We start from the raw sequence: 115,343 nt of genomic DNA on the forward strand, positions 1-115,343 counted from the left end.
TCCGGCCGATGCCGCGCCAGCAGGCCACTTCGACCCGTTCCGTCGCGGCCCGGCGCCAGGCTTCCCGGAACGCATCGAGCGCGTCCGGCCGGTCCGCGGGCAGCCGCAGGTCCGGCCAGAGGAGCCATCTGGAATCCCATTCCACCGGGGGCGGCTGTTGCCCCAGCAAGTACAGGCCGAATTCCGGAAGCGGGCCGGCGGGCAGCGGATAGTGCAGACCGCGGCCGCGGATGCTCCGGCCGGAAGGAAGAACCAGGACGCCGTCCTGGCCCGGCTCCCACGTCTGCTTCATGCTCCAGATCGTAGTACTTCGGCGGGATAGGCGGGCAGGGTTGCGCGGCGCGACCGGCGGGCGGGTGCGTCGAACGCGGGATTGTCCGGTATTCCAGACAGGGCGTACTGCTGACGGTATGGCGGACCTGCCCCGCCGGGCGCATGCTTAAGTACGGGATACCGGACACCAGCCGTTTTTCGAAGAGGATCCATGTCAGCTACTAGCCCTACCCTGAACCATCTGCCCGCTTCCGCGACGCCCGGAAATGCCCCGGCGGCCACGGCCGGCCCCGCAAGCAGCGCCACGGGCGGCACCGCGAGCACCCTCGGGGCCGCTCCCGAGGCCGCGCCCGTGATCACCCCCCAGGCTCCTGGCGCGCCTGCACCCAAACCCGTCCGCCGGGCCGCCACCGGAAAGGTGGCCTCGAAGGTGCCTGCGGCGGAAAACACGTTGCGTATCCTCAAACTGCTGGCCTCCAGGCGGGGGCCGATGGCGGCGTCGAACATTGCCACCGCGTTGGGCTTGCCGCGCTCCAGCGTCTACCACCTGCTCGGCGTGATGGAGGCGAACGGGTTTGTGCTGCACCTCCACGAGGAGCAGCGCTACGGCCTGGGCATCAGCGCGTTCGAGCTCAGTTCGGCCTATTCCCGCCAGGAGCCGCTGTCCCGGCTGGGCCGGCCCATGCTTGCCTCGCTCGTGGATGTGATCGGCGAAAGCGCGCACCTGGCCGTGCTGCACGGCCGCGACGTGCTCTACATCGTGGAAGAGCGGGCCAAAAACCGCCCGTCCCTCGTGACCGACGTCGGGGTCCGGCTGCCCAGCCACCTCACCGCGAGCGGCCGCGCGATTCTTGCCGCGCTGCCGAAGTCCCAGGTGCGGGCGCTGTACCCGAATGCCGCCGCATTCACGGCCCGACACGAAACCGAGTCGCCCATCATGAAGTACTCCGCGCTGTCCTCGCATCTGGACCAGGTCCGGCAGCGCGGCTACGCCACCGAACACGGTGAGGTGACGCCGGGCTTCGGCTCGATCGCCGCCGCCGTGACGGACCACGTCGGGTGGCCCACCGCCGCCGTCGCCGTGACCTTCCTTGAGGACAAGCTGCCCGCAGACCAGTGGCCGGCCCTGGCCGCCCGGATCCAGAAGGTCGCCGATGAACTCTCGATCCGGATCCACGGCCGCCCCGCCTGACCAGCTGCCCCAGCAACCCCCGTTGCTCTCTCAGTTATGGCTCCTATCCGGGCGTTTTAGGCGCCATAAGTGATAGCGCGACGGGGGAGGGGGATGCGGCAGCGGGGAACATCGGGGGCGTCTGGAATCCCGGACAGCACCCGTCCTTAGGCCCTGTTTACGCGGCCGCGAACAGGCTTTAGTTGATACAGAACCTCATTCCCCCGATTCATTCGACACGCACTCTTCACCCCACACCCTCCAGCACAGACACCACCACGAAACAAAGGAGCCCCTCATGGCACCCGCCGATTTCACCACCGGTGCCCGCCCGGTCAAAGCAGCCCGCGGCACCGAGCTCACCGCCAAGAGCTGGCAGACGGAAGCCCCGCTGCGCATGCTCATGAACAACCTCGACCCCGAGGTCGCCGAGCGCCCCGATGACCTCGTGGTCTACGGCGGCACCGGCCGCGCCGTCCGCAGCTGGGCCGCGTTCGACGCCATCACCCGCACCCTGGAAACCATGGAAAAGGATGAGACCCTGCTGGTCCAGTCCGGCAAGCCGGTTGGCGTCTTCCGCACCAACGAGTGGGCGCCGCGCGTCCTGCTGGCCAACTCCAACCTCGTCGGCGACTGGGCCACCTGGCCCGAATTCCGCCGGCTCGAGGCCGAGGGCCTGATGATGTACGGCCAGATGACCGCCGGGTCCTGGATCTACATCGGCACCCAGGGCATCCTGCAAGGCACCTTCGAGACTTTCGCGGCGATCGCCCGCAAGCTCACCGGGGACGAGAACGGCACCCTCGCCGGCACCCTGACGCTCACCGGCGGCTGCGGCGGCATGGGCGGCGCCCAGCCGCTCGCCGTCACCCTGAACGACGGCGCGTGCCTGATTGTCGACGTCGACGAGACCCGGCTGCGCCGCCGCGCCGGCAAGCGCTACCTCGACGAGGTGGAGACCGACCTCGACGCCGCCATCGCCAAGGTCCTCAAGGCCAAGGAAGAGCGCCGCGGCTGGTCCGTGGGCTACGTCGGCAACGCCGCCACGGTCTTCCCGGAGATCCTGCGCCGCCACAACGCCGGCGAGCTCACCGTGGACATCGTCACGGACCAGACCTCCGCACACGATCCCCTGAGCTACCTGCCCGAGGGCATCACGGTCGAGGAATGGCACCGCGAGGCCGCGGCGGACCCGGAAGGCTTCACGAAGAAGGCCCAGGCTTCCATGGCCAAGCACGTCCAGGCCATGGTCGAGTTCCAGGATGCCGACGCCGAGGTCTTCGACTACGGCAACTCCATCCGCGACGAGGCCCGCAAGGGCGGCTACAACCGCGCGTTTGAGTTCCCCGGCTTCGTCCCGGCCTACATCCGCCCGCTGTTCTGCGAGGGCCTCGGCCCGTTCCGCTGGGTTGCCCTTTCCGGCGACCCCGAGGACATCGCGGTCACGGACAAGGCCATCAAGGAGCTGTTCCCCGAGAACAAGCACCTGCACCGCTGGATCGACGCAGCCGGTGAGCGCGTCGAATTCGAGGGCCTGCCGGCCCGCATCTGCTGGCTCGGCTACGGCGAACGCGCCAAGGCCGGCCTGCTGTTCAACCAGCTCGTCAAGGAAGGCAAGGTCAAGGCGCCCATCGTGATCGGCCGCGACCACCTCGACTCCGGCTCCGTCGCGTCCCCTTACCGCGAAACCGAGGCCATGGCCGACGGCTCCGACGCGATCGCCGACTGGCCGCTGCTCAACGCCCTGCTCAACACCGCCTCCGGCGCCACCTGGGTCTCCATCCACCACGGCGGCGGCGTCGGAATCGGCCGCTCCATCCACGCCGGTCAGGTCTCCGTCGCCGACGGCACCGACCTCGCCGCGGAAAAGCTCGCGCGCCTCCTCACCAACGACCCCGGCATGGGCGTCATCCGCCACGCCGACGCCGGCTACGACCGCGCCCTCGAGGTCGCCAAGGAACGCGGCGTCCGCATCCCCATGTCAGAGTCCCGCTAACCAAACTCGCGAAAACCTCGTCGATTGCTCCGTAAACGCCGTTTTGAGCCTTGAAAAGGGCCACAACGGAGCAATCGACGAGGACGCCGAACCAACACTTAGACCTAGGTAGATTTCAATGACTCTCACAACGCACGAACCGCTCACCGTCACCCTCGGCTCCAGCGGCGTCACGCCCGAGGACGTCGTCGCCGTCGCCCGCCACGACGCCAAGGTGACCATCGCCCAGGAAGCCCTGGACACCGTCGCCAAGGTCCGCGCCCACATCGACGACCTCGCCCACAGCGAGGTCCCGGCGTACGGCATCTCCACCGGCTTCGGTGCGCTGGCCAACCGGCACATCCCCAACGAGCTGCGCACCCAGCTGCAGAAGTCGCTGATCCGCAGCCACGCCGCCGGCATGGGCCCGGCCGTGGAACGCGAAGTGGTCCGCGGCATCATGTTCCTGCGCGCCAAGACCCTCGCCTCCGGCCGCACCGGCGTCCGCCCCGTGGTCCTGCAGACCATGGTGGATGTGCTGAACGCCGGCATCACCCCGGTGGTCCGCGAATTCGGCTCACTCGGCTGCTCCGGCGACCTCGCGCCGCTGTCGCACTGCGCCCTTGTCCTGATGGGCGAAGGCGAAGCGATGGGCCCCGATGGCGAGCTGTACGGCGCCAAGGGCGCGCGCCCCGTCGCCGAGCTCCTTGCCGCCCACGGCATTGAACCCGTCACCCTGGCCGAGAAGGAGGGCCTGGCGCTCGTCAACGGCACCGAGGGCATGCTGGGCATGCTGCTGATGGCCATTGCGGACATCCGCCAGCTGCTCACGACGGCGGACATCACCGCAGCGCTCAGCGTCGAGGCGCTGCTCGGCACGGACCAGGTGTTCCTGCCCGAGCTGCACGCCGCGCTCCGGCCGCACCCGGGCCAGGCTGCCTCCGCGGACAACATGCTCCGGGTCCTGTCCGACTCGCCGATCGTGGCCTCGCACCGGATCAACGACACCAAGGTCCAGGACGCCTACTCGCTGCGCTGCGCACCCCAGGTGGCCGGCGCCGTCCGCGACACGGTTGACCACGCAGCCCTGGTCGCCTCCCGCGAACTGGCCGCCGCGATCGACAACCCGGTGGTCCTGCCCGACGGCCGCGTCAGCTCCAACGGCAATTTCCACGGCGCCCCGGTGGCCTACGTGCTGGACTTCCTGGCCATCGCCGTCGCGGACCTGAGCTCCATTGCCGAGCGCCGGACCGACCGGATGCTGGACCCGGCACGCTCGCACGGACTGCCGGCCTTCTTGGCCTCGGACCCCGGTGTCGACTCGGGCCTCATGATCGCCCAGTACACCCAGGCGGGCCTGGTGTCGGACAACAAGCGGCTGGCCGTCCCGGCGTCGGTGGACTCGATCCCGAGCTCGGCGATGCAGGAGGACCACGTCTCCATGGGGTGGCACGCGGCCCGCAAGCTCCGCCGCGCCGTCGAGAACCTGCGCCGCGTCCTGGCGATCGAACTCGTGACCTCGGCCCGGGCGCTGGATATCCGCACCCAGGTCTCCGGCGGCGAACTGACGCCGGGGCCTGCGGGCACGGCCGTGATCGCCGCGCTGCGCGACGTCGTCGACGGTCCGGGCACCGACAGGTTCCTGTCGCCGGAGCTCGAAGCGGCGGACGCCCTGGTGGCGTCGGGCGCGGTCAGGGCTGCGGCCGAATCGGCTGTCGGAAATCTCGCCTGAGAAGAAACAAAGTGCACTGCAGTTGAATATTTCCCGGCGCCCTCGAAATCTTTGGCGACACGGACAGCGGGGGCCCGGGAACTGTAGTACAAATGGAAAGTCCACACCAACGAAGTTGTGGCAAAGAACACATACAAAGGGGTAGAAGTTCAATGAAAGCACGCGGCACGGTACTGTCCAGACGCCTTGCATCCGCAGCCACGGTTTCCGACTGGAGCGGCCTCCGGGTCGGCGAACGGGTCGAAATCGTCAAGCACGCACAGGTCATTGCGGCCGGTGAGGTTGAAGAAGTCTCACTGAGCGGCAACGTCCTCTGGCTGGTCCCCGCCGGGCCGTCCGAGACGCAGCTCTTCCTGCAGTCCGACGGCGTCCAGGTGCGCCGCGTCTAACACGCACAAGAAAGTCCCCGCCCTTCCCCGGCTCCGCATTGCGCGGCCCGGGAAGGGACGGGGACTTTCTGCGTTCCGGGTGGCGTTCCGGGAGGGCGATTCGACAGCCCCCGCACGGCGGGGACTGGATACGGCGGGGGCCGGGCGCTGTCCGACCCGGATGCGGCGGGCTCTGCCCCCGGCCGCGGCTAGTGCGCCGCAAATGGCGGCGGTCCCAACAGCACGATGCCGCCGTTCCTGCGGGCCGACTCCTGTACCTTGCTGAAGTCCACGGGGCCCGCCGGGGCTGAACCGTCGGCCGAGCCGCCGGACGAACCATCGGCAGAGTCGTCGGGGGAGAGCGGCGTGCTCGCATCCCAGTAGAAGGCCTCGCAGCAGCCGGGCGTGTGCAGGCAGAGCATCCGCGCGGAGTCGGACACCACCATGAACGCGTGGGGAACTCCCCGCGGCGCCACGGCGAGGCCGCCGGCGCCGATCCGGTGCTCCTCGCCGTCGACATGCATGAGGATCTCGCCCTCGAGGATGAACATCGTCTCATCCGAATCGGGGTGGCTGTGCAGCGGTGTCATCTTGCCGCCGGCCATCTGGTCCTCGAAGAGCAGGAACGCCCCGCCGGTCTCCCCGGCCCTGGCTTTCCAGGTGTGAACTCCTCCGCCGAAGAACCAGCGGCGCTCGCCCTGTCCTTTTGTCCGGATGATGGTTGCCTGGCTACTGACCGCTTCCATGGGATCGCCTCTTCGGGATCGCTTCTGAGCAATTTATGGGACTGATGTCCCATAACAAGACTGAGGTACCATGAATTCCATGTCAACCCCCTACAAGGACGCAGGCCGGACGGGCCAAAAGCGCCGCACGTTCGAGGCTCTGGTAGCGGCCGCCCGCGAGGCGGTGGCGGCGGGGGAAGCCCCGACAGTTGATGGCACCGCCGCAGCGGCCGGCGTCGCCCGGAGCACGGCCTACCGGTACTTCCCAAGCCAGCGCGAGCTCCTCGCTGCGGCCCACCCGGAAACGGTCCGGCAGTCCCTGCTGCCGGCGGACGCCCCCGAGGACCCCGCGGAGCGGCTGGACGCCGTGGTGCTGGAGTTCACCAGGCTGATCGTCAACACGGAGGCGCAGCAGCGCACCATGCTCAGGCTGTCCCTGGAACGCGACCCGGCGGAGCCGGCGCAGGCTCTGCCGCTGCGGCAAGGCCGGGCGATCGCCTGGATCGAGGAAGCGCTCGCTCCACTCCAAGAGACGTTGTCAGGTCCCGGGATCCGGGCGCTGGCCCTGGCCGTGCGCAGCGCGATCGGCATTGAGGCCCTCGTCTGGCTGACGGACATCGGCGGGCTCTCACGGGAGCAGGCCATGGCGTCGATGCGCTGGTCCGCGCAGGCACTCCTCCGGCAGGCCCTCGCGTCCGGGCCCCCGCCGGCGGCTGCCGGCTGACGCCTACCCCAGCAGCGTGTTGACCAGCCGGGCGGCCACCTTCGCGGTGCGGGCGTCGATATCAAACTCCGGGTTCAGCTCGGCGACATCCAGGTGCAGGAGCTTCCCGCTCGCCGCCACCTGCCGGCACACGGCACTGATCACCGGAAGCGGCACCCCGTACGCGGCCGGGGCGCTCACCCCGGGGGCCACCGAGGCCGGCAACACGTCCAGATCGATCGTGAGGTACAGCGCGTCCACCTGCGCCAGGAACGCCGCCACAAACGCCTGGGCGCCCTCCGCCGAGCAGTCCTCGTCTAGCAGGTAGTCCACGCCGAGTTCCGCTGCGGTCCGGAACAGCGCCCGTGTGTTGTTCGGCTCGGAAATGCCGACGACGGCGTAGCGCAGTTCGCGGCCGGCGGCGGCTTCCGCGCGGGCCATCTGCAGGAACGGCGTCCCGGAACTGGGCACGGCCTCGTCACGGAGGTCGAAGTGGGCATCGAGGTTCAGCACGCCCACTCTCAGGCCCCCGCGCACGGCAGACGATCCGGCGACGCCGAGGTAACTGGCGAACGCGGTTTCGTGGCCGCCGCCCAGCACGACCGGAAGCTGTCCGGCATCGATGAGCCGGGAGATCGCCACCCCGGCGCGTGCCTGCCCGGCCTCCAGGGACTCATCGCGCACGGTGACGTCGCCGGCGTCCAGCACGTCCCGGTCGAGGTGGAAGGCGAGCGGACCCAGAGCGGCCCTGATGGCGGCGGGGGCGGCCGCGGCGCCGGTGCGGCCCTTGTTGCGGCGCACGCCCTCATCGCTGCCGAAGCCGAGGATGACGGCGGGCCGGGTCCGGGAGGAGGCCGTGGCCGGGCATGCGGGCGGGGCGTAGGGGGCCACGGCCTGCCACCACCGCCGGTGCTCGGCGCCGTCGCCATCGAACCGCCCGGTCCAGGGCTGCGGCGGGACATCAACGGTGAGCGCAGAAGAATCCATGGTTCTAGCTCACCGCAGCCGGGACCCGAACACCAGCCGCTGCGCCCCGGGACTGTCCGGAATCCCGGAAACTCCACCCGCCGGGGGCCAAACGGTGGCGGCCAACCAAGAGCGCCGAGTTGGGATTTCGCCGCAATGTTTTCGAAAAACACTGCCGCGAAATCCCAACTCGGCGCAAGGGAAAGGCGGGAGGACCCTAGTGGATGCCGAGGGCCGCCTCGATCGGGCCGATCGCGAAGAACAGCGTGAACGCGGCAGCCACAACCCACATGAGCGGGTGCACCTCGCGGGCCCGGCCCTGGAACAGGCGGATCAGCACGAAGGTGATGAAGCCCGCGCCCAGGCCGTTGGCGATCGAGTACGTGAACGGCATGAGGGTGAAGGTCAGGAACGCCGGGATCGCGATGCCCAAGTCCTGCCAGTCGATCTTGCCGACCTGCGAGACCATCATGAAGCCGACGATCACGAGGGCCGGGGCCACGGCCTCGAATGGCACGAGGTTGATCAGCGGGGTGAAGAACATGGCCACGAGGAACAGCAGCCCCGTGACGATGGATGCCATGCCGGTGCGGGCCCCTTCGCCGATGCCGGCGCCGGATTCGACGTAGATCTGGTTCGAGGAGACGGAAGCGCCGCCGCCGATGATCGCGCCGAGGGCGTCCACCTGCAGCACACGGTCCACGTTGGGGATGTTGCCGTCCTTGTCGATCGTGCCGGCCTCGGTGGCCAGGCCCACCATGGTGCCCATGGCATCGAAGAAGATGCTGAGCAGGATCACGAAGGCCAACAGGGTGGCAGCGACGAAGCCGAGGTGCTCAAAGGCGCCGAACGGGTTGGCTTTGCCGATCAGGGACAGGTCCGGGGCGGCCCACTCGGAGAACTTGGGCGCCACAAGGGACCAGCCCTGCGGGTTGTGGGTCTTGCCGTCGAAGCTGGGACCAATGTGCAGCGTGGATTCCAGGATCACGGACAGGATGGTCGAGGCGACGATGCCGATCAGGATGGCGCCCTTGACCTTGCGGACCACCAGGGCGATGGTCAGGATCAGGCCGAAGACGAACACGAAGGTGGGCCAGCCCAGCAGCTTGCCGTCAAAGCCCAGGCCGACCGGAACGGTGGTGCCTGCGACATCCGGGATGCGGCGCACGAAGCCCGCGTTGACGAGGCCGATCAGGGCGATGAAGAGGCCGATGCCGACCACGATCGCGGTCTTGAGCCCGTCGGGCACAGCCTTGAACACGGCCGTCCGGAAGCCGGTGAGGACCAGAATCAGCATGGTGATGCCCGAGAGCATGACCAGGCCCATCATGTCCGGCCAGGACAGCCCGGGGTTGGTGGCCACCGTGACGGCGACGAATGCGTTGACACCGAGCCCGGTTGCCAGGGCAAAGGGATGCTTGGCCCACGCGCCCATGAGGATCGTGAGGATGCCGGCCACGAAGGCGGTGGTTGCGGCGACCGCGGGGAAGCCGAGCGTCGTTCCTGTCGAGTCCGGTCCGGAGAGGATCAGCGGGTTAAGCACCACAATGTAGCTCATGGCGAAGAACGTGGCGAACCCTCCGCGGATCTCGCGCGAGAAGTTCGACCCCCGCTCGGAAATCTTGAAATACCGGTCGAGTGCAGAGCCCTGCTTGAGCATTAGTCCTCCGGGAGTGATGGGTGTTGGCTAAATCCTATTGGGAGCCCCGCGGCCAACCCCTTGTTTTCGCCTAGTCTGTAAGGAAGACAACACTAGGAGTAGCCTGCCCATGCGCCCTGTCCGACACCTATTGAGTGCCCTGCTGGGCGCCGTCGTCTTTGCGGCCGTCCTGCTGGGAGCCGTCGGCCCGGCGTCGGCGCACGATACCGCGGAGTCCACGAGCCCGCCCTCCGGAGCCACCGTGGCCACCCCGCCGGACAAGGTCTCCGTCACGTTCAACCACAATCCTCTGGCCCTGGGCTCGGAGATCCTGGTCAATGACGCCACGGGCGCCAACTGGGCGGACGGTTCCGTGGAGATCGTGGACAACGTCGCTTCACAGAAACTGAAGTCCGGCGCCCCTGCAGGGCTCTACACCGTGCGGTGGCGGGTGGCCAGCTCCGACGGCCACCCGATCGAGGGCAGCTTCACGTTCACCGCCACTGCGGCAGCATCTGGCACGACGGCGGCTTCCGCAGTCCCAACGATGGGCACCGCCCAGCCGGGCGTAACGCAGGCGCCGGCCCCGGTGCCTGATGCATCGCAGCCGTTTCCCTGGAGTGTCATGGGCTTCGTCGCGGTGGGGGTCGGCATCCTGGTGGCCCTGGGCCTGATGGCCAAACGCCGCCTCACCCCGGACGCGGACAGCGACATCGTCAGCGATTCAGGCAGCGACGCCGACAGCTGAACCAAAAGCAACGCGGGGTCAGTTAAGGCCCATCCGGCGCCCGGCCACCGCTGACCCCGCGTTGCTAAGCGGGAGCCGCCAGGGCGAAGCCGCCGGGCAGGAGCGTGGGGTGGCCGTCCGGGTAGACCTTGGCGGAGATCGCCTGCCCCACCACCTTGGCCTGGCGCAGGACCTCCTTCGGTGTGGGGGTGATGAGCTCGCCGACCCCCACGAGGTACATCCCGAGGGCATGCATCGCCGTCATGAGGTTCTGTCCGGCCGCCATGCCGAGCTGCGAGAGCATGCGGCGCAGCTGGCTGTGGGCGCAGCGGGTCAGGACGAGGTGGTCGGCCAGGAGGACACCGCCGGGGGTCTGGACGGCCCACTGCTCGGTGGGGGCCCCGTCCGCCCCGGCCTCGAGGTGGTCCAGTTGCAGGGCCCGGATGTTGTTCCGCACATCGAGCTTGTGGCTTGCCGCGTAATTGCGCAGGTGCCGCAGGATTTCGTTGCGCTCCTTCAGGCTCGCGGCATCTGCCGCGTCGCAGCGCTGGAGCGATGAGGTGTTGGCCGGATGGCCGGACCCCAGAAGGTCCAGGCCGTCCACAATGATGGATGCGACGCCGCGGCGCTGGAGCTCGCTGGCCACAGCCAGCCCGGAGAGACCCGTCCCGATGACTACGGCCGTAGTCCGCTCAATCCCGCCGTACAAAGGCATGCTCGACACTGCAGGGTTCCTCCTCGAAATGGTGCCAGTCGCGGGGTGAAACCCCGGACGCTGACCGAAACCTGGTTCCGGCCGCAGCAACCCCAGTAGCTGCGTTCTGTAATGCCGGTCTCGGTTCAGCAACGCCTCGAAGGATACCCAAGATTCGCGCCGATGGATAGGGAAGGTAGGACATTGGCCGAAGTCCCGGATTTTCGCGGATTCCGTGCCGGCCGTCGTGGGGCTCCGGCCCCGAATGCCCGGGAAACCGGGCCGGGAAACAGCGTGTTAACTCTGCGTAAATCCTTCGGCCGAGGGCCGCCGGACCCGCCCGAACCGCCGTCTTGTGTGTTCGAAGTTAAGGGGGAATAGTGAGGAAAATCAGGGGTTCCTGGGCGCAGATTCGGGGCCGCCTCGCCGGTGAACGCCGGGCGCCGGTACTTCTGGCAGAATAGCCGCAACATCAGGCAAGAATCGCGAGGAGGCGGACCCATGGGCCGTGAACAGGTGCATCCGGACCCGGCAGGGGAGACCGGCGGCGAGCAGGCGCCTCCGCGTGGCATCGTGGTGGGCGTGGATGGCTCCGACCACAGCCACTGTGCCCTCGTGTGGGCAGCCCGCGAGGCCGAGCGCCGTCGCCGCCCGCTGCACATCGTGACCGCCTATTCGGTTCCGATTTTTGCCGCATCCGGGCTCGACGGCGGCTACGCCACCGTGGACGACTCCGTGATCCGCGAAGGCGCCGAAGCCATCCTCAAGCACGCCCTGGACAAGGTGGCCGGCTACAACATCGACGTCGACGCGTCCGTGGAGAACGGCGACGCCTCCGGCGTGCTGCTGGATATCAGCGAAACGGCAGAACTTCTGGTGTTCGGAACCCGTGGCCGCGGCGGCTTTGTTGGCCGGCTGCTCGGCTCCGTCAGCAGCGCGCTGCCCGCCCACGCGAAGTGCCCTACCGTCACCGTTCCGCTGATCTGCGCGGACCGCCTGGGGGAAATCACTGACGACAAGCACGTCCTGGCCGAACGGGCGAAGTCGGGCCACCAGCCTGTCGAGAACGTCGTGGTGGCCGGCGTCGACGGCTCCGACCAGGCCCGCATCGCGGTGCTGGAGGCCGCAGCAGAGGCCGAACGGCTCTCCGCCCGGCTCCGGCTGGTGTGCGCCGTGCCGCAGTACACCGGCTCACTGGCCTGGGTGCCCACCCCGATGGACCGCGATGCCTTGTTCGCGGACATCAAGGTCCAGCTCGACGCCGGCGTGGCCTGGGTGCGGAGCCACTTCCCCGGACTGGAGGTCGAGACCCAGCTCGTGGACGGTTCTCCCGTCGACATTCTCGTGGGCGCCAGCCGGCACGTGGAACTTGTGGTGCTCGGCACCCGCGGCCGCGGCGGCTTCGCCGGAATGCTGCTGGGCTCCACAACCGACGGCGTCCTCCACCACGCCAAGGGACCGGTCATGGTGGTGCCGGACCGCGACGACCCCCGGCTGGCGGACAGGGCCAGCTTCGGCCCGATGCTCGGCGACTCCTAACCGCCTGAGGCTACGGGCTCGACGCCGGAAGGACGGTCCGCACATGGAGCACCCCCGGAGGCCGGACCCGTCCGGAGACGCGGTCCTGGCCCAGGACGCACCGGTCCTGGCCTTGGAAAGTCTTGGCCAGGACATGCTGGCCGAGGCCGGCGGCAAGGCGGCCAACCTGGGCGAGCTGGCCCGGGCGAGCCTGCCCGTTCCCCCTGGCTTCTGCCTGACGACCCGGGCCTATCTGGACGCCACGGCCTCCACTGCGCTGGCGGACGTGCACCATGCCATCGCCGCAACCGCCCCCGGTGACCTGGCCGGACTGGCCTCGCTCGCCGCAAAGGCCCGGGCAATGGTGCTCGACGCCGCCGTCCCGGCCGGCATCGATGCTGCCGTGCGGGCCGCCTATGCGGCGCTGGGCGACGATACGGCGGTCGCGGTGCGGTCCTCCGCGACCGCCGAGGACCTGCCCTTTGCCAGTTTCGCCGGCCAGCAGGACACGTTCCTGAATGTGGTCGGCGCGGATGCCGTGCTGTCCGCCGTCCGGCAGTGCTGGGCCTCGCTGTGGACCGACCGCGCGGTGACGTACCGGGCGGTGCAGGGAATCGGCCCGTCCGCGGTGTCCCTCGCGGTGGTGGTCCAGCGCATGGTGGACGCGGCCGTGGCGGGGGTGCTCTTCACAGCCAACCCGGTCACCGGGCGACGGCACGAGGCCGTCATCGACGCCAGCCCGGGACTGGGGGAGGCCGTGGTGTCCGGGGCCGTCAACCCGGACCACTTCGTGATCGACGGTGCCACGGGAACGATCCTGGAGCGGCGGATCGGGGACAAAGGACTGCTCATCCGTCCCCTCCCCGGCGGCGGAACCGAGCGGGTGGCACAGCCGGGAGCCGGGTCCGGGCCAAGCCTGAACGATGCCCAGCTGGCCGTGCTGGAACTCCTGGGCCGCCGTGCCGAGGTGCATTTCGGCTCGCCGCAGGACCTCGAATGGGCCATCGGCCGGGACGGTGCCGTGTGGCTGACCCAGTCCAGGCCCATCACCACGCTCTATCCGATGCCGGACAAGCCGCCGACCGGGCCGGGGCCGCGCGTCTATCTGTGCTTCAGCCTGGCCCAGGGCCTGACCCGGCCGCTGACGCCGATGGGCCTCGCCGGCATCCGGCTGATTGCATCCTCCGTGGCGGAGGCGGCGCACTTCCCGGTGCCGGTGCCCCGGGACGGCCCCCCGCCGTACGCGGAGGCCGGACAGCGCATCTTCTTCGACCTCACTCCCGTGGTCCGGAGCAAGGCCGGGCGCGCGTTCGTCCCCCGGGTCTTCGACATCATGGAGGCGCGGTCGGCGGTTGTGCTGCGCCAGCTCTTCGCCGATCCCAGGTTCTCCGTCGTCACCAGCTCGCCGTGGCGGCTCCTGCGCCGCGTCGCCCCGGTGGCGGCGCGGGCGAGAGTCCCGGAGACCCTGGTCCGCGGCCTGCTCCGGCCCGAGGACGCGCTGCGCCGGGCCGACCGTGTGGGCGAACAGCTCAGGGCCTCCCTCACAGTGCCCGCCGCCGCCACGGCCGCGCAGCGACTGGACCACGTTGAGCGGATCCTCAGCCGGAACGTCTTTCCGGTGGTTCCCGCCCTCATGCCGCTGCCCGCGCTGGGGTTCGCGCTGCTGGCCGCGGCCGGGAAACTCGCGGGAAGCCCGGGGAACGGGGCACTGCAGGACGTCCTGCGGGGCCTGCCCAACAACGTGACCACCGAAATGGACCTCGACCTCTGGGCGCTGGCTGCCGCCATCCGGAAGGACTCCGCAGCGGCGGCGGTGTTCGGCCGGACCGCACTGCCCGAGCTGGCGCGGCGCTACCGGACAGGGGAGCTTCCCGGCGTCGTGCAGTCCGGGCTCTCCGGCTTCCTGAGCCGGTACGGCCACCGGGCCGTGGCGGAAATCGACCTCGGCATGCCCCGCTGGTCTGACGACCCGACCCACATCCTCGGCGTCCTGGCCAACTATCTGCGCGTGGATGACCCGGCGTTCGCCCCGGACCGGCAATTTGAGAAGGCGGCGCGGGAGGCGGACGCGCAGGTGGAGCGGCTTGTGGCTGCGGCGAAGCAGCGCAGCCGCCTGCGCGGAACGCTTGTCCGGGCCGCGCTGAGACGGACCCGGATGTTCGCCGGGTTGCGTGAACTGCCCAAGTACCACCTCGTGGAGGCGCTCGGCGCTGTCCGGCAGCAGCTCGCGGCGGTGGGGGCCGAACTCGCCGCAGCAGGGGTCATCGAGGCGGCGGACGATATCTTCTTCCTCGACCTGGACGAGGCGCACGCGGGCCTGGGCGGCGCCGCGCTGCGCGGGATCGTGCAGCAGCGCCGGGAGGCGTACTTGGCCGAATTGGGCCGGCGGCACATTCCGCGCGTGCTGCTTTCGGATGGCACCGAGCCCGAAGCCGTGCAGTCCGACGCCGGCAGCCGGGGTGCCGGGGACGCGGACCGATCGGCGGGGGTGCTCTCCGGGACGCCGGCCTCGGCCGGCATCGTCACTGCCCCGGCCCGCGTGATCCTGGACCCGCAGGGCGCGCACCTGGAACCGGGCGAGATCCTCGTGGCGCCATCTACGGATCCCGGCTGGACGCCACTGTTCCTGACGGCCGGCGGCCTCGTGATGGAAATGGGCGGCCCCAACTCCCACGGCGCCGTCGTCGCGCGGGAATACGGCATCCCCGCGGTGGTGGGCGTACCCGACGCGACATCGCGGATCGCCACGGGCCACGACATCACGGTCGACGGCGCCGCCGGCACCGTGACACCGGCGCCGTGATGCCGTCACGGTAGCGCTGCTCGCTACAGTGGGCCCATGAGCGAAGCACGCGGTTCGGAGGGCCAGCATCCCGGGGCAAGCGGCATGCCCTGCACGGGCGCCCCGGTAGCCGAGACCGCACCGCCCGAAACTCCTGCGCCCGAAGCCACCGCGCCGGAAACCCCCGCGCCCCAAGCCACCGCGCCGGAGGCGCACGCCCCGGAAGCTTCCGGCCGGCTCCGGTCCCCGGACCGGGATGCATGGCTGCCGGCGTGGCTCGTGGAGCATCCGCTGACGGCCGGCTGGGGGTGGGCCGGGTTCTGGGCGGCGCTGATCGTGGCCGACGAGTTCCTGGACCTGGCAGGCTGGTCCTGGTATGTGCTGGTGGCCATGGCCGCGCTGCCGACCCTGCTGGCCAGCATCGCCTTGCTGCACGCGACCCCGCGCCGGTACCTGAAACCGCGCCGGGACTCCGTGCTGGGCCACTTCTTTGTCCGCTTCCTCGCCCTGATTGCCGCGTTCCTCGTGTGGGGCGTGTCCGTGGTCATGAGCGCCTCGATCTCAACGACCCTTCAGTCGCTCGTCGGCGCGTCCGAACGCGAGGTCACCGCAGTGGGCTTCAACCTCCTGCTAGCCGCGATCCCGCTGGTGGTCTCGGTACTGTGGCTGGCGTTCATCATCCGCTGTGCCTGGTTCCTGCGGCGGCTCCGGGGCTGGAAACAAGCCCCGGAATCCGGCACCGTGCCCAAGAAGTTCCTGCGCGACAGGCCACGGCTGAAGCGGGTGGTGGTGGGCCTCGCGCATCCCGGGCTGTTGCTCGTGGCCGGCCTTGGCACCTCGGTGCTCGCGCTCCTGCTCGGCGCCGTCGAGCTGACCATCAACGTGCTGAAGTAGGACACCGCGCGGCCGGGGCCAGGCGTACTGTTGATGTATGAGCTGCACTGCTGGAGCACGCGTTCTTGAGACGCGGAATTGTGAATCACTTCTTTTTGGGGCGCGGTCACGATGACCCGCACGTGGCTGCGGTGGCTGCCCGCCGTGGCCGTTCCCGCCGTCATCGCCGCCGGTGCGCTGGCCGGATCCCTGCCCGCCAGCGCCGGGGATCCGCTGCCGCCCAAGACGCCCGAACAGGTGCTGCAGCTGATCGCCCAGCACAGCGAGCCCGCCCTCTCCGGAACCCTGGAACAGTCCTCGGAGCTCGGCCTTCCCGAACTTCCCAAGACCGGTCCAGGCGCGGATTCTTCAAGCACCGCCTGGCTCGAACTGCTGACCGGGCCGCACACCGCGCGCGTCTATCGCGACGGCCCGGACCACGCCCGCATTCAGGTGATGGACCAGCTGGCCGAACGGAACGCCGTCCGCAACGGCAACGACGTGTGGTTCTACAACTCCAAGGACAATACGGCTTCCCACGTCCAACTCCCGGCCGACGCCGGCAACGCCCACAACAGCGGCAAGGACGCCACGGCCACCCCGGACCAGCTCGCCGCAATGTTCTTGGCCAAGATCGACCCCAGCACTGACGTCACGGTGGGCGCCGACGTCCAGGTGGCAGGCCGGCCCGCGTACAACCTGGTGCTCACGCCGAAGTCCGACGCCACCCTGGTCTCGTCCATCGCAGTTGCCGTGGACGGCCAGACCGGCCTGCCGCTGGGCGTTGAGGTCAAAGCCCGCGGACAGTCGGATCCCGCCTTCCGCGTCGCCTACACGAGCCTGACCCTTGCGGCCCCCGACGCGTCCGTCTTCGCGTTCAGCCCGCCGCCGGGCGCCACGGTCAAGGAGATCCCGGTCCCGGAGCACAAGCACGGCACTGACTCCGAAAAGGCGACGCCCCCGGCCAAGGACAGCGCACGCAAGCCGGCCGTCACCGGGTCCGGCTGGGACGCGGTGGTTGAGTTCCCGGCGGGAACGCAGAAGCCGACGTCGGACGCGGCGGCACCGCTCCAACAGCTCACCGTCCCGGTCCAGGGCGGCCGGCTCCTGTCCACCGCGCTGGTGAACGTCCTGATGCTCGACGACGGGCGGATCTTTGCCGGCTCGGTGCCTGTGGAGCGGCTCCAGGCCGCTGCCGCGCAGAAGTGAATACGGGCCCGGTTTCCGGGGACCTGCCGGTGACGGCCGCGTGAGTGCCGCCGGACCGGCGGCCGAGCTGAGCACCGAGCTGAGCATCGAGACCAGGGGCCTGACCAAGCGGTTCGGCCATCAACTGGCTGTCGACGATGTCGATCTCGCCGTGCCGAAAGGGGCCGTCTTCGGCTTCCTGGGCCCCAACGGCTCGGGGAAGACCACCACCATCAGGCTCCTGCTGGGCCTGGCCTCGGCCACCGGCGGCTCCATGCGCGTCCTGGGCGAGGAGATGCCCGGGAAACTCAATGACGTCCTGCCCCGGGTCGGCGCCCTGGTCGAGGGGCCGGCCTTCTACCCCTTCCTCTCCGGCGCAGCCAACCTGCACCGCATGGACGCCGCGGATCCCTACGGTCAGGCCGCCACGCGGCGGGCCCGGGTCCAGTCGGCCCTGGACCGGGTGGGCCTGACGCACGCGGCGGACAAGAAGGTCCACGCCTATTCACTGGGCATGAAGCAGCGGCTGGGGATCGCCAACGCCCTGCTGGCGCCGCGGGACCTTCTGGTGCTGGACGAACCCACCAACGGACTGGATCCCCAGGGCACCCGGGAAGTGCGCAGCCTGGTGCGTTCGCTCGCGGCCGACGGCGCCACGGTGTTCGTCTCCAGCCACCTGCTGGCCGAAGTGGAACAGATCTGCACGCATGCGGCCATCATGAGCGCGGGACGCCTAGTGGCGCAGGGAACCCTGGCGGAGCTGCGCCGGGCGGGCCAGGCGCGGATCCGCGTGCTGACGCCGGACCCCGGCACCGCGGCGCAGGTGCTGGCCGGGCTGGGACTGACTGCCACGGTGAGTCCCGACGGCGCCGCTTCCGCGGGGCCCGACGCGGTCCTCTTCGCGCCGCTGCCTGCACCGGCGGTAGCGCCGGCCCCGGCGGCCCGGGAAACGGCAGGGGCCGTGGACGCGGGGCTGCAAGCCGTGGAACCCGAAGCCGTGGTGGCCGCCCTCGTGGCAGCGGGGGTCCGGGTCCGCGGCTTCGCGACCGAACAGGTCAGTCTGGAGGACCGCTTCGTGGCGTTGACGGGGGAGGGGTTCGACGTTGTCCAGTAAGGGCTCATCCGCGGGCGGCCCGTCGGGGGCCTCAACAGGCAGCCCGGCCGGCAGCCCAAGCGGAGCGGCGGGTGACGCCGCCACCGGCGTTACGGCGGCGAGCCTGCCAGGCCGACGCCGGTCCCTGGCCGGCGGCCTGCTGGCCTCTGAGCTCGGCCTGTTGTTCCGCCGCCGCAGGACGTGGGCCATGCTGTGCGCGCTGGCGGCCATCCCCGTCCTGATCGCCGTGGCCGTGCGGGTCTCCTCAGCCGTGCCGTCCGGCAGAGGGCCCGCCTTCCTGGACAGGATCACCCAGAACGGCCTGTTCGTAGGCGTCACGGCGATGGTGGTCTCCGTACCGCTGTTCCTGCCGCTGACTGTCGGTGTGGTGGCCGGAGACACGATCGCCGGCGAGGCCGGGCAGGGAACGCTCAGGTATCTGCTGGTGGCTCCGGCCGGGCGGGTCCGCCTGTTGCTCGTCAAATATGCCGGCGCGGCCCTGTTCGTGGTCGTTGCCCCGCTCGTCGTGGCACTGGTCGGAGCAGGCATCGGCGCGGCGCTCTTCCCCGTGGGACCCGTGACCCTGCTATCCGGCGACACGATCGGTACCGGCGAGGCCATGCTCCGGCTGCTGCTGATCGCCGCTTATCTGGCGGTTTCGCTGCTGGGGTTGTCCGCGATCGGATTGTTCATCTCCACCCTGACGGACGTTCCGGTCGGGGCCATGGCGGCTACCGTGGTGCTCTCGGTCGTTGCGCAGGTGTTGGACGCGCTGCCGCAACTTGAATGGTTGCATCCCTGGTTGTTCAGCCACTACTGGCTGGACTTTGGCGATCTCCTCCGCCAGCCGCTCTCCTGGGACTCTTTCGCCGCCAACGCCGTCCTGCAGGCCGGCTACGTCGCCGTCTTTGGTGCGCTGGCCTACGGCCGGTTCATCACCAAGGACGTGCTCTCCTAGTTCCGGGACCCGGACCTCGTGTCTCAAAACCCGGGGCCCAAGGGCGTGGCCCCACGAGCGGGACCAACCGAAGGGCCCCGCCAGCGGGCCGAGTAGCGGCACTCAGTAGCGGGCCGCGTAACCGTAGAGCTGCATCCCGGACATGGCGGCCACATCGGTGACGGTGATGCCGGCGTCGGGATTGAGGGCCTGGACCACGCGGCCGCCGCCGAGGTAGATGGCCACATGGTAGAACCCCGGAGGTGAACCCCAGACGAGCAAGTCGCCGGGACGGGCCTGGGAGAGCGGGACGTGGACCGGGGCCTGCGCGAACTGCTGGGAGGCCGTGCGCGGCAGGTACTTGCCGGCCGCGGCGAATGCATTTTGTACCAGGCCCGAGCAGTCAAACCCGTAGGCTCCGGTGCCGCCGTACTGGTAGAAGTACGGCGATCCGGTCTTGCCAAGCGCCACCGAAATGGCCGTCTGGTTTGACCCGCCGGCAATCGGTGCGGGGACCGGCGCCGGGACGGGCACAGGAACCGGAACGGGTACCGGTGCCGGGGCCTGAACGGGCTCAGGAGCAGGAGCAGGAGCGGGCTCCGGCGCGGCAGCGGGCGGCGCCTCGACCGGGGCGGGGGCCGGCGCGGCCGGCTGCGGGGCGGCCGAACCGCCTCCTCCCGGTGATGCCGGGTCCGGCTGGGAACCTGCAGCAGGCTGGGAGCCCGTGCCCGGCTGCGGGGCGGAGCCGGCAGCGGCGGTCAGAGCCGCCAGCCGTTCCTGCTGGCGCTGCCGGTCGAGGGCGTCCACCCGGGCCGACTCCAGCGCCGCGGTGGTGTTCCTGAGGCTTGCCAGCTGGTCCACCAGGGCGGACCGCTGGGCTTTGGCATCCGCCACGGCCTGGCGCTGGGCAGCTGTCGCGCGGTCGGCGTCGGTCTTGCGGGCTTCCGCCGTCGTGGCCGCCTCGTCGGCGGCGCGGTTGGCATCTGCCGCGGCCTCCGTCAACGACTGCGCGGCGGCGGCCGCGGTTTCCGCGGACTGGAAGGCCCGTGCGCGTCCGGCCGTCACGGCCTCCAGGGTGGCGGCATCTTCGAGCGCCTGCCCGGTGCCACTGACAAAGCTGCTAAGGGCCGGATTCAGGCCGCCGTTGCGGTACAAATCGCCGGCCAGCTGGCCGACCTGCTTGCGGGTCTTGGCCTGCTCGGCCCCGGCGGCGGCAGCCCTGGCTGCTGCGACGGTTGCCGCGTCACGCCGCGTGGCGAGCTCCACGAGGGCCTCGCCGTAGGCGTTGTTCGCCTGCAAGGATGCGCCGAGGCTGGTTTCCTGGGCGGCCGAGGCATCGGCCAGGAGCCCGTCGATCCTGGTGACCTCCGCCGCCGTCGCGCTTTCGCTGGACTTGGCGGCGGCAATCTCTTCCGGCGAGGGGATCTCCTGCGACGCCGGAACCCGTCCGGCGGCCGGAAGGGCTCCATGCCCCTGCGCAAGAGTCGGGGCAGAGGCCTGCGCCGGGAGCGCGAGCGTTCCAAGGAGGACGACGGCGGTGCACAGCACAGCCGTCTTGCGACCGGATCCGGTCCAGCTCATGGGCAAACCTCGCTGAAGTCTCAGGCTGGAATGAGCGAGGTTGGATTTGGCACGTGAAGAAGCCCCTCTGCGGATCACCCAGCAGGCATGAGGCTACGTGCCAAAGACCACTTTGGCAACACGAGTCACACCAACAACATAAACAACATTGGTGTCATTTAGCCACGTTTGCGCGGGGTGTGTCTGGCCGGAGGGCAGGTCATCGGCGGGGCACCAGCCGGGCCGGGCCGGGCCGGGCCGGGGCAGCGCAGGGAGGAACACATGCAGCAAACGGCGTCCGGCGCAGCAGCCGGAACGCCGCCGGCGACGGCGCCCTGCCCCGGGTTAACCGCGCTCCCGTCGCTCAGGCGTGCTGGTGCGCTTCGTGCTCCGAATGGGTGGCGGGTTCCAGCTGGAAGGTGCAGTGTTCCGTGTCGAAGTGGGAGCCCAGGCAGGCGGCGAGCTTGTCCAGGACCCGGTCGGCGCCGCGGGCCCCGAGCGCGGCGTCCTCCACCACCACGTGCGCGGAGAACACGGGGACGCCCGAGGTGATGGTCCAGATGTGGATGTCGTGGACGGAGACCACGCCGTCCACCGCGAGGATGTGCTCGCGGATCATCTGGACGTCCACGCCCTTGGGGGTGGCCTCAAGGAGCACGTCCACGACGTCGCGCAGCAGGTGCCAGGCCCGGGGCAGGATCATGAGGGCAATGAGGATCGAGGCAATGGTGTCTGCCGCCTGGAATCCGGTGATCATGATGACCAGCGCCGCCGCGATGACGGCAAAGGATCCCAGCAGATCGCCCAGGACCTCCAGGTAGGCGCCGCGGACGTTGAGGCTTTCCTTCTGGGCGCCGCGCAGGATCAGCAGGGAGGCCAGGTTGGCGACGGCGCCGAGGATCGCAGCGGACAGCATGACGTCCGTGTGGACCTCCGGGGCCGAGCCGAGCCGGCGGATCGCCTCGGTGAAGATCACCACCGAGATGACGATCAAGACCAGGGCGTTTGCCAGCGCGGCCAAGACCTCGGCGCGCTGGTATCCGTAAGTGCGCAGGTCGCTGGCGGGCCGGGTGGCGATCCATGCGGCCAGCAGGGCGATGAAGACGCCGGCGGCGTCGGAGAGCATGTGCCCGGCGTCGGCGAGCAGCGCCAGGGAACCCGAAATGACGGCACCAATGGTTTGCACGAGCACCACAGCGAGCGTGATGGCCAGCACGACGATCAGGCGCTTCCGATGTTTCCCGGTCGCGGTGACGCCGTGCGAGTGGCTGTGGTCGTGTCCCATGACTCTAAGGCTAGTCCCAGCCGAGCTCGTGCAGGCGTTCGTCGCTGATGCCGAAGTGGTGCGCGATCTCATGCACCACGGTCACGGTGACTTCCTCGATCACGTCCTCCCGGGATGCGCAGATCTCCAGGATGGGCTGGCGGTAGATCGTGATCCGGTCCGGCAGCGAGCCGGCGTCCCACCAGGAGTCCCGCTCGGTCAGGGGAACCCCCTCGTAGAGCCCCAGCAGCACGGTGTCGGGGTCCTCGCCGGGCTGCGGGGTGTAGTCGTCCTCGATGAAGATCGCGACATTGCTCATGGTGTTTGCCAGTTCGGGCGGGATCCGGTCCAGGGCGTCGCTCACGGCGGCCTCGAAGTCGTTCTCGGACATCGGGAACGGCCCGCCTGCCGGGCCGTCACCGTCGTCCCCGCCGCTTGGAATGATCGGCAGGCCGGGGGGCAGGGACGGGGTCATGGGGAAACTCTAGCGGGACCGGCGCCGCGTCAGCCCCACGCCCACAAGGCAGATCACGCCGCCCACCATGCCCCAGATGGTCGGAATCTCGCCCAGTACCAGCCACGAGATCAGGATCGTGGTGCCCGGGACCAGATAGGTGGTGGCGGCGAGGCGTCCGGCGTCAATCAGGGACAGCGCGTAGGCCCATGTGGTGAAGGCGATCGCGGTGGGGAAGATGCCCAGGTACACCAGGCCCAGCGTGGCCGGCAGGGAAGCGGCCTGCAGTTCAGTGATCAGCTGGCCGCTGAAGGGCAGGCAGCAGATGGCGCCGACCATAATGCCGAACCACGTGGCCTGGGCGGCCGGGAACTTCCGGAGCACCGGTTTTTGCACGATCACGCTTACTGCGGCCAGCGCGGCCGCGAGCAGGCAGAGCAACACGCCGGCCACGTCCGCCGTCGACCGCTGGCCGGAACCGAGCGCGATCACGGCCACGCCGCCGAAGGCGATCAGGCTGCCGATGATCAGCCAGCGCGGGAAGCCCTCTTTCAGGATCACGCCGGCCATCACGGCGACCAGGATGGGGTTGACATTGATCAGCAGGGCGGCCGTGCCGGCGTCGAGCATGTGCTCGGCGGCATTCAGGGCCACGTTGTAGCCTCCGAACCACATGACGCCGTAGGCCAGGATGGGCCACCATTCGCGTCCCCGGGGCAGCCCCCTGAGCTTCGGCACCACCAGCAGGCCCAGTACGACGGCGGCGACGGCCAGCCGCCCGAGCGTCAGGGGGCCGGGGGAGAAGCTCGGGCCCACGGCCCGGATGCCCACGAAAGCGGAAGCCCACAGCACCACGGTGACGACGACGGCGGCGATGCCGAGCCTGCTGATCGGGGCCGGCTGGCCGGGGCGGCGGGGGTCGGTCGCGCCCTTCGCCTGGACGGTGGCGGGGGTGACCGCCTGGACGGTGGCGGGGGTGACCGCCTGGGAGGGCACGTCGTGCGTGCCGGCCGGCTGGGTGTGGTCCGGACTGGGAGAGCCTGTTTCGGCGGTTGTTGCCATGCTGCAAATCTAGCCTCTCGTCCCCGGCCTCAGCTGGCGGAAATCGGTCACGTCTAGACGGTTTTCCGCCAAACTTCTGTCAAAGTGCCGCCAGGGTATGGCCTGGGACGCCAGACGGCTTCAGCGGAGGATGCGGGCCGCCGCCTGGACCGCGCCCGCAACCTCCGTCAGCGCTGCCGAGCCGCGCCGCCATTGCTGCCAGTAGAGGGCGACGTCCACATGCGCGCCGGGAGTGAGCGTCTCGAGCGTGCCGTTCCGGAGGTCTTCGCTGATTTCGATCTCCGGCATCATCCCCCAGCCCATGCCCCAACGGATGGCATCGCCAAACTCCTGGGCGGCCGGTACGTAGTGCCGTGGTGCTTGGGGTGGTGTGCGGCTGAACCGGCGCAGCCAGCGGTCCTGCAGATCATCTTTGCGGTCGTAAACCAGTACGGGGGCCTTGGCCAGGGCCGCCGCGCTCGCGCCGGAATCGAACCAGCGGCGGCTGAAGTCCGGCGCGCATACGGGCAGGTAGCGCATGACGCCTAGCTTGCGGGACGAGCACCCGGGCACGGGCGTCGCCGTAGCCGTGATCGCGGCAGCCGCGGCGCCGGCGCGCAGGAGGTCCAGCGAGTGCTCCTGGTCCTCGCGCACGATCTCCAGCTGGATGTTGTCGCTGGCCGCCGCGAGACCGGCCAGCGCCCAGGTGTGCAGGGAATCGCTGTTGATCACCAGTGTCAGGCGCGTTCGCCCCGGGGGTTCCTCCGGCTGCAGCTCCTCGGCGAGGTCGGCCGACAGCAGCTCAAGCTGCCTCGCGAACCGCACCACGGCCTGGCCGGACTCCGTGAGACCGGCCGGCCGGGCCCGGGTCAGGACGGGCCTGCCGACGGCCGTCTCGAGGGCGCGGATCCGCTGGCTGATGGCCGAGGGCGTCACGGACAAGTGGGTGGCTGCGGCGTCGAAGCTTCCGTGCGTGACAATGGCGGCCAGCGTCCGGGCCTGTTCGGGGGAAATGTCGATCATTAGATCATCTTATGTTCGGGCAGAAACTTTAACTGGTTTCATCCGACCCGGACACCTACCGTGGAACGGTGATCCTTCCTCTGTTCTCCGGTCTCTCCGCCGGACTGTCCCTCATTGTTGCCATCGGCGCGCAGAACGCCTTTGTCCTCCGCCAGGGCATCCAGCGCTCGCACGTCGCTATGGTCGTGGCAGTCTGCGCAGCGTCGGACCTGGCGCTGATCCTGCTGGGCGTGGCGGGCATCGGCGTCCTCCTGGACCGGGCACCCGCCGCCCTCGTGGTGATCCGCTGGGCCGGCGCAGCCTTTCTTTTCGTCTACGGGGCGCTCGCGGCCCGGCGGGCGGTCCGGGGCGAACAGATGGATCACCCCGGAGACAGGCCGGCCGGCGGCCGGGGGGCCGTACTGGGCACCTGCCTGGCCTTCACGTGGCTGAACCCTCACGTCTATCTGGACACGGTGTTGCTGCTCGGTTCCCTCGCCGCGGCCCACGGCGAGTCCGGGCGCTGGTGGTTTGCTGCCGGGGCCGGACTCGGGAGCATCGCCTGGTTCACCGCGCTGGGCGCGGGGGCCCGGTTCCTGGCGCCCGTGTTCGGGCGGCGGGCGGCGTGGCGGGTGCTCGACGCGGGGATCGCCGTCGTGATGATCACCCTCGCGGTGCTCCTGCTGAGCTGAGCCGGCCCGCGCGCGTGAGCGGGCGGGTGCGCTTTCCCGAACGGGCGGTGCGGCCCCGGCGATGGCCGTTCCTGGCCGATTTTGGATAAACCGGGGGTCTGCCCTTATAGTTTTATAGTCCAGTTCGGAGGAACCCGAAAGGACAAAAATGAAAGGCTTCGGCCCTTAATTTTTGCCCAGAAATGTTCAACCGGATGGCGTCCTGGCCCCCATCGTCTAGCGGCCTAGGACACCGCCCTTTCACGGCGGCGGCACGGGTTCGAATCCCGTTGGGGGTACGCAAGGAAGTGGTCAAACCGGATGAAAAAGTCTGGTAGGCTAAAGGCCTTGAAAAATTGCGGTAGCGATACCGCAGTGAGCAAGAAATACGCAGTACAAGCAGTAAACAAGCAAGGCCCTGTAGCGCAGTTGGTTAGCGCGCCGCCCTGTCACGGCGGAGGTCGCGGGTTCAAGTCCCGTCAGGGTCGCTCTGATTGCCAGAAGAAATTCCGGCCGTCAAGGTGACATGTCACCTAGGCTCTGTAGCTCAGTTGGTAGAGCGTTCGACTGAAAATCGAAAGGTCACCGGATCGACGCCGGTCGGAGCCACCACTGGGAAGCATCAGTTCTTTTAGAACTGGTGCTTTTCTTCTTTAACCCCACCTAACCCCCGTCGATTGCTCCGTAACGGCCCTTCTGGCGGGTCAAAAGGGCCGTTACGGAGCAACCGACGCCTGGGTCGGCGGGAGGCCGACGGCGGGAGCCCATTTGGGGGCCGTCCAGCCGGGAGGGCTAGACTCGCACGCTGGGGAAAGAACACCAAGGCCGCCGGCAGCCCTGTCCGGGCGGGCGGCGCAATCTCAACCGAAAAGTGATTCTGCAACGTGACTTCGAAGAATATTGCCCGTCCTCTCGCCGCAACCGTCCTCCTCGCCGCTATGGCCCTCACCGGCTGCTCGGCACCGCAAGCCGCAAGTGCTCCGTCGTCCGCCGCAGACACGGCGCCCGCGTCCGCCACGCCAAGCCCGACCGCGACGTCGGGACCTTTCGGCGGTTTCGCCAGCGCCGCCGAGGCGTGCAGCAAGATCTCGGAGCAGGCCACCGGCGCCACCCTCCTTCCGCTGTCGGCCGCCCAGGGCAAGACGGCGGAGCTGCAACAGTCCAAGGCGGAGCTGGCCGAGACCGCCGCGCGCGTTCCGGACAGCCTCAAGGCCGATTTCGCCAACCTCAAAGACGTGGCAATCGCCGGCGTGACCGACCAGGCGGTGTTCTCCAGCGGAAAGCTCCAGGCCGCCATGGCGCCCGTGACCCAGTGGATCGCCACCAACTGTAAGTAGGCCCACCGGATCCGCCCTTGCCGCCGCGGTTGCCACGCACCCACAGTTCCGGCACCCGCGGCGGCCGGGGTAACCGGGTGCGGCAAGATTCCCCCGCACGGCCCAAGGCAGGGACTAGGGTTGTGTCAAAGAGAAGGGGGGAGTGCTCCATGGAATACCAAGATTCTCAGCCCGTGGCGGGTCCCGCGGCCAGTCCTGTGCCCAGTCCCGTAGCCAGTCCTGTGGACGGGCTGCCCGCGCTGGCGGGCACCGGACGCACGGTCATTTCCGAAGCCGCCGTCGCCAAGGTCGCGGGCATCGCCGCCCGGGCGGTACCCGGTGTCTACTCACTGGGATCCGGACCGTCGCGGGCCCTCGGTGCCATTCGCGACGCCGTCGGCAGCGCCGATCACGGGGCGGGGGTCCGCGTCGAAGTCGGGGAAACGCAGGTCGCTGTGGACATCGACCTCGTCGCGGTCTACGGCACCCCCCTGCAGACCCTCGCCGACCAGATCCGGGCCGCCGTCTACTCCGCCGTGGAGGAACTGGTGGGGCTTGAGGTGATCGAGGTAAACATCGAGATCAATGACGTTTATGTGCCCGGCCCGGCCAAACCGGCCGTGGCCGGCGAGGTCCGGCCGGTAAGGGAGGCAATCCAGTGAATCTGACGGTTGTGGGAATCGCCATGGGCGCCTTCGTGGCCTTCATGTCCTTCCAGTTCGGGGCCTGGGGCTTCCTTGGCGCCCTGTTCTTCATGGCTATCGGCGCCCTCCTGGGCCGGGCCGCAGAGGGGAAACTGGACCTGCGCAGCGTGTTTGACGCCCTCACGGGCCGGCGTTCCTCCTCATGAGCATCACGGCTGGGGCGCCGATCCGCGGCGCCGCGGTGGCCGGGCACAACCGCATCAGCACCCAGGCCCTGACGAGCGTGGCGCGGGCGGCCGCGGGTGAGGCGCTCGGCGTGCCGGCCCAGGACGTGCGTGCCGAGTGGTCGGATGATGACGGGCTGCTGGCGCTCTCGCTGGTCACCTCGATCGGGATCCCGCCCCTCACCACGGTTCTCCGGGACCCCGCGCGCGTGGCCGGGTTCGGGGGCGCCATCTGGGACCGTGCCGTCGCCGCCAAGGCCGAAATCCTGCACCGGGTCACTGCATTGACCGGGGCACAGTTGAGTCGGGTGGACATCCGCATCAGCGGGGCCACCGTGCACGGGGGAGGGCGGGTGCGTTGAGCCAGGATACCCGGGATGCCACTGTCGGCTCCGGCCCGTCCGGCGCCGGCGCGGGGCCGGAGTTCGGAATGCCAGGTTCCGGTGCCGCCGGCATGGCACGGATCCTCAAACGGGAGACCCACTCATCGCGTGCCGTTGTCTCCGTGATGGCGGCCGCCCTGGTCATTGTGGTGTGCGGTTACGCGCTGCTTGAAACGGCGGTCCGTGCCTTCGGGCAACCGCCGTGGCTCATAGATCCGCAGACCGCGGCCGAGCGTGCCGTCGCCCTCCCGGCCGGGATTCCGCCGCTCCTGCTCGGCGTCTCCGGCGCCGTGGTGGCCATGTCGGGGCTGTTCTTCTTCCTCAATGCCGTCCTGCCGGGGCGCCGCGCGCGGCACCTTCTCGCGGACCGCCGGGCCGGCGTCGTAGTCGACGATGAAGTGATCGCTGCGGCCCTGGCACGCCGGGCGCGGCTGGCCGCCAACGTGACACAGGGCCAGGTGATGGTGATCGTCTCGCGGAACCGGGTGGAGGTTAACGTCCGGCCCACCTCAGGTGTGCCGCTGCGCCCCGAAGCCGTCCTTGAGGCCGTGCGGCGGGAGCTGCAGGACATGGGCCCCTCGCCCATGCCGGAAGTTCGGATCCGTGTAGCCACGTCAGGGGTGGTGGGGGCATGAACAACACTCCGAGAGTCCTGAACCGCGTCCTGATCGGCATCCTCGGCATCACGCTGCTCGCCATCGGTGTCCTTCTGATGCTGCTCGCGAGCGTCCCCGCCGTCGGCGTCTGGTGGCATGGTTGGGCGGGCGGCGTTTTGAACTTCTGGCTCGACTTGTTCGAACGGACTCAGTTCCCCCGCCGCCAGGGGAGCTGGCTGTGGTTTGCCATCTGCGGTGCGCTCGTCGTGGTGCTGGGTGTGATGGTCGCCTGGGTCGCCCAGCAGGGCAAGGGCCGGACCAGCCTGATCGCGTCCGAGGCGGACCCGGGTGGCGTCCCGGGCAATGTCGGGATCAGCGGCGGCGTGGCGGAGCAGGCGCTACGCGCGGCCCTCGCGGACCGGCCCGACCTGGCGGGAGTCACCGTTGCCGCCTACGAGATCCGGGGGGAACCTGCCTTGAAGATCCGGGTGGAGCCGCGTCAGGGCGTCGCGCCGCACGCGCTCGCTGCCGAAGTCTCCGCACTCGTGGAGGCGCTCGACGCCGTGATCGGCAAGCGCACACCCGTCCTGATTCATATCGGTTCCGGGACGCGGTCGCGGTTCGGCCGGGCCGAGCGCGTCCGATAAAGCCGCCGTGAGGTGGGCGCAACATACCCGGTAGGCGCTTGAACGGCGCGTGCGGGGCGGCCGAACCGGCGGGTTGGCCGCCCCTGAAGGCCGGTGGCCCCGGCGGAACTACTAAGTCTCCTTTGTATTAAGGTTTCATGTAAACGCTTGCATTCCTCGCCGACTGTTGATTACTGTGATGGTCGACACACCAACTGCACGGCCGTTTTTACCGGTACTCAGCGAGGAGCACTCCAGTATGAAAACCCGCAATTTCCTACTTCCCGTCGCCACGGCAGGCGTTTTGGCACTGACCCTTTCGGCCTGTGGCGGCGGAGGCGGCGGCAGTTCCAGTGGCGGCAGCGACGCTGCCTCGCAGGGCCTGGACGGGCGCGGTCCCATCACGTACGTCCAGGGCAAGGACAACAGCAACGTGGTCCGGCCGCTGATCGACAAGTGGAACGCCGCCCACCCGAATGAGAAGGTCACGTTCAAGGAGCAGACCGACCAGGCGGACCAGCAGCACGATGACCTCGTCCAGCATTTCCAGGCCAAGGACGCCGGCTATGACGTTGCCAGTGTTGACGTCGTCTGGACCGCCGAGTTCGCGGCCAAGGGCTGGCTGCAGCCGCTCAAGGACAAGATGGCGCTGGATACCTCGGCCATGCTGAAGCCGACCGTCACCGCCGCGTCCTACAAGGGCACGCTGTACGCGGCACCGGAATCATCCGACGGCGGTATCCTGTACTACCGCAAAGACCTGGTCCCCACGCCCCCGAAGACCTGGGACGAGATGATGAGCATGTGCTCCATCGCCAAGGCGAACAACATGGGCTGCTACTCGGGCCAGTTCAAGAAGTACGAGGGGCTGACGGTCAACGCCTCCGAGGCGATCAACTCCGCCGGCGGGGCCGTGCTGGACGCGGACGGCAAGCCCAGCCTGCTCACCCCTGAGGCGAAGGCCGGTCTGGCCAACCTGACCAAGGCCTACGCCGACGGCAGCATCCCGAAGGAAGCCATCACCTTCCAGGAGGAGGAGAGCCGCCAGGCGTTCCAGGACGGCAAGCTGCTGTTCCTGCGCAACTGGCCCTACGTTTACAACCTGGCCACCACGGAAGGTTCCTCGAAGGTCAAGGACGTCCTGGGCATGACCGCACTCCCGGGCAAGGACGGTCCGGGCGCCTCGTCCCTGGGCGGCCACAGCGCCGCGATCAGCGTCTACTCGAAGTACAAGGCCACGGCACTGGACTTCCTGAAGTTCCTCACCACGGAAGAGACCCAGAAGTTCTTCGCTACGCAGGGTTCGCTCGCCCCGGTTCTCGGCGCGCTCTATGACGACAAGGATCTTGTCGCCAAGCTGCCGTACCTGCCCGTTCTGAAGACCTCGATCCAGAACGCCGTGCCCCGCCCGGTCACCCCGTTCTACCCGGCCGTCACCAAGGCCATCCAGGAAAACGCGTACTCGGCCATCAAGGGCGAGAAGACCGTAGACGCTGCCCTGTCCGACATGCAGAAGTCCATCGAGTCCGCTAGCGCGGGACAGTAGGTTCATCATGGCAACTGAAGTAGGCCCGACGTCGGTCAAGGCACCGACGTCGGGCGGTGCTCCGATCCACCACGCACCCAAGGGTGTAGGAGAGGACAACCGCATCGCGACGCAGGGGCGCTGGGCAGCCTGGCTCCTGGCGCCGACTATCATCGCCTTGTCGGTCGTGATCGTGTACCCGATCATCACCGCCATCGTGATGTCATTCCAGAAAGATGCCGGCTTGGACCCCGCCACGGGTCTGTTCGTCGAAGGCGGCCCGGCCGGCTTCTCGAACTACTACAACTGGATTTTCCAGCAGTGCCCGGCTCCGGAAGGCGGAACCGTCGACTGCCCGGCGGGAACCCTTGGGGCGCAGTTCTGGTCCGCCACCGGCACCACGTTCTTCTTCACCATCGTCACGGTGGCACTGGAGACCGTGCTCGGCTTCTGGATGGCCGTCATCATGGCACGGGCCTTCCGCGGCCGTAGCCTGGTCCGCGCAGCTGTCCTGGTGCCGTGGGCCATCCCCACCGCCGTTACGGCCAAGCTGTGGCTGTTCATCTTCGCCTTCGAAGGCATCGGCAACAAACTCTTCAACACGTCCATCTTGTGGACCGGCAGCGAATGGCCGGCGAGGTGGGCCGTGATCATCGCCGACGTCTGGAAGACCACTCCCTTCATGGCGCTGCTGATTCTGGCCGGCCTGCAGATGATTCCCGCGGAAGTGTACGAGGCCGCCAAGGTCGACGGCGCCAGCGCGTGGCAGCGCTTCCGGATGATCACCCTGCCGCTGGTGAAGCCGGCGCTCATGGTGGCTATCCTGTTCCGCACCCTGGATGCACTGCGGATGTTCGACCTTCCGTACATCCTGACGGGCGGTGCCAACAACACCACCACGCTGTCCATCCTGGTGATCAACCAGATCAGGCAGGGCTTCAACGCGGCGGCGGCTTTGTCCACCATCACGTTCATCATCATCTTTCTGGTGGCTTTCATCTTTGTGCGCTTCCTCGGAGCGAACGTGGTGGAGCAGCAGACCGGCGCAGGTAAGGGGAAGAAATGACCGCCGCGACGAGCGCCGCAACCGAACTGCGCGCAGAGCAGGACCGCGGCCGGAAGGTCGCGCAAAACCGCGAGAAGTGGTCCCAGGGACGCACCTATATCAGTGCGGTCATAATCCTCATCTGGTGCCTGGCCCCGGCTTACTGGATGGTAGTGACGGCGTTCCGCGACGTCGGCTACACCTACGACACCTCGATCCTGCCCACCCACGTGACGCTGGACAACTTCAAGACCGCGTTCGACACCTCGTTCGGCAACCACTTCGGCCAGGCCCTGCTCAACAGCTTGTTCATCGGCACCGTTGTCACCGTGGTGTCGCTGCTGATCGGCGTGTTCGCCGCGTATGCCCTTGCCCGCTTGAACTTCAAGTTCAAGTACCTCGTGCTGGGCTTCATCCTGGGCGCTTCCATGTTCCCCGGCGTCGCCCTCATCACGCCGCTGTTCCAGCTCTTCACCAACATCGGCTGGATGGGCACCTACCAGGCCCTGATCATTCCGAACATCTCGTTCGTGCTGCCGCTGACCGTCTACACCATGACGTCCTTCTTCCGGGAGATGCCGTGGGAACTGGAGGAATCGGCCCGGGTGGACGGCTGCACGCAGGGGCAGGCCTTCCGGAAGGTCATCATGCCGCTGGCGGCGCCGGCGATCTTCACGACCGCCATCCTGGCGTTCATCTCCTCGTGGAATGAATTCCTGATCGCCAGCCAGCTCTCCAGCGACGCAACGCAGCCCGTTACTGTGGCCATCGCCAGCTTCGCCGGCGCCCAACCCAACCAGATCCCGTACACCGCGATCATGGCCGCGGGCACCATCGTGACCATCCCGCTGGTCATCCTGGTGCTGGTGTTCCAGCGCAAGATCGTGGCCGGCCTGACCGCCGGCGCCGTCAAGTGAGGATGGCGCCACGTGAAGGCGGCGTCGTGACAGACGAGCAGAACCAGGGCCACGTGCCGGCATCGCGCCGAAAGGTGCGTTCTGGCGAGGACTTCGACATCATCATCGGGTTCCTCGGCTTCTGGGCCCTGGTTCTGCTGGTAGTCACCGTCTGGATGGAAGTGACCGCCCAGGACGCCCTCGGCTGGGCCCTGGGCCTGCTCGCCGCACTGCTGGCCCTCTACGGGATGATCCGGCTGCGCCGGCGCCTGCCGCGCCGGACAGCCAGCAGACGCGGCTAGGCCGCGAGGCCAGCACCATTATTCAACTGCCGCGGGGGAGGCGGGGCACAGCACGTCCGCGGACAGCCGTCAGGGATCCACGGACCGTCAGCAAGGGGATACAAGTGGCACGGATAGAACGGGCGCAGCGCGGCGGCCACTCCGGCGTCAGCATCGAGGACGTCGCTGCCGCCGCCGGCGTCTCCACGGCAACGGTCTCCCGGGCCGTCCGCGGGCTGCCCCGCGTTTCCCCGGCGACGCGGGAGAAGATCCTCGGCATCGCCGAATCACTGGGTTACGTCGCCTCGTCCTCGGCGTCCGGCCTGGCGACAGGCCGGACCAGGACCATCGGTGTGCTGGCCCCGTTTGTCAGCCGCTGGTTCTTCTCCAAGGCCATCGAGGGCGCAGACCGCGAGCTGCACGCCCGCCAGTACAACCTCTCGCTCTTCAACCTCGGCGGCCACGGCAGCCACCGTGAGCGGCTCTTCAGCAAGACCATGGTCTACAAACAGATCGACGCCCTGTTGGTCCTCTGTATGGCGCTCACCCATGAGGAAATCGAGCACCTGCAGAAGATCGACATCCCGCTCGTGGTCGTGGGCGGGCACGTCGAGGAATGCCCCTACATCGGCATCGACGACTACGCCGCGGCCGCCACCGCGGTCCGGCACCTGATCGGGCTCGGCCACACCGATATCGCGCTCCTGCATGGCGACGACGAAACCGACCTCAACTTCGACGTCCCCCGGGTCCGGATCCAGGCCTTCCAGGACGTCATGCGCGAAGCAGGGCTGCCTGTCCGGCCGGAATGGGACGAGTGGGGGGACTTTACCGTTCGCAGCGGCCAGGAGGCGTTCCGGCGCTTGTGGGCCCGGAACGGACCCAAGCCCACCGCCATCTTCTGCGCCTCGGACGAGATGGCCATGGGCGTCATCTTCGAGGCCAACAAGGCCGGGGTGAAGGTGCCGGAGGAGTTGTCCGTCATCGGCATCGACGACCACGACTTCGCCGAGGCCATGGGGCTCACGACGGTGGGGCAGCAACCGGACCAACAGGCCGAACTCGCCACCAAGATGCTGCTGGACGAACTCGACGGAATCGCCGGGGCCGTGCAGTCCACGGTCGCCCCGCACCGCCTGATCGTGCGGAGGACGACGGCGCCGCCGCACCGCCGGCCGGAGCCCTCCGCCTAGCGCCGGCCGGAGCCCTCCGCCTAGCGCCGGCCGGCACGGCGGCAGTCCCCCGGATCTAGGACGCGCGGGCCAGTTGCCGGATCGGCACCCAGCGCGAGGCCAGCCGTCGGTAGGCCGCGGCGGCTCCGGTCATGTCGCCTTCCGCCAGGCACTCGATGCCCAGGCGCACGTCCAACGGCGAATCGTCCGGGTAGACCTTGTCGGCCACAGCGCCGTAATCGAGTTCCACGACGGAATCCGGGTGGAAGAGCTCAAGCCACTCCGTGAGCTGGGTCAGGTCCTCGAGCATGTCGAGATCGGGCGCGGCCATCGCCAAGTGCGCCACCGCATAGCTAACGCGCTCCAGCGCCTTGCCGATGCCGGCGCGGATGCGGACCGTGACAATGTGACCCTCGGACTCCACGACGTCGGTGGGGTCCGATTCCTGGAAAAGGCAGAACCAGCTGAACGGGATACCCCACGTGGACGCCCGGGTGTGGACCCGGCTCACACCATCGTGGGCCCGCACCTCATCAATGCGCTCCTGATGCTTGTCCCGCTGCTCCTCCGGAATCAGGAGCTGGGCCAGGGGTCCGTGGATGCCTTCCATCAGCGCATTGGCGGCCAGCCCCGCGCGCAGGACCAGCTGGCTGGGGCAATACAACAGCCGGTCGGCCTGGCCTGCCGCGGCGGTGCCGCTGCCGGACTCCGCGGCGTCGTGCGCTGCGCCGGCCGAGGCCTGCTTGGCCGGGGCCGGGACAACGCGCACGAGGTCGGTCCGGCCGGTGGGAAACGGATCCCCGTCGGGACGGGTGATCCGGCCCAGGGAGGCCATCAGCTCGGCGTTCTCCACGGCGGCGCGCGATCCCTGCCCGGCGCCGGCCGCCCGCAGGGTTTCCTGCTGCTGCGCGGGGAATGCCTCGAGGGGCTCGTAGATCCGGAGCGCGGACGAGAACGGCAGTCCGGCCTGTCCGCGGTAGATGTTCCCCGTCATCGGATCACGACGCTTCCCTCGGCGGCAGCCATCAGTCCGCCAGTTCCGCAATCACCGGGGCGTGGTCCGAGGCGCCCTTGCCCTTGCGTTCCTCGCGGTCGATCATCGCACCGGTCACCCGGGCAGCCAGCGCCCGGGAGGCCAGGATGAAATCGATCCGCATCCCTTCCTTTTTCGGGAAGCGGAGCTGCGTGTAATCCCAGTAGGTGTAAACGCCGGGCCCCGGGGTGTGCGGGCGGACCACATCCTGGAAGCCCGCCTCCTCAAAGGCGTGGAAGGCGGCGCGCTCGGGCTCGCTGACATGGGTGAGGCCCTCGGAGCGGAAGTAGTCGATGTCCCAGACGTCCTCATCCAAGGGCGCAATATTGAAGTCGCCCATCAGCGCAATCTGTGCCTGGGGGTCGTCCTTGACCCAGGTTCCGGCATGGTTTTTCAGTGTGTCCAGCCAGTTGAGCTTGTAGGGCATGTGTTCGTCGTCGAGGGCGCGGCCGTTGGGGACGTAGAGGCTCCAGACCCGGACGCCGCCGCAGGTGGCGCCGATGGCCCGGGCTTCCTGCACGGCGTCTTTGCCGTTCTTGCCGAACACCGGCTGGTCCAGGAAAGTGCGTTCGACGTCGTCGAGCCCCACCCGGGAGGCGATGGCGACGCCGTTCCACTGGCTCAGGCCAAAGTGCGCCACCTCGTAGCCCAGGTTCTCGAAGAGCTCCCATGGGAAGTTCTCGTCCTTGCACTTCGTTTCCTGAATGGCCAGGACGTCACAGTCCGTGCGCTGAAGCCAAGCCTCCACGCGGTCGGCGCGGGCACGGAGCGAGTTCACATTCCAGGTAGCAATCTTCACAGTCCCTAACTTACCGAACTTGGCCCGCGGACGAAGCGGCTGCCTGCCACCGGCCCTCTGGAAATTAGTAGGAAGTCCGAGTATATTCGGCTGGAGAGATGATCTAGGTCACATGCAAAGGAGCATTCGGTCATGGTTCGAGAGCTATCCCATTACATTGACGGGCAGCGGGTGGACGGCACCTCCGGCCGGTTCAGCGATGTGTACGATCCCTGCACCGGTGAGGTCCAGGCCCGGTTGCCGCTGGCCAGCGCAGAGGAGGTGGGCAACGTCATTGCCAGCGCGGAGAAGGGCCAGCTGGCATGGGCCGCCATGAACCCGCAGCGGCGCGGCCGGATCCTGCTCAAGTTCGTGGACCTGGTCAACCAGAACATGGACGAGCTCGCCACCCTGCTGTCCTCCGAACACGGCAAGACCTTCCTCGACGCCAAGGGTGACATCCAGCGCGGCATCGAAGTCGTCGAATTCGCCGCCGGCGCCCCGCACCTGCTCAAAGGCGAGTTCTCGGACAGCGCCGGGACCGGCGTTGACGTGCACTCGATGCGGCAGCCCCTCGGCGTCGTCGCCGGCATCACGCCGTTCAACTTCCCGGCCATGATCCCGCTCTGGAAGTCAGGGCCGGCACTCGCCGCCGGCAACGCCTTCATCCTTAAGCCCTCCGAACGGGACCCCTCCGTGCCGCTCCGGCTGGCCGAGCTCTTCACCGAGGCGGGTCTGCCCGACGGCGTCTTCAACGTGGTCAACGGGGACAAGGAAGCGGTGGATGCGCTGCTCGCGGATCCCCGGGTCCAGGCCATCGGGTTCGTCGGCTCCACGCCCATTGCCCAGTACATCTACGCGACCGCCGCGGCGAACGGCAAGCGCGCCCAGTGCTTCGGCGGGGCTAAGAACCACATGGTGATCATGCCGGACGCCGACCTGGACATGGCCGCGGACGCCCTCATCGGGGCAGGCTTCGGTTCCGCGGGCGAGCGCTGCATGGCGATTTCGGTGGCTGTCCCGGTGGGCCGGAAAACCGCCGACACCCTCGTGGCGAAGCTGCAGGAGCGCATCGCCGTGCTCAAGGTCGGCCACAGCCTGGCCAAGGATTCCGACTTCGGCCCCGTCGTGGCGGCCTCCGCCAAGGAGCGGATCGAAGGCTACATCGCCTCGGGCGTCGAGGAAGGTGCCAGCCTCGTCACCGACGGCCGCGGCCTGAAGGTGGAGGGCTACGACAACGGCTTCTGGGTAGGTCCCACACTGTTCGACAACGTCACGAAGGACATGAAGATCTACAAGGAAGAGATCTTCGGCCCGGTGCTCAGCGTGCTTCGCGCGGAGGACTACGATGAGGCGCTGCGCCTGTGCAGCGAGCACGAGTTCGGCAACGGCGTGGCCATCTTCACCCGCGACGGCGATGCCGCCCGCGACTTCGCCAGCCGGGTCCAGGTGGGCATGGTGGGCATCAACGTCCCCATCCCGGTGCCGATCGCCTACTACACCTTCGGCGGCTGGAAAGCCTCCGGTTTCGGCGACCTCAACCAGCACGGCGCCGACGCCTTCCGCTTCTACACGAAGACCAAGACGGTCACCACCCGCTGGCCCTCTGGCATCCGCACGGGCGCCAGCTTCGTCATGCCGGAAGGCAGCTGATGGTGGACCAGGAGGCCGGCGAGACCGCCGACGTCCTGTTCGAGCGCCGCGGCCGACTCGGCGTCGTGACGCTGAACCGGCCCAAGGCCGTCAACGCGCTCACCGCCGGAATGGCTGCCGCGATGCTGGACCAGCTCACGGTCTGGGCCGACGACGACGCAGTCGCGGCGGTGCTGGTTCGGGGCGCCGGCGACCGGGGCCTGTGCGCGGGCGGCGACATCGTGGCCATCTACCGTGACATGCTCGACGGCGGCGACGCCACCGCGGACTTCTGGGCCGTCGAATACCGACTGAACCTGCTCATCTCCGAGTACCCCAAGCCCTACGTCGCCTTCATGGACGGGCTGGTCCTCGGCGGCGGGGTGGGCATCTCCGCGCACGGTTCAGTGCGGATCGTCACCGAACGCACCCGCTCGGGCATGCCGGAAACGACCATCGGGTTCGTGCCCGACGTCGGCGGCACCCTGCTGCTGTCCCGCGCACCGGGGGAGGCCGGCACGCACGCGGCCCTGACCGGCGCCCACCTGAGCGGGGCGGACGCGCTGTTCCTGGGCCTTGCAGACCACTTCGTGCCTTCGGCCCGGCTGCCGGAGCTGGCGGCGGCGCTCGAAACCGAACCGGCCGACGCCGTCGTCGCGCGGTTCGCCGAATCGGCGCCGCAGTCAGTTCTCGCCGGACAGCGCGAGTGGATCGACGCCTGCTACTCCAGTGACGACGCCGGGGAGATCGTTCGCCGGCTGCGCACTATTGGGGGAGAAGCAGCCGCCGAGGCCGCGGACACGATTACCGCCAAATCACCGACGGCCGTGAAAGTGGCACTGGCATCCCTGCGCCGGGTCCGCGGACTGACCCTGGCGGAGGCCCTGGAACAGGAGTACCGGGTGGGCCTGCGATTCCTTGCCGGCCCCGACTTCCGCGAGGGCATCCGTGCGCAGGTGGTGGACAAGGACCGCACGCCACACTGGCAGCCCGCCACCCTCGCAGACGTGACGAACGACAACGTCGAGTCCTATTTTGCGCCGCTGGGCGACCGTGAACTGAAGCTCTCTTCAAAGGAGAAGAACAATGCCTGAGACCACACCACGGGAAGGCCGCATCGCTTTCCTCGGGCTCGGCCACATGGGCGGCCCGATGGCCGTTAACCTGGTCAAGGCCGGTTACAGCGTGATCGGGTTCGACGTTGTGCCGGCGGCCCTGGACGCCGCCCGGGAACACGGCATTCCGACCGCCGGGACCGCCGTCGAGGCCGCGGCGGGGGCCGCCGTCGTGCTGACCATGCTGCCCAGCGGGCAGCACCTGCTCGACGCCTACCGGGGCACCGGCGGCCAGCCCGGCCTGCTGGAGGCCGCGGCGCCGGGCACCATGTTCCTTGACTGCTCCACCATCAACGTCGACGAGGCCCGTGAGGCCGCGGAGCTCGCGGTCGCGGCGGGCCACAACGCCGTCGACGCCCCCGTGTCCGGAGGTGTGGTGGGCGCCGAAGCCGGCACGCTCACATTCATGGTCGGTGCCCTCCCTGAAGACTTCGAGGCCGTCAAGCCGCTGCTGGACGTCATGGGCAAGCGTGTGGTCCACTGCGGCGGGCACGGTGCCGGCCAGGCGGCCAAGATCTGCAACAACATGATCCTGGGCGTCTCGATGATCGCCGTCAGCGAGGCCTTTGTCCTGGGCGAGAAGCTCGGCCTGACCCACCAGGCGCTGTTCGACGTCGCCTCCGCGGCCTCGGGACAGTGCTGGGCGCTGACCACCAATTGCCCCGTGCCGGGGCCGGTCCCGACGAGCCCCGCCAACCGGGACTACCAGCCCGGATTTGCGGGGGCACTAATGGCCAAGGACCTCAAACTGGCGCTCAACGCGCTCCAGAGCACCGGCGTCGCGGCCCGCCTGGGCCCGCTCGCCTCCGAAATTTACGATACCTTTGCCGCGGAGGGCGGTGCCGGGCGGGACTTCTCAGGCATCATCACCGACATCCGCGACAAATCAGAATCCGGCACGTCCGGGCACTAGTCCCAGACGGAAGCAGCATCCGGAGCCAGACAGGCTCAGGGCCACGCAGGCTCAGAACCAGCTAAGGGGAACACGCATGACGGAACAGTACGCGAACATCCTGGTGGAGCGCCGCGGCCGCGTGGGCCTCGTGACGCTCAACCGGCCGGAGGCCCTGAACGCCCTCAACAAGGCCACGATGGACGAGCTCGTGAAGGCCGTCACCGCGATGGACACGGACCCGGACGTGGGAGCGGTAGTGGTGACCGGCTCCGCCAAGGCCTTCGCCGCCGGCGCGGACATCAAGGAAATGCAGTCCAAGGGCTACATGGACATGTACGCGGCGGACTGGTTCCGCGGCTGGGAGGACTTCACCAGGCTCCGCATCCCCGTGGTCGCTGCCGTGTCCGGGTTCGCCCTCGGCGGCGGCTGTGAACTGGCCATGATGTGCGATTTCATCATCGCCGGGGACAACGCCAAGTTCGGCCAGCCGGAAATCAACCTCGGGGTGCTCCCGGGCATGGGCGGCTCGCAGCGCCTCACCCGCGCGGTGGGCAAATCCAAAGCGATGGACATGATCCTGACCGGACGGTTCATGGGCGCCGAGGAAGCCGAACGTGCCGGACTGGTGTCCCGGGTGGTCCCGGCTGCCGACGTCGTCGAGGAGGCCCTGAAGGCCGCCACCGTGATCGCCTCCAAGTCCAAGCCCGTGGCTATGGTGGCCAAGGAAGCCGTGAACGCCGCCTTCGAGACCGGCCTGGCCCAAGGCGTGCTGTTCGAGCGGCGCGTCTTCCACTCGCTGTTCGCCACCGAGGACCAGAAAGAGGGCATGGCGGCCTTCACCGAGAAGCGGCAGCCGGAGTTCAACCACCGCTAGGCGCTGGCAGGAAGTATGGATTTGATCGCTCTTTGGCGGACTTCTGTGATCGCTTGGTGTCGCCTTTAGGGAGGATGCGACGCGGCCAGTCCTTGAGTGGTCGCGACCCTCTATGAAACGTTGCGCGGGACATTCCGAGATTGCGGGCAACCTGCGCAGCGGGTTCACCGCCTTCGACCAGGCGGACAGCTGTTCGAATGTGGCTGTCGGTGACCCGGCGGGGTCGGCCGCCAAAGTTTGCTGATGGAGTTGGTGACGCACTCGCGTTTGATCTCTTGTTCCACTTGCGCAAGAGCGGCCATGACCGTGAACAGCATCGACCCCATGGGTGTTGAACTGGGATTGTGAGGCTCGCGCCCCGGATACACCGTGATCCACCTTAGAGGTCATCGCGTCTGACGCCCGAGGCCAGAAGGTCTACCTATTGCTCGTGGGTGAACTCTTGCCGCGTGGCTTCGCCTGATCGGTGAGACGACGCACTTCTCTAGGGTTATTCGGCGACCTGCAGTGCAGCGTTTAGGGCAGCGAGATTCTGTCGATCGAAGCAACACCTATTTCAGGGTGATTCGATTATGTATTTGAGTTCTTCTTCGGCAACAGGCATCCGGTTCCTGGCCTCCATCAAGCAAGGAAATGGTCTCAAGCCTTCCACCCGCGCGGCCGGAATCGATAAGGAAGTCGGATACCGCTGGTTGCGTGAAAGTTATCTGGGATTCCGTGGTGAGGGATTGAGTCCGGCCGAGGCGACGGAAGCGCTGGGGTTCACGACGTCACGGCTCCCGGCTTGGGAAGCTGCGGTTGGAGTGGCCACGGGCCGCCACCATCTTCAGACGAACATCGAAGACGAGACCAAATTCTGGACGACTTTTGGTCGCGGAGCCAGGGTGGATCAGGCGGCCGCGGCCGCCGGGGTGAATCGTTCGACGGCGTATCGGTGGATCCGGGTCCGGTTCGACCAGCTCCGGGGCTCGAAGACCACGCTGAAACGATGCCAGGTGCTTTTGCGGTTGACCGACCGGCGTTGCCGCGGTCTCGAACGCGAACGGCTCGCCCGGCTGGCGAAGGAAAGGAATGCTGCCGCCGCGACCCAACACGCCGCCGTTCTGTCCTCGAACCGTTACGCGGACCAGGTGCTGGCCTCAACGGTTTCCCAGGCGCAACAGCGCCGCACCGAACGGGACACGAAATACTGGCATCTGATGCGTGAGGGCAAAAGCAACGCCGAGGCATGCAGAGTTCTGGGTATGCATAGGCGAACAGGCGCGTTGCTCCGGCGTGCGAACAACTACCAGATCCCGTCCCTGAAGGCCCTGCCGGCAGCGGCGGGCCGCTATCTCGATGCCCGGGAACGGCTGCGGATCGCCGACCTCCTGGAGCTGGGGCATTCCATGCGCCGGGTGGCCCGTGAACTGGGCCGCCAGCCCTCCACCATCAAGCGGGAGCTGGACCGCCACCGAGACGCCGAAGGCCGCTACCTGCCCCGGACCGCCGATCACGATGCCCGCCTGCAGCGGGCCCGTCCGAAGGTCCACAAGCTCGTTGCCGATCCCCGCCTGCGCGGGCTCGTGCAACGCAAGCTCAACCGATGCTGGTCCCCGGATGAAATCAGTGGATGGATGAAGAGGACCTACCCCGAGGACCGGGAACTGCGGATCTGCCCCGAAACGATCTACCGGTCGCTGCTACTGCGTGAAGGCCGGGGCCTGCACAAGCGCTACGCCGCCAAGCTGCGCACCGGCAGGAGGATCCGCAAGACCCGTTGGCGCACCGCACGGGGCGCGGCTCACGGATCCGCAACATGAGAATGATCGACCAACGGCCGGCCGAAGTTGAAACCCGCTTGGAAGCAGGCCACTGGGAAGGGGATCTGATCGTCGGGGTCGGGTCCGTCTCGGCAATGGTGACCCTGAGGGAACGAAAAACCCAGTACGGAATCATCGTCAACCTGCCCCAGGACCATACCGCCGCAAGCGTCAACGCCGCCATCACCAGCGCGTTCGCCGTGCTGCCAACGTCCCTGAAACGCACCTTGACATGGGACCAGGGGGTGGAAATGGCCAGCCACGAGGCACTGACCGAGGCCACCGGCGTTCCGGTGTTCTTCGCCGAACGATCCAGCCCGTGGCAACGCGGCGCGAACGAGAACTTCAACGGACTCGTCCGCCAGTATTTTCCCAAGGGCACCAACCTGGCCGTTCACAGCACGAGGCAAGTCGCCCACGTGATGCGGGAGCTCAACACCAGGCCCAGAAGGAACCTCGCTTACGATACCCCGGCCGCATGCTTCAGGGCCGAACACAAGGCGCCGGCAGCGCCTTTAGGGTAGCCTCCAAACAAGGGGTTAAATGGCCCCTATTTAGTCCTTTTGTTGCGTCGACCGATAAAATCCGCCGGCACCCTCACCGGGCAGTTTGCGGGCGGGTCTTACGGGAATCCGCGAGTGCCTGCATAACGGCTTTCTCGAAGGAAGTCATGAAAATGGCGAGCCGGCCGATGGGGGCTTACGGTACAACTCGAGAGGCCTGCCCGGGATACTTTTTACGGGACGGTGAATTGCAGACTCGCCGTGCGCCTTCGGCACCGCAGCTTTTCCTTGGTACCGTGGCGTAAACGTAGCCAAGGGGAAGATGTGGGAAATTTCGAGACGTCCGTCTATGAATCAGGGTCGTGGACGGATGATGAGGCTGCCGACGAGTGGAAGCTTCGGATTTCCGTTCATGACAGCGCCATTGCGACCGTGGACTACCGGCCGTCGGAGTGCGCTAGCGGCCGTTTCTATTTGGGCTTCCAGCCCCGCGATTACTTTGAGGACCCCGCTGCCAGCGACCCGGTCGATCTGCCGGCCGAAGCTGCATGTTTTTCGGTCTGGGCTTCGACTGTTGCCGGCGCCGACGTCCCTGCCGAGGAACTGATGGCGATGATGGCCGCCGAGGACGTTGTCGAACCCGAAGATGTCTTCGTGGAAGAGACCGTGATCCGGCTCCTCGCTCGTCTGGGTCTGCCATTGCCTGCTTGGCTGGAGGGCTAAGAAGCCCTTTTACCCTGGGAACTGGGCGGCCACCATGCCGGAGCGCTTCGGCTGACCTGCCCGCTAACGGATCGGCTTACGTGCGGCGAGGTGACAGTCAGTGCTGCAACAAAATGCCGCTATTTAACGCTGAGATTCATACCCGTGAGGTTGTGAACGCGGTAGCTTGGAAACGTGTTCCGCGCGCGGAGGCTGCAGCAGCCGCGATCGATAGGGTCGGTGTACTGTCAGGAATCAGTCCCCACGGCGTCGGACATCACGTACTCGAGTTTTCGTCGAACCCCGGGGAGACTCAGCGACTTGTTTGAGGAGAGATGACGACAGTGGGAATCACCCCCGGCGCCCTGGTCGCAGTCTTTGTCACCCTGTTCGTGGTCTTTGTCGCTCTGTACGTCGTCCGCCGAAGGAAGTGACCACTCGGCGGCCAAGCCCCCTCAGCCCGGGTTCACAACCTCACGGGGAAGAACAGCTAGGGAAGCTGATTATCCGGAAATTCACTACCGACAGTTTGACGACGATAGCGGGGTCGTCGCTGTCGTGGTCGTAATCGCTGCGAACTCGTTCTCTTCTGGGCTCGATGGAGCGTCGAGTGCCCGTTGAAGGATCCTTGGGTTCTTGCGGTGATTGTAACACTTAGCGGATGGGTGTTGTCATGATGAGGTATTCAATTTACGTAAGACCGGATCTTCTGCAGCTGTACAGGTCGGTGATCTGGGCATCGACGTCGGCGATCTCTGCGTCGCGAGCGTTGATCTGCTCGGCCAGCCGGATGACCAGGGCAGAGCCTGTGGTCTGAGTTGGCAGGACGGTGTGCTGGGAGTTCGCGGCCTTGAGTGCCTTCTCGGCCATCTTGGCACTGTTCCGGCAGCCGCGTTTCCTCAGCCAGCCGGCGAGGCGGGTCAGGCCTATCCGCCGGATGCCCTCGGGGGTCTGGTAACCGCCCAGAAGGATCAGGGGCGCCTTCTTGGAGTAGTCGAACGCACGCTCGAGCGCCGGGAAGCATTCCAGCAAGGTGGCCCGGAGCCGGTTGATCGCCCGGACACGGTCACAGATCAGATCCGTGCGGCGGGCGGTCAGCAGCCGCAGGTCCACGCTGATCTGGTCCGCACCGCGAACGGGCTGGAGGTCGGTGCGCATGCGTGCCTGGTCGGCGATGATCCGGGCATCTTTCGCGTCGGTCTTGCCGTCTCCGCGATAGGTCGCTGCGGCGTGATGCACGATCCGTCCGGGGATATAGAGCAGTTGCTGTGAGTGCGCGGCCAACAACTCGATCAACAGGGCCGCGCCGCCGGCGTTCAGATCCGTAGCCCAGCAGACCTCGCCGCCGGCTGCGATGTCCGCGATCGTGGCTATCAGGTCGAGCAGCACGATTTCGTCGTTCTCGACCTGTTTCGAGAGCAGCACCGTTCCTGTCTGATCGATCACGACGCAATGATGGGCTGTTCGTCGCCGCCAGCCGGCACGCCCCAGAAGTAACTTGCCGTTCGGGTGACGTTGCCTTGCGACGTCTTCGGTGAGCGCCGCGTGCTTTGGCCAGGACGCGGCCTTCGCGCAGGGGCGTTTCCCGTCATGACAGCACGTAGTAAGGGGAGGGCAGCCTCTTGTGCGACGAGCATGTTGTCGCTGGTGCGGAGAAAGGTCCTCGGTGCGGACTTCGGCAAGTCGCAGCACATTCTGCAGCGCGGGGGTTTCGGTGCCGACTTTCCAGATGGTGCTGTTTTTTACTACGTAGACCGCGGCCAATGGCCGGAGCGTCAAGTTGTTGGCCGTGGGTCCGTGGGATACGGTGCTGGCGAACCCAATCCCTACTTTGGCGTTGATGAGCGCGAAGACAGTAAGGGCGTCGGTGACTTCGATGATTTTGTCCGGGGCGAACCCGCACGGTGACCTGCCTCTTCGGCCTTGCTCCTGACCGTCCAGCCAGGGGCCGGGTCTATGACGATCATTCACCGCCCCATGACCCCCTCAGCGTGAATTTTCGTACAGATCATCCGCAGGCGGTATCTGGTGGCAGGTACAGCTTGGCGGTCCCGTCAGGACAAGGCCGCGCGGGAACGCTCAGGGAGATGCGGATCAAAGGACAGCGGCTGGCTGCGTATCATCGACAGTCCGCACTCCAGCGCTCCCAACACGACGCCGTCAGCCCCCAATGCGGACGCGGCCAAGACTGGTGCAGGGGCCTCGAATTTCTCCTCCAGGACGGCGGCGGCCTTCTTCAGGACCGGCTCTACGGCTGCCGCAACGGCACCGGCAACGATCACCTTTTCCACGTCCAGCAGACTCGCAAGCACATGGGCAACCCGGGCCAGCCGCTCGCCCAGCCGATCAACGATGCCGAGTGCTGCGGGGTCCCCGGCGGCTGCCGCGTCGAACACCGCTTCGGCGGACAACCGCCCGCGGGGTATCCCGGCCAGTATCGATCCCGGAGGCAGTGCCCCGGCCCGGCTGGCGGCCACGGCCCACTTCCTGCCCAGCAGGCCGAGGCCTTCGGTGGAGCCCACGCCGTCGACAACGTTTAGCAGGCGCATCTCACCTGCCCCGCCGCGCGGTCCCCGTAAGAGCATCCCGTCGATGACCAAGCCCGCGCCGAAGCGCTCCCCGGAGAGCAGCGCCGCGAAGGAGTTGGCGCCGGCGCCGTGTGCCCGCTCGGCAAGCGCGGCCAGGTTCGCGTCATTGTCCACCACCGTGCGCCCGCAATCCGCAAAGACCGCAGGGAAATCCGGATTCATGTTGCCCCAGAACTCGGTGCTTTCGGGGGAACGGCCCTTTTCATCAACGGGTGCGGGGACTCCGACCACCACCAGGAAGACTTCCTCGGGCCGGACGGCCGCCTCGGCCAATGCCTCGTCAACGGTGTTCCGTACGGTCAATCGGCGAACATCGCCGTATTCGCTGTCAAGGGTCTGTGCAGCACGCGCCAGGATGGTGCCGCGCAAGTCGGCGACGACGGCGGTGATCGTGTGTTGGCCGGCGTCAACGCCGACGATGAGACCCGCCTGACCGCGCAAGCGGTATCGGCGCGCCGGCCTGCCCTTGCTGTACTCGCCGGCTTCGCGGGAATCGCCCATCTCTTCGATCCAGGCCTGCGCGACCAGTTCGTCGCACAAACCCAGGACGGTGGACCGGGTCAAACCCGTTGCGGCCATGGCATCGACGGCACGGAAGGCCCCGGCCTCGAGTGCATAACGGAGCACCGCCCCCATGTTCATTCTCCGGAGCAGCTGTGGCGAAGTCGCCACGTCATCTCGTTCCATTCCTTGACCTTATCGTCCCCTTGATACAAACTTACTTCACGTATTAGATTTACAGTCTAGATTTATGCTGTCGCGTAATGCATCCCGGTGAGGTGATGCGTGTCCAGTCAAAGGAGACAATGAGGTGCTTGCAGTTCAAACGACCGGCCAGCCCGGCCTAAGCAGGCGATCGTTCCTGCTCGGTGCGGGTGCCCTTGGGGCTGGGTTCGCCCTGGCAGGATGCGCCCCGGCGCCGGGGTCCTCGTCGGCAGCCACGGAAATCACGTTCTATGTATCGAAGCCCGAAGTTATCAGCTACTTCGACGGTGTGATTGAGCAGTTCCATCGGAGCCAGGACACGGTCCGGGTAATCCGCGATTCGACCTCGAACATGTCTGCCAACTTCGTGCGCAACCAGCCCCCGGACCTGGGCTGCTGGAACTACAACTTCGCCGTAGCGGAATTCGTCAAACACGGCGCCCTCAGCGACCTGTCCGACATGGCCGAGGCAAAGTCGATCAAACCCCAGCTGTGGCCGCTGTTGAAGCAGACGGCGGATTATCCCGGCCGCACCAGCGCCATCCCGTATTCGATGATGGCCGAATCCGTCATCTACAACAAGGACATCTTCGCCCAGCACGGGCTGTCCGTTCCCACCACCTGGCCGGAGCTCGTGGCCGTCTGCAAGACCTTGCAGGACGCCGGAATCGCCCCGTTCTACAACACCATCAAGGACAGCTGGACAGTGGCGCAGGGATTGTTCGACTACAGCGTTGGCGGCATGGTGGACGTCCCGCAGTTCTTTTCCACGCTCAATGGCGAGGGCACGGCGGTGAAAGCCGGTCCCGCCGCCTCCTTCGAAAAGAACTTCAAGGCCCCCATGGAACGGATGGCCGAGCTGGCCACGTTCGCGAACAAGGATGCTGCCAGCCGCGGCTATGCCGACGGCAACCTCGCCTTCGCCCAGGGCAAAGGGGCTATGTATATGCAGGGCCCGTGGGCGTTGAACGAAATCGCCAAGACTGCCCCGGCCATGAACCTGGGCACCTTCCCGCTCCCTGTTGCCGACAACCCGGCCGACCTGAAGGTGCGCGTAAACGTGGACCTGGCCCTGTGGATCCCCGAGGCCTCCAAAAAGAAGGACGCGGCACGCCAGTTCCTCTCCTTCCTCATGCGCCCGGAGATCAATGACAAGTACAACGCAGACAACAACGGCTTCGGTGTCCGGAACGATGCACCGCCGGCAAGCAACCCGGTCCTGGCCGGCATGCAGAAGTACTACGACGACGCTGCGTTCTACCTGGGTGCCTCCCAGCTCATTCCCGCCTCGATTCCGGTAGCCAACTACGCCCAGTCCATCGCACTCGGCACGGCTCCCGATGCCCCCCTCCAGACCCTGGACGCCGACTGGGCACGCCTTGCCCTGCGCAACGTCTGACCAACCCGCAAGAATTGAGTGCCTCCATGTCATTGATACGCAGTGGACGCCCGTCCCCGCGGCGGCGCGTTGAACCCGTGTTCTATGCTTTCCTCCTCCCCACGGTCCTCGCCTTCACCCTCGCGATCACCGTCCCGGCCCTTATGGGGATCACCTTGAGTTTCACCAACTCGGTGGGATTCGGTGAGTTCAAGTTCACCGGCCTCACCAACTACATCGCGGCCTTCTCCGACCCGGCCATTCTTAAGGCCTACGGCTTCACTATCGGCTTCGCGGTGGTGACCGTGGCGGTGGTCAACGTGGTGGCCTTCTTCCTGGCACTGGGCCTGACCGAGAAGATCCGGGCCAAGATCGCCCTGCGCGCCGTTTTTGTCCTGCCCATGGTGATCTCGGGCATCGTCATCGCCTATGTCTTCAACTTCCTGTTTTCCAATTCCGTGCCGGAAATTGCCACGGCGCTGGGGATCAAGTCCCTGGAAACGAGCATGCTGGCCAATCCGGACCTCGCCTGGCTCGCCTTGGTTCTGGTCACTGCCTGGCAGGCGGTCCCTGCCACGCTGCTGATCTACATTGCCGGCATCCTGTCCATCCCCTCCGACGTCTATGAGGCAGCAGCCCTTGACGGTGCCACGTCCTGGCGCAAGCTGGCATCCATCACGATCCCGCTGGCAGCGGGCTACATCGTGATCAACCTGATCATGGGGTTCAAGGGCTTCATGAATGCCTATGACATCATCGTTGGCCTGACCAACGGCGGCCCCGGCACCTCCACCACCAGCGTCGCCATGTCCATCTTCAATGGCTTCACCAACGGCGACTACTCCTACCAGATGGCCAATGCGACAATCTTCTTCCTGATCGCCATCGTCATCGCACTGCTGCAGTTGCGTGCCACCCACGGAAAGGCGACCTTCTGATGACCACCCAAACGCTTGACGAGTCCGCCACTGATATAAGGCACGCCGGCATGCCGGCCGCTTCCCGCCGTCGTATGTCCCGGGCGCAACGCGGCCGCTGGACCCTCACCATCGTCTTGGCCCTCTGTTCGCTCACGGTCGTGGTTCCCCTGTACGTGACTCTCTCCATGGCCTTCAAGACCACCACCCAGGCCGTGGACGGGAACGCCTTCTCGCTGCCGGGCCCCTGGAGCCTGGATGGTTTTGCCCAGGCCTGGACTCTGACGAACTTCCCCCGCAGTTTCGCCGTCTCCGTGGGGATCGCTGCGCTCAGCGTGGCAGGCACCATCATTCTGAGCGCCCTCGCAGCCTTTGCGATCTCCCGCAACTGGGACCGCAGGCTGTTCCGCTGGTCATTTTTCTACCTGCTGGCGGCCATGTTCCTGCCCTTCCCGGTGGTGGCACTGTCCCAGGTGAGCCTGAGCGGCGTCGTCCACCTGGACAACCCGGTGGGCGTCGCCATCCTGCACATCATGTTCCAGTTGTCCTTCAGCGTCATGCTGTTCACGGCCTTTCTGCGTTCCATCCCGACCGAACTCGAGGAAAGTGCCCGTATTGATGGGGCCAGCACAGGGCAGGTGTTCTGGCGGCTGATCTTCCCGCTTCTGGCGCCCATGAGTGCCACCGTGGGGATCTTCGCCTTCCTGGCCTCCTGGAACGACTACATGATGCCTGCCCTCATCATTTCGAACCCGGCAATGCAGACCCTGCCCGTGCTGCAGCAGATGTTCCAAACCCAGTTCAGCAACAACTACAACGTGTCCTTTGCGTCCTACCTCATGGCCATGGCGCCCTCGATCGTTGTGTACCTGTTTGCGCAGCGCTGGGTGATGTCGGGCCTGACCCAGGGCGCCATCAAGTAAATCCCTGCTTATCCACTCCCACCCATCGAGTACCGGAGAAAACCTTCCATGACCGAAACCCTGCAGTCCGCAGCCACCCTGTCCACCGTGGACGCCAATTGGTGGCGGCAGGCCTCCGTCTACCAGATCTACCCGCGCAGCTTCGCCGATTCCAACGGTGACGGGCTGGGCGACCTGCCCGGGGTAACCTCCCGCGTCCCGTACCTGAAGGCCCTGGGCATCGACGCCGTCTGGCTGAGCCCCTTCTACCCATCCGCCCTGGCGGATGGCGGCTACGACGTGGACGACTACCGCAATGTTGACCCGCGGCTGGGTACCCTGGATGACTTTGACGAGATGGCCGCGGCCCTCCATGCCGCGGACATCCGCCTCATCGTCGACATCGTGCCCAACCACTCCTCCGACCGGCACGAGTGGTTCAAGGAAGCACTCGCCTCGCCGAAGGGATCGGCCGCCCGTGAACGTTACATCTTCCGTGACGGGCTGGGGATTGACGGCGGGCTCGCGCCCTCGGACTGGGAATCGGTGTTTGGCGGCCCGGCCTGGGACCGCATCACCGAACCTGACGGTACGCCCGGCCAGTGGTACCTGCACCTCTTCGCCAAGGAACAGCCGGACTTCAACTGGGACAACCCTGAAGTACGCGAGGACTTCCTGAAGACACTGCGCTTCTGGTCCGACCGCGGCGTGGACGGCTTCCGCATCGACGTCGCTCATGCCCTGACCAAGGACCTGCCGGAGGTGCTTCCCTCCAAGGCCGAACTGCCCCAAGACGGCGAAAACGCCTTGGGCGCCCACCCCATCTGGGACCGCGACGAGGTACACGAGATCTACGCCGAGTGGCGCAAGCTCTTCAATGAATACAACCCGCCCCGCACCGCCGTCGCCGAAGCCTGGGTACACGCGGACCGCCGTGCCCGCTACGCTAGCCCCGAAGGACTGGGCCAGGCCTTCAACTTCGACCTCCTTCAGGCAGACTTCGACGCCGCCCAGTTCCGCACCATCATCACCAAGAACCTGACCGAGGCACAGGCCACCGGGGCCTCCTCCACCTGGGTGTTCTCCAACCATGACGTCATCCGCCATACCACGCGCTACGGCCTGCCGGCCGCTGAGCCGGCCGCTGAAGGGGCGATCATGGCCGGCAATGCCGGCAAGGCCTGGCTGCTTGAGGGCGGCGACCCTTCCGCAGTGGACGCCGTGCTGGGCCTGCGTCGGGCTACGGCGGCCTCGCTGCTGATGTTTGCCCTGCCCGGCTCTGCCTACCTTTACCAGGGTGAAGAGCTCGGCCTGCACGAGGTGGGTGACATTGCCGACGCCGAGCGGCAGGATCCGGCGTTCTTCCGCAACCCGGGCGTGGACATCGGCCGCGACGGCTGCCGGGTTCCGCTGCCTTGGACGGCCGAGGGCAATTCGTTCGGTTTCGGGACCGGCGGCTCCCACCTGCCGCAGCCGGAATGGTTTGCCGACACCTCAGTGGAAGCCGAGGAAACACGGGAAGACTCGACCCTGTCCATCTACCGCAAGGCCCTGGCACTGCGGGCCCGGCTGCAAACAGGCGAAGAGCTGGAATGGCTGGAGACCGGCCGGCTCGACGTCCTGGCCTTCCGACGGCCCAACGGCTGGACCTCGGTGACGAACTTCGGCACGGAACCCTTCAAGCTCCACGGCGGCGAGGTGCTGGTCTCCAGTTCACCGCTGGGGTCTGGTGTGCTGCCCGGTTCGACCACCGTTTGGCTCCAGGCCTAGCTGTATCTGGCCCTGGCATTGGCTGCAGCTGGGGGCGTGAAAGCCAGGAGGCCTCTGTGCTCAGCGGGAACTACCCAGTTCCCGCTGAGCACGGAGGCCTCGTCCTGAGGTAATGCCCGATTGCTGCTCATCGAATGGATGCTTTCCGGCAGACCGGGCAACCGCACTGACGCTACGACCTCACTCAAGCTGCCCCGTCGACATGCAGTTCTCTCGACGCAAGGAAGATCGCTACGTCACGGGATGGTGCGCCCGTTGTCCTCGCTTTCACTACCCACGACGATCAAGGCAACCCGGTAGGCGGTATCTGCGATCCGCTCCCGGTGGAATGGCAGGGTAGCCACCTGTCCCTCAGGAAGTAATGCAATGAGGACGCCGCCGCCGGACACTTCACAAGGTGACGGCCGGCGACATCTGGGCTACGACGGTCCCCTCGCCGGAGTGGAGTCATCTACAACAAGGACCCTTGGCCAAAATTCGGGGTCGCCGTACCCCCAACCCGGGACCAATTTCTGACGGCTTGAACCCCTTCAGGCGGTAGGCCGGCGTCCATCTACCGTGCACACTCGGAAAACTCCGCGGACCCTGCAGGCTGGCTTCAGGCCATGGCCTCAACAACAAAAGCAAAGGACCATGATGTACGCTCCTGCGACCCCTGTCGCCGGCTCATCGTCCGAAGCGCATCTTCGGATAGGGATCGATGTCGGCGGGACCTGGATCAAGGGTGCCAGTATCGACATGAGCACCGGCACCCCGACCGGGGAGGTCCGGCACCTCCCGACGCCTTCGGACGGAACCCCGGAGGGGGTGGCGCACGTACTGAATCAAATCATCGATGACCTGCGCTGCGGAAGCTCCGGGGAAGCGGATCTGACCGTAGGAGTCGCCATCCCCTCGATTGTCCAACACGGAGTAGCCCGGTCGGCAGCAAACCTGGATGACAGCTGGATCGGATTAGATGTTCAGGCTTATCTGGGAGGGCAACTTCGACTCCCTGTTTGGGCTGCGGGAGCGGCTGCGCATCATCAGGTGAAGATGTCGGCCACGTACCTGCCGTGGGTGCGCTCCACCTCATCCATCCACGTCTCGGCGTCCGCCAGGGAGGCGCCGGTGGCCTCCCTGTAGATCTGCACGCACGTGTCGCGGACCTGGGGCGCCATGTATTCGCCGTCGCCGCAGACGTAGACCGTGGCGCCCTGCTTGACCAGCTCCACGACGTCGGCGCGGTCCGACCACAGGCGGTCCTGGACGTACTTCCGGCCATCCTCGGGGACGGTGGAGAAGGCCGGCCGGAGGTCGAGGTTGGCCTCCTGCGCCCAGGAGGCAAGTTCGTCGTGGTAGAGGAAGTCGGTGTCCGGGGCGCGGCAGCCGAAGAACAGCAGAGCCGGTGCCGGCGTCACGCCTTCGGCCTGGGCCCGGAGCGCGCGGTCCTGGACGAAGCCGCGGAAGGGCGCCAGCCCGGTCCCGGCACAGACCATGATGAGCGGGACCGCCAGGGGCGCCGGTGGGTGGAAAGCGGCGTTCGAAGGACGAACCGTCACCGCGATCCTTGACCCCGGCCTGGCCTGGGCGAGATACGTGGAAGAGGCCCCTTCAAAGGTGCCGCGACCGGACCACGCGGGAGCCTGGATGACAGCGAAGGTCAAGGTGGCGTGGTCGGGGCTCCAGAGCGGGGACGAGGAGATCGAGTACCGCCGGGGCGTCAGTTGCGTCAGCAGTTGCAGGAACGAGGTGAACGACAGCTGGCATGACGGGTACGTCTCCAGCAGGTCCAGGAGAGAGACGCGCTTCTCCAGGATCTCGGCCGCATAGCGCCCGCGGTCCCGCGCCAGGGCCTCAAGCCCGCTCCGCTCTGCGGGATCCGCGGCGACGTCGGCCAGGTCCTCGAGCTGTGTGCGGGTGGCGGGGACCGCAAGTTCGACGTAACTGCTGAGGAGTTCGCCCACGGCCACGGGCGAGCCGGTGGGCAGGAACGTGTCTCCCCGCTCCATGCTCAGCAGGACGTGCAAGTCATAGTCGAGGTTGAAGCGGGCCAGCGCCCGCTGCACGAGTGTGGCGGGATTCAGCGGCAGCACGGCCAGGTAGTCGCCGGTCCGGTAGCTCATTCCCTCGGGCAGGGCGATCTCGACATGCCGTTTGGACCGGGCGCCGGGTTTGGCCAGGTCCACCAGTTCCCGGTTTGCCACGACGGTGCCCAGGGCCAGCCCGTTCTGGCGCAGCAGCGGGTCCCGGACGTTGCCCACGAACTGCAGTTCAAGCTGGAGCTGCGCGGCCGGGGAGCTGGTCCGCTGCCCGAGGGCGGCGTCCACCGCGGGCCAGAATCCCGCATACCACTCGTCGAAATCGCCGAAGAAGTCGCCGCGGGCATTGGCCTCGCCCCGGGCATAGACCGGCACGGCGCCCGCGGTCGCGAGCCGGGCGTCGATGGCCTTGGGCACCTCCTGGTACGTTCGCGCCCAGTCCTTGTTGCCGTTGCCGAAGACCGTGTACCGCACTCCGGCGAGGCTGCCCGGCTGCAGGCCTTGGGTCCAGGCCAAGAATTTCCGGGCGTTGTCGGGCGGCTGCCCCTCGTAGGAGGAGGACACGATCGCGACGAGCCCCTCCGTCGGCAGTCCGCCGGCGGCCTCGTCGAGCGGCCCGATCGTGGGGCTGTAGCCGCGCCGTCCGGCGTCGTTGGCTATGCGCTGGGCGAAGTCCTTGGACGTGCCCGCATTGGAACCGTAGAGCACCCGGATCGGGACGCCGTTGGGAGCGGCAGCCGGCGCTTCCGTCTGCCGGGCCTGTTCGACGGCGGCATGGCCGGCCGCGATCTTGACGTCCCGCCGGCGCGCGTGGATGTACAGACCCTCAGGCTTCATCGTGAGCGTGTGCTTGATCTGCAGCTCATAACCGGGATCCGCCGAGGCGATCTCGAAGCGCTGGAGCAGCTTGGCCAGGAAGAGCATGGCCTCCTGCAGGGCAAAACCCCGGCCGATGCAGGACCGCTGGCCGTTGCCGAAAGGCTTCCAGGCATTGGCCGGGATGGTCGCGGCCCGCTCTGGGGAGAACCGCTCGGGGTCGAACACGGCGGCGTCCTCTCCCCACGCCGCCTTGTCCCGGTGCAGCCGCGGGAGCAGGACCAGGATGGGCTGGCCTGCGGAGACGTCGTAGCGGCCGCCGAGCGTCGTGTCCTGGAACGGGGCGACGTTGAACGCCGGGGCAGTGGGCCAGAGCCGCAGCGTTTCCTTGAGAATCTGGTCCAGGTACCCCAACCGGGGCAGGTGCTCGAACCTGGCGCTGTCCGAGCCCAGGACCTCGTCCACCACAGCGTGCGCCTTGGCCAGGACGGCCGGATGGCGCAGCAGCTCGTAGAGGGCAAAGGACAGCAGGCCGCTGGTTGTCTCGTGCCCGGCGATCAGGAACGTGACCATCTGATAGCGGATGTTCTCATCCGAGAGCCGCTCGCCGGTCACGGGGTCCGCCGCGCTGAGCATGGTGTCGAGGATGTCCTCGCTGCCGGCCGGGCTCGGATTGCGCCGCCGGTCGCTGATGATCTGCTCGGCGACCTCGAACATCAAGACGTTGTCTTCCTCGAGCTGGTGTCGTCTGCGCAGCATGATCTTGTTCTGTACCGGGAGCCTGCGTGCCCGCCCGCCGGATTCGACCAGCGCGCGGACCATGGCCCCGACGAAGGGATGCATCTCTTCCCGGTAGAGGCTGTTGAACCGGTACTTGAACGAACACAGGGCGATCGTGTCCAGGGTCAGGCGGGTGGTGTTGTCCGGAACGTCGATCCGGGCCGTGGGCCCGAGCCTCTCCCACTTGAGCAGCAGCTGCTCGACGATGTCGTCCATGCCCACGAACATCCGCTTGAGCGCCGCGGGCCCGAACGCCGGCATCAGGATCCGGTGTGCCTTTTGCCAGTTGGGCTCCTTTGTTTCCGCGGTGAACAGGCCGTCACCGGCGAACTGCCGCACCTCGCGGAGGGCAGTGCCGAGCACCTTGCCGAAGCGGGATTCGTCGCACACCTCGTTGACGAGTTCCTGGGAGGAGACGACGACGAGGCTGCGGTTGAAGAACTGAATGCGGACGATGGGGCCGTACTGCTCGGCCACCTCGGCCAGCCCCAGGACGCCCTTGCTGGAGTCGATATCGGGCAGATTGCCGACGACCGGCCGGGGCGGGGGCTGGGGTATGGGGACGCTGGATGACGGCATGGGCCCTCCTAAGCGGTCGCCGATTGACGCTCGTGAGCACTGTTTCCTGTGGGGATTCCTGCCGGACGGGACGGGACCGCCCTGCCCGGATCCACGATACTCCGCTCAGATCCCGGGCAATAGGGGCGATAGGTCGGGACCGGGGTGTGGGCGATATGCCGATTCAACGATCAGAGACCTCACTTTTCATTGATAGAAGTCGCAAAATATTGAGCCTGGACGTACATTGTGACAATGACCGCCCTCGATGATCTTGACCGCCGGCTCCTCTCCGCCCTCCGTGAGGACGGCAGGGCCTCGGTGGCCAGCCTGGCGCGCCGGCTGGATGTTGCCCGGGCTACCGTCAACAGCCGGCTGGAGCGGCTTGTGGCATCCGGGACCATCGTCGGATTCACGGTCCGGGTGCGCGATGAGCTCGACCCGCTGGCGATCCGCGCCGTTGCCCTGATTGCGGTGGAAGGCAGGACGACGGACAGGGTTATCCGCCAGCTCAGGGGCTTTCCCGAGATCACGGCACTGCACACCACCAACGGCGGGTGGGACCTTGTTGCCGAACTCCGCACCGAAAGTCTTGTCGACTTTGACCAGGTCCTGGGCCGGATCCGGGGCGTCGATGGCGTTGTCAACAGCGAAACGAGCCTCCTGCTGAGCTCCGTGCTGCGCTAGGGATCACGGGGCGTCCAGCCAACAAAATATTCAATCGGCGTCGTCACTATGCTCAGTCGCACAACAAAAAGCTTGCTGTTTGGCAATTGAGACTGCATATCGCCGAACCCTAGAGTGGTGGCATCAGCAACTAACTAGAGAATGAGGAGGCGCAATGACGCGCTTTGTCGATGTCCACAACATGGTGCGCTGGGCTGCCGGACGCGGGCCGGAGACCATCATTTCCGGCATGATCGAGTACGTTGAGAATGACTTCCGGCGCTGGGAGTCGTTCGACAAGACTCCCCGGATCGCCAGCCACACGCCATTCGGCGTCATCGAACTCATGCCCACGAGCGATCACGAGACCTATGGTTTCAAGTACGTCAACGGCCACCCGTCCAACCCCGCACGCGGTTTCCAGACCGTGACAGCGTTTGGCGTCCTGGCCGACGTCCACAACGGCTATCCCACATTCCTCACCGAGATGACAGTCCTGACTGCGCTGCGCACCGCGGCGACGTCCGGCATGGTGGCCAAGAAGCTCGCCCGTGCCGGCTCGCGCGTCATGGCGATGATCGGCAGCGGAAGCCAGTCCGAGTTCCAGGCCCTCGCGTTCCGGAGTGCACTGGGGATCTCCACGCTCCGGGTATGGGACACGGATCCCGCCGCGCTCAAGAAGTTCGTGGCCAACATGACGCCGCTGGGCTTTGACATCACGATCGCCACATCCGCGGCGGATGCGGTGCGGGGAGCCGATGTCATCACGACGTGCACCGCGGACAAGGCCAACGCCACCATCCTCACGGCGGACCTGATTGAACCGGGCGTCCACATCAATGCCATCGGCGGGGACTGCCCCGGGAAGACCGAGCTTGAACCGGCGATCCTCGGACTCGGCGACGTGTTCGTCGAATACGCCCCCCAGACCCGGATCGAAGGGGAGATCCAGCACATGCCGGCCGACTTCCGCGTCACGGAGTTCTGGCAGGTCCTGACCGGCAAAGCGCCCGGACGAACCGACGATGCACAGATCACCATCTTCGACTCGGTCGGCTTTGCCATTGAGGACTTTTCCGCCCTGAGGTTCGTGCGCGACGCCGTCGCCGGCACCGATTTCTTCGTGGAGATCGACCTCGTCGCCAGCCCGGAGGACCCGAAGAACCTGTTCGGCCTCGTGGGTGCCCTTTCTCCCGTCGGCTCGTAAGCCTGCGATGTCCGTTCAAGCCCCCTCCGCCGTCGTTCTCGTGAGGCCGCACAACTTCATGCCAAACGAGGCGACGGCATTGGATAATGCCTTCCAGACGGCCCTCCAGATGCCGGCTCATCCCGGGGATCGGCAAACGCTGGCCGCCGCCGCCCGTCACGAGGTGTCGGGGCTGGCCGAGGCGCTGGAGGCGGCCGGTGTCACGGTGCACGTGTTCGAGGACCATGACGAAACCCGCCCGGATAGTGTGTTTCCCAACAACTGGCTCTCCACCCATGCGGGTGGCCGGATCGGGATCTTCCCGATGTACGCCCCCAACCGCCGCCACGAACGCCGCAGCGACATCCTGGACTTCCTGAAGACCCATTACCGGGTGCAGGACGTCATCGATTACTCCGGGCTGGAAATGGACAGCGTCTTCCTGGAGGGAACGGGGGCCATGGTCTTGGACCACGGCTCCCGTGTGGCCTATGCCGCACGATCCCGCCGGGCCGATCCCGTGGCGCTGGAGCGGTTCTGTACGAACTTCGGCTATGAGCCCATGCTGTTCGACGCGGTCGACGCAGACGGCACCGCCATCTATCACACGAATGTGATGATGACTGTGGCGACAGACTTCGCAATGGTCGGAGTGGACCTGATCCGCTCGGCTGGACGCCGGCGTGAGGTGATGGAACGGCTTGCCGCCGGGGGGCGGGCGGTCATCGAGCTGAGCCCCTACCAGATCAGCAATTTCGCAGGCAACGCGATCGAGCTGCAAGGCGCGGAAGGCCGCGTGCTGGCGCTCTCTCGGCGGGCCCTGGGAACCCTGACGGCGGAGCAGAAGGCCGTCATCGAACGAAACTGCACCTTGCTGCCCGTGGACGTTCCCACGATCGAACTGGCCGGGGGGTCCGTGCGATGCATGATCGCCGGCATCCATCTCGACCGCCGGCCCGTCCCTGCCGGCGTCGGGGGCTGACCGGTCCTCTAGTCGCTGAAGTCCCCGGCGTTCCTGCGAAACGTGCCAAGGATCCGGATCAGCTGGTCCACGTCCTGGTCTGCGAAGCCCGAGCGCCCGAAGACCTCGGAGTTCAGCACCGCCGTCGCCTGTTTGGCTAGGGCGCGGCCCTCCGCGGTGAGCTCGATCAGCGTGGTGCGGCCGTCCGTCGGATGGGGGGAACGGACCACCAGCTCGGCATTCTCGAGCCGGTCCACGGCGTTGGTGACCGAGGTGGGGTGGACCTGAAGCAGCGCGCTCGCCTTGTTCATGGGCAGCGCGCCGCTGCGTGCGAAACTGAGCAATGCCAGCAGCTCATACCGGGCAAACGTGAGCCCGAACGGCTTGAGCACGGCTTCGATCCGGCCCAGCAGAATCTGCTGGGTCCGCATGATGGCGGTGATGGCCGCCATCGGGGCGGCGACGTCGGCCCAGCCGTGGCGCTCCCAGTTCAACCGGGCGTCGGCGATCGGATCTCGGGGCAGGGGCGTTCCCACGGTCAGCTCTGCCCCCTGAGTCCCGGGAAATCGGCCTCGGAATACTCGATGCCCAGGCCCTCCGGGACGGGTCCGCCGCCGTGGCGCATTTCCTCGCTGTGGCGGAGCTCCACGCGCCGGATCTTGCCGGAGATGGTCTTGGGGAGTTCGGCGAACTCCAGGCGGCGGATCCGCTTGAACGGGGCCAGGTGTTCGCGGCAGTACCGCAGGATGTCCTCGGCGAGCTCCGGGCCGGGCTGGTGCCCGGCGGCCAGGACCACAAACGCCTTCGGCACGGACAGCTTGAGCGGGTCGGGGGAGGGGACGACGGCGGCCTCCGCCACCGCCGGATGCTCGATCAGCACGCTCTCCAGTTCGAACGGGGACAGCCGGTAGTCGGAGGACTTGAAGACGTCGTCGCCCCGGCCTACATACGTGATGATGCCGCGTTCGTCCCGGCTGGCCATGTCGCCGGTGTGGTAGTAGCCGTCGCGGAAAGCATCCGCGGTCTTCTCCGGGTCGCCGTAGTAGGCCTTCATGAGCCCCACGGGGCGGGGGTCCAGGCGCAGGCAGAGTTCGCCGTCGTCGGACTCCTCACCGGTGGCGGGGTCCACGAGCACGACGTCGTAACCGGGCAGCGGCCTGCCCATGGCGCCGATCTTGATCGGCTGGCCCGGGGTGTTGGCGATCTGCACGGTCGATTCGGTCTGCCCGAAGCCGTCCCGGATGGTTTGGCCCCAGGCGCGGTGGACCTGGTCGATCACTTCGGCGTTGAGCGGTTCGCCGGCGGACACCACCTTGGTGGGCGGGTTCTTCAGCAGGGTAAGGTCGGCCTGGATGAGCATGCGCCAGACCGTGGGCGGCGCGCAGAAGCTCGTCACCGACTCGCGGTCCATCTGCTCCATGAGGGCCTTGGCGTCGAAGCGCTCGTAGTTGTAGATGAACACGCAGGCCTCGGCGATCCAGGGCGTGAACACGTTGGACCAAGCGTGCTTTGCCCAGCCCGGGGAGGCGACGTTGAGGTGGACGTCGCCCGGTTCCATCCCGATCCAGAACATCGTGGACAGGTGACCGACCGGGTAGGAGGTGTGCGTGTGCTCCACCAGCTTGGCCTTGGACGTGGTGCCGGAGGTGAAGTAGAGCAGGAGGGTCTCGTCGGCCAGGGTGGGGGTGTCCGGGGTGAAGTCTTCGCCGGCCGCGTCGGCGTCCGCATACTGCAGCGCCGTGTTCTGTGCTCCGGCGGGTTCTGCGGCGGCGTCGCCGATTTCGATCAGCGTGTAATTACCCGCGACGTCGGCGAACTTGGCGATGTTGGCACTTCCGACGGCGGCCCAGGCCGCGCCGCCGCGCTCCACCCGGTCCTGAAGGTCCGCGGGGCCCATCAGGGTGGTGGTGGGGATCATGACGATGCCCAGCTTAATGCCGGCCAGCATGAGTTCCCAGAGCTCCACCTGGTTGCCGAGCATGATGATCATCCGGTCTCCGCGCCGCACGCCCTGGCTCCGCAGCCAGTTGGCCACCTGGGACGAGCGCCGGGAGAGGTCCGCGAAGCTGCGGCGCGTTGCTGACCCGTCCTGCTCGACGATCACCAGGGCCGGGTTGTCCGCCTTGGCCGGGTCCGCCGCGAGTTGGTCGAACCAGTCCAGCGCGAAGTTGAATTCCTCGAAGCGCGGCCACTGGAATTCGCTGCGGGCGGCCTCGTAGTCCCCGCGCAGGGCCAGCAGCCGGTCCCTGGCGGCCCGGAATTCCTCAGTTACGGTCATGGTGCACCTTTCGAAGTTCGCTGGCGCAGCCGTTCCGGGCGGTCCGTGGCACAACGCCGTTGCCTGGGATCCCGCCGGGCCGCCGTGGCGCCCGCCTAGTGATCCCCGTCACTCTGCAATATACTAGGACATCCAAGGGTTTGGAAGAGCGGCGTCGCTCTGCTGGCGGCGCATGACGAAGGGATACGTGCCCGTGCAGTCACCAGGACGTGCCAACGGACAGTTGGCGCCAGCCGAATCAAACACAGCCGGAACGGTTGCTGCGGCCCCCGCGGCAGAGCCGCCGTTTCCCGACGCCGATCTCATGTACATCGTGGACCTGCTGCCGCCGGACGAACAGCTCCGGTACCAGGAGGTGCGGGAATTCCTGCAGTCCCGGATCCGGGCGGCATCGATCGACTACTGGAACCGCGAGGAGTTCCCCTTCGGGCTGCTCGCGGAACTCGGAAAGTACGGCCTCGGCGGGTTGCAGACGGACGGCACGTCCAAGCTCTTCAAGGGCCTCATGTATGTCGAGGTGGCCCGCGCCGACGTCTCCCTCTCCGCGCTCGTGGGCATCCACAACGAGCTGATTGTCGGCATGATCGATCAGCTCGGCTCCCCGGAACAGAAGGCCCGCTGGCTCCCCGGCCTCACCGCCTTCACCCAGCTGGGAGCGTTCGCCCTGACCGAGCCGGACCATGGCTCGGACATCGCCGGCGGCCTGGAGACCACCGCCCGGCTGGAGAACGGCGAGTGGGTCATCAACGGCGCCAAACGTTGGATCGGGGCTGGCACGATCGCGGACTTCGCCCTCGTCTGGGCCCGGGACGTCGCCGACCAGCACATCAAAGGATTCATCGTGGAGACGGACCGGCCCGGGTACACCGCCACGAAGATCGCCAATAAGATCGGCCTGCGCATCATGCAGAACGCGGACATCGTCCTCGATGAGGTCCGCATCCCGGAAGCCAATCTGCTGCCGGGGGCCACCGACTTCTCCAAGGCCAACGAGCTCCTGCGCGATTCGCGCGCCTGGGTGGGCTGGCAGGGTGCCGGAATCCAGCTCGCCGCATTCGACGTCGCGCGGTCCTATTCGCTGCAGCGCCGGCAGTTCGGCAAGGAGCTGGCCCGCTTCCAGCTCATCCAGCAGCAGCTTGCCGAGATCCTGGGCAACGCCACCGCCTCGCTGGCCCTGATGGCCCAGCTGGCGAGGATCCAGGAGGAAGGCAAGCTGGAGATGGTCCAGGCCGCCATGGCCAAGTCCACCACCACGCGGCTGGCGCGGGCGTCGGTGGCGATGGGCCGGTCCCTCATGGGCGGCAACGGGATCAGCAGCGACTACGAGATGGGCAAGCTCTTCGGCGACGCCGAAATCCTCTACACCTATGAGGGCAGTTACGAAATCAATTCACTGATCGTGGCCCGGGCCGTGACCGGAAAGTCCGCCTTCGTCTAAGCGCTGAGCTAAGCGCGGAGTCCGACCGGGCCGTCCCCGGCCCGGGCCGTCCGGGTGGCGTGGCCGTAGCGTGAGGTGCGGTTGCGGCCGGCGTTTTTCGCCTCATAGAGAGCCCGGTCCGCGCAGTCCAGGAGGGTCCCGGCCGCTGCGTCGCGCTGCTCGCAGACGCCGGCGGAGATCGTCAGGAAGCCGACGTCGCCGAACGGCTCGGACGCGATGGCCTCCCGGGCCCGTTCCGCCGCTTGCAGGGCCTCGGCGCCGTTCGTCTCGGGGAGCAGCCACACGAACTCTTCGCCGCCGAAGCGGGCCAGGATGTCCTGGCTCCGCGCGACTCCACGGAGCCTCGCCGCGACCTCGGCCAGGACGACGTCGCCCATCAGGTGGCCGTAGGTGTCGTTGACCCTTTTGAAGTGGTCGATATCCAGGACGACGGCGCTCAGGTTGGTGCCGCGCGTCCCGGCCAGCGCAAGCTGTTCGGCGAGGTGCCGTTCCAGGGCCCGCCGATTGGGCAGGCCGCTCAGGGCATCCGTGGTGGCCTGCAGTTCGAGGTCGGTCCGTGCCTCCGAGTTGCCGATGGCGATCTCGACGAGCACCGCAAACTGGGCCAGCCGCGCCATCATGGCTTCCGTGACGCCCGTGCGGGATTTCGAGGTCAGGGTCACCACGCCCCACAGGCTTCCCCCGACCCGTACCGGCGCCGCCGCCGCGGACTGGAAGCCGCCGGCGCGCATCTGCTCCGCCGCCGGTCCGCCCTCCGGCCCGTAAACAACGAGGGCAGGCTTGCCCGTCAATGCCACCCGGACGGTGGCCGACTCGTCGGTCGGCGCAAAGATGTGCCGGCGGCTCAGCGTCGGCGGGAGGGCGGGGGCCATGGCGACGATTTCCGCCGACGACGCGCCCGTGAAACGGACGACGGCGGCGGAGTCCACATTGAACAGCTCAAGGACGATAGCCGCGACCCGCTCGGAGATGTCGGCGGGGGCGGCGTTACGGGCCACAGCGGTCGCTATTTCGTGGAGGGCCTCCCAGACCTGCTGCTGCTGCAGGCGCTCGGTGACGTCAACCGCCACGACCATGCCGGCCGTGGCCTCGTCGTCGGAGTACACCGGTCCGGCTTTGAGCCGGTAGGTGCGATGGCCGATCTGACGGCTCCAGGAGACTTCCCGGCCGGCGAGGGCCGCACGGTAGCGCGGCTCAAGCTCGCTGGCGAGATCGCCCTTGAGCACGTCCTGGATGCGCCGGCCTTCGAGCTCCTCCGTGCGGTAGCCGAACGTCTCCAGTTCCTGCCCTTCGGCGATCAGGTAACGCAGATCGGCGTCGAAGAGGAGCACGAAGACACCGGGGACGCTGCGCGCCAGGGCCCGGTACCGGTCCATGTTCTGCTGCCGGCGCCGATCGGCCAGCACCCGCTCCGTGATGTCCGTGACCTGGACGAAAAAACCCCGCACCGCGCCGTCGTCCCGGGCATCGGGGGTGTAGGTCACCTCGGTGTAGCGCGATTCGCCCGCGGCATCCACGAGGGTCCGGTCAAACTGCTGAGGCTCTCCGGCGAGCACGAGCTCGATGTACGGCCGGTTCGCCTCGAAGACTGCCTCCCCGAGCACGTCCCCGATATGCATGCCATATAGCTGGCCGGGTTCAATGCCGAACCACGTGCCGTAGGCGTCGTTGGCCAGGCGGTTGCGGAGCCCCGTATCCCAGTAGCCCACCATGGCCGGGATTCCGTTGAGGACGGCCTGCAGTTGCGCCGGGATCTCCGGCAGCGGCGACGGGCCGGCATCGTCCCAGTTGAGCGGGCTGCGATTTGTCATTGCCCCAGTATCCATTGCCGGCCGCGGCATGGGAAAACTCAGGAAGAACCGTCAGGAAAACCTGTCACTAAGAGTTGTCAGGGCATGAACCGGTAGCCGATGCCGGCCTCCGTGAGCAGATGGCGCGGGTTGGCGGTGTCCGGTTCGAGCTTGCGCCGCAGCTGGGCCATGTAGACCCGGAGATAGTTGGTTTCCTTGGCGTACGCCGGACCCCAGACCTCGGAGAGGAGCTGCTGCTGTGTGATGAGTTTTTCCGGGTTCCGGACCAGCACCTCCAGAATGTTCCATTCGGTGGGGGTCAGCCGCACATCCTGGCCGTCTCGGATGACACGGTGTTTGCCCAGGTCCACGGTGAAGGCCTCGGTGGTCACCACGGGTGCCTGCTCCGGGTCAACGCTGCGGCGCAGGAGGGCGCGGATCCGGGCCAGCAGTTCGTCGAGGCCGAACGGCTTCGTGATGTAGTCGTCGGCGCCGGCGTCGAGCGCTTCCACTTTGTCCTCGGAGCCGTGGCGTGCTGAGAGCACCAGGATCGGGACCTGGCTCCCGGACCGGAGTTCCCTCAGGACTGTGGTGCCGTCGATGTCCGGCAGCCCGAGATCCAGGATGACCAGCGCCAAGGGGTGCTGGGATGCGGTCAGCAGGGCGGAGCGCCCGTCTGCCGCCGTCGTCACCGAGTAGCCGTGGGCCTGCAGCGTGATCCGGAGCGCTCTCAGCAGGTGCGGGTCGTCATCGACCACCAGGACGGCGGTCATCCGGCGTCCGGTCCTGGCGTGAGCGGCAGCGTATGGCGGCGCCCCAGGGCCGACTGCGGCTCGAGCGGGGCCTGGGCGCGGCGCGGGTCGAACGGCATGCCCGTGGACAGGGGAAGCCGGATGACCATTGTCAAACCGCCACCGGGCGTCTCTTCCGCGGCCAGCGTTCCGCCCATTGCTTCGGTGAATCCTTTCGCCACGGCCAGCCCGAGTCCGATCCCGGTGGTCTGCGGCGTGTCATCGAGCCGCTGGAACGGGCGGAACATCTCGACGACACTCTCCGCCGGGACGCCCCGGCCATGATCGATGATCCGCAGCTCGCCCGCGGGGTGTCCTTCGAGTGTCGCCGGGCTGAGACCGCCGGCCGTCCCCACCAGGACGATGTCCGAGTCCGGTGCGTATTTCACGGCGTTTTCGACGATATTCGCAATGACACGTTCCAGCATTCCCGGGTCGGCGTCGATCTCCGGCATGTTGGCGGGCAGATCCACCCGCACCTTGCCCGGGGGGACGGCGCCGAGGGCTCCGGGGATCACCTCCAACCAGCGCACCGGCCTGAGCAGGGGATTGACGGCATCCGAGGTGATCCTGGACATGTCCAGCAGATTCCCCACCAGGGCATCCAGCCGGTCCGAGCATTCCTCGATGGTAGCCAGCAACTCCTGCTCCTCTTCTGGGGTGTAGCGGACGTCGTCGTGGCGCAGGCCGCCGACGGCGAGTTTGATTCCGGCCAGCGGGGTGCGCAGGTCGTGGGACACGGCGCGGAGGATGGACGTGCGCATCGTGTTGCTTTCGGCCAGGCGCAGCATCTCCCGACGGCTGACGACCAGCTGCTGGCGTTCGAGCTGGGCCGCCAAATGGACGCCGAAGGCCCCCAGGAGGCGCCGGTCGCTTGCTGGCAGGATCCGTCCGTAGAGGACCAGCCGGGTGGTGGCATCGATCTCCTCGACGTTGTCGCCGGTGGCGGCGTCCCCCCGAGCGCTCTCGGCAGCAGCCCGGATCTCTCCGGCCGAGGCGAGCAGTCGCCACTGCCGGCCACTGGCCGTGCTTCCGGCGTCGGCCTCGCGGCTGAACAAGGCGGTGCCCCGGACCTGGAAAACACCCAGCGCCTGTTCCAGCAGCGCCTGAACGGTGTCCTCCGAACCGGCGGCGCCGCGGGTCAGGTCACCCAGCGTCGTTGCCTCGGCACGGGCCCGCGCAGCCTCCTTGGAGCGGCGGGCCGAAAGGTCGACGACGACGGCGACGGCCGCCGAGACGCCCACGAACACCAGCAGGGCGAGGAAGTTCTGCGGATCACTGATGGTCAAGTTGCCGACCGGCGGTGTGGAAAAGTAGTTCACCAGCAGGCTGCTCCACAGCGCGGCGAGGATCGCCGGCCATAGTCCGCCAACCAGGGCCACCGCGACGGAGCCGGTGAGCTGGACCAGCATTGCCGTGGCCACATTTTGCTCCGGGTTCAGGGCCAGCAGCAGCAATTGCAGGAGTGCCGGGAGCGCCGTGGCCAGGACGAGCCCCACCGCTACCCGGACCCGGCCGAGATCGCGGGGGCGCGGCCCCCCCGTGCCCTGGCCGCCGAGGGGGTGCGAGACCATGTGGACATCGATGTCCCCGGAACCCCGCACCACCCGGGTCCCCACCCCGCCGCCCAGGAGACCGCCCAGCACTCCCGCGAGGTTCTTGTGCCGCGAGATGCCGACCACGATTTGGGTGGCGTTGACGCTGCGGGCGAAGTCCAGCAGGGCGGCCGCCGGGTCTTCTCCGGCCACGATGTGGTAGCTGCCGCCCAGGTCCTGGATCAGCCGCCGCTGCTGTTCGAGCGCCTGCGGTGACTCCGAGGCGACACCGTCGGCGGCGCGCACATGGACGGCCAGGAGGTCCCCGCCGCTGACCCGGGTCAGGATACGTGCCCCGCGGCGGATGAGTGCCTCGCCCTCAGGGCCCCCGGTCAGGCCCACGACGATGCGTTCGCGCGCTGGCCAACTGGCTTCAATGCCCTGTTCGGCCCGGTATTTGGCCAGCCCTTCGTCCACTCGGTCCGCCAGCCACAGCAAAGCCAGTTCGCGCAGCGCACTGAGATTTCCCAGCCGGAAGTAGTTGGACAGGGCCGCGTCGATCTTGTCCGCGGCGTAGATCTTTCCGTCGCTGAGCCGCTGGCGCAGCAGTTCCGGCGGGATGTCGACCAGATCGATCTGGTCGGCGCGGCGCACGACGTCGTCCGGCACGGTTTCTGCCTGGCGCACGTCGGTGATGGCGCTGACGACGTCGCCTAAGGACGCCAGATGCTGGATGTTGACTGTGGAGAGAACATTTATCCCCGCGCTGAGGAGTTCGTCCACGTCCTGCCAACGCTTCTGGTTGCGGCTGCCGGGAACGTTGGAGTGGGCGTATTCGTCCACCACCGCGGTCTCGGGGGCGCGAGCCAAGACCGCGTCCAGGTCCATCTCCTCGAACTCCGCCCCCCGGTAGCTCAGCTGCCGGGGCGGAATGACCTCGAGGCCTTCCATGAGGGCCCGGGTGTCGGCGCGGCCGTGGTCCAGTGCGAACGCTACCGCAACATCTTCGCCTCGCTCGCGGAGTCGGTGGGCTTCCTCCAGCATCTCGTAGGTCTTACCCACTCCGGGCGCGGCCCCCAGGAAGATTCGCAGCGTTCCACGTGCCATGTCGTCATTCTGTCACTTGGAGGCTGACACGGGCGACGCGGCGGCGACTGCCAGGTTCAGGGCGGTCACGTTCACCGCTGGCTGCCCCAGGAATGCAACGGCGCCGCCACTGGTCTTCCCCGCGACGAGGGCGGTCACGGTCTCCGTGCTGAGCCCGTGCGCGGCGGCAACGCGCGGGATCTGGAGTCGGGCGTACGCCGGGGAGATGTCCGGGTCCAGTCCCGAACCGCTGGCGGTCACGGCATCCGCAGGAACGGCCGCTTCGGGGACGTTCTCGGCCTTCGCGACGGCTGCGCGGTTGGCCGCGATGGCCTCTGTCAGTTTGGGGTCGTTGGGTCCTAGGTTGCTTGCCGACGACGAAGCCGGGTCCCACTTCACGGCCGAGGGCCGGGCATGGAACCAGCGCGGGTCCTGGGCGCCGGATTCGTCGGCCGTGGCCTGGACGATCAGGGCCGACGCAGCCGGGGCGCCGGCCCTGTCCTTGATGATGGAGCCGTTGGCCTGGTAGGGCGCGATGAGTTGTCCGATGCCGAAGACGGCCAGGGGGTAGGCCACGCCGAGGACCAGTGTGGCGAAGAGCAGGAACCGGACGGCGGTGCCTGCCTGCCGGAGGTAGCCGGTGAGTGTGTTCATGGGGATGTTCCTAGCCGATTCCGGGGATGAGGGAGATCATGAGGTCGATGATTTTGATGCCGATGAAGGGGGCGATGAGGCCGCCGAGCCCGTAGACCAGCAGATTCCGCCCCAGTGCCTGGTTGGCGGAGACGGCACGGTATTTGACTCCGCGGAGGGCGAGCGGGACCAGCGCGATGATAATCAGGGCGTTGAAGATCACCGCGGAGAGGATGGCCGAGGCCGGGGTGGCGAGTCCCATGATGTTCAGCAGTCCCAGCCCCGGGAAGGCAGCGGTGAAGAGGGCGGGAACGATTGCGAAGTACTTGGCGACGTCATTGGCTACCGAGAAGGTGGTCAGGGCGCCGCGGGTGATGAGCAGCTGTTTGCCGATGCCGACGATGTTGATGAGTTTGGTGGGGTCGGAGTCGAGGTCCACCATGTTGGCGGCGTCCTTCGCGGCGGGGGTGCCGGAGTTCATGGCGACGCCGACGTCTGCCGCGGCCAGGGCCGGGGCGTCGTTGGTGCCGTCCCCGGTCATGGCCACGAGCCGGCCTGCGGCCTGCTCCTTCTTGATGACCGCGAGTTTGTCCTCCGGGGTTGCCTCGGCCAGGAAGTCATCGACCCCGGCCTCGGCGGCGATGGCCTTGGCGGTGATGGGGTTGTCGCCGGTGATCATGACGGTCCGGATGCCCATTTGCCGCAGTTCGGCGAAGCGGGCGTGCATGCCGGGTTTGACGACGTCGGCGAGGTGGATGGTTCCCAGGATGTCGGCGCGGCCGTCCTTGTCGATCTGGGCGACCAGGAGGGGTGTGCCGCCTTGGGCGGAGATTTCCTGGACCCGGTCGTCGACTTCCGCCGGGGAGTGTCCGCCGTATTCGGCAACGAAGGCGGTCACCGTGGAGGCGGCGCCTTTGCGGATCTGCAGCCCGTCAAGGTCCAGTCCGCTCATGCGGGTGGTGGCGCTGAAGGGGACCACGGCAAAATCGCCGGAGCTGCGTTCGAGGGCGGCCAGGTCGGCCCCGGTCACGCCCTTGTCCGCGGCGAGGTCCACGATGGAGCGGCCCTCGGGGGTTTCGTCGGCCAGGCTGCAGACCCGGGCCGCTTCGATGAGTTGGGTCCTGTCCACATGGTTGGCGGGGAAGAAATTGACGGCGCGGCGGTTGCCGTAGGTAATGGTGCCGGTCTTGTCCAGCAGCAGTGTGGTGATGTCTCCGGCGGTCTCCACGGCGCGGCCTGAGGTGGCCAGCACGTTGTGCTGGACCAGCCGGTCCATGCCGGCGATGCCGATCGCCGGGACCAGCGCCCCGATGGTGGTGGGGATCAGGCACACGAGCAGGGCGACCAGCACGATGGGGGACGGGGTGGCGCCGGCGAGCGCGGCAAACGGGGCCAGGGACATGGTGACGGCCAGGAACACGATGGTCAGGGACACCAGCAGGACGTGGAGGGCGATTTCGTTCGGGGTCTTCTGCCGCACGGCGCCCTCGACGAGCTTGATCATCCGGTCGATGAACGTCTGGCCGGGCTCGGCGGTGATGCGGATGACGATCCGGTCCGAGAGGACCTTCGTGCCGCCGGTGACCGAGGAGCGGTCTCCGCCGGATTCGCGGATCACAGGGGCCGATTCGCCGGTGATGGTCGATTCGTCGACGCTGGCCAGGCCGTCGATGATTTCGCCATCCGAGGGGATGACGTCCCCGGCCTCGCAGATCACGAGGTCGTTGAGCCGCAGCTCAGTCCCCGGCACCTCTTTGGTGGTGCCGTCGGGCTGCCGGAGCCGGGCCGTCACGCCTTTGCGGCTGGCGCGGAGGCTGTCGGCCTGGGCCTTGCCGCGGCCTTCGGCGATGGATTCGGACAGGGTTCCGAACAGGACGGTGAGCCACAGCCAGACGGTGACGGCGATGCCGAACACCGAGGGCCGGTACACCGAGATTGCGGTGCACAGGGCGGCACCCACCAGCACGGTGAACATGACCGGGGAATGGATCATCTGCCGCGGGGAGAGTTTCCGGACCGCGAGTGGCAGGGCGGCGGCGACGGACGTGATCGTCAGTTTTGCCGGGGCCTTGGTGTGGTGCTTGTGCTCGCCGGGGGTGCCGAGGGGGTTGCCGTCGGCGTAGGTGGCGGCGGCGAGGTCCGTCTGGGACGGGGTCATTTCAGGAGTCCTTCTGCGAGAGGGCCCAGGGCAAGGGCCGGGAAGTAGCTCAGCGCGGTCATGATCACTGTCACGCCGAGCAGCAGGCCGCCGAACAGGAGGCCGTGGGTGGGGACGGTGCCGGCGGAGGCGGGAACCTTGGCCTGGCGGGCGAGGGAGCCGGCCAGGGCGAGGACCAGGACAATCGGGAGGAAGCGGCCCAGCAGCATCGCCAGGCCCATCATGACCGAGAGGTAGGGGCCGGAGGTGGTGATGCCGCCGAACGCGGAGCCGTTGTTGTTGGCCCCGGAGGTGAAGGCGTAAAGCACTTCGCTGAACTGGTGCGGGCCGGTGGCCGGGGCGTTGGCCATGGCGTCCGGCAACAGGACGGTAATACCGGCCAGGGCCAGGACCACTGTCGGGGTGACCAGGATGTACATGGCGGCGAGCTTCATTTCCGTCGGGCCGATCTTCTTGCCCAGGTACTCGGGGGTGCGTCCGACCATGAGACCGGCGATGAAGACGGAGATGATGGACAGGATCAGCAGCCCGTAGAGCCCGGACCCGGTGCCGCCCGGGGCGACTTCGCCGAGCATCATGTTCACCATGGCCACACCGCCGGCCAGCGGAGGCAGGGAATCATGGGCGACGTTGACGGCGCCGGTGGAGGTCAGCGTGGTGGACGTGGCGAAGATCGCGCTGGACACCGGTCCGAAGCGCTGTTCAAAACCTTCGCCCAGGCCACCGGCGGCGGCCGTCGCGGTGCCCTGCCCGGACGCCACGGCCCATCCCATCAGCGAAACCGATGCCAGCCACAGGGTGCCCATCACCGCGGCCACCGTGTAGCCCTGCTTCTGGTCGCCGACCATCCGGCCGAAGGCGTAGGGCAGCGCCGAGGGGATGAGTAGGAGCAGGAACACCTCGAAGAAGCTGATGAGGGCGTTGGGGTTCTCGAACGGGTGGGCGGAGTTGGCGTTGAAGTAGCCGCCGCCGTTGGTCCCGAGCTCCTTGATGGCTTCCTGGGACGCCACGGGGCCTCCGGGAATGTTCTGGTGGATCCCGGCGGCCTGGTTGGTGACGTCGGTGGGCCAGAAGTTCTGCACCACCCCGCCGAGGACCATGACCACTGCCGCGACGAACGCGATCGGCAGCAGGATCCGGAACGACGTGCGGGCCAGGTCCACCCAGAAGTTGCCGAGGCGGTGCGTCCTGGTGCGGGCGATGCCGCGGATGAGGGCGACGACGACGACGATGCCGACGGCGGCGGAGAGGAAGTTCTGTACCGCGAGCAGACACATCTGCACGAAGATGCCCAGCGTGGTCTCGGGGACGTAGGTCTGCCAGTTCGTGTTGGTCACAAAGGAAATGGCGGTGTTCATGGCAATCCACGGGTCCACGCCGGGCAGGGATCCGCTGCCGGGCAGGACGCCCTGCAGCCGTTGGAGGCCGAACACGGCCAGGATGGAGACGGCGGAAAACGCCAGGACGCTGCGCAGGTACACGGACCAGGTCTGGTCGGTCCCGGCGTCGATCCCGGCGAGCCGGTAGAACAAACGCTCGGGCCGACTGGACGTCGTGCCCTCGAAGACCCGGGCCAGGTAGATGCCCAAGGGCTTGTGCAGCACTGCCAACACGATGAGGAGTGCCGCCACCTGGACAGCAAAGGATGCAAGGTTGAAGGTCATGATCCGCTCACCACTTTTCCGGATGGATCAAGACGGCCAGGAGGTAGCCGAACAGGCACAGCCCCGCAATGAGCAGTACGAGCCACATGATCGCGTCGGCGCTCATCGTCCGCCCTCCGGCCGGTCATCGGCAGCCCCGACCATCCCGGCCAGGACGTGGCCGATCCACATGACGAACCCCATGGATACCATGAGGATTCCGATAACAGCCAGGTCGGCCATTGCAGGTTCCTTTCATCTGCGCCCCGTTTGCGGGGCTACTGAAAGTCAACTCCTCCCCAGAAGGAGAAGGCCGGTTCCTGATGGTTTCTTAACGCCCTGAGGACGGATCTTGACGCAGCCTTAATGTGCGCGGAAATTCCGGACGGTCCTGCATCCGTACTCGGCCTGTTTGGCTGCGGCCGGAGACCGTCTTGTCGTCCGGGCCGCGGTGCTCAGCCGACGTGGACCCAGGGCCGTTTGGTGACATCGGGTTCTGCTTCGCGGAGCACTTCGCGGGTGACCGGGGCGATTTCGCCTTCGCCGAACGCGAGGAAGCGCAGCAGGTTTGTGACCGGGTTCCCTTCGGTCCAGCGGAAGTAGATGTGCGGCATCAGCCCGGTCACGTCCCGGATGTGCAGGAGCACCGAGGCGATCGTGTTCGGCACGACGGGTCCGTGGACTTCCAGGACATGGTACCCGTGCCGGGTCACACCGCGGACCTCCAAAGCCGTCTCAAAGTCGGAGGAATCGTCCACGGTTACTTCCAGGAATAATGCCTGGTAGTCCACGGGCAGGTGGCTGACCTCGATCGCAGACGTCAGTTTGTCCCGGTACGCCTCGGGGCTCAGGCGCAGCGGTTCGTGGGCGATGATCGCTATGGGCCCTTCCAGGTTGGAGGACATGAACTCCAGTGCCTGGCGGTCCAGGTGGACATGGGTGGCGTGGAGTTCGAAGGAGCGCCGGAGGCGTGAAAGCAGCGAAATCACGATGATGCCCGCGATGAAGAACGCTGCGATCCGGATGCCTTCGGGGCGTTCAATGATGTTGGCCACTGTGGTGTAAATGAAAACGACGGCGATGATGCCGAACCCGATGGTGCGTTTGCGCTGTTTCCCGCGCCGTGCGGACAGCGCCACGGCAACCGCGGCTGAGGTCATCAGGACCAGGACGCCGGTGGCGTAGGCGCCGCCCTGGGCGTCGACGTCGGCGTTGAAGAGCCAGGTGATCAGAAACCCGACAGCGGTGAACACCAGGACCAGCGGCCGGACGGCCCGGGCCCACCCGGGGGCCATGCCGTAGCGGGGCAGGTAGCGGGGCACGAGGTTCAGCAGCCCGGCCATCGCGGAGGCCCCGGCGAACCAGAGAATGGCGATGGTGCTGATGTCATACACGGTTCCGAACCCTGCGCCCAGGTATTCGTGTGCCAGGAATGCCAAGGCGCGGCCGTTCGCCTGCCCGCCTGGCTGGAATTCCTGCTCCGGGATCAGGATCACCGTGGTGAAGCTGGTCGTGATAAGGAAAGCGCTCATGATGACGGCCGCGGTGGTCAGCAGCCGGCGGGCACCCTCGATCCGGCCTACCGGTTTCTCTTCGGTGTCACCCGGGCGTCCCTGAATCTGCGGCATCACGGCCACGCCTGTTTCGAAGCCGGAGAGGCCCAGGGCCAGCTTGGGGAAGACGAGCAGGGCGATTCCGACCACCATGAACGGGTTCCCGTGCGACGTTGTCAGCGCGAGCCACCAGTTAGCCACGGCAACGTGCTGGTTAAACACTTCGAGAATGGTCGTGATCACCACCACGACATTTAGGCTCAGATAGATGCCGACCAGGACGACCGCAACGCCGATCGCCTCTTTGAACCCGCGTAGGAAGACGGCACCCAACAGGGCGAGCAGGAAGAGCGTGACCGGCACATTTTGGCCCTGAATCCAGCCCGGAACGAGGGGGTTCTGGATCGCGTGTGCGGTGGCGTCGGCGGCGGAGAGCGTCATGGTGATCATGAAGTCCGTCGCCGCGAACCCCAGCAGGACCAGCACGAAGAGTTTCCCGCCCCAGCGCGGCATCAGCCGTTCCAGCATGGCGATGGAGCCCTCGCCGCGGTGGCTCTCACCGGCAACCCGGCGGTAAACCGGTAGGGCACCAAGCAGGGTGACAGCCACCAGGACCATGGTCGCCAGCGGCGAGATTACGCCCGCAGCCAAGGCTGCGATGGCCGGCTGGTAGCCCAAGGTTGAGAAGTAATCAACGCCGGTGAGGCACATGACCTGCCACCACGCATGCTTCTTCAGGTGCGAGTCGCTCACTGCGCCGGGTCCCTGATGGACCCCTTTGGCGTCCTGCAGGCCGAAAAGCAGCCATCTTCTGAAATTGTCCCCGGCTCCCGGCCGTACCGCTGAGGGATCCGAAGGCGGTCTGCTCATCGTGGTCATCTGTGCCTCTCCGCGCGATGCCCGCCATCGTGTTTAGTGCCGACGATAACACCGGAGCCGGGCGCCGTTACCGACCCGGGAACGATCTTGACGGATCCTTAACGCCGGGCCGCTGCCTGGTCCGCCAGTGTAAGCCTGGAGTCCAGCCCGTCCGCCCGCTCCCGGCGTGCACGGCACCGCGGTCAGTGGGTCGTGACGGGTGCCGGGACTTCGACGTAGAGGATGGCTCCGGCGGATGCCGGCAGATACCAGTGACTCCGGTGGCGCGCCGGCCGGTAGATGTGTCCGAACGGGTCCTTCACGCGGACGTGCTCCAGCGGTTTCTGCCGGGCGAGCATGCGATCGATCTCCTTGAGGCTGGACGGCCGCGAGGCAAAGCCTTCGATGTCCACAGACCATGCGCTCTCGGCCGGTTCCCTCCCGCGTTCCAAGGCGAGGGTTTCGAACAAGTCCGACACCACTTCGTCGCTCGTAACAGGGTAGAAGCGCCGGAGCCGGTGCTCGTCCGGATGGGCATTTTGAGCGCCCAGCCACGCGTGACGGAGCCAACGGAATTCCACCGGTCCCAGCACTTGTCCAAGGACCAGGTGACGGTTTGCATCCAGCACTAGGCGGTACGAGCCGCCGCTGCGGTCGATGACGCACGCAGCTTCCCCGACGTATTCAAACGCCGCAATTAGGTCCTCTTCCGACCGGTGGTAGGAAAAATCCCCAATGTCATCAACGGCCACGAAATCCCGGGCACCGCCGGCACCGGCCGGAAGACCTGATGCCTTCCTTATCCGCCGGGACGTGGTGTTCATTCTGGTTTGCTCCTGCTGAGGATTCGACCGCGACCACAGTGGCTGCAGTGTCCCCTTGTTTCATGACACCACCGCCGGAGCCTCTTCGGAGCGGCCTTAACACTTTCCATATGCCAGCACGCTGCAAATTTGCGTTATCTTAATGCGGCGGTTCATCCGGGACAGCAGGGACGGCGGTCGCGGGGATACCGGGCGGGCACGCAGAGGGCCGCGTTAAGGAACCATTAGGATTGTCCGCCGGACGGCGCTGGACGGCGCCGGCGGTTGCGGAAGCTGGTACTGTCTCCGACGGAAGCGGCGCGGTGCGTCGCGTGGAAAGGACATTATGACCACGCTCAGCCGGCCCCCGGCAGACCCCTCTGCGCCGCGGCCCGATGCCGGTGATCACTTCAGGAACTGGCTCCTGTTCGGGCTTCAGGACAGCAAGGGAACCCACCAAGGGCCCGGGGCCGTCAGTGACAGCCATCTGAAGAAACACACGTGGTGGCAGGTCATGTGCCTGACCGGCGTGGACTACTTCTCCACGCTGGGCTACCAGCCCGCCATCGCCGCGCTCGCGGCCGGCGTGGTTTCGCCGCTGGCCACCCTGGTCCTGGTGGCCGTGACCTTGCTCGGCGCCCTGCCCGTGTACCGCCGGGTTGCCGGTGAGAGCCACCGCGGCGAGGGCTCTATCGCCATGCTGGAGCGGCTCTTGCCGCGCTGGGGAGGAAAACTCCTCGTCCTGGTCCTGCTGGGGTTCGCGGCCACCGACTTCATGATCACCATGACGCTCTCCGCCGCCGACGCGACCGCGCACGCCATCGAGAACCCGTTCGCGCCCGCCTGGATGCAGGGCCAGAACGTCGTGGTCACCCTGATCCTGCTGGCCCTGCTCGCCGCGGTGTTCCTGCGTGGGTTCAAAGAGGCGATCGGCGTCGCGGTCGTCCTCGTGGGGCTCTACCTCGGGCTGAACGTCGTCGTGGTGATCACCACGATCTTCCAGGTCATCGCCCATCCGGTGGCGGTCGACAACTGGTGGTTGGCCCTGACCACGTCCCACGGCAACCCGCTGATGGTAGTGGGCATCGCGCTGCTGGTTTTCCCGAAGCTGGCCCTGGGCCTCTCGGGCTTCGAGACCGGCGTCGCCGTCATGCCGCAGATCCGGGGCCATGCCACGGACACCGAGGCGAACCCCGAGGGCAGGATCAAGGGCGCGCGCCGCCTGCTGACTACGGCGGCCGTCATCATGAGTGCCTTCCTCATCACGACCAGCTTCACCACCGTGGTGCTCATCCCGGAGCAGGAATTCCAGCCTGGCGGCCAGGCGAACGGGCGCGCCTTGGCATTCCTGGCCCACGAATACCTGGGCGCAGGCTTCGGCACCGTCTATGACATCAGCACCATCGCGATCCTCTGGTTCGCCGGGGCCTCCGCGATGGCCGGGCTCCTGAACCTCGTCCCCCGCTATCTGCCCCGGTACGGCATGGCACCGGAATGGGCCCGCGCCGTCCGGCCGCTGGTGCTGGTCTTCACGCTCGTGGGCTTCCTGATCACCTGGCTCTTCAACGCCGACGTCGACGCCCAGGGCGGCGCCTACGCCACCGGCGTCCTGGTCCTGATGACCTCAGCCGCGGTCGCCGTGACATTCTCGGCGCGCAGCAAGGGGCAGCGCAAGCGCAGCATCGGGTTCGGGATCATCGCGGTCGTGTTCATTTACACCACGGTGGCCAACATTTTTGAGCGGCCCGAAGGCATCCGGATCGCGGCGCTCTTCATCCTCGGGATCATCGTCATTTCGCTGCTCTCGCGCATCCGGCGTTCTTTCGAGCTCCACGCCACCCACGTGCGCATGGACACCACGGCCTTGGAATTCCTGGCTTCCAACGAAACCGGGCCCATCGCGATCATCGCCCACGAACCGCTGCGGCTCAGCGCCGAGGCGTACCGAGACAAGCTGACGTCAGCGATCGAGGTCAGCCACCTGCCGGTGGACTACCAGGCCCTGTTCCTGGAAGTCGTGGTGGACGACTCCTCGGACTTCGAGACCGAGCTCGAGGTGAAAGGGGTGATCCGGCACGGGTACCAGATCCTGGAGGTCCACGGGCCCGTGGTTCCCAACACGATCGCCTCCGTACTGCTGCACATCCGCGACGTCACCGGACTGATGCCGCACATCTATTTCCGTTGGACGGAGGGTAACCCGATCACCAACCTCATGCGGTTCCTGGCCTTCGGCGAAGGTGAAATCGCCCCGGTGACCCGTGAAGTGCTCCGCGAAGCCGAGCCTGACGTCACCCGGCGCCCCTGGGTCCATGTCGGCTGACGCTCCCGCAGATAATCGCCGTCGGGCATAAACGCTCCCGCACACACAAACACCCCTCCAGAGGAATCCTCCGGAGGGGTGTTGTGGTCTTCGGGGACGGTGTCCCGGCCGGGCGGCCGGGGCTTGTCCTGTGTACTTAGAGCGGGCGGATGTTCTCGGCCTGCGGGCCCTTCGGGCCCTGCGTGACGTCGAATTCAACCTTCTGGTTCTCGTCCAGCGAGCGGTAGCCGCTGGTTGCGATTGCCGAGTAGTGGGCGAAAACGTCGGCCGACCCGTCATCCGGGGCAATGAAGCCAAAACCCTTTTCGGCGTTGAACCATTTAACTGTGCCTGTAGCCATGCCTTTATCCTTCTGAAATGCTGCTGATCTCCGGCGGCCATGAGGCCAACGGCTGCGGAGACATTCGTCCGCTGTCCCCCAACGTACGGGGCCGGGGGCCATGGTGCAAGAGGCCGACGGGGGCATTTCGTCCCGTCCCGGGACTATAGTCGGGGCACGATGACAACAATCTCGGTGGTTATCCCGACCAGGAACGACGCCGGCATGCTCGCCGCGTGCCTGGCTGCGCTCGCCGCCCAGACCCGCCCGGCCGACGAAATCGTCGTCGTGGACAACGCCAGTACGGACAACACCGCGGAGGTCTGCGCCGCTGCGGGGGCGCGGCGGCTCGCCGTCGAACTCCCGGGCATCGCCGCCTGCACGGCACACGGCTTCGACGAAGCCGGCTCCGAGCTGATTGCCCGGCTGGACACCGACTCCATCCCGCCCGCTGACTGGCTCGAACGAGTTGAAGCAATTCTCGAGAAGGCCGGACCGCTGTCCGCCGTGTCCGGTCCCGGCGACTTCTACGGCGGGACCCGGTTCGCCCGGTGGGTGGGCGAAAGCGTCTACATACCCGGGTATTTCTGGGCCATCGGGTGGCTGCTGGGTCATCCGCCGCTGTTTGGCTCGAATTTCGCCATGCGGTCCGACGTCTGGGACCGGATCCGGGGCTCCGTTCACCGGGGCATTCCGCCGGTCCACGATGATCTCGACATTTCCTACCAGATCCCGCCCGACGTGAAGGTGATCGCTGACGCCGGGCTGCGCGTGCGGGTCTCCGCGCGGCCGCTGGCGAGCTGGCACTCCGTCGGGCGCCGGTTGTCGATGGCGTGGACGACGTTCGGCATCGAATTCCGGGAAGAGGGACCCTTCCGGCGGCGCCGACGCCGGCGGCAATGGGAACGCGACCCCTCGCGTCAGGCGGAACCGTAAAGCGCGATGAGGTCCCGGCTCATTTGGTGCGGCGAGGTCTCACTCGGGCTGTGCCCGCCCCGGTAGACCGCGATCCGCGCGCCGATGGACTCTGCGAAGCGACGGTGCAACGCCAGCGGCCAGAGATCATGTTCGCCGACCGTGACGAACTTCGGCAGCGACGCGGCGGCCAGGGCCGCCCGCAGATCCGGTGCATGCTGCATCAGCCCGATGATGTCACTCACAGAGCTCCGGCGGGTGAACCGGAACCGGTATTTCACAAACCGTATCCGGTTGGGCGCGACATGCACGATGTTGATGCGGATACCCCAGATCATCAGCGCGGCGCCGATCCGCGGGCTGACCCAGGGGCTGATCCAGCCGACGCGCTGGACGCCCCGGAAACACTGGCCCGGCTCCGGCGGGCAGCTGATCAGGGTGAGGCTCCGGAACTTTTCCGGGCGGCGGGTAAAGGCGAGCTGGGCGACGATCGCGGCGAACGAATACCCCACGACGTGCGCCGGGCCGTCCTCGGCGTCGAGCATGGCGACCAGGTCATTGGTGAACAAGTCGTAGTCGTAGTGGTCGCGGGGAGGAACGAGGTTTTCGGGGCCCGCCGCGGCGGATTCGAACTGGCCGGCAATGTCACAGCTCAGGACAAAGTACCCGGCCGCGGCGAGCTCGGGCAGCATCAGCACAAAGTCTTCCTTGGACCCGGTCGCCCCCGGAATCAGGAGCACCCGGGGGTTTCCCGGTGTGCCCATGGAGAGCGTGGCGAGGGTTCCGCTGGGTGCCCCGAAGGTGCCCCGCACGGCGCCTCCGGGCACGGAGGCCCAGTCCGCGTCGCCCAAGGCCGCATCCCGGCGGGCGGCCTCATCGACCAGCGCCGATCCGAACCCCTCAGGTTCCTGATCGTTTTGTGCGTTGCTCTCGGCAGCCACCATGGACTAAACATAGCCCGGTGCGGCCGGAGCCGGGGCGGATCGGGCAGGACGGGCGGCGCTCAGGCCACTTTGCGCACAAAGGCGTGGAGCCGGCGGTAGACCTCCTGCGATTCCGGGTAGCGGAAGTTCTGCTGCCAGGTGTGTTCGGTGTTGGAGTTGTCCCAGCCGTAGATGAGACTGTCCACGGGGACGGAGTGTTCGCGCAAGCGGGCGATGAAGTTCACATTGGCGGCGTAGAAGAAGTCCCGTTCCGAGGTGGTCACAAAGACCGGCGGGAAGCGGGAATCCAGCCACTCGATCGGGGAGAGGAAGCCCGCGCCCTTGCGGAGGGCCTCCAGGTGGCCGGTGCCGGAGCCCGGACGGCCCAACAGGCCGCCAATGCCGCGGCGCAGGCGTCCCCAGCGACCCCAGTTTTCGCCGCCAGGACGGAGGCCGGGCAGCAGCATGCGGACGAAGTTCAGGCTCAGCACGAAGCCCCTTTCGAAGAAGACGGAAAAGTCCACCACGCTGCAGTGCTGGACAAGACCCTTGAAATGGGATGCAGGTACGGCCGGTATCAGACCGTGGTGCCGTGCCAGTTCCGGACGGAAGCTTGCAGCGGTCAGGAGCGCCGCGACTTGGCCGCCGGCGGAGTCGCCGCCCAGTACGAGCCGCGATGCGTCGCCGCCATGGCCGGCGATGTTCTGCCGGACCCACGCCAGCGCGGCATTCGCATCCGCCAGGACATGGGCCATGTGGAAACGCGGCGCCTTCCGGTAGTTCACGTTGACCACCACCATGCCGCCCTCGGCCTGGCTGGCGCAGTACTTGGTCAGCGAGGACTTGTCCCCGGAGGTCCAGCCGCCGCCGTGAAAGTACACGTAAACGGGGAGCGCGGCGCCGGACTCGCCGGGCGGGGTCGCATCGGCTGCGGGGGTGCCGCCAGCAGGGGACGGGGTGATGACATCGAGGCGGTGGGCCCGGATGCCGTCGCCTACGAAATCGATGTCGTGGACATATGCGACGCCGGTAATGGGGTCAGCGTTGAAGCGGGCGTTCTCGCTGGCGCGTACGCAGTGCATCAGCACCCGCCAGGTCCACACCGGAACCCGGCGCAGGACGTTCCTGGCCTTGCGGGCCAGAGTGAAGGTGTTGCGGTGCTGCGCTATCCGTGGCCGGGCCGCCTGAAAGGATGACGCATGGTGCGTTGGCCAGCGGGCCGGGGAGGTCATGCACCAATTCTATCTGGCACACCCGTGCTACAGCTGTGAGGGCAGCCTGCCCTCACAGCTACGGCCCGGTTCGCCACCCGGAGGATTGCCCGGTGCCGCCGGCTCAAGGCTCCTCGACGATAGTGCCCGCGGCCCCGTCAACAGTGACCGTCTGGCCGGTCCGCAAACGGGTGGTCGCGTCCGGCACGCCCACCACGGCCGGGATACCGTATTCGCGGGCCACCACGGCCCCGTGCGAGATCACCCCGCCCATCTCCATGACCAGGGCGCCGGCGGTCATGAACAGCGGAGTCCAGCCGGGATCGGTGGACGGTGCCACGAGGATTTCCCCGGGTTCGAGGTGGGCGCCCACCGGGTCCACGATGACCCTGACCCGTCCGGTGGCGGTACCGGCCGAGGCCGGTGTCCCGGCGAGGGCGCCGGACGCCGGAGACTTAGCCAGCATGGCGGCCTCGACGTCGGTACCGTCGGACAGCAGCAGGCGCGGGATGCGCCGGCGTCGCAATTCCGTATCGTACAGTCGCCGGCGGTCAGCGACGATGCCGTGAAGGTCCGCGCCGCGCAGGCCCACCCGGACCTCGTCGAATTCCAGGAAGTAGACATCGTCCGCGGCGGCGATCGAACCGGATCGGGCCAGTTCGGCACCCACCTTGTTGAGCTGGCGGCGCATCTCGGCGAGGGCGAGGACGATGTAGAACTTCGGCAGTTCGCGCAGTCCGGACAACTGCCGGGTCCGGCGCAGGCAAAATTCCACCTGGCGGGCCCGGAGCCGGCTCCGGGCCCGGGTCCGCTCCACGAGGTCGCGGATTCTGGCCTCGGCGTGTTCCTCCGCGCGGGCAAATTGCCGGTCGGGGGCCTGTTCGGGGTCCTCGACATGGAGGTAGTTCGAGATCATGCCGAGAATATGGTCCGGCTTCTCCGACCACCGCGGCATGCCGAGGTCAATCTCCGCCACGGCGCGGTGGCCGTAGCGGTCCAGGAACCCGTGCAGGCCGGTCTGTGCCACGGCGGGGAGGGTGCCGGCGGCGTAACGGGTGGCCAGTTCCTCCGGGCTGTGGGCCAGGAAAACGTCACGGGACGCGGCATTCGCGCCGACGGTAACGGCCAGATGCCAAAGTTCAAGGTCCATCTCGGTGGTGACGTTGTTGGGCAGCCCCCGCAACACCGCCTCGAGTTCCCGCGGTTCCGCGATGCCCCGCAAAAGTCTGCGGGCAGCCGCCAGCATGATGTAGCCAACGGATGGTCCAGGCAGCGTGGCCAGGATTAGCGCGTCGACGGTGCGGTCCAGGATGCGCTCGGCGTGGTCGAGTCGGCCAAAGGTTGTCGCTGGCTCCGGCAGGACAAGCTCCGCTTCGAGGCGCTGCCCGTAGTCGAAGGCGCGGCGCAATTCAGCGCCCGGCCGCACGCCGGCCCGCAGCATGGGGGGAATCATCCGGACGATCAGGGCCACGCTGGCCATTCCTTCCGCGCTGCGGGTTGCAGGGGCGCCCGTCCCCGGTTTCCTGGCTGCCGGTTTTCCTGCCGTGCCGGGATGGGTCCGCCGGGGCGGCCGTTCGCGCACGCTGAACCGCGGATCCTCCAGGAGCGCCGGGAAGACCGCCCCTGACCTCCCGTCCGCCAGCGGGAGTACCCGCAGCAGATAGCGGCGGCCGTACCTGTTGCGGACCACGGGCGTCACGTCCACGTACATGCGCAGCCCCGGGTTGATGTACTGCCACGGTCCCTTCCGGTTCCGCATTGAACCCAGCACGGAGAGCCCCATCGGGGTGAGCGGGCGGGTCAGGCCCTGGAACAGGGTGCCGCACATGTACACGCGGGTGCCAGTGGCGGCCCCGGACTCCGTGCCAAGGGGTTCGGCGGCGGCGGGGTCCGGCAACGGATACAACGTGGTGATGGGCCGCGACTGGGTCACCCAGATCTTGCCGGCGGCGTCGATCACCCATTCCACATCCTGCGGTGCGCCGAACAGCCGCTGGACGGTGTCGCCCAGTGCCGTGAGTTCGCGGATCCGGGCGTCGTCCAGACCGGGCGCCCGGCCGGCCGAAGTCCCGTCCGCGGTCCGATCCGGAGAGCGGAGCAGGACGCGTCCTGTGGCCGTCTCGACGACGAAATGGTCCGGGTTTACGCTGCCGGAGACCACCGCCTGGCCCGGTCCGGCGCTCGCGTCGATAACCGTTTCGGTCCGGGTGCCCGTGACGGGATTGGCGGTGAACAGCACCCCGGCGGTGACGGCGGGGACGACGTCCTGGACGACGACGGCGAGCCCGACGTCGCGGTGGCTGATGCCGTTGGTCGAGCGGTAGGCCACGGCGCGTTCGGTCCAGAGGGAGGCCCAGCAGCGCCGGACCGACTCGACGACGGCATCTGCCCCGGAGATGTTGAGAAAGGAATCCTGCTGTCCGGCGAAGCTTGCGAAGGGCAGGTCCTCGGCGGTGGCGGAGGACCTGACCGCGACGGCGACCCCGCTGCCCATCGCGGCATAGGCGGCGCGGACCGCGGCATCGACATCGCCGGGAATCGGGGCGGTCACGATCATTTCCCGGGCCTGCCTCGCCAGTTCGCCCAAATCAAGCTGGAGATGGTCCAAATCGGGGTGGTCCAAAGCCGGGTGGGCTTTTCCGCCGTCGGGGGACCATCCCGGCAGCGCGGCGTCCAGTCGGGCCGCCAAGGCCTCCAGTTCCGGCGGGGCAGCCTTCCGGTAGGCGACGGTGGTGAGGCAGAAGCCGCGCGGTACGGGGAATCCGGCCGCCGCGAGCCTGCCGAGGTTCATGGCCTTGCCGCCCACGAGCGGCAGGGGAGCGGAACCCAGTTCACTGAGATCCGCCACAAGAGCTTCTGGCGCTCTGCCCTGTGCAGACCCCATATCCCTGTCCCACGTCCTGTCCGCGTATTCAATTCACGGCCGGCTGCCGGCTCCGTTTCCGGCGGCGCGGCCTCTCTGCAGAGTGAGGCTGCAGGCCTACTGGCCGGCGTCGGTCTCGCCGGTGTCCTCCCACATCACATCGAGGTTGCGGAAGACCGGCGGGCCGTCACACAGGGCGGCCATCTTCGCGGCGAACTCTGAGGTTTCGGGCCGGTTCGAGTTCTCCATGGCCGACTCGTAGGACTCGAATTCAACAATGGTGAGGTAGGTACCGGGGCGGTCGCGGTCGGCGGTGGCCATGATGCGTCCGAAGGTCGGGGCAGTGGACCCCTCGGTTCGTGACGGGCGGCCGAGTTGCTCGATCTCCTCGATGCGGGATGTTTGGAATTCAATGATCTGCACAAACCTGGCCATGACGGCTCCTCGACGGCGGCGGATGCTGATGCGCTTCACGCTAGACCCTCGCCCCTGCACGTGCAAGGGCAGCCGCAAGAGCAGGTGCAAGCAGCCGCGCAGGGGCCTGGGCCGCCGCCGTCGAGAGCCCGGCTACGGGGTCAGCAGGACCTTGATGGCGCGCCGTTCGTCCATGGCGCGGTAGGCCTCGGGTGCCTCCTCGAGGGGCATGACCGAGTCGAACACCCGGCCCGGGTTGATGGTGCCGTCCAGCACGTCGGCCAGCAGTTCCGGGATGTACGTCCGGGCCGGGGCCATGCCGCCGGCGATCGAGATGTTGGTGTCGAACAGGAAGCGCAGCGGGGCCTCGGCGCCGCCGGTGGGGACGCCGACAAAGCCGAGGGCGCCGCCGGGGCGGAGGCTGTGCAGCGCCTGGTCCATTGATTCCTTGGTCCCCACGCACTCCAGCACGGAGTCGGCCAGTACGCCGCCGAGCAGTTCGCGGACCCTGGCGACGCCGTCGTCTCCACGTTCGGCGACGATGTCCGTGGCCCCGAATTCGCGGGCGATCGCCTGCCGGTCCGCATGCCGTGACATCGCGATGATCCGCTCGGCGCCGAGGCGCTTGGCGGCGAGCACGCCGCAGAGTCCGACGGCGCCGTCGCCGACCACCACCACGGTGCGGCCGGGGCCCGCCTTCGCGGCGAGGGCCGCGTGGTGGCCGGTGGCCATGACGTCGGAGAGCGTGAGGAGGCTGGCACGGAGGGCATCGTCCGGATCCGTAACGCCCGGAACCTTGACCAGCGTGGATTCGGCGAGCGGCACGCGGACCGCCTGGCCTTGGCCGCCGTCGATCGTCAAGCCGGTGTCATCCTTGCCGCCCCAGCCGGCCAGGTGCTCACAGGCCACCGTGACACCGTTGAGGCACTGCGGGCACTGGCCGCAGCTGACTACGAACGGCGCGATCACGAAGTCGCCCACGGCGAGGTCTTTGACGTCCGCGCCGACGCTTTCGACCGTGCCGATGAACTCGTGTCCGATTGCGGAGGGCTTGTGGGTGGGCTTGACCCCGCGGTAGGGCCACAGATCCGAGCCGCAGACGCAGGAGGCGGTGACCTTCACGACGACGTCGGTGGGCAGTTGGACCGTGGGGTAGTCGCGGTCTTCGACTCGGATGTCGCCGGGACCGTGGATGATGGTGGCGCGCATGGGTGCTCCTCGCATGGTGGTGGGTGGGCTGGGACCGAGTTTAGTCCTCCCGGTCCGCCGAGGTCTGCTCGGGGCGCAGCAGCCGGGCGATCCTGTCCCGGACCCGCAGTTCCGGGGCGGATTCGTGGTTGAACAGGATCCGGTAGATCACCGGGGCCACCACGACGTCGATGATCTCCTGCCCCGCCGGCGCGGTTTCTCCGCGTGCCCGGGCGAGGTTCCTGATCTCCTCGACATGGCCCTGCATCAGGGCGAAGTAGTCCCGGGTCACCGCGCCGTCGGCGAGCATGTCACGCAGCACCTGGCGGCCCAGCGTCGAGGAGAACTCCTCGACGTAGGGCACGAACCAGGCCTCCATGTCCCCTTCCAGGGTCCCGGTGTCTTCCACCTGCTCGGGCAGCATCCGGTTGGACGCGACGGCGGCGAGGAGCCGCGGCAGATCTCCCCAGCGCCGGTAGATGGTCGATGAATTCACGCCGGCGCGTTCGGCCACGACGGGCACGGACAGGGCCGTACGGTCCCCGCCGTGCTCCTCCAACAGGGCGCGGACAGCTTCGTGTACTGCCTGCTGCACCCGGGCGCTGCGGCCACCGGGCCGGGGTGTCGCTGTAGCCATCATCACACCAGTTTAATGCAGATTCTGCGCTTTAGGTGGCCGCGAGGATATTAGACTCTTAATGCATAAATTGTGCTTTTAGTAGGTAGGGAAGAGCATTGAAAAACACCCGTACCGCGTTCCGGCTGCACGCGGCCCTCCTGACGGTCTTCATCGGGGCCTCGTCGGCTCCGTCGCCGTTGTACGAGTTTTACGCCCGGGAATGGGGGCTCGGCCCCGCGGCCGTGACGGTCGTGTTTGCCGTCTACGCCGTGGCGGTGCTCCTGACGCTGCTGGTTGTCGGATCCCTCGCGGACCACGTGGGTACCCGTCCGGTCCTGCTGGGCGCGGTGGGGCTTCAGGTCGCGGCCATGATGACCTTCGCCTTTGCCTCCGGGCCGGGAGTCCTCGTCGCCGCCCGGGCCTTGCAGGGGATCGCCACGGGAGCGGCCATGGGGGCCGCCGGGGCGGCCCTTCTTGCCTTCGAGGGCGTCGGACGGAGCGGCCGCGGATCTCTTGTGAACAGCGCGGCGTCCCCGGTGGGATTGTCTGCCGGGGCGCTCGGCTCGGCATCGCTGGTCCGGTTCCTGCCCGAGCCCACCAAGGCCGTGTACTTCCTCGTGGCGGTGCTCCTCCTCGGCTTGGGCGCCGCCCTCGTGTGGCTGCCGAGTGCGGGCCGCAAGGCGCCCGGCGCCGTCCGCTCCCTGGTTCCGGAGGCGAGGATTCCCCGCTCGGCCCGCCGGACGATGGCCGCCACCATGCCTGTCGCGGCGGCCACCTGGGCGCTCGCCGGTTTCTACCTCTCGCTGGGACCCGTCCTGGCGCACGCCATGACGAAGGACGGCTCGGTCCTCGTCGGCGGCCTGGCGCTCGTCGCGCTCTTCGTGCCCGGTGCCCTGGCCATCCTCGTCGTCCGGCGCTGGTCGGACCGGAACACCCTGCTCACCGGCGTCATCGCCTTGATCTCGGGCATTCTGCTCACCGTGCTGGCGGTCCAGCTTGGCTCCGCGCCGCTGTACTTCGGCGGCACGGCCGTCGCCGGCGTCGGGTTCGGCAGCGGCTACTTCGGTGCGATGCGCATGACGCTGCCCTTGTGCGGTCCGCACGAGCGCATCGGCATGCTCTCCAGCATCTACGTCATCTGCTATCTCGGCTTCAGCGTCCCGGCCGTGGCGGCGGGCCTGCTGGTCCCCGTCGCCGGAATGAAAAACACCACTCTGATCTACGGTTTGGCCCTTGTGCTTGCCGCCGTCCCTGCCCTTGTATTGATCGCCAAGGGCACCCGCACGAATCGCATCAACCTGGCCGCTGCGCCGTCAGCAGCCCCCTGAAAGGAATCGACATGACCTACACGCTCCCCGCCAACATCGAGGACCGGCCCATCACGATCATCGGCGGCGGAACCCTGGGCCGGCGCATCGCCCTGATGATGTCCCTCCAGGGCGCCGAGGTGCGTGTCTTCGACACGGACCTCGCCGTGGCCAAGGCCGCCGTCGAGTACATCGCCACACAGCGCCACCGCGCCGTGGAAGAGCTCGGGGGCACCCCGGCGGTCCGGCTCGCCGCGAAGGACAATCTAGTGGATGCCCTCCGCGATGCGTGGCTCGTGGTCGAAGCGGTTCCGGAGAAGCTCGGCCTCAAACAGGCCCTCTTCGCCGACCTCGACCAGTTGGCGGCCCCCGACGCAGTGCTGGCCAGCAACTCGTCCTCGTTTGCGTCCTCCGAATTCATCGGCGGCGTGGGCAGCCCGGAGCGGGTCCTGAACATGCACTTCTACATGCCGCCGGCGGTGCGTTCGGTGGAGCTGATGTCCAGCGGCCACACCGATCGGGGGATCATCGAGCTGCTCATGGCCGAGCTGCCCAAGTACGCGCTGCTGCCGCACCGGGTGCGCGGGCAGAGCACCGGCTTCATCTTCAACCGGATCTGGGCAGCGATCAAGCGCGAATCCCTCCTGGTGGTGGCCGAGGGCGTCGCGGACCCCCAGGACGTGGACGCACTGTTCGCCGACGTCTTCAAATCCGAGACCACGCCGTTCCGCTTCATGGACGAAGTGGGCCTGGACGTCGTCCTGGACATCGAGAACCACTACTGCGAGCTCGCCGGCATGGAGAACAAGTCGGCCCCGATGCTCGAGGAGTACATCGCCAAGGGCTGGCTGGGGGTCAAGAGCGGCCGCGGCTTCTACAACGACTACGCCTGACCCCGTCACCCGACGCGCACCACCAGCAACGCGGGGTCAGATACGGCCCAAGCAGGGCGGGCGGCATCGGCCGTGTCTGATCCCGCGTTGCTTTTTGGAGGGCTTCAAGGACGCTGACGCAGTTCATGATGCCCACGCCCGCCCACCCGGGTAGTCGCTCCGGCCCCGCATAATCCACCCGGTCAGGTGGTTGCGGGCCACTCCGGCTGCTGAGCCACACTGAGACCAGTCCTCGATGTGGCTTGGATCACAGTCACAAGTTGAGGAATACGCCGCTGGTGTCACCGCGCCTCAACTTACAAAGGAGTATCAATGGAACGGCTCATTAACATCGACAACGGTGGGACGCTGACCGATATTTGTGTCTGGGACGGTGAGAATTTTTCGTTCACGAAGACCCTCACGACGCCCTTTGACCTCTCCCAGTGTCTCTTCGACGGCATGGCCAAAGCTTCGAAGGAGATCTTCGGCGAAGAGAATCTCCCCGGGCTTCTGCACTCAACCCGTCACATCCGGTACTCCACCACCCAGGGAACCAATGCCCTCGTGGAGCGCAAGGGTCCGCGGATTGGCATTCTCACAGACAGCCCCACGCTGGCCGGCGAGCTCCGCAATGGCGAGGCGGCAGCTGAGCTGTTTGAAGACCTCGTCGGCACGCGGGTGGCAGTCATCAACGCTGAACAGGACGTGGAGGAACTTGCCCAGGAAATTGTGAAGCATGTCAACCGGCTGACGACCGACGGGGCCGCACGGCTTGTCATCGCCATGGCTGACCGCAACAAGGAGAAGGCCGTCAAAGGCGTTCTGCTCCGGAAGTTCCCCCGCCACCTGCTGGGCTCGGTACCCATGTTGTTCTCCTGGGAATTCACGCCCGACACCGTCCAGGGGCGCCGGGTGTGGTCCGGCATCATCAACTCCTTCCTGCATCCCACCATGGAGCGGTTCCTGTACAGCACCGAGCACCGGCTGCGGGACCACAAAGTTAAAAACCCGCTCCTCATCTACCGCAATGACGGAGCTTCGTCACGGGTGGCCAAGTCCGTCGCGTTGAAGACTTACTCTTCCGGCCCGCGCGGCGGGCTGGAAGGAACCAAGGCCCTCTCGGAGGCCTATGGCCTCGCGCACGTTCTCATGATCGACGTCGGCGGCACCACCACGGACGTCGGCTCGGTCAAGAACTCGACCATCTCGACGGACCGCAGGGGCTCCATCCAGGGAGTTCCGGTGTCATTCGAGATGAGCAACGTCCACTCCAGCGGCGTCGGCGGCAGTTCCGTTATCGCCGTTCGCGACGGCGTCATCACCGTCGGCCCGGAGAGCGTCGGAGCCGCCCCTGGCCCTGCTTGTTTTGGTTTTGGGGGCAAGCAGGCCACCATCACGGACGTAAATCTTCTTCTCGGGGTGCTCGATCCGGACACGTACCTCGATGGCGGTTTCAGTCTTGACGCGGAACGCTCCCGCGCCGTCATAACCGAAGTCATCGCAGAACCTTTGGGGATCACCCTGAATGACGCCCTGATCCGGATGGAGGCCGCCTACTTCGAACGCATGTCGCAGTCCTTTGCCGCCGACGTCGAGGATGCGGATGCCACAACGGTGGCTGCATTCGGGGGTGCCGGACCAATGAGCGCCTGTGGTGCCGCGCGAATCGCGGGCGTTCGTCGTGTCCTGGTGCCCAAGATGGCGGCAGTCTTCTCAGCCTTCGGAATCGGCTTTTCTGACATTGCGCAGACCTATGAGGCGAATGTCGCGGGGATGGATGCGCAAGACTTCGGTGCAACCAAGGCGATGCTGCTGGCCCGGGCTGCGCGGGACATGTTCCAGGAGGGCCACGAAATTGACGACTGCCGGCTCGAATGGAACGTGGTGCTGGAAGATGCCGAGGGGCAGCTGGTTTCCGAGTTGCCGTACCTGGCTTCCGATCCGCAGCCCGGCACCAGCGAGCACAACACCATGCTGACCCTGACCGCCCGGTACGAACTGCCGCACGCATCAATCAGGCGGGCCGAATCAGTGGCGAAGACGCCCGCCGTCGCCGCCTCCACCCGAAAGGTCCGCTCCGCCGTGGACAAGGTGGACGAGGTGCAGGTCTTCGACCTGGGCAACCAAACGGCCGGAGCATCGGCGTCGGGCCCCGCAATCGTCGAAGGCCCCTACTTCACTGCCCGCGTGCCGCATGGCTGGGTCTTCGACGTGACGGTCTCCGGCGACCTCATGCTCACAGACACCATCCAGAAGTGACCCCCACAACCAGCAAGAACAGGTGAGACACGTTATGCGAATTCCAATGACGGAATATCTGATCATCGATCTCGAGACCGAGCGGTGGAACTGCAGGGTATGCAACCAGGACCTCGGCGAGGCCAGAGGCAACTACAAGGAGGGGACACTGGTCTACGACCGGGACCCCAGGGAAATCCACCAGTCGATCCTGGACCCGGAGAAGTACGAATTCACGTTCGCTCCGGACCCCACCTTCTGCCGGATTCTCGAGTTCTACTGCCCGGGGTGCGGGACGCAGTTGGAAACGGAATACGTACCGCCGGGACACCCGCCCACGGTGGACATGCTCTGGGACATCGACTCGCTCCGCGAAACATGGACCAAGCGGGGCACCAAGCCTGAGGTCGTCATCAATTACGGACCCGGCGAAGAGGCCGTTGCCGATTTCACCCCGGCCCTCGGCTCATACAACACCCACAACCATTCCCCCCATTCGTTCAGCTAGTACTTGGAATAAAGGAGACCACTGGTCATGAAACGAATCTCCGTCGACATCGGCGGCACATTTACCGACTGCTTTTTTGCCTGGGAAGACCAGTACGTTGAAGCAAAGGCGCTCACAACGCACCACAACCTGGCCCAAGGCTTCAATGAAGCACTCGACCTTGCCTGCTCACGCGCCGGACTGGACAGGGACCTCGTCCTGAAGGAAGTCGATTCCGTCCGCTATGCCACGACGCTCGGCACCAATGCCCTGATCGAAGGCAAAGGCCCACGTGTGGGGGCACTGGTCACCCACGGCTTCGAGGACACCATCCCGCTTTCCCGCGGCCGTGGCTACGGCGAAGGTCTGGACCCTTCCAAGCAGCAGAACATGCCTGATGCCACCCGCCCTGATCCGCTTGTGCCCCGCGCCCTGATCCGGTCGGTGAAGGAGCGGATCAACTCGGCCGGCAAGGTGGTCGTTTCGCTGATGGAAGACGATGTCCGCACCCAGGTGCGCGAACTCGTGGACGGCGGGGCGGAAGCGATCGTGGTCTCCCTGGTCAACTCGACCGAGAACCCGGTGCATGAGCAGCAGATCCTGGAGATCATCCTGGACGAGTATCCGGCCCACGAACTCGGGGCCATCCCCGTCTTGTTGGGAAGCCAGGTGTCGGGCCGAAAGGGCGAGTACGTCCGTGCGACGTCGACGATCGTGGACGCATTCCTGCACGAGATCATGTTCCACGCGCTGGGGCAGCTGTCCAACAACCTGCGTTCGTCCGGTTACGACAAGCCCATGCTTGTCATCCACAACTCCGGCGGCATGGCGCAGTCCAACTCCACGGATGCCCTGCAGACCATCCATTCCGGCCCCATCGCCGGCGTCGGCGCCGCCCAGCACCTGGCCGACAGCACCGGTCTGGGAAACGTGATTTCGACCGATATGGGCGGCACGTCCTTCGACATCGGCCTGGTCCCGGAAGGCGGAGTCAAGCACTACGACTTCCAGCCGACCATCGGCCGCTGGCTGGTATCGGTTCCCATGATCCACTTGCTGACGCTGGGCGCGGGAGGCGGCTCGATTGCCAGTTATGACCGCATCCACCACGCGGTACAGATTGGGCCGGAATCAGCAGGCTCAGATCCGGGCCCCGCGTGCTACGACCGCGGCGGCCTCCGACCTACAGTCACGGACGCTGACCTGGTCCTGGGGTACCTGGATCCGGACAACTACGCCAACGGTTACATCAAGCTGAACAAAAAGCGCTCCGCCTACGCAATCGACGAGGTCCTCGCTGATGACCTGAACATGGACACTATCCAGGTCGCCAAGATCATCAAGAATGCGGTCGACGAGCAGATGGCGATCGGAATGGCCAAAGAGCTGCGGGTCCGGGGATACCTTCCGGAAGACTTCACCATGCTGGCCTATGGCGGCAACGGACCCCTGCACGCCTGCGGCATCGCCGATCACGCCGGCATCCGCAGGATCCTCGCGCCGCCCTTTTCCTCGGTGTTCTCGGCCTGCGGCGCCGGCAACATGAAACCCCTGCACATCCATGAGCGCGGCTCCCATGTGGTGCTTTACAACCCCACGGACCGCAGCCTCTACCAGAGCTACGACGAGCTGAACAACGTCATCCAGGAGCTGGAAGCCAAGGGCAAGGAAGACCTGATCCGCCAGGGGTACGACGCCGCCGACATCCGCTACAGCCTCGAAATGGACATGCGCTACGGCAACCAGCTGGTGACCACGGCCGTCGTTTTCGACATCAACCGTGTGAACGGCGTCGCCGACGTGCTTCACCTGATCCGGACGTTCTCGGATATCTATGGCAAGCGCTACGGTGCCGGCAGCCAGGCTCCCGAGGCCGGCATCCGGGCGCAGACCGTGCGGGTGTCGTCCTACGTGGACGGGGACGTGGTCAAGTTCGATTCGATCGACTCCGGACACGACAGGACCATGCCCAGCCCGGTCGGCACCCGGCAGGTCCACTTCGTGAAGATCGACGGAGCCGTCGACACCCCGGTGTACGACGCCGAGGCCCTCCACCACCAACACGTCATCCACGGCCCGGCCATCGTCACCACGGAAAACACCACGTATCTGGTGGAACCGGGATGGCGCCTGGAACCGACATCCCAGGGAGCCGTGTGGTTCCTCAAAGACTGATCCCGTGTCTCACGGATCCCATCCAGACCTTCCAGCTAATCCCATTGAAGGAGCTCGACAGCAATGACGCTTACAGCAAATGAACCCAGCACGTCCGGCGATGCCGACGACGCTTCCCAGCCGCTGACTGCCCAGGAGCAGCAGTGGGTGGACCAATTCATGGACGAAACAACCCTGTTTCTCGGCCCGGACCCGGCCATCATGCGAAGCCACCAGATCACGTCCCGCTCCGCCTACGAGGAAGAGTGCATCTCCAAGGGCGTGGACCCTATCAAGGTCGACCGCATCCGCAAGCGTCTGGCCGGTGCCCTGGATGAGGGCTACGAAATGTGCGAGGCCATGGGTGCCGCTCCCGGCGCCAAATGGGGGGACCTGACGACGGCGATCTACACCGCCGAAGGGGACGTCACCTACCTGTCCTGCCACGGCGTGATCGCGTTCTCGGCGATCCTGCATCACCCGATCCGCTACATCATGAAGTACTGGAAGGACGAGCCGACGGTAGGGATCAACCCTGGCGATGGGTTCATCCACAATGATGCCCGGTACGGAAACGTCCACAACACGGACCAGTCCATGATCATGCCGATCTTCCGCGAGGGAAAGATCATCGCCTGGGTCGCCGCAACCATCCACGAAGGCGAGAACGGGGCCTGCGAGCCCGGCGGAATGCCGTCAGGTTCCGAGACCCCGTTCGACGACGGACTCCGGATGTCCCCGTTCAAGATCGTTGAGAAGGGCGATCTGCGCCGGGACCTGCTGACATTCCTGCAGCACTCGGTTCGCGACCCCAAGCTGCAACTGGCTGACCTCAAGGTCAAGATCGGTGCCGTCCAGCGCATCCAGGAACGCGTCGACAGCATCATCGACGAAGTGGGAGTGGAGACCTTTGTCGCTGCCCTGCGGGTCACCGTTGAAGACGTGGAGCAGGAAGTCAAGCGCCGCATCAGTGAACTGCCGGACGGGACCGTGTCCTTTAACCAGTTCATGGACTCCACGCTCAAGGAGAACATCCTGATCAAGTTTGCCTGCAAGGTGACGGTCAAGGGTGACAAAATGACGGTGGACCTGAGGGGCACGGGTCCCGAAATCCTCAACCGGGCCATTAACTCCCCGCTGTGCTCGGTCAAATCGATGATGATGCAGGCAATCCTGGCGTTCTGGTGGCCTGACCTGCCCCGCTGCACCTCGGCGATGTCTCCTATCGACATCATCTCGGATGAACACACGTGGGCAGACGCTGGTTACGATGCTCCGATGGGGCAATCGCTGCAGGCCTCGTTCCGCGGATTCTCGGCCCTTCAGACAGCTTTCGCCAAGATGCAGTTCTCCAACCCGGAGAAGTTCTCCAATGTCCTGGCTCCGTGGTTCAACCAGATCAACACCTTCCTGTGGGGAGGCCTGACCCAACACGGCGACCAGGTAGGAAACCTGTGTGCCGACCTCAACGGCATGGGCGGCGGTGCCAAGGCATTCCGTGACGGTGAAGACGCCGTCTCACCGCTGTTCTGTGCCATGGCTGACACTGCCGAACAGGAAGTCATGGAAGAGGAAGTTCCTTTCATGCAGCTGGTCAGCAAGCGGATCGTCCGCGACAACCAGGGCTTCGGCAAGAACAGCGGCGGCATGGGCTACGAGATGATCGTAGCCGCCGAGGGAACGCCGATGTGGGGCTTCATGACCGTTACCTCGGGCTCCAAATTCTCGTCCGTCACAGGAATGTTCGGCGGCTACGGCTGCAGCACGACACCGCTGGCCATGGTGAAGGGCATCAACATCTACGACGTCATACGCAAAGACTCCAGCAAATTCGATTTGTCCATGGAGCGGATCATGAACGAGCAGCCCTACGAGGGCGGTAAATACACCACTTCCCATATGGGGCTGCAGTTCGACGTCGCCAAGGATGGTGAGATGTACATGATCGCCCAGGGCTCCGGCGGCGGGTACGGCGACGTTCTGGAACGTGATCCGGAAGCAGTGGCCAAGGATCTGGAACTCGGCCGCATTTCACCGAAGGTCGCCACCAGCATCTACGGCGTCGTCTGGGATCCTGAAACGTTCGTGGTGGACCAGGAGGCAACCACCCGGCTGCGCCACGACTCACGGCAGGCCCGGATCGCCCGCGGCAAGCCGTACAAGGAGTTCCTTGAGGGCTACGTGAAAACCGAGCCCCCGAAGGACCTGCTCTACTACGGGTCCTGGGGCGACGACACGGAGGAGCTCACCGCCACGCACTTCACGAATAACGGACCGGAACGGGTCAAGGCGACCATCGACAAGCTGCCGCTGATCATGCTTCCGGACCGCAGGGAAGTCAAGATCAGCGCCCTGGAGGACCGAATCCGCGAGCTCGAGCAGAAGCACGGGGAAGTTGTCCACCGTAAGTCCTAGCCCGTTACGGCACGTCCCGGGCTGCGACACAGCAACCCCAGAAGCCTTCAGCGCCGCATCCTCCCCAGCCAGGACGGTGCGACGCTGAAGGCCTATATCAGCCAAAGTATGGAGAAAGACGTCATGACCACTTCCACCGCCACCACCCTCGCAAACGTTGTTGCCTCCCCTCCGTCGGGGCGGCCGAGAGCCGTGGTGTTCGACCACCACGAGTACGCAGCTTCCGTGATTCTTCGTGGCCGGCCAGTCCCGTGGGACAACGCCACGGCGTATGCGGCTTTCTTCGCCCAGGCACAGGGGCTGCTCCGGCCGGACGTGGCGCTCCTGGACCTGGACCGGCTGTACGGTCATTTGACCGCCGGCAACACCAGGCTCGAGACCGGCATGGCGGCCAGATCCCGGACAGGGTTCGCGCTGAGGACTGTGCTGGGCGACGAGGACCTCAACCGGGCGGTGCTGGACTTCGTTACCGTGTTCGCCAAGACAGCCCGCCAGCCTGTGGTGCTGCGCATGCCGTCGCCGATGATGTGGCTCAGGGCCACGCACCACTTCTCGGGCGCGGACGATACCAGCGCTCTCGACGCCGACAACGCCGAGAACGCCTCCATGTATGTCAGCGACTGGCTGCGGGCGTTCGCGGGGCTGCCCGTCGCGGGACTCTTACTGGACAACCGAACCTCTGCCGGTGCCTCCCGCGGCGTGCACGTTCCGTTGGAGACCTACACTCCGATTGCCAATCTGGCCGGTAATTACCGTTGGACGTTGGGGCAGCTCGACGACGATCAGGCCCGTCTGCAGGGAGGCGCTGCGGTTGGCGCGTACATTCCTGAAGGGTTCTGGCTGGGGTCGGACGTGGAACTCCCGGCCGGGGGCTTCTACCTGGGCGAGATCCCCAGCGCCGCATCGCCGGAGGGCGTGCTGGCCAGACTGGGAGCCCTGGGGTAACTGACCTCGGGCTACTTCGGCGGGAGTAGGTGCCGCCGTCGGGCCTCTATGACGCAGGCCCTTCGGTCACTGACGCCGAGAGTGTTGAACAGGCTCTTGAGATACCACTTGACGGTGTTGATGCCCAGATGCAGCTCCTGGGCGATTTCGCGGTTGGACCTTTCCTTCTCGACAAGACGCAGGATCATCTGTTCGCGCTGCGACAAGCCCGGTTCCGGAACGGTGGTGCCCGCGCCGGTAGGGGGAGGGGCGGCCTCTGCAGACCACCGGGCATCGCGGTTGGTCTTGGCCTGGGAATCCAGCCGGATGAGGATACTGAGGAAACGCGGTAACTCGTGGCTCCCCACTTCCGGGGCGGGCTCCCGCCGCAGCCTGGCCGAGGTGGCGCGCACCAGATCCAGGCAGCCTGAGCCGCCATCGAGGACGGGCCGGACCAGGCCCAGCCGGGAGCACGTCTTGAGTGCAGGCCAGAGCGTCGTTTCGGCTTCCTCACGGTTCCCCGCCTGTTCCAGGGCGGCCGCCAGCAGGATACGGGCATTTAGCTCTGCCCTCGGCCCCAAATAGGCTGCGGCCCGTGACAGCAGGCGGCGGGCACCTTCCACGGTGGCCAGTTGCCTGGGGGAAGCCGGGCCCTCGTGCTCGGCGTCAGCCATGGCGGACCGCAGCTGCGTGGCCAGCTGGATCTGGTGCCTGGCCTCGGCCAGCCCTTCCAGCCGTGGCCCGGTGGTGTCTGGCGCTTCTTGGGCAACTGCCGCGTCCGGTACGTCACCGTGGGGTGACGCGTCGATGGTCCGGGGGCTGGTTCCCAACTGCACGCGTTCCAGATTCATGACCAATTTGAGCCGGTCCAGGCCGAGGCTGTCGGCCACCAGATCGCCTTCATCGAGTATTTCCCGGGCCCGCGGAGTGTCCCCCCGAAGTGCTTTTATTCTTGCCAGCGTCCCGTATGTGGACAACATGAAGTCCACCACCCCGCCCTCGGAGCCCAGCTCGCGGGTTTCCTCCAGTAACTTCTCGGCTTTGTCGAGTTCGCCGCGTTCATACAGGAGCTGGCCCATCATTGCTCCCGCCAGCCGCGCCGCATGCGAGTATCGCCCGGCCTTGCGCCGGCCGAGTTCCACAGCCGCGGTGAAGTGCCGGTCCACGCTGTCCAGATCGAGCAGGGCGTAGGCGGCAAGCCCCGCAAAACACTGTCCGTACACGCCACTGAAGGGCCCCGAGGTGAGGCCGTGGAACTTCGCGGCCCAGCGCTGTTGCTCCAAAGCGAGAGGGTAATCGCCGTCGTGGATCTTCTTGAACGTGGAGACGTTCGCTGCCACCGAGACGATCCAGGGCCGGAGCAGATCCGCCTGGGCGAAGCACTTCTCGTCCAGTTCATCCACGTGGTTTACTCTGTCGCCATACATGTCGATGCAGCTCTGCACGACGAGCCCTTCGACGCCCAGTTCAAAGCGGTCGTGTTCGGTCAGGGTCGCATCGGCGGGCATCACGGCTTCAGCCCGGTCCAAGGCACTCTGGCCGGCTGCGGATTGGTGAAGCAGGGTATGGGCCCAGGCTATCGCCGTCTGGAGCCGGGCTTGCCCGGCCACATGGTCAGCCGGGATCTTGCCGACGAGAGCCAACAGGGTCGACATGCTGGAGTGTTCGACTAGCCACATGGCCCGGAATTCGACGATCTCCACCGCGAGCTCAACGTCCCTGGCGGCGAGGGCATGGTCCACCGCGTCGCTGGGGAATCCGTTTTCCGAATACCAGCGGGCAGCGATCAGGTTCAGTTCCTTGGTCCGGCCCGGGTAATCCCGCTCCAGACGGCGGCGCAGGTAGTCCTCAAACAGGTGGTGATAGCGGTACCACGTGCCGTCCTCGTCGAGGGGCTGCAGGAAAAGATCCTGCGCCTGGATTTTCTCCAGCATCGCCTGGCCGAGTTCCACTCCCGAGAGGGCGGACGCCAGCCCCGCGCAAAGCCGTTCCGGAACCGACGTCATCAGGAGGAAATCCAGCGTTTCGGGGTCGAGGGTGTCGAGGACGTTTTCGGCCAGATATTCACCGATCGAGGCGTGCCTGCCGGAGAGACGTTCGATCAGTTCCGAGGCCCCGCGGTGGTCCCTGAGTGACAGGGAGACCAGTTGCAGCGCAGCGATCCAGCCCTCGGTCGTCCGGTGGAGGCTGGCCACGTCTCCCGCATCCAGATCGAGCCGGTTGATGCCGACCAGGAAGTCCTGGGATTCGTTTTCGTCGAACCTCAGTGCGACCGCGTCCACTTCGAGCAGCTGGTCCCGCACCATAAGCCGGCCCAGTGGCAGGCCCGAGCGGGTGCGGCTGGTGATGATGAAGGACAGATGTGAGCCGCCGGCATCGAGCAGCCGTTCCACTACCGCCCTGGTTCTGGGCTCCGTGACCAGGTGCCAGTCATCCAGGGTGATCACGATGTCCTCGCCGCCCTCATCGATGGCGTTGATGAGGGCGGGAACCACGTATTGCTCAGCGTCGTCGGGGCGCTCCTCCAGCAATTGCTGCAGCTCCTCCTCGAGTCGGGGCCGGGCTTTGCGGATGGCCTGGAGCAGATGGGAAAGGAACCAGATGGTGTTGTTGTCGTCCCGGTCCAAGGACAACCAGACGGTGACGAGGCCCTGGGACGCGAGGCTTTCCATCCATTGGGCGGCAAGGGTCGACTTGCCAAAACCGGCCGGGGCGTGGATCAACGCGAGCCGCCGTTTCCGGTCCGAGTGGAGCATCTCGGTCAGCCGCGCGCGGTGAACCCACTGGCCGACAGGCTCGGGCGCGCGGAACTTGCTTGACGCACTGGGTGGTCCTGTCGGCATCCGCCACCTCCTTGTGGTCCGGCGGTCGCCGGGAATGCATTTAGCCCTCTGAAATCCTATGGGAACCGCGGCATCAAAGACAGCGGTGACCGGCGGCCGCCCCTTCCCGCGGATTCCTGCCCCCGGCGCCCCCGCCACAAGCAACGCGGGGTCAGATATGGTCCTTCCGGGCCGGCGGTTTCTGACCCCGCGTTGGTTCTTTTTAGACGGCTTCGAGGACGCTGACGTAGTTGGCGATGCCGACGCCGCCCATGTTCTGCACCGCGGCCCGACGCGGGCTGGCCAGCTGCATGGCGCCGGCCGTGCCGGTGAGCTGCATGGCCGCGATGACGTGCTGTGAGACGCCGGTGGCGCCGACGGGGTGGCCCTTGGCCTTGAGGCCGCCCGAGACGTTGACGGGGAGCTTGCCGTCCTTGAAGACCCAGCCTTCCTCGAGGGCCCGGGCGCCCTGGCCGCGTTCGGTCAGTCCCATGGCCTCGTACATGAGCAGTTCGGCGATGGTGAAGCAGTCGTGGACTTCCGCGAAGTCGAGGTCTTCCAGCCCGACGCCGGCCATCCGCAGGGCGCGCTGCCAGGAGGCCCTCGTGGCGGCGAATTCGGTGGGGTCCCGGCGCTCGGCCGGGAAGAAGTCGTTCGCCTGGCCGAAACCCGCGAGCCGCACCGGGGCGGTGGCGCCCCCGGTGGGGGCGACGCTGAGGACGACGGCGGCGGCGCCGTCGGACACGGGGGAGCAGTCGGTGCGCCGCAGCGGGTCGGCGACCATCGGGTTCTTGTCCGAGACGGTGCGGCAGAACTCCTCGCCGAGGTCCTTGCGGAGCTGGGCGTAGGGGTTGTCCACGCCGTTGCGGTGGTTCTTCGCCGCGATGGTGCCCAGGACGTCGCCGAGCTTCCCGTTGCCGTCCCCGTAGCGCTTCTCGTAGTGCTTCGCGACCTCGGCAAAGAGCCCGGTGAACCCGGTGGTGGAGGCCTTGCCGGCCATGTCGTAGTCGGCGCCGAGCAGGGCAGCGCCCACGATGTCGGCCCCGGCGTGGGTCATCTTTTCGGCGCCGATCACCAGGACGGTCTTGGCAGTGCCGGCCAGGAGGGACTTAGTGCCTTGCTGGAACGCGGCCGAGCCGGAGGCGCAGGCGTTCTCAACCCTGGTGGAGGGGACGTTGGCGAGCTGGTCCGAGACCTGCAGCGCGAGTGAGGACGGGAAGGCCAGCGGCATCATGCCGGAGTTGAACTGGCCGAGGTAGATCTCGTCGATCTGGCCGGGCTCGATCCCGGCGTTGCCGATCGCCTCGGCGGCGACCTGCACGATGAGGGACTCGAGGGTTTCGTCGGTGAGTTTACCGAAGCGGCTGTGGCCCCAGCCGGTGAGCAGGACGTCCTTGCCGAACTGGTCTTTGAGGCTCATGCTGTGGCTCCTTCAAGAGTGTGGGTTGAGTCGAGGGAGGGGGCGACGTCGAAGGCGGCTTCAGTCTTCCCTCGGATCTCCTCGACAGTGACGCCGGGGGCGAGGCGGGTGAGTGTGAGCTTCCGGCCGCCGCCTGTTTCTTGTTCATTCTTCACAAGGTCAAACACGGCGAGGTCGCTGATGATGCGGTCCACGCAGCTCAGGCCGGTGAGCGGCAGGGTGCATTCCTTGACGATCTTCGCGGTGCCGTCCTTGGCGTTGTGTTCGGTGAGGACCACGACGCGCGGGGTGCCGGCGACGAGGTCCATGGCGCCGCCCATGCCCTTGACCATCTTGCCGGGGATGGTCCAGTTGGCGAGGTCGCCGTTCCCGGAGACCTGCATGGCGCCCAGGATCGCGACTTTGACGTGGCCGCCGCGGATCATGCCAAAGGACGTGGCGGAGTCGAAGATGCTGCCGCCGGGCAGGACGGTGACGGTCTGCTTGCCGGCGTTGATGAGGTCCGCATCTTCGTCGCCCTCATAGGGGAACGGGCCCATGCCGAGCAGGCCGTTCTCGCTCTGCAGGACAACGCGGACGCCGTCGGGCAGGTTGTTGGCCACCAGCGTGGGGATGCCGATGCCAAGGTTGACGTAGTCGCCGTCGTTCAGTTCTTCGGCCGCGATGGCAGCCATTTCATTCCGGGTCCAAGCCATGATGATTCTCCTGAAGAAAGTGGGGCGGCGCTCAGGCCGGAACGGATGTGGCCCCGGCGGTTTCGGCAGCTACAGTGCGTGGGCGGACTGTGCGCTGTTCGATGTCCTTGACGCGGGCGCTGGCCTGGACGAGGCGCTGGACGAACACGCCGGGGGTGACGATGTGGTTCGGGTCCAGCTGGCCGGGCTCCACGATCACCTCGGCTTCGGCGACAGTCACGGCGCCGGCCGTGGCCACCACCGGGTTGAAGTTCTGCGCGGTGTAGCGGTAGATCAGGTTGCCGTCGGTGTCGGCGGTGTGGGCGTGCACCAGCGCGACGTCGGCCTTGATGGCGCGTTCCTGGACATACGTTTCGCCGTCGAACTCGTCGAGCGGCTTGCCGTCGGCGACAAGGGTCCCCACGCCGGTCTTCGTGTAGAACGCCGGGATGCCCGCGCCGCCGGCACGGAGGCGCTCCGCAAGTGTGCCCTGCGGAGTGAACTCCACCTCCAGATTGCCGGCGAGGTACTGCTCGGCGAAGAGTTTGTTTTCCCCGACGTAGGAGGCGATGACCTTGCGGACCTGTCCGGCTTCGATCAGGATACCGAGGCCCTTGCCGTCCACGCCCATGTTGTTGGAGACGACCGTCAGGTCCTTCACCCCGGAGTCCCGCACGGCCTCGATCAGGTCAGCCGGGATGCCGCTGAGGCCAAAGCCTCCGACGGCGAGCGTCATGCCGTCCCGCAGCACGTCTTGCAGCGCGGCGGCCGCTCCGGATTTCAGCTTTGACATCGCATCTCCTCATTGAGCTCTTGATGCAATCCACTTTGTGGACTGTTCCTCTGCTGTTGGAGCCTACGGTGCAGAAATGGGGGCTGTCAATGGATGATTTTGGCCTCACTGGTGCCGTTTTTACAGTGTGGACGGTACACTGGTGAGTGTCCACAATATGGATAATTTGAGTGGGTCTAACGCAAAATCCGAGGAAAAAACATGTCTTCATTACCTGTCCAGGGCGCACAAGTCGTCAGCCGCGTCGCGTCGCTGCTGCGCATTGTCGGACGAAAACCGGAAGGCTCCCCGCTCGTGGAACTCGTCAGGGAATCCGGGCTCACCCGGCCCACCGTGCACCGGCTGCTTTCGTCTCTGGCGTCCGAGGGCCTGCTGGACCAGGACCCGCAGGGCGGCAACTGGGTGCTGGGTCCGGAGATCTTGCTGTTGGGGTCCGTGGCCTCGGCCCGTTTCCCGCTCGAGGACATCGCCCGGCCCAGCCTCCGGCGGCTCGCCGAGGAGACCGGCGAGAGCGCCTTCTTTTCCATCCGCCGCGGCAACGAGACGGTCTGCCTGCTCCGGGAGGAGGGAAGTTTCCCGGTCCGTTCCTTCGTGCTGCACGAGGGTGTGCGGTTTCCGCTCGGCGTCGCCTCCGCGGGCACCGCCATCATGGCGTTCCTGCCGGCGGAAGAGCAGGAGGAAATGCTCTCGGACTGGTCAGCCCACGCGGGCAGCTTCGCGGCCGGGCACACGGAAGCGCTTGTCCGCGAGAACCTCGAAGCGACGCGGCAGGCCGGCTATTCGGTCAACCCGGGGCTGGTCCTGGAAGGAAGCTGGGGGATGGGCGCGGCGGTCTTCGACCAGCGGGGCCGCCCCGCGTGGGCGCTCTCCCTGACGGGCATCGAGCCGCGCTTCCGGGAAGACCGTCGCCCGCAGCTGGGGCGGCTGCTCATGGACGAGGCCCACCGCATCTCGACGCAGCTGCAAGGCACCCGCTAGGACCCATCGGAGTGTGTTGCTGGGATTTGCGGGCCGGCCCGGACGCCTCGACAAAACAAGGGCGGCGGAGCACGATGGTATCTGCATCCGGCGACTTCAGCTGCCGCTCTGTGAGCTGAGGTTACCCGCACCGATATGATCGCCAGTGCCCGGCCCGCGGGCACGGTCCGGCGGCCGTACTCCACGACCCCGCCAGGGGGTCCCCGGGGAAGAACGGCCCGGCGGACGCGCCTTCCGCCGGCGCCGGCCGGCGCCGTGGTCGACGTCGGCCGTGAAACGAATACCAGGCCGGTCCCCGGCCGTACATTTGGAATTTCCCCAAAGGAGTGAGTCGTATGGCTCCTCACCCCGCAATACATGCAATGCCGCGCCTTGTGCGCCTCCTGATAGCTGCCGTCATGGCCTTAGTGCTCCCTCTGACTGTCAGCGGCGCCGCCCAGGCGGACGGCGGCAAGTCATCAAGGACGTGGACCGTGCAAGTCGGGTCCGAATCCGAGGACCAAGCGATCCAAGGCATGGCCTTCCTGCCCGAGCATGTTTACATCAACGCCGGCGACAAAGTGACATGGAAAGCCAACTCTGCCGAGATCCACACCGTCACGTTCCTGGCCGCCGGCCAGTCATTGGACTCCACTCAGCCGTTCAATCCCTTAGACCCCCGGTACATCTTCCGGCACGGAGGAAAGAGCTATGACGGCACGTCTTACTACAACTCCGGCGTGATGAGCAACGTGTCCAACAGCGGCTTCAAGGAAACGGACCACTACACGCTGACATTCCCGAATGCGGGCGAGTTCACCTACTACTGCCTGGTGCACGGGATGGCCATGAAGGGCATGGTGCACGTCCGGAGCGCCGGAACGGACTACCCGTACAGCCAGTCGCAGTACGACCGCCAGGCTAAGAAGCAGGAACGCCAGATCTTGCGCGACGGATACAAGTCCTGGGACGCGGCCCGCGACCAAGCCAACAACCACACGGTCATCGCCGGCACGGACAACGGGACCTCCATGGTCATGCGGTTTGTGCACCAGGAAATCAGCATCAAGGTCGGTGAAAGCGTGACATTCGTGAACAACGGCATGGGGGCCCCGCACACCGTCACGTTTGGCAAGGAACCGGCCAACATCTTCGCACCGCTCGGCGACCCTGGCCACTTCACCGGCGGGGACCTGAGCTCCGGGCTGATGCCGCCGGGCAGTCACTTTACCGTGACCTTCCATTCGGCCGGCGAGTTCAAGTACATCTGCGCCCTGCATGACTTCATGGGCATGGTGGGCACCGTCGAAGTCCGGAAGTAGGGGCCGGAATAAGGCAGACCGGATGATTCGGCGCCGGCAGGTGCCTGCCGGCGCCACATCAGCCCTTCGGGGTACCGGCTATTTCCACCAGGTATCGAAAATCGTGACCGGAACCGTGCGCTTGTGGCGGGTCCGCAGGTACATCCCCTCGATCCGCTCGGCAACGGCGTCCGGCACTTCGCGGCCCTCGAGGTAGTCATCGATGAGGTCGTAGCTCAGGCCGAGTTCATCCTCATCCGTGCGGCCGGGCGTCCCGTCCAGAAGGTCCGCCGTCGGGATTTTTTCCCAGATCCGGGCCGGCGCGCCGAGTTCGGCCAGAAGCGCGCGGTTCTGGCGCTTGTTGAGCCCGAACAGCGGCAGGATGTCGGCGCCGCCGTCGCCGTACTTGGTGAAGAATCCGGTGACGGATTCGGCACCGTGGTCCGTGCCGATCACAAGGTAATTGTGCCCGCCGGCCAGGGCATACTGGGCGATCATCCGGGTCCGGGCCTTGGTGTTGCCCTTGTGGAAATCGGAGATCCCGTTGCCGACCGTCTTCTCGAACTCGTCCTCGAAGCCGTCCACCGCAGCCGAAATATTGAACGTCCACTCGGTCTTGGCGCGCACGAAGTCAAGTGCCGCCTGGGCATCGTCCTCGTCGTGCTGGACGCCGTAGGGGAGCCGGACGGCCACGAAATTCGCCTCGACGCCCTCGGCCTCAAGCTCCTCGACCGCCAGCTGGGCCAGCCGACCGGCCAGGGAGGAGTCCAGGCCGCCCGAGATGCCCAGGACAAACCCCTTCGTATGGGTGGCCGTCAGGTATTCCTTCAGGAACGTCACGCGTTTGCGCACCTCCCCGGCCGGGTCGATCCGGGGCTGCACGCCCATTTCTTCGATGATCTTCGCCTGGAGTTCACGCATGCCTCACAGCCTAGTCAGCGGTGTCAACCACGCTCAACTGTTGCAGCCGGGCCGGCGGGTCAGCGCGGCTCCGGCGTCGGAATTGCGCGGCTTTGCCGGACCGCCGCTGCGCTTTCGGACAACCGCCACGCGGATCCCCGGGGCGCACTGCCGGAATCAGTGCACGCGTCTGGAACCGGCGCGAAAACCACGGACGTTGCGCAGCTCCGGCCCCGTCGATCGCCGGCCTTGCTTATCGGTCATGCGGCGCCGGGCCGGTGGAACCGCGCACCGTCAAGTGGGTGGGCATGACGGAGCGGCTGCGCCGGGCTCCGCCGGCCAGGGGATTCAACCGGGCCAGCAGCATGGACACGGCCACCCGGCCGGCCTGCTCGATGGGGGAGGCCATGGTGGTCAGCGGCGGATTGCAGAAGTCCGCGCCGAAGATGTCGTCGCACCCCACAATGCTCATGTCCTCCGGGACGCGGATCCCGCGCTCGCGCAGCCGCTGGAGCATCCCGATGGCAATGAGGTCGTTGAAAGCGATGCAGGCGCTGACCCGGCTGTGCACGGCGGCATCTGCGGCGGCGGCGCCGGACAGTGTGGTCGGGGCGAAGGGCCCGAGCCGATGGACCTCCACGCCGCGCGCCTCGGCCGCCTCGGACAGCGCAGTCCACCGCCGTTCGCTGGACTGCGACGACACCGGACCTGCCACATAGGCGACCCGGGTGTGCCCCAGCGAGATCAGGTGGTCCAGTGCCTGGCTGGTCGCGGAGGGGGTGTCGATGATGACCGCGGGCACCCCGGGAACGTCGCGGTTGACCGCAACCACCGGGATCTTCGCCGCCGCCGCCAGGAGGACCTCGTCACTGAGCCGGGAGGCGGCCACGATGATTCCGTCGGCACCCTTGCGGAGCTGCTCCATGGCGCTGGCTTCCACCTCATCGGATTCCTCCGTGTCCACCAGCAGCTGGGTGTAACCGGCGGCCTTGAGCTGGAGCTGCGTGCCGCGGATGAGATCGAAGTAGAAGGGGTTGGTGATGTCGGGCACCAGGACCCCTACGGCGCCGGTGCGGCCGGAACTGAGTGCCTTGGCCTGGCTGTTGGGCGTGTAGTTGAGCATGGCGGCCGCTTCCTCGATCCGCGCGCGGGTCCGGACGTTGACCCGGTCCGGCGTCGAGAGCGCCCGGGAAACGGTGGAGGCCGCCACGCCGCAGAGCGCTGCAATGTCATGGATGGTTGCGGGCCGCTCGGCCTGGTCCGGATGCGTCGACACGGGGCTCCTCTCTGAGCAAGTGTCTCTGGGCAGTGATGTTCGGTTTTCCGAGCATTACGTTTTGAACTCTCAGGGAAATCTGCCGGAAACCACCAGGCGCGGCTCACTGCGCGCGTTGCTGAGTAACCGTGCCGAGTGAGCCGCGCCACAGGGGCGCCGTGAACAAAGAATGGCACAGTTGCAAACTTTTGGCAATCGGTTGTCAAGAATTGGCAGTCCGGATAGACTCGCATCGAGACCATCACTGTGAACTGACTCACCCTGCCCCGGTGGCGGGGCACTTGAAGCGGGAGCCCAAATTGACAACAGCGTCAGCATCAACCACCTTCACCCTTTCCGGCTTTGGCGACGAGGTTGACCCCAATCCCGAGGTCCAGGCGGCAGTGCTGTTGGCGATCGGCGCCAAGCACATTGAGGTGCGCAGCGCCTGGGGAACCAACGTTGCCGAGCTTTCGGCGGAGCAGCTCGCCGAACTCAAGGCAGTTCTGGACGCCAAGGGCCTGAAGGTCTCCGCCGTCGCCAGCCCCATCGGCAAGGTGGAGGTGTCCCTTCCGGTTGAGCATGAAGTGCAGCGGCTGCGCCGGATCATTGAGGCCGCCAAGACGCTGGACACCAAGTACATCCGCATCTTCTCGTTCTACCGGGCCGCGGGGCAGAGCCAGGAAGAGATCCGCGAGGACGTGATGACCCGCATGGCGGCGCTGGCGGCACTCGCCGCGGAGGCCGGCGTCGTGCTTCTGCATGAGAACGAAAAGGGCATTTACGGCGATACGCCCGAGCGGGTGCTGGACATCATGAAGTCCGTCGATTCGCAGTCCCTGCGCCTTGCCTGGGACAACGCGAACTTCGTCCAGGTCGGCGTCAAGCCGTTCACCGACGGCTACGCCATGCTGCGCCCCTACCTGGAATACTTCCAGGTCAAGGATGCGCTGGCGGGAAGCGGCGAAGTGGTCCCGGCCGGGCAGGGCGACGGCGAATTGAAGGAAACCATCGCGGCCCTGAAGGCCGACGGCTACCGCGGCTTCGCCTCCTTGGAGCCGCACCTGGCCAGCGCCCATGAACTGGGCGGATTCTCTGGCCCGGTTGCCTTCGGTTCCGCGGCCCGCGCCTTCGCCGAGCTGGCCGCGACGAACCACATCGACCTCATCTAGCAGGACCGCAGCAGCACCCAACGAATGAATCAGCCAATGGATGAAGCACTAAACGAATGAGGGAGCTACGGATGCAAAAGGCGGCAATCATCGGCTGCGGCGACGTGTCGATCGTTCACTTTGACGCGCTTGCCGGGATGGACGACGCCGAACTGGTGGCTGTCTGTGACACGGATCCTGAGCGCCGCGCCGCGGCGCAGGCGGCTCACGGGGTCCCGGCGTTCGAGGACTACCGCGACATGCTGGAGGCGGCCGTCCCGGACGTCGTGCACATCACCACCCCGCACCACGAGCATGCTGGGATCGCCATCGACTGCCTGCGCCGCGGCATCCACGTGGTGCTCGAAAAACCCCTGGCGCACACTCTGGCCGAGGGCGAGCGGCTGCTGGCCGCTGCCGCGGATAGCACGGCCCGGATTGGCCTGTGCTTCCAAAACCGCTACAACGCCCCGGTGCAGGAAATGCGGCGGCTGCTGGATTCGGGCGAGCTGGGCAACGTGCTGGGGGCCTCGGCCACGGTCATGTGGCACCGCGACGCCGACTACTACCTCAGTCGGCCCTGGCGCGGAAGCTGGGGCGGTGGCGGGGGAGGCCTCATGATGAACCAGGCCATCCACACCGTTGACCTGCTGCAATGGCTGGTGGGGGACATCGTGTCGCTCTCCGGCAGCGCCTCAACCCGCGCGCTGGCGGAAGCCATCGAGGTGGAGGACACGGCGGAGTTCGCGGCCCTCCACAGCAACGGCGCGCGCAGTGTCTTCTACGCCACCCTCGCCAACACGGTCAACGCGCCCGTCACCCTGGACATCAGCACCGAAAAGGCAGCACTGAGCCTGCGCGGTGACCTGACGGTCACGTACGACGACGGGCGCAGCGAGATGGTGCGCGAACGCGCCATCGGCTCGGGCGGGCGCTCCTACTGGGGTGTCTCGCATGCCTTGCTGATCGCGGACTTCTATGCCGGGCTGGCGCAACCGGGCCCGTTCTGGATTAACGCCGCCGAAGGGGCCAAGTCGCTGCGGATCGTGAAGGAACTGTACCGGCAGTCCTATCCCGGCTCCGAGGCCAAAGTCTCCTAAGCGGAGGACTCCCGGAGTGCCCCCGGCGCGTGCCGCGGGCTCCTACCAAGAGTCGCCGGTCTACAAGAGTGCCGGAGCGCCCCGGCGTACCCCTGAGTGGCGCCATGCCGCCGTCGTGCTGCGCCTTCAAACGCGTCGCAAGGCAACAAAGCAGAAACTTCATGACAACCGATTGCCAGATATGGCAACCCAACGTACGCTGAACCCACAAGCGGCACTGTGGTCCAGGCCACAGCGCCGCTGCAAGCGTCCGGTGAAACGGACCTCGTCAAGCGATAGGAGCCAACAATGAAGTTCGGTCCCAAGGCAGCAGCCGCTGCCCTCATCCTCAGCGCGTCCCTCGCGCTCACAGCCTGTGGCGGCGGTGCTGCAGCCGGTGGCGCGGCCGCCGGCACCCCCGCCACGTCCCTGACGCTGGGTACCATCCAGGACGTCCGCTCCTGGGATCCCGCCCAGGCGCACGTGGGCCACCTTCTCCAGCCGTACCAGGCGGTCTATGACACCCTGATCCTGCGGGAACCGGACGGAAAGCTCAGCCCCATGCTGGCGACGGACTGGAAATACAACGCGACCAACACCAAACTGACGGTGGACCTGCGCACGGACGTCACCTTCAGCGACGGCGCCAAGTTCGACGCCGAGGCGGCCAAAGCCAACATTGACCACTTCAAGACGGCCAACGGCCCGCAGATGGCGCAGCTGTCCTCCGTTCAGGATGTGACGGTTGTGGACGCCGACACCATTGACATCAACCTCACTACCCCGGACCCGGCCCTGGAATACTTCCTCAGCCAGGCCGCCGGCCTGATGGGCAGCCCCAAGGCGCTCGGCACCGAGGGCATCAAGACCGAACCCGTCGGCTCCGGCCCCTACGTGATGGACAAGGCCGCCTCCGTCAAGGATTCCCAGACGGTCTTCACGGCACGCAAGGATTACTGGAACAAGGATCTGCAGAAGTACTCCAAGCTGACCTTCAAGATCCTGACCGATCTCACCGCCCGCACCAACGCCCTGGTCTCCGGCCAGGTGGACGCCACCCTCCTGGACCCCAAGACCGGCAAGCAGGCCGAGGGCGCCAAGATGCAGCTGGCCGCCAACGAGGTTGACTGGCAGGGGCTGCTCCTGATGGACCGTGACGGTGCCAAGAACCCGGCGCTGAAGGACGTCAGGGTCCGCCAGGCCATCAACTACGCCTTCGACCGCAAGACCATCCTGGACCAGGTCATGCTGGGACAGGGCACGCCGACCTCGCAGCCGTTTGGCAAGGCCAGCGGGGCCTGGACCCCGGAGCTGGAGAACTACTACACCTACGATCCCGCCAAGGCCAAGCAGCTCCTGAAGGACGCCGGCTACGAAAACGGCGTCACCCTGGAAGTCCCAAGCGTCCCCGGGTTCGAAACCCAGATTTCCGTCGTCCAGCAGCAGCTGGCAGACGTGGGCATCACCCTCAAGGTGGGCGCCGCGCTGACCAACACCTTCACGTCCGATGTGGCTTCCCAGAAGTTCACCACCATGTACTTCTCGCTCTTCCAGGGTGAGCCGACGGTTGCCATCAACCAGATCGTCTCCACCAAGGCGCTCTACAACCCGTTCAAGAACGCGACGCCGGAACTCGACGCCAAGATTGGCGCCGTGCGCAACGGCGGCGCCGATGCCGGCAAGCTGGCCCAGGACGTCAACAAGTATGTGGTGGAGCAGGCCTGGTTCGCGCCGCTGTTCCGGGTCAACCAGATGTACTACCACAACGCCAAGGTGAACGTGACCCCGCAGATCCAGCAGGCCGTTCCGTCCATCTACAACTACTCACCCGCCAAGTAGGACGCCATGATCAGGTTCATTGCGAAAAGGCTGGGCAGCGGGCTGGTGGTGCTGGTTGTTGTCTCGGCGCTCACCTTCTTCCTGCTATACATCTCCAGCGGGAGTATCGCTAGGAACATCCTGGGCGACCAGGCCACCGCTGAGCAGGTGGCGATGAAAGAACACGAGCTCGGACTGGACCAGCCCCTGGTGGCCCGCTACCTCGCTTGGGTGGTCGATGCCTTGAGCGGAAACCTCGGAGCCTCCTGGTTCAGCTCGGAACCGGTGGCCAACTCCCTGGCCAGCCGGATCCCGGTGACCATGACCATGGTCTTCGCCGCAATGATCCTGATCGCAATCTGCGCCGCCCTCATTGGCGTCCTTGCTGCCGTCAAGCGCGGCTGGGTGGACCGGGTGGTCCAGGTTGGCGCCATCATCGGCGACTCCGTTCCGGGGTTCGTGATCGGCGTCATCCTGGTCACCCTCCTGGCCATCCAGCTGGGCCTCTTCCCGGCCACCAGCACCATCTCGCCGGACTCCGGACCCGACGCGTGGGTCTATTCCATGGCGCTTCCAGTGATCGCCTTGCTGATCAACGGCGTCACCGGAGGCGCGCAGCAGATCCGGAGCGCCGTCATCAAACAACTCGAGCGGGACTACGTCCGCACCCTGCGCAGCCGGGGCATCAGCGAACGCGAGATTCTCTTCAAGCACGTCCTGCGCAGTGCCGCCCCCGCCGGACTCACCGTGCTGAGCCTCCAGCTGATCGGCATGCTGGGCGGCGTCGTGATCATTGAGCAGATCTTCGCCCTGCCCGGCATGGGCCCGCTGGCGGTCGCCGCCACCGGCCAGTCGGATCTTCCGGTGGTGATGGGCGTCGTGATGTACACGGTGGTGGTCGTGATCGTGGTGAACCTGCTGGTGGACATTCTCAATGGCTGGCTCAACCCGAAGGTGCGTGTGTCATGAGCGATTCTTTAGAAACTGTGGCTGCCGCCGCCCCGGTACCGGCCGCCTCGCCGGTTCAGACAGGCGCAGGTCAGACAGGCGCAGGTCAGACAGGCGCAGGTCAGAAAGGCGCAGGTCAGACCGGCGCAGGTCACAGCGGCCCAGGTCAGAGCGGCGCAGTCGTCCGCTCCACCGTCATTCGCCGCCTGTTCAGGAACCCGCTGGGGATCGCTGCAATCGCGATCCTGACGGTGATCGCGGTTCTGGCCATCCTGGCGCCGGTCCTGGCGCCCTTTGACCAGAACTACGCCAATATTGCCAAGACCCTCGCCGCTCCGGACTCCGTGAACATCCTCGGAACGGACAGCGCCGGGCGCGATGTCTGGAGCAGGCTTCTGTTTGGCGCGCAGCTGACGCTGCTTTCCGCCCTGCTCTGCGCGGGCGTGGCCATTGCCATCGGCCTGCCGGCCGGCCTGATCGCCGGCTACTACGCCGGGAAGTTCGAGGCGGCCTCCAACTGGGTGGTCGGCATCCTCATGAGCCTTCCCGGCCTCATCGTCCTACTGACCATCCGGGCGGCCTTCGGCCCCTCGGTGTGGATGTCCATGATCGCCTTCGGCGTCCTGATCAGCCCCTCCTATTTCCGGCTGACCCGCACGGCCGTCCAGTCGGTGCGCAACGAGCTCTATGTTGACGCCGCACGGGTCTCCGGGCTGTCCGACCTCAGCATCATCGCCCGCCACATCTTCTCCGTGGTCCGGGCCCCCATCATCATCCAGACCGCGGCGATTGCCGGCGTGGCCATTGCCATCCAGTCCGGCCTGGAGTTCCTGGGCCTGGGCGACCCCACCAGGGCAACCTGGGGCGTCATGCTCTCCGAGGGCTTCAAGAACGTCTACCTGAACCCGACCCTGCTCTTCTGGCCGGCACTGGCCATGGCGCTGACCATCGGCGGGCTGGTCCTGCTCGGCAACGCCCTCCGCGACGCCCTGGAAGACGGCGAGAAGGTCAAACACCGCAAAAAGAAGGTCGCGCTGGAAGGCACGACGGCGGCACCCGCCGGCGCGCGGCCGTCCCGGAAGCCGGTGGCCGCCGTCGTCGCCGGAACCGAGCACCACCTGGTCAAGGTGACCAATCTCGGCGTCGGGTATCCCCAGGCAGACGGTTCCATCAAGAAAGTCGTTGACGACGTCTCCTTCCACGTGGACCGCGGCGAGATTCTGGGCATTGTGGGCGAATCGGGCTCGGGCAAGTCCCAGACCGCCTTCTCCATCCTGGGGCTGCTGCCGGACAACGCCCGCATTGTGGGCGGCTCCATCCAGTTCGACGGCAACTACACCGTTGCCCCGGGCGATGAACGGGTCAGTCAGGAGCGGCTGTCCAAGCTGCGCGGCAAACGGATTTCCTACATTCCGCAGGAGCCCATGAGCAACCTGGACCCTGCCTTCACCATCGGCTACCAGCTGGTGACGCCCATGGTGCGCGTCCTCGGGATCTCCAAGGCCGAGGCCAGGAAACGGGCCCTGAAACTGCTCACGGACGTCGGCATCGCCAACCCGGACCGGACCTTCAGCGCCTACCCGCACGAAGTCTCGGGCGGCATGGCCCAGCGCGTGCTGATCGCCGGAGCTATCAGCTGCGAACCGGACCTCGTGATCGCCGATGAGCCCACCACGGCCCTGGATGTCACGGTGCAGGCGGACGTCCTGGACCTGCTGCGCGAACTCCAGCAGCGCCTGAACATCGGCGTCATCCTGGTGACCCACAACTTCGGTGTGGTGGCGGACCTCTGCGACCGTGTGGCCGTCATGCAGAACGGCCGGCTCGTGGAGGAAGGATCCGTCCGCGACATCCTCCGCAATCCGCAGGAACCCTATACACAAACGCTTCTGGCGTCGATGCTCGAAGGCAAGGAACCCATGTCCACGCTCGTTTCCACCCTGCAGAAGGAGCCCGTCGCATGAGCACCATGGAAAGTGCGCCGCTGCTCACCGTGGACCAACTGGTGGTGGAGTACCCCAGCAAGAAGTTCCGGGCCAAGCCCTTCCGCGCCCTGACGGACATCAACATCTCCATCGGCCGGGGCGAAACCCTGGGACTGGTGGGGGAGTCCGGGTCCGGCAAGACCACCCTGGGCCGCGCCATCCTGGGGCTGGCCCCGGTGACCGCCGGGAAGATCAGCTTCGAAGGCAAGGACATCAGCCACTCCACCCGCAAGGACCGGCGGGTCCTGAGCCGGGAGCTACAGGTGGTCTTCCAGGATCCGTACACCTCGCTGAACCCCGCACTGGAAATCGGCGACATCCTCGCCGAACCACTGGGCGTGCAGGGCATGGAAGCCGCGCCGGCCAAGAAGCGCGTGAAGGAACTCCTGGACCAGGTGGGGCTGCCGTCCGATGCCATCAACCGGCTGCCGCGCGAATTCAGCGGCGGGCAGCGCCAGCGCGTCGCGATCGCCCGGGCCCTGGCACTCTCGCCGAAGCTGATTGTCTGCGACGAGCCCGTCAGCGCGCTGGACCTCTCCACCCAGGCCCGGGTGCTGGACCTGTTCCTGCAGATCCAGAAGGACACCGGCGTCTCCTACCTCTTCGTCTCGCACGACCTCGACGTCGTGCGGCACATCAGCCACCGCGTCGCCGTGATGTACCGCGGTGAGATCGTCGAACAAGGCCCGGCCGGCGTCGTCACGACCGACCCCGACCACCCCTACACCCAGCGGCTGCTGCTCGCGTCCCCGGTCCCGGACCCGGACCGCCAGGAACAGCGCCGCGCGGACCGGCACCGCCTCCTCGAAACGCAGCGGATGCAGCACGAACAAGCGGGCGTCCCCGCCTGAGGGGCCGCTTCAGGCAAAGACCACGGCAAACGGATACAACGGCAAACGAACACAACGGCCGGATTCTCCTCGAGGATCCGGCAGGCAACGGAGGAACAGGCATGAAAACAACAGCCAGAATTGGCGTGCAGGCGATGATGCTGAAGGACAGCTTTGCCGAACTCGGGGCGTTCGAGACGCTCCGGAAGGTCAATGCAATCGGCTACAACGCCGTCGAGGTCTCCCAGATCCCCATGACGCCGGAGAACGTGGCGGAACTGGACCGCGCGCAGACCGAGCTCGGCATGGACGTGGCCGCCCTCTCGGTGGCCATGGAAACCCCCAAGGGCATGCCCGCCGATTCCCTGAAGGACCACTTCGACAAGATTGTCGAGGACGCACAGCGTCTTGACGCCAAGCTCCTGCGGATCGGCATGCTGCCGTTCCCGGCCATGACGTCGATCGACGCCGTGGTGGACTTCGCCAAGCAGGCCAACGAATACGCCGAGCGACTGGCCGGGCACGGGATCGGCCTGTATTACCACAACCACCACATCGAGTTCGCGAAGTTTGACGGCACCTACATGCTGGACATCATCGCCGCCACCTCACCGGCCATGGGCCTGGAAATCGATGTCCACTGGGTCCAGCGCGGCGGCCTCGACCCGGTCCGCACCTTGGAAAAGTACGCCGGCCGCACGGCCATGGTCCACCTGAAGGATTACCGGATCGGCCAGCTGCCCGAGCGTGCCTTCGGCTTCCTGGAAACCGGAGACTTCAAGGGCTTCATGGCCGATTTCAAGGACGTGGTCCAGTTCGCCGAAGTGGGCGAGGGCAACCTGGACTTCCCCGCCATCATCCCGGCCGCGCAGGCCGCCGGCGCCCGTTACCTGCTCGTGGAGCAGGACGAACTCTATGGGCGCACCGTCTGGGACGCGCTGCAGACCTCCTACGACAACCTCGTGGCCATGGGCCACTCGAACCTTTTCTAGATTAGGGAGAACCCCCACATGGGTAAGCAAG

The 115,343-nt window shown here is 66.8% G+C and carries 99 protein-coding genes and 3 tRNA genes (2 of these 102 cut by a window edge); 61 read left to right on the forward strand and 41 right to left on the reverse strand.

The genetic code is table 11. The features are described 5' to 3' along the window. Window positions 1–292 carry the 5' portion of a protein-tyrosine phosphatase family protein gene (locus tag BLR03_RS05125; protein WP_091250324.1) on the reverse strand. 149 nt of this gene lie to the left of the window's left edge, so only the first 292 of its 441 coding nucleotides appear in the window; it begins with the start codon at window positions 290–292; its stop codon lies beyond the left edge, outside the window. Window positions 293–484: 192 nt separating this feature from the next. On the opposite strand from BLR03_RS05125, the gene BLR03_RS05130 reads away from it, so the two are divergent. The 4 genes from BLR03_RS05130 to BLR03_RS05145 all read left to right on the forward strand — a co-directional run bounded on the left by BLR03_RS05130 (window position 485) and on the right by BLR03_RS05145 (window position 5,540). Next, window positions 485–1,465 carry an IclR family transcriptional regulator gene (locus BLR03_RS05130; protein ID WP_254788168.1) on the forward strand — a complete coding sequence of 327 codons (981 nt, stop codon included), beginning with the start codon at window positions 485–487 and terminating at the stop codon, window positions 1,463–1,465. A gap of 277 nt (window positions 1,466–1,742) precedes the next feature. Next, a complete protein-coding gene (hutU, locus tag BLR03_RS05135) occupies window positions 1,743–3,440 on the forward strand; it encodes a urocanate hydratase (RefSeq protein ID WP_091250326.1) in 1,698 nt (565 codons plus the stop codon). A 118-nt stretch (window positions 3,441–3,558) separates the two neighbouring features. Then, window positions 3,559–5,151 (forward strand): histidine ammonia-lyase, encoded by a 1,593-nt coding sequence (gene hutH, locus BLR03_RS05140; protein ID WP_091250328.1) that lies wholly within the window; start codon window positions 3,559–3,561, stop codon window positions 5,149–5,151. 152 nt (window positions 5,152–5,303) lie between these two features. After that, a complete protein-coding gene (locus tag BLR03_RS05145) occupies window positions 5,304–5,540 on the forward strand; it encodes a hypothetical protein (RefSeq protein ID WP_091250330.1) in 237 nt (78 codons plus the stop codon). Between the two features lie 188 nt (window positions 5,541–5,728). Here BLR03_RS05145 and BLR03_RS05150 read toward each other — a convergent pair whose 3' ends face one another. Then, the gene (locus BLR03_RS05150) at window positions 5,729–6,265 is read right to left on the reverse strand and encodes a cupin domain-containing protein (RefSeq protein ID WP_091250332.1); all 537 of its coding nucleotides are present in this window, start codon (window positions 6,263–6,265) and stop codon (window positions 5,729–5,731) included. Window positions 6,266–6,344: 79 nt separating this feature from the next. On the opposite strand from BLR03_RS05150, the gene BLR03_RS05155 reads away from it, so the two are divergent. Then, window positions 6,345–6,968, forward strand: coding sequence for a TetR/AcrR family transcriptional regulator (locus tag BLR03_RS05155; protein WP_175460414.1), 624 nt, complete (start codon window positions 6,345–6,347; stop codon window positions 6,966–6,968). 3 nt (window positions 6,969–6,971) lie between these two features. On the opposite strand, the gene hutG is transcribed toward BLR03_RS05155, so the two are convergent. After that, window positions 6,972–7,934, reverse strand: a complete 963-nt coding sequence (gene hutG / locus BLR03_RS05160) for a formimidoylglutamase (RefSeq protein WP_091250336.1) — start codon at window positions 7,932–7,934, stop codon at window positions 6,972–6,974. A gap of 196 nt (window positions 7,935–8,130) precedes the next feature. After that, entirely contained in the window at window positions 8,131–9,573 is a 1,443-nt protein-coding gene (locus BLR03_RS05165) for an NCS2 family permease (protein ID WP_091250339.1), read from the reverse strand. Window positions 9,574–9,682: 109 nt separating this feature from the next. Between BLR03_RS05165 and BLR03_RS05170 the strand changes: the two genes are divergently transcribed. Beyond that, window positions 9,683–10,300, forward strand: a complete 618-nt coding sequence (locus BLR03_RS05170) for a copper resistance CopC family protein (RefSeq protein ID WP_091250342.1) — start codon at window positions 9,683–9,685, stop codon at window positions 10,298–10,300. Window positions 10,301–10,364: 64 nt separating this feature from the next. Here the strand turns inward: BLR03_RS05170 and BLR03_RS05175 are convergent, their stop codons facing one another. Then, entirely contained in the window at window positions 10,365–10,994 is a 630-nt protein-coding gene (locus BLR03_RS05175) for an NAD(P)/FAD-dependent oxidoreductase (RefSeq protein WP_091250343.1), read from the reverse strand. A 480-nt stretch (window positions 10,995–11,474) separates the two neighbouring features. On the opposite strand from BLR03_RS05175, the gene BLR03_RS05180 reads away from it, so the two are divergent. The 6 genes from BLR03_RS05180 (at window position 11,475) to BLR03_RS05205 (ending at window position 19,385) form a co-directional block, all read left to right on the forward strand. Then, on the forward strand, window positions 11,475–12,512 hold the full coding sequence (locus BLR03_RS05180) for a universal stress protein (RefSeq protein WP_091250346.1): 1,038 nt from the start codon (window positions 11,475–11,477) through the stop codon (window positions 12,510–12,512). A gap of 43 nt (window positions 12,513–12,555) precedes the next feature. Further along, window positions 12,556–15,294 carry a PEP/pyruvate-binding domain-containing protein gene (locus BLR03_RS05185; RefSeq protein WP_091250347.1) on the forward strand — a complete coding sequence of 913 codons (2,739 nt, stop codon included), beginning with the start codon at window positions 12,556–12,558 and terminating at the stop codon, window positions 15,292–15,294. A gap of 36 nt (window positions 15,295–15,330) precedes the next feature. Beyond that, on the forward strand, window positions 15,331–16,167 hold the full coding sequence (locus BLR03_RS05190) for a hypothetical protein (protein ID WP_091250350.1): 837 nt from the start codon (window positions 15,331–15,333) through the stop codon (window positions 16,165–16,167). A 111-nt stretch (window positions 16,168–16,278) separates the two neighbouring features. Continuing rightward, complete coding sequence (locus BLR03_RS05195; protein ID WP_091250352.1) at window positions 16,279–17,355, forward strand: LolA family protein; 1,077 nt, start codon at window positions 16,279–16,281, stop codon at window positions 17,353–17,355. A 40-nt stretch (window positions 17,356–17,395) separates the two neighbouring features. After that, window positions 17,396–18,448: an ABC transporter ATP-binding protein gene (locus BLR03_RS05200; RefSeq protein ID WP_091250354.1), complete on the forward strand. Its 1,053-nt coding sequence runs from the start codon at window positions 17,396–17,398 to the stop codon at window positions 18,446–18,448. A 103-nt stretch (window positions 18,449–18,551) separates the two neighbouring features. Beyond that, window positions 18,552–19,385, forward strand: a complete 834-nt coding sequence (locus BLR03_RS05205) for an ABC transporter permease (protein ID WP_091250609.1) — start codon at window positions 18,552–18,554, stop codon at window positions 19,383–19,385. 102 nt (window positions 19,386–19,487) lie between these two features. On the opposite strand, the gene BLR03_RS05210 is transcribed toward BLR03_RS05205, so the two are convergent. From BLR03_RS05210 to BLR03_RS05230, 5 genes are all read right to left on the reverse strand, one after another. After that, window positions 19,488–20,945, reverse strand: a complete 1,458-nt coding sequence (locus BLR03_RS05210) for a C40 family peptidase (protein WP_091250356.1) — start codon at window positions 20,943–20,945, stop codon at window positions 19,488–19,490. A gap of 343 nt (window positions 20,946–21,288) precedes the next feature. Then, on the reverse strand, window positions 21,289–22,209 hold the full coding sequence (locus BLR03_RS05215; RefSeq protein ID WP_091250359.1) for a cation diffusion facilitator family transporter: 921 nt from the start codon (window positions 22,207–22,209) through the stop codon (window positions 21,289–21,291). A gap of 10 nt (window positions 22,210–22,219) precedes the next feature. Then, on the reverse strand, window positions 22,220–22,663 hold the full coding sequence (locus BLR03_RS05220; RefSeq protein WP_091250363.1) for a metallopeptidase family protein: 444 nt from the start codon (window positions 22,661–22,663) through the stop codon (window positions 22,220–22,222). Window positions 22,664–22,672: 9 nt separating this feature from the next. Then, window positions 22,673–23,704 (reverse strand): DMT family transporter, encoded by a 1,032-nt coding sequence (locus tag BLR03_RS05225; protein WP_091250366.1) that lies wholly within the window; start codon window positions 23,702–23,704, stop codon window positions 22,673–22,675. Window positions 23,705–23,824: 120 nt separating this feature from the next. After that, window positions 23,825–24,706 carry an ArgP/LysG family DNA-binding transcriptional regulator gene (locus tag BLR03_RS05230; protein WP_091250369.1) on the reverse strand — a complete coding sequence of 294 codons (882 nt, stop codon included), beginning with the start codon at window positions 24,704–24,706 and terminating at the stop codon, window positions 23,825–23,827. Between the two features lie 68 nt (window positions 24,707–24,774). Between BLR03_RS05230 and BLR03_RS05235 the strand changes: the two genes are divergently transcribed. The 15 genes from BLR03_RS05235 (at window position 24,775) to BLR03_RS05305 (ending at window position 34,085) form a co-directional block, all read left to right on the forward strand. Next, window positions 24,775–25,377, forward strand: a complete 603-nt coding sequence (locus BLR03_RS05235) for a LysE/ArgO family amino acid transporter (protein WP_091250372.1) — start codon at window positions 24,775–24,777, stop codon at window positions 25,375–25,377. A gap of 205 nt (window positions 25,378–25,582) precedes the next feature. Next, window positions 25,583–25,655, forward strand: a tRNA-Glu gene (locus tag BLR03_RS05240). Between the two features lie 115 nt (window positions 25,656–25,770). Next, window positions 25,771–25,844: transfer RNA gene (locus BLR03_RS05245), tRNA-Asp, on the forward strand. A 48-nt stretch (window positions 25,845–25,892) separates the two neighbouring features. Further along, window positions 25,893–25,968 (forward strand) — tRNA-Phe (locus tag BLR03_RS05250). A 272-nt stretch (window positions 25,969–26,240) separates the two neighbouring features. Next, on the forward strand, window positions 26,241–26,693 hold the full coding sequence (locus BLR03_RS05255; protein ID WP_091250376.1) for a hypothetical protein: 453 nt from the start codon (window positions 26,241–26,243) through the stop codon (window positions 26,691–26,693). A gap of 149 nt (window positions 26,694–26,842) precedes the next feature. Further along, window positions 26,843–27,334 carry an Asp23/Gls24 family envelope stress response protein gene (locus BLR03_RS05260; protein ID WP_091250379.1) on the forward strand — a complete coding sequence of 164 codons (492 nt, stop codon included), beginning with the start codon at window positions 26,843–26,845 and terminating at the stop codon, window positions 27,332–27,334. Further along, complete coding sequence (locus BLR03_RS05265; protein ID WP_091250382.1) at window positions 27,331–27,522, forward strand: hypothetical protein; 192 nt, start codon at window positions 27,331–27,333, stop codon at window positions 27,520–27,522. Before BLR03_RS05260 ends, BLR03_RS05265 begins: the two co-directional genes overlap by 4 nt. Next, on the forward strand, window positions 27,519–27,902 hold the full coding sequence (locus BLR03_RS05270) for a hypothetical protein (protein WP_091250385.1): 384 nt from the start codon (window positions 27,519–27,521) through the stop codon (window positions 27,900–27,902). Before BLR03_RS05265 ends, BLR03_RS05270 begins: the two co-directional genes overlap by 4 nt. A 68-nt stretch (window positions 27,903–27,970) precedes the next feature. Beyond that, window positions 27,971–28,558: a DUF6286 domain-containing protein gene (locus BLR03_RS05275; protein WP_091250610.1), complete on the forward strand. Its 588-nt coding sequence runs from the start codon at window positions 27,971–27,973 to the stop codon at window positions 28,556–28,558. Further along, window positions 28,555–29,166: an Asp23/Gls24 family envelope stress response protein gene (locus BLR03_RS05280; RefSeq protein ID WP_091250388.1), complete on the forward strand. Its 612-nt coding sequence runs from the start codon at window positions 28,555–28,557 to the stop codon at window positions 29,164–29,166. Before BLR03_RS05275 ends, BLR03_RS05280 begins: the two co-directional genes overlap by 4 nt. A 238-nt stretch (window positions 29,167–29,404) precedes the next feature. After that, a complete protein-coding gene (locus tag BLR03_RS05285; RefSeq protein ID WP_091250391.1) occupies window positions 29,405–30,691 on the forward strand; it encodes an ABC transporter substrate-binding protein in 1,287 nt (428 codons plus the stop codon). Between the two features lie 7 nt (window positions 30,692–30,698). Then, the gene (locus BLR03_RS05290) at window positions 30,699–31,736 is read left to right on the forward strand and encodes a carbohydrate ABC transporter permease (protein ID WP_091250394.1); all 1,038 of its coding nucleotides are present in this window, start codon (window positions 30,699–30,701) and stop codon (window positions 31,734–31,736) included. Next, window positions 31,733–32,632: a carbohydrate ABC transporter permease gene (locus tag BLR03_RS05295; protein WP_091250397.1), complete on the forward strand. Its 900-nt coding sequence runs from the start codon at window positions 31,733–31,735 to the stop codon at window positions 32,630–32,632. The genes BLR03_RS05290 and BLR03_RS05295 overlap by 4 nt, the downstream gene beginning before the upstream one ends. 26 nt (window positions 32,633–32,658) lie before the next feature. Next, window positions 32,659–32,913 (forward strand): hypothetical protein, encoded by a 255-nt coding sequence (locus BLR03_RS05300; RefSeq protein WP_175460415.1) that lies wholly within the window; start codon window positions 32,659–32,661, stop codon window positions 32,911–32,913. Between the two features lie 104 nt (window positions 32,914–33,017). Continuing rightward, window positions 33,018–34,085, forward strand: coding sequence for a LacI family DNA-binding transcriptional regulator (locus BLR03_RS05305; RefSeq protein WP_091250405.1), 1,068 nt, complete (start codon window positions 33,018–33,020; stop codon window positions 34,083–34,085). A 55-nt stretch (window positions 34,086–34,140) separates the two neighbouring features. On the opposite strand, the gene BLR03_RS05310 is transcribed toward BLR03_RS05305, so the two are convergent. Continuing rightward, window positions 34,141–35,058 carry a DUF8083 family protein gene (locus tag BLR03_RS05310; RefSeq protein WP_091250408.1) on the reverse strand — a complete coding sequence of 306 codons (918 nt, stop codon included), beginning with the start codon at window positions 35,056–35,058 and terminating at the stop codon, window positions 34,141–34,143. Between the two features lie 31 nt (window positions 35,059–35,089). Further along, a complete protein-coding gene (locus BLR03_RS05315) occupies window positions 35,090–35,896 on the reverse strand; it encodes an exodeoxyribonuclease III (RefSeq protein ID WP_091250412.1) in 807 nt (268 codons plus the stop codon). 132 nt (window positions 35,897–36,028) lie between these two features. On the opposite strand from BLR03_RS05315, the gene BLR03_RS05320 reads away from it, so the two are divergent. From BLR03_RS05320 to BLR03_RS05335, 4 genes are all read left to right on the forward strand, one after another. After that, window positions 36,029–37,528 carry a CoA-acylating methylmalonate-semialdehyde dehydrogenase gene (locus tag BLR03_RS05320; RefSeq protein WP_091250415.1) on the forward strand — a complete coding sequence of 500 codons (1,500 nt, stop codon included), beginning with the start codon at window positions 36,029–36,031 and terminating at the stop codon, window positions 37,526–37,528. After that, window positions 37,528–38,601, forward strand: coding sequence for an enoyl-CoA hydratase/isomerase family protein (locus BLR03_RS05325; protein ID WP_091250417.1), 1,074 nt, complete (start codon window positions 37,528–37,530; stop codon window positions 38,599–38,601). Before BLR03_RS05320 ends, BLR03_RS05325 begins: the two co-directional genes overlap by 1 nt. Further along, the gene (gene mmsB, locus BLR03_RS05330) at window positions 38,594–39,535 is read left to right on the forward strand and encodes a 3-hydroxyisobutyrate dehydrogenase (RefSeq protein ID WP_091250422.1); all 942 of its coding nucleotides are present in this window, start codon (window positions 38,594–38,596) and stop codon (window positions 39,533–39,535) included. The genes BLR03_RS05325 and mmsB overlap by 8 nt, the downstream gene beginning before the upstream one ends. 76 nt (window positions 39,536–39,611) lie before the next feature. After that, on the forward strand, window positions 39,612–40,391 hold the full coding sequence (locus tag BLR03_RS05335) for an enoyl-CoA hydratase (protein WP_091250425.1): 780 nt from the start codon (window positions 39,612–39,614) through the stop codon (window positions 40,389–40,391). On the opposite strand, the gene BLR03_RS05340 is transcribed toward BLR03_RS05335, so the two are convergent. Next, the gene (locus BLR03_RS05340; RefSeq protein ID WP_254788169.1) at window positions 40,378–40,683 is read right to left on the reverse strand and encodes a helix-turn-helix domain-containing protein; all 306 of its coding nucleotides are present in this window, start codon (window positions 40,681–40,683) and stop codon (window positions 40,378–40,380) included. The two genes, BLR03_RS05335 and BLR03_RS05340, sit on opposite strands and share 14 nt — an antisense overlap. Before the next feature lie 286 nt (window positions 40,684–40,969). On the opposite strand from BLR03_RS05340, the gene BLR03_RS05345 reads away from it, so the two are divergent. The 3 genes from BLR03_RS05345 to BLR03_RS05350 all read left to right on the forward strand — a co-directional run bounded on the left by BLR03_RS05345 (window position 40,970) and on the right by BLR03_RS05350 (window position 43,419). Further along, window positions 40,970–42,193 carry a helix-turn-helix domain-containing protein gene (locus BLR03_RS05345; RefSeq protein WP_217639744.1) on the forward strand — a complete coding sequence of 408 codons (1,224 nt, stop codon included), beginning with the start codon at window positions 40,970–40,972 and terminating at the stop codon, window positions 42,191–42,193. Next, window positions 42,190–42,717 (forward strand): IS30 family transposase, encoded by a 528-nt coding sequence (locus BLR03_RS24685; RefSeq protein ID WP_254788170.1) that lies wholly within the window; start codon window positions 42,190–42,192, stop codon window positions 42,715–42,717. The genes BLR03_RS05345 and BLR03_RS24685 overlap by 4 nt, the downstream gene beginning before the upstream one ends. A gap of 303 nt (window positions 42,718–43,020) precedes the next feature. Next, window positions 43,021–43,419 carry a hypothetical protein gene (locus BLR03_RS05350; RefSeq protein ID WP_091250430.1) on the forward strand — a complete coding sequence of 133 codons (399 nt, stop codon included), beginning with the start codon at window positions 43,021–43,023 and terminating at the stop codon, window positions 43,417–43,419. A 669-nt stretch (window positions 43,420–44,088) separates the two neighbouring features. Here the strand turns inward: BLR03_RS05350 and BLR03_RS05355 are convergent. Both BLR03_RS05355 and BLR03_RS05360 read right to left on the reverse strand, forming a co-directional pair. Then, window positions 44,089–45,369 carry an IS110 family transposase gene (locus BLR03_RS05355; protein WP_368086938.1) on the reverse strand — a complete coding sequence of 427 codons (1,281 nt, stop codon included), beginning with the start codon at window positions 45,367–45,369 and terminating at the stop codon, window positions 44,089–44,091. A gap of 83 nt (window positions 45,370–45,452) precedes the next feature. Then, a complete protein-coding gene (locus BLR03_RS05360; RefSeq protein WP_091250433.1) occupies window positions 45,453–46,673 on the reverse strand; it encodes an ROK family protein in 1,221 nt (406 codons plus the stop codon). 124 nt (window positions 46,674–46,797) lie between these two features. On the opposite strand from BLR03_RS05360, the gene BLR03_RS05365 reads away from it, so the two are divergent. From BLR03_RS05365 to BLR03_RS05380, 4 genes are read left to right on the forward strand one after another with little or no spacing between them, the layout of a single operon-like run. After that, window positions 46,798–48,090: an ABC transporter substrate-binding protein gene (locus BLR03_RS05365; RefSeq protein WP_091250436.1), complete on the forward strand. Its 1,293-nt coding sequence runs from the start codon at window positions 46,798–46,800 to the stop codon at window positions 48,088–48,090. Between the two features lie 26 nt (window positions 48,091–48,116). Next, the gene (locus tag BLR03_RS05370) at window positions 48,117–49,007 is read left to right on the forward strand and encodes a carbohydrate ABC transporter permease (RefSeq protein WP_091250439.1); all 891 of its coding nucleotides are present in this window, start codon (window positions 48,117–48,119) and stop codon (window positions 49,005–49,007) included. A gap of 50 nt (window positions 49,008–49,057) precedes the next feature. Continuing rightward, window positions 49,058–49,909 (forward strand): carbohydrate ABC transporter permease, encoded by an 852-nt coding sequence (locus BLR03_RS05375; protein WP_254788188.1) that lies wholly within the window; start codon window positions 49,058–49,060, stop codon window positions 49,907–49,909. Window positions 49,910–49,957: 48 nt separating this feature from the next. Then, a complete protein-coding gene (locus BLR03_RS05380; protein ID WP_091250444.1) occupies window positions 49,958–51,658 on the forward strand; it encodes a glycoside hydrolase family 13 protein in 1,701 nt (566 codons plus the stop codon). Between the two features lie 1,025 nt (window positions 51,659–52,683). Here BLR03_RS05380 and BLR03_RS05385 read toward each other — a convergent pair. Then, a complete protein-coding gene (locus BLR03_RS05385) occupies window positions 52,684–55,854 on the reverse strand; it encodes a bifunctional cytochrome P450/NADPH--P450 reductase (protein WP_091250446.1) in 3,171 nt (1,056 codons plus the stop codon). 234 nt (window positions 55,855–56,088) lie between these two features. Between BLR03_RS05385 and BLR03_RS05390 the strand changes: the two genes are divergently transcribed. The 3 genes from BLR03_RS05390 to ctlX all read left to right on the forward strand — a co-directional run bounded on the left by BLR03_RS05390 (window position 56,089) and on the right by ctlX (window position 58,667). After that, entirely contained in the window at window positions 56,089–56,520 is a 432-nt protein-coding gene (locus BLR03_RS05390; protein WP_091250449.1) for an Lrp/AsnC family transcriptional regulator, read from the forward strand. A 154-nt stretch (window positions 56,521–56,674) separates the two neighbouring features. Next, window positions 56,675–57,706, forward strand: a complete 1,032-nt coding sequence (locus tag BLR03_RS05395) for an ornithine cyclodeaminase (protein ID WP_091250452.1) — start codon at window positions 56,675–56,677, stop codon at window positions 57,704–57,706. A gap of 7 nt (window positions 57,707–57,713) precedes the next feature. Continuing rightward, window positions 57,714–58,667: a citrulline utilization hydrolase CtlX gene (gene ctlX / locus BLR03_RS05400; protein WP_091250454.1), complete on the forward strand. Its 954-nt coding sequence runs from the start codon at window positions 57,714–57,716 to the stop codon at window positions 58,665–58,667. A gap of 8 nt (window positions 58,668–58,675) precedes the next feature. Here the strand turns inward: ctlX and BLR03_RS05405 are convergent, their stop codons facing one another. Continuing rightward, a complete protein-coding gene (locus BLR03_RS05405) occupies window positions 58,676–59,182 on the reverse strand; it encodes a MarR family winged helix-turn-helix transcriptional regulator (RefSeq protein WP_091250456.1) in 507 nt (168 codons plus the stop codon). A 2-nt stretch (window positions 59,183–59,184) separates the two neighbouring features. Further along, window positions 59,185–60,924, reverse strand: a complete 1,740-nt coding sequence (locus BLR03_RS05410; RefSeq protein WP_091250459.1) for an AMP-binding protein — start codon at window positions 60,922–60,924, stop codon at window positions 59,185–59,187. A gap of 304 nt (window positions 60,925–61,228) precedes the next feature. Here BLR03_RS05410 and BLR03_RS05415 point away from each other — a divergent pair, with 304 nt between their 5' ends. Beyond that, window positions 61,229–62,362, forward strand: a complete 1,134-nt coding sequence (locus BLR03_RS05415) for an acyl-CoA dehydrogenase family protein (RefSeq protein WP_254788189.1) — start codon at window positions 61,229–61,231, stop codon at window positions 62,360–62,362. 8 nt (window positions 62,363–62,370) lie between these two features. Here BLR03_RS05415 and BLR03_RS05420 read toward each other — a convergent pair whose 3' ends face one another. The 9 genes from BLR03_RS05420 to BLR03_RS05460 all read right to left on the reverse strand — a co-directional run bounded on the left by BLR03_RS05420 (window position 62,371) and on the right by BLR03_RS05460 (window position 75,233). Then, window positions 62,371–64,173, reverse strand: a complete 1,803-nt coding sequence (locus BLR03_RS05420) for a sensor domain-containing diguanylate cyclase (protein ID WP_175460416.1) — start codon at window positions 64,171–64,173, stop codon at window positions 62,371–62,373. Between the two features lie 77 nt (window positions 64,174–64,250). After that, complete coding sequence (locus BLR03_RS05425; RefSeq protein ID WP_091250464.1) at window positions 64,251–64,925, reverse strand: response regulator; 675 nt, start codon at window positions 64,923–64,925, stop codon at window positions 64,251–64,253. Then, on the reverse strand, window positions 64,922–67,585 hold the full coding sequence (locus BLR03_RS05430; protein WP_091250467.1) for a DUF4118 domain-containing protein: 2,664 nt from the start codon (window positions 67,583–67,585) through the stop codon (window positions 64,922–64,924). Before BLR03_RS05430 ends, BLR03_RS05425 begins: the two co-directional genes overlap by 4 nt. Before the next feature lie 12 nt (window positions 67,586–67,597). Further along, complete coding sequence (gene kdpC, locus BLR03_RS05435; protein WP_091250469.1) at window positions 67,598–68,218, reverse strand: potassium-transporting ATPase subunit KdpC; 621 nt, start codon at window positions 68,216–68,218, stop codon at window positions 67,598–67,600. A 10-nt stretch (window positions 68,219–68,228) separates the two neighbouring features. Then, window positions 68,229–70,355 (reverse strand): potassium-transporting ATPase subunit KdpB, encoded by a 2,127-nt coding sequence (gene kdpB / locus BLR03_RS05440; RefSeq protein WP_091250471.1) that lies wholly within the window; start codon window positions 70,353–70,355, stop codon window positions 68,229–68,231. Next, window positions 70,352–72,019: a potassium-transporting ATPase subunit KdpA gene (gene kdpA, locus BLR03_RS05445; protein ID WP_091250473.1), complete on the reverse strand. Its 1,668-nt coding sequence runs from the start codon at window positions 72,017–72,019 to the stop codon at window positions 70,352–70,354. The genes kdpB and kdpA overlap by 4 nt, the downstream gene beginning before the upstream one ends. Window positions 72,020–72,026: 7 nt before the next feature. Continuing rightward, window positions 72,027–72,125: a potassium-transporting ATPase subunit F gene (locus BLR03_RS05450; protein ID WP_084475820.1), complete on the reverse strand. Its 99-nt coding sequence runs from the start codon at window positions 72,123–72,125 to the stop codon at window positions 72,027–72,029. Window positions 72,126–72,453: 328 nt separating this feature from the next. Then, window positions 72,454–74,430 (reverse strand): APC family permease, encoded by a 1,977-nt coding sequence (locus tag BLR03_RS05455; RefSeq protein ID WP_091250475.1) that lies wholly within the window; start codon window positions 74,428–74,430, stop codon window positions 72,454–72,456. A 182-nt stretch (window positions 74,431–74,612) separates the two neighbouring features. Further along, window positions 74,613–75,233: a hypothetical protein gene (locus BLR03_RS05460; protein WP_091250476.1), complete on the reverse strand. Its 621-nt coding sequence runs from the start codon at window positions 75,231–75,233 to the stop codon at window positions 74,613–74,615. Window positions 75,234–75,558: 325 nt separating this feature from the next. Here BLR03_RS05460 and BLR03_RS05465 point away from each other — a divergent pair, with 325 nt between their 5' ends. Further along, window positions 75,559–77,535 (forward strand): APC family permease, encoded by a 1,977-nt coding sequence (locus BLR03_RS05465; protein ID WP_091250479.1) that lies wholly within the window; start codon window positions 75,559–75,561, stop codon window positions 77,533–77,535. A 136-nt stretch (window positions 77,536–77,671) separates the two neighbouring features. On the opposite strand, the gene BLR03_RS05470 is transcribed toward BLR03_RS05465, so the two are convergent. Continuing rightward, complete coding sequence (locus BLR03_RS05470; RefSeq protein WP_009357211.1) at window positions 77,672–77,875, reverse strand: cold-shock protein; 204 nt, start codon at window positions 77,873–77,875, stop codon at window positions 77,672–77,674. A 159-nt stretch (window positions 77,876–78,034) separates the two neighbouring features. Between BLR03_RS05470 and BLR03_RS05475 the strand changes: the two genes are divergently transcribed. After that, window positions 78,035–78,790: a glycosyltransferase family 2 protein gene (locus BLR03_RS05475; RefSeq protein WP_091250482.1), complete on the forward strand. Its 756-nt coding sequence runs from the start codon at window positions 78,035–78,037 to the stop codon at window positions 78,788–78,790. Here the strand turns inward: BLR03_RS05475 and BLR03_RS05480 are convergent. From BLR03_RS05480 to BLR03_RS05505, 6 genes are all read right to left on the reverse strand, one after another. Then, window positions 78,775–79,713 (reverse strand): alpha/beta fold hydrolase, encoded by a 939-nt coding sequence (locus BLR03_RS05480; RefSeq protein WP_091250484.1) that lies wholly within the window; start codon window positions 79,711–79,713, stop codon window positions 78,775–78,777. The two genes, BLR03_RS05475 and BLR03_RS05480, sit on opposite strands and share 16 nt — an antisense overlap. A 59-nt stretch (window positions 79,714–79,772) precedes the next feature. Continuing rightward, entirely contained in the window at window positions 79,773–80,924 is a 1,152-nt protein-coding gene (locus tag BLR03_RS05485) for an alpha/beta hydrolase (RefSeq protein WP_254788173.1), read from the reverse strand. A gap of 103 nt (window positions 80,925–81,027) precedes the next feature. After that, a complete protein-coding gene (locus BLR03_RS05490; protein ID WP_368086939.1) occupies window positions 81,028–83,751 on the reverse strand; it encodes a PEP/pyruvate-binding domain-containing protein in 2,724 nt (907 codons plus the stop codon). A gap of 132 nt (window positions 83,752–83,883) precedes the next feature. Continuing rightward, window positions 83,884–84,240 (reverse strand): hypothetical protein, encoded by a 357-nt coding sequence (locus BLR03_RS05495; protein ID WP_254788175.1) that lies wholly within the window; start codon window positions 84,238–84,240, stop codon window positions 83,884–83,886. A gap of 93 nt (window positions 84,241–84,333) precedes the next feature. After that, window positions 84,334–85,389 carry a zinc-dependent alcohol dehydrogenase family protein gene (locus BLR03_RS05500; RefSeq protein WP_091250492.1) on the reverse strand — a complete coding sequence of 352 codons (1,056 nt, stop codon included), beginning with the start codon at window positions 85,387–85,389 and terminating at the stop codon, window positions 84,334–84,336. Between the two features lie 40 nt (window positions 85,390–85,429). Beyond that, complete coding sequence (locus BLR03_RS05505) at window positions 85,430–86,008, reverse strand: TetR/AcrR family transcriptional regulator (protein WP_091250494.1); 579 nt, start codon at window positions 86,006–86,008, stop codon at window positions 85,430–85,432. Between the two features lie 95 nt (window positions 86,009–86,103). On the opposite strand from BLR03_RS05505, the gene BLR03_RS05510 reads away from it, so the two are divergent. The 7 genes from BLR03_RS05510 (at window position 86,104) to BLR03_RS05540 (ending at window position 96,408) form a co-directional block, all read left to right on the forward strand. Next, entirely contained in the window at window positions 86,104–87,315 is a 1,212-nt protein-coding gene (locus BLR03_RS05510; protein WP_091250497.1) for an MFS transporter, read from the forward strand. Window positions 87,316–87,326: 11 nt separating this feature from the next. After that, on the forward strand, window positions 87,327–88,187 hold the full coding sequence (locus BLR03_RS05515) for a 3-hydroxyacyl-CoA dehydrogenase family protein (protein ID WP_091250498.1): 861 nt from the start codon (window positions 87,327–87,329) through the stop codon (window positions 88,185–88,187). A gap of 312 nt (window positions 88,188–88,499) precedes the next feature. Beyond that, window positions 88,500–90,428 (forward strand): hydantoinase/oxoprolinase family protein, encoded by a 1,929-nt coding sequence (locus BLR03_RS05520; protein ID WP_091250501.1) that lies wholly within the window; start codon window positions 88,500–88,502, stop codon window positions 90,426–90,428. A 46-nt stretch (window positions 90,429–90,474) separates the two neighbouring features. Next, the gene (locus BLR03_RS05525) at window positions 90,475–90,915 is read left to right on the forward strand and encodes an acetone carboxylase subunit gamma (protein WP_254788177.1); all 441 of its coding nucleotides are present in this window, start codon (window positions 90,475–90,477) and stop codon (window positions 90,913–90,915) included. A gap of 27 nt (window positions 90,916–90,942) precedes the next feature. Further along, window positions 90,943–93,069 carry a hydantoinase/oxoprolinase family protein gene (locus tag BLR03_RS05530; RefSeq protein ID WP_091250505.1) on the forward strand — a complete coding sequence of 709 codons (2,127 nt, stop codon included), beginning with the start codon at window positions 90,943–90,945 and terminating at the stop codon, window positions 93,067–93,069. A 63-nt stretch (window positions 93,070–93,132) separates the two neighbouring features. Beyond that, window positions 93,133–95,463, forward strand: coding sequence for a hydantoinase B/oxoprolinase family protein (locus tag BLR03_RS05535; protein ID WP_091250508.1), 2,331 nt, complete (start codon window positions 93,133–93,135; stop codon window positions 95,461–95,463). 123 nt (window positions 95,464–95,586) lie between these two features. Then, entirely contained in the window at window positions 95,587–96,408 is an 822-nt protein-coding gene (locus BLR03_RS05540) for a hypothetical protein (protein ID WP_139184465.1), read from the forward strand. 11 nt (window positions 96,409–96,419) lie between these two features. Here the strand turns inward: BLR03_RS05540 and BLR03_RS05545 are convergent, their stop codons facing one another. The 4 genes from BLR03_RS05545 to BLR03_RS05560 form a co-directional block, all read right to left on the reverse strand. Beyond that, the gene (locus BLR03_RS05545; protein ID WP_091250514.1) at window positions 96,420–99,230 is read right to left on the reverse strand and encodes a winged helix-turn-helix domain-containing protein; all 2,811 of its coding nucleotides are present in this window, start codon (window positions 99,228–99,230) and stop codon (window positions 96,420–96,422) included. 202 nt (window positions 99,231–99,432) lie between these two features. Further along, entirely contained in the window at window positions 99,433–100,629 is a 1,197-nt protein-coding gene (locus BLR03_RS05550) for an acetyl-CoA acetyltransferase (protein WP_091250517.1), read from the reverse strand. Further along, window positions 100,626–101,324, reverse strand: coding sequence for a CoA transferase subunit B (locus BLR03_RS05555; RefSeq protein ID WP_091250520.1), 699 nt, complete (start codon window positions 101,322–101,324; stop codon window positions 100,626–100,628). Before BLR03_RS05555 ends, BLR03_RS05550 begins: the two co-directional genes overlap by 4 nt. Before the next feature lie 31 nt (window positions 101,325–101,355). Beyond that, a complete protein-coding gene (locus BLR03_RS05560) occupies window positions 101,356–102,096 on the reverse strand; it encodes a CoA transferase subunit A (RefSeq protein WP_091250523.1) in 741 nt (246 codons plus the stop codon). A gap of 201 nt (window positions 102,097–102,297) precedes the next feature. On the opposite strand from BLR03_RS05560, the gene BLR03_RS05565 reads away from it, so the two are divergent. Further along, window positions 102,298–103,074, forward strand: coding sequence for an IclR family transcriptional regulator (locus BLR03_RS05565; protein WP_091250526.1), 777 nt, complete (start codon window positions 102,298–102,300; stop codon window positions 103,072–103,074). 473 nt (window positions 103,075–103,547) lie between these two features. Further along, on the forward strand, window positions 103,548–104,375 hold the full coding sequence (locus BLR03_RS05570) for a plastocyanin/azurin family copper-binding protein (RefSeq protein WP_254788179.1): 828 nt from the start codon (window positions 103,548–103,550) through the stop codon (window positions 104,373–104,375). A 78-nt stretch (window positions 104,376–104,453) separates the two neighbouring features. Here BLR03_RS05570 and nadE read toward each other — a convergent pair whose 3' ends face one another. Together nadE and BLR03_RS05580 are read right to left on the reverse strand one after the other, a co-directional pair. Further along, window positions 104,454–105,275 (reverse strand): ammonia-dependent NAD(+) synthetase, encoded by an 822-nt coding sequence (gene nadE, locus BLR03_RS05575; protein ID WP_091250531.1) that lies wholly within the window; start codon window positions 105,273–105,275, stop codon window positions 104,454–104,456. A 232-nt stretch (window positions 105,276–105,507) separates the two neighbouring features. Then, a complete protein-coding gene (locus tag BLR03_RS05580) occupies window positions 105,508–106,530 on the reverse strand; it encodes a LacI family DNA-binding transcriptional regulator (protein ID WP_091250537.1) in 1,023 nt (340 codons plus the stop codon). 299 nt (window positions 106,531–106,829) lie between these two features. Here BLR03_RS05580 and BLR03_RS05585 point away from each other — a divergent pair, with 299 nt between their 5' ends. From BLR03_RS05585 to BLR03_RS05600, 4 genes are all read left to right on the forward strand, one after another. Continuing rightward, window positions 106,830–107,681: a sugar phosphate isomerase/epimerase family protein gene (locus tag BLR03_RS05585; protein WP_091250540.1), complete on the forward strand. Its 852-nt coding sequence runs from the start codon at window positions 106,830–106,832 to the stop codon at window positions 107,679–107,681. Between the two features lie 71 nt (window positions 107,682–107,752). Then, a complete protein-coding gene (locus BLR03_RS05590) occupies window positions 107,753–108,760 on the forward strand; it encodes a Gfo/Idh/MocA family protein (RefSeq protein WP_091250543.1) in 1,008 nt (335 codons plus the stop codon). 288 nt (window positions 108,761–109,048) lie between these two features. Further along, on the forward strand, window positions 109,049–110,578 hold the full coding sequence (locus tag BLR03_RS05595) for an ABC transporter substrate-binding protein (RefSeq protein WP_091250546.1): 1,530 nt from the start codon (window positions 109,049–109,051) through the stop codon (window positions 110,576–110,578). Window positions 110,579–110,584: 6 nt separating this feature from the next. Next, window positions 110,585–111,526 carry an ABC transporter permease gene (locus BLR03_RS05600; RefSeq protein ID WP_091250549.1) on the forward strand — a complete coding sequence of 314 codons (942 nt, stop codon included), beginning with the start codon at window positions 110,585–110,587 and terminating at the stop codon, window positions 111,524–111,526. Here the strand turns inward: BLR03_RS05600 and BLR03_RS25270 are convergent. Continuing rightward, complete coding sequence (locus BLR03_RS25270) at window positions 111,521–111,685, reverse strand: pentapeptide repeat-containing protein (RefSeq protein WP_139184466.1); 165 nt, start codon at window positions 111,683–111,685, stop codon at window positions 111,521–111,523. The genes BLR03_RS05600 and BLR03_RS25270 overlap by 6 nt on opposite strands. Before the next feature lie 17 nt (window positions 111,686–111,702). Between BLR03_RS25270 and BLR03_RS05605 the strand changes: the two genes are divergently transcribed. The 4 genes from BLR03_RS05605 to BLR03_RS05620 form a co-directional block, all read left to right on the forward strand. Next, window positions 111,703–113,469, forward strand: coding sequence for a dipeptide/oligopeptide/nickel ABC transporter permease/ATP-binding protein (locus BLR03_RS05605; RefSeq protein ID WP_091250617.1), 1,767 nt, complete (start codon window positions 111,703–111,705; stop codon window positions 113,467–113,469). Continuing rightward, on the forward strand, window positions 113,466–114,341 hold the full coding sequence (locus tag BLR03_RS05610; RefSeq protein ID WP_091250552.1) for an ATP-binding cassette domain-containing protein: 876 nt from the start codon (window positions 113,466–113,468) through the stop codon (window positions 114,339–114,341). The genes BLR03_RS05605 and BLR03_RS05610 overlap by 4 nt, the downstream gene beginning before the upstream one ends. 101 nt (window positions 114,342–114,442) lie before the next feature. Continuing rightward, window positions 114,443–115,312, forward strand: coding sequence for a sugar phosphate isomerase/epimerase family protein (locus tag BLR03_RS05615; protein ID WP_254788182.1), 870 nt, complete (start codon window positions 114,443–114,445; stop codon window positions 115,310–115,312). An 18-nt stretch (window positions 115,313–115,330) separates the two neighbouring features. After that, on the forward strand, window positions 115,331–115,343 hold the start of the coding sequence (locus BLR03_RS05620) for a Gfo/Idh/MocA family protein (protein ID WP_091250556.1). 1,154 nt of this gene lie beyond the right edge of the window; 13 of the gene's 1,167 nt are visible here — the first part of the coding sequence; the start codon lies at window positions 115,331–115,333; its stop codon lies off the right edge, out of view.

The organism is Arthrobacter sp. ok909 (genome assembly GCF_900104405.1).
Taxonomy (GTDB): domain Bacteria; phylum Actinomycetota; class Actinomycetes; order Actinomycetales; family Micrococcaceae; genus Arthrobacter; species Arthrobacter humicola.

Excerpts from the sequence above, each read along its gene's own strand:
- BLR03_RS05130 (WP_254788168.1), top strand. The coding sequence starts at position 485 with ATGTCAGCTACTAGCCCTACCCTGAACCATCTGCCCGCTTCCGCGACG.
- hutU (WP_091250326.1), top strand. The coding sequence starts at position 1,743 with ATGGCACCCGCCGATTTCACCACCGGTGCCCGCCCGGTCAAAGCAGCC.
- hutH (WP_091250328.1), top strand. The coding sequence starts at position 3,559 with ATGACTCTCACAACGCACGAACCGCTCACCGTCACCCTCGGCTCCAGC.
- BLR03_RS05145 (WP_091250330.1), top strand. The coding sequence starts at position 5,304 with ATGAAAGCACGCGGCACGGTACTGTCCAGACGCCTTGCATCCGCAGCC.
- BLR03_RS05150 (WP_091250332.1), bottom strand. The coding sequence starts at position 6,265 with ATGGAAGCGGTCAGTAGCCAGGCAACCATCATCCGGACAAAAGGACAG.
- BLR03_RS05155 (WP_175460414.1), top strand. The coding sequence starts at position 6,345 with ATGTCAACCCCCTACAAGGACGCAGGCCGGACGGGCCAAAAGCGCCGC.
- hutG (WP_091250336.1), bottom strand. The coding sequence starts at position 7,934 with ATGGATTCTTCTGCGCTCACCGTTGATGTCCCGCCGCAGCCCTGGACC.
- BLR03_RS05165 (WP_091250339.1), bottom strand. The coding sequence starts at position 9,573 with ATGCTCAAGCAGGGCTCTGCACTCGACCGGTATTTCAAGATTTCCGAG.
- BLR03_RS05170 (WP_091250342.1), top strand. The coding sequence starts at position 9,683 with ATGCGCCCTGTCCGACACCTATTGAGTGCCCTGCTGGGCGCCGTCGTC.
- BLR03_RS05175 (WP_091250343.1), bottom strand. The coding sequence starts at position 10,994 with ATGCCTTTGTACGGCGGGATTGAGCGGACTACGGCCGTAGTCATCGGG.
- BLR03_RS05180 (WP_091250346.1), top strand. The coding sequence starts at position 11,475 with ATGGGCCGTGAACAGGTGCATCCGGACCCGGCAGGGGAGACCGGCGGC.
- BLR03_RS05185 (WP_091250347.1), top strand. The coding sequence starts at position 12,556 with ATGGAGCACCCCCGGAGGCCGGACCCGTCCGGAGACGCGGTCCTGGCC.
- BLR03_RS05190 (WP_091250350.1), top strand. The coding sequence starts at position 15,331 with ATGAGCGAAGCACGCGGTTCGGAGGGCCAGCATCCCGGGGCAAGCGGC.
- BLR03_RS05195 (WP_091250352.1), top strand. The coding sequence starts at position 16,279 with ATGACCCGCACGTGGCTGCGGTGGCTGCCCGCCGTGGCCGTTCCCGCC.
- BLR03_RS05210 (WP_091250356.1), bottom strand. The coding sequence starts at position 20,945 with ATGAGCTGGACCGGATCCGGTCGCAAGACGGCTGTGCTGTGCACCGCC.
- BLR03_RS05215 (WP_091250359.1), bottom strand. The coding sequence starts at position 22,209 with ATGGGACACGACCACAGCCACTCGCACGGCGTCACCGCGACCGGGAAA.
- BLR03_RS05220 (WP_091250363.1), bottom strand. The coding sequence starts at position 22,663 with ATGACCCCGTCCCTGCCCCCCGGCCTGCCGATCATTCCAAGCGGCGGG.
- BLR03_RS05225 (WP_091250366.1), bottom strand. The coding sequence starts at position 23,704 with ATGGCAACAACCGCCGAAACAGGCTCTCCCAGTCCGGACCACACCCAG.
- BLR03_RS05230 (WP_091250369.1), bottom strand. The coding sequence starts at position 24,706 with ATGATCGACATTTCCCCCGAACAGGCCCGGACGCTGGCCGCCATTGTC.
- BLR03_RS05260 (WP_091250379.1), top strand. The coding sequence starts at position 26,843 with ATGGAATACCAAGATTCTCAGCCCGTGGCGGGTCCCGCGGCCAGTCCT.
- BLR03_RS05270 (WP_091250385.1), top strand. The coding sequence starts at position 27,519 with ATGAGCATCACGGCTGGGGCGCCGATCCGCGGCGCCGCGGTGGCCGGG.
- BLR03_RS05275 (WP_091250610.1), top strand. The coding sequence starts at position 27,971 with ATGCCAGGTTCCGGTGCCGCCGGCATGGCACGGATCCTCAAACGGGAG.
- BLR03_RS05280 (WP_091250388.1), top strand. The coding sequence starts at position 28,555 with ATGAACAACACTCCGAGAGTCCTGAACCGCGTCCTGATCGGCATCCTC.
- BLR03_RS05285 (WP_091250391.1), top strand. The coding sequence starts at position 29,405 with ATGAAAACCCGCAATTTCCTACTTCCCGTCGCCACGGCAGGCGTTTTG.
- BLR03_RS05290 (WP_091250394.1), top strand. The coding sequence starts at position 30,699 with ATGGCAACTGAAGTAGGCCCGACGTCGGTCAAGGCACCGACGTCGGGC.
- BLR03_RS05295 (WP_091250397.1), top strand. The coding sequence starts at position 31,733 with ATGACCGCCGCGACGAGCGCCGCAACCGAACTGCGCGCAGAGCAGGAC.
- BLR03_RS05310 (WP_091250408.1), bottom strand. The coding sequence starts at position 35,058 with ATGACGGGGAACATCTACCGCGGACAGGCCGGACTGCCGTTCTCGTCC.
- BLR03_RS05320 (WP_091250415.1), top strand. The coding sequence starts at position 36,029 with ATGGTTCGAGAGCTATCCCATTACATTGACGGGCAGCGGGTGGACGGC.
- BLR03_RS05325 (WP_091250417.1), top strand. The coding sequence starts at position 37,528 with ATGGTGGACCAGGAGGCCGGCGAGACCGCCGACGTCCTGTTCGAGCGC.
- mmsB (WP_091250422.1), top strand. The coding sequence starts at position 38,594 with ATGCCTGAGACCACACCACGGGAAGGCCGCATCGCTTTCCTCGGGCTC.
- BLR03_RS05335 (WP_091250425.1), top strand. The coding sequence starts at position 39,612 with ATGACGGAACAGTACGCGAACATCCTGGTGGAGCGCCGCGGCCGCGTG.
- BLR03_RS24685 (WP_254788170.1), top strand. The coding sequence starts at position 42,190 with ATGAGAATGATCGACCAACGGCCGGCCGAAGTTGAAACCCGCTTGGAA.
- BLR03_RS05360 (WP_091250433.1), bottom strand. The coding sequence starts at position 46,673 with ATGGAACGAGATGACGTGGCGACTTCGCCACAGCTGCTCCGGAGAATG.
- BLR03_RS05370 (WP_091250439.1), top strand. The coding sequence starts at position 48,117 with ATGTCATTGATACGCAGTGGACGCCCGTCCCCGCGGCGGCGCGTTGAA.
- BLR03_RS05375 (WP_254788188.1), top strand. The coding sequence starts at position 49,058 with ATGCCGGCCGCTTCCCGCCGTCGTATGTCCCGGGCGCAACGCGGCCGC.
- BLR03_RS05380 (WP_091250444.1), top strand. The coding sequence starts at position 49,958 with ATGACCGAAACCCTGCAGTCCGCAGCCACCCTGTCCACCGTGGACGCC.
- BLR03_RS05385 (WP_091250446.1), bottom strand. The coding sequence starts at position 55,854 with ATGCCGTCATCCAGCGTCCCCATACCCCAGCCCCCGCCCCGGCCGGTC.
- BLR03_RS05390 (WP_091250449.1), top strand. The coding sequence starts at position 56,089 with ATGACCGCCCTCGATGATCTTGACCGCCGGCTCCTCTCCGCCCTCCGT.
- BLR03_RS05395 (WP_091250452.1), top strand. The coding sequence starts at position 56,675 with ATGACGCGCTTTGTCGATGTCCACAACATGGTGCGCTGGGCTGCCGGA.
- ctlX (WP_091250454.1), top strand. The coding sequence starts at position 57,714 with ATGTCCGTTCAAGCCCCCTCCGCCGTCGTTCTCGTGAGGCCGCACAAC.
- BLR03_RS05410 (WP_091250459.1), bottom strand. The coding sequence starts at position 60,924 with ATGACCGTAACTGAGGAATTCCGGGCCGCCAGGGACCGGCTGCTGGCC.
- BLR03_RS05415 (WP_254788189.1), top strand. The coding sequence starts at position 61,229 with ATGTACATCGTGGACCTGCTGCCGCCGGACGAACAGCTCCGGTACCAG.
- BLR03_RS05420 (WP_175460416.1), bottom strand. The coding sequence starts at position 64,173 with ATGACAAATCGCAGCCCGCTCAACTGGGACGATGCCGGCCCGTCGCCG.
- BLR03_RS05425 (WP_091250464.1), bottom strand. The coding sequence starts at position 64,925 with ATGACCGCCGTCCTGGTGGTCGATGACGACCCGCACCTGCTGAGAGCG.
- BLR03_RS05430 (WP_091250467.1), bottom strand. The coding sequence starts at position 67,585 with ATGGCACGTGGAACGCTGCGAATCTTCCTGGGGGCCGCGCCCGGAGTG.
- kdpC (WP_091250469.1), bottom strand. The coding sequence starts at position 68,218 with ATGAACACACTCACCGGCTACCTCCGGCAGGCAGGCACCGCCGTCCGG.
- kdpB (WP_091250471.1), bottom strand. The coding sequence starts at position 70,355 with ATGACCCCGTCCCAGACGGACCTCGCCGCCGCCACCTACGCCGACGGC.
- kdpA (WP_091250473.1), bottom strand. The coding sequence starts at position 72,019 with ATGACCTTCAACCTTGCATCCTTTGCTGTCCAGGTGGCGGCACTCCTC.
- BLR03_RS05450 (WP_084475820.1), bottom strand. The coding sequence starts at position 72,125 with ATGAGCGCCGACGCGATCATGTGGCTCGTACTGCTCATTGCGGGGCTG.
- BLR03_RS05455 (WP_091250475.1), bottom strand. The coding sequence starts at position 74,430 with ATGACCACGATGAGCAGACCGCCTTCGGATCCCTCAGCGGTACGGCCG.
- BLR03_RS05460 (WP_091250476.1), bottom strand. The coding sequence starts at position 75,233 with ATGAACACCACGTCCCGGCGGATAAGGAAGGCATCAGGTCTTCCGGCC.
- BLR03_RS05465 (WP_091250479.1), top strand. The coding sequence starts at position 75,559 with ATGACCACGCTCAGCCGGCCCCCGGCAGACCCCTCTGCGCCGCGGCCC.
- BLR03_RS05470 (WP_009357211.1), bottom strand. The coding sequence starts at position 77,875 with ATGGCTACAGGCACAGTTAAATGGTTCAACGCCGAAAAGGGTTTTGGC.
- BLR03_RS05475 (WP_091250482.1), top strand. The coding sequence starts at position 78,035 with ATGACAACAATCTCGGTGGTTATCCCGACCAGGAACGACGCCGGCATG.
- BLR03_RS05480 (WP_091250484.1), bottom strand. The coding sequence starts at position 79,713 with ATGGTGGCTGCCGAGAGCAACGCACAAAACGATCAGGAACCTGAGGGG.
- BLR03_RS05485 (WP_254788173.1), bottom strand. The coding sequence starts at position 80,924 with ATGACCTCCCCGGCCCGCTGGCCAACGCACCATGCGTCATCCTTTCAG.
- BLR03_RS05500 (WP_091250492.1), bottom strand. The coding sequence starts at position 85,389 with ATGCGCGCCACCATCATCCACGGTCCCGGCGACATCCGAGTCGAAGAC.
- BLR03_RS05505 (WP_091250494.1), bottom strand. The coding sequence starts at position 86,008 with ATGATGGCTACAGCGACACCCCGGCCCGGTGGCCGCAGCGCCCGGGTG.
- BLR03_RS05515 (WP_091250498.1), top strand. The coding sequence starts at position 87,327 with ATGACCTACACGCTCCCCGCCAACATCGAGGACCGGCCCATCACGATC.
- BLR03_RS05520 (WP_091250501.1), top strand. The coding sequence starts at position 88,500 with ATGGAACGGCTCATTAACATCGACAACGGTGGGACGCTGACCGATATT.
- BLR03_RS05525 (WP_254788177.1), top strand. The coding sequence starts at position 90,475 with ATGACGGAATATCTGATCATCGATCTCGAGACCGAGCGGTGGAACTGC.
- BLR03_RS05530 (WP_091250505.1), top strand. The coding sequence starts at position 90,943 with ATGAAACGAATCTCCGTCGACATCGGCGGCACATTTACCGACTGCTTT.
- BLR03_RS05535 (WP_091250508.1), top strand. The coding sequence starts at position 93,133 with ATGACGCTTACAGCAAATGAACCCAGCACGTCCGGCGATGCCGACGAC.
- BLR03_RS05540 (WP_139184465.1), top strand. The coding sequence starts at position 95,587 with ATGACCACTTCCACCGCCACCACCCTCGCAAACGTTGTTGCCTCCCCT.
- BLR03_RS05545 (WP_091250514.1), bottom strand. The coding sequence starts at position 99,230 with ATGCCGACAGGACCACCCAGTGCGTCAAGCAAGTTCCGCGCGCCCGAG.
- BLR03_RS05550 (WP_091250517.1), bottom strand. The coding sequence starts at position 100,629 with ATGAGCCTCAAAGACCAGTTCGGCAAGGACGTCCTGCTCACCGGCTGG.
- BLR03_RS05555 (WP_091250520.1), bottom strand. The coding sequence starts at position 101,324 with ATGGCTTGGACCCGGAATGAAATGGCTGCCATCGCGGCCGAAGAACTG.
- BLR03_RS05560 (WP_091250523.1), bottom strand. The coding sequence starts at position 102,096 with ATGTCAAAGCTGAAATCCGGAGCGGCCGCCGCGCTGCAAGACGTGCTG.
- BLR03_RS05565 (WP_091250526.1), top strand. The coding sequence starts at position 102,298 with ATGTCTTCATTACCTGTCCAGGGCGCACAAGTCGTCAGCCGCGTCGCG.
- nadE (WP_091250531.1), bottom strand. The coding sequence starts at position 105,275 with ATGCGTGAACTCCAGGCGAAGATCATCGAAGAAATGGGCGTGCAGCCC.
- BLR03_RS05590 (WP_091250543.1), top strand. The coding sequence starts at position 107,753 with ATGCAAAAGGCGGCAATCATCGGCTGCGGCGACGTGTCGATCGTTCAC.
- BLR03_RS05595 (WP_091250546.1), top strand. The coding sequence starts at position 109,049 with ATGAAGTTCGGTCCCAAGGCAGCAGCCGCTGCCCTCATCCTCAGCGCG.
- BLR03_RS05600 (WP_091250549.1), top strand. The coding sequence starts at position 110,585 with ATGATCAGGTTCATTGCGAAAAGGCTGGGCAGCGGGCTGGTGGTGCTG.
- BLR03_RS05610 (WP_091250552.1), top strand. The coding sequence starts at position 113,466 with ATGAGCACCATGGAAAGTGCGCCGCTGCTCACCGTGGACCAACTGGTG.
- BLR03_RS05615 (WP_254788182.1), top strand. The coding sequence starts at position 114,443 with ATGAAAACAACAGCCAGAATTGGCGTGCAGGCGATGATGCTGAAGGAC.